This window comes from Corynebacterium sp. CCM 9204 (genome assembly GCF_041357695.1).
In the GTDB taxonomy this organism is placed as follows: Bacteria; Actinomycetota; Actinomycetes; order Mycobacteriales; family Mycobacteriaceae; genus Corynebacterium.
In genome coordinates, this window is record NZ_JAUERX010000001.1 from 576,586 (window position 1) to 691,928 (window position 115,343).

The window sequence follows — 115,343 nt, forward strand, 5'->3', positions numbered from 1 at the left end:
GTCCACACGTTGGACAAGAAGACCGGGGAGTGGGTGGGGCCGACCCGCGTATCTATGGCGGACCTGGATTTCTCTGAAGCGAGGTATAAATCCGATGAGCCCTCAACGGTCCGGGACGTTGCCGTCACCGTCACCGAGGAAGGTCGTACCGCTCTCAGTGGAAACCCGAGGGGTTCCGATACTCTGGATTCCCTCAATCTCTCCTTCAACGGTGCCGTCACATTCGGCACCGAATCGACTGCGAGCGAAGATTTGAACCTGGAGAAGGAGGTCACCACAGAATTCAAGCGTGAGGAGTCCAATCGCCTGTTCGCACTGCGGGACGGCTCGATTCTCCATGTCACGCGGGGTGGTTTCGGTGGAGATTCCCAGCTCGTCATTGCGGACAACAACCTCGAAAAGTTCGTCAGTTCCGATGATGTGACGATCAACCGTGGTAATCCCTCGGCCTTCAAATCGGCGACGGATACGCTCTTCTGGGCTGATGGAGACACCATCCGCTATGCCACGGTGACCGCTGAGGGTATCGGCGAGGTCATGGAGCTCGGCATCGTACCTAACTCGAACGTGACGGGGCTCGCATATTCGGAGTCGACCGACACCGTCGGGGTTCTGACCTCTGATCCGGAAACCCGGAGGGGAGTGTTTACCGAGTTCGGTCTCGCAGAATCGAGTCTGTCCATCACGGAACTGCCTCTCACCAGCGAGGTTCGTGGGACTGCTCCCGCTGAGGACGGAGGCGGATACGACAGCACCTACGGTTACAACGGTAACGCCGGTGAAGCCGTGGGGCTCCGTGCGCTTCCGGACGGCACGTTCCTCTACGTCCTCGATGACATCCTGGATGGCCCTGACGGTAGGACGGGATCCACCCCGATCCATATCCGTCCGGGACAGTCCCCCTCGGTCGTTGAGATTGCTGCGGCCAAGGAACAGTTCAAGTCGGTTCAGTACACCGGTGGGCGTCGTACGGTCAGCGTTGTTGGGGAGAACATCGTGTTCTATAACGGTGTGAACAGCGAATCCGAGTCCGTGGGTGTCTACACCTATGCGGACGGAACCTTCACAAAGAAGAGCACCACGGACAAGGTTGAGGTCTTCGATTTCATCGCCGGAGCCACGTTCAACGCAGACGGTAATCTCGTGATGGTCAGCGCCAGTGAAGGCGAAGACCTCGTGATACTTGATCCGATCACACTTGAGGTCATCAAATCCTCCCCTGTTGGTTCATCGCTGCGGTACACCAACAGCAAATCCCCCGACACTCTGAAGATCGTCGGCGATGACATCTTCGTCTCCGGTGTTGAGGGATACGGTTCCACAGACAAACTGACCTTCATCAAGGTTGGCGCAGTCGGAGAAGATGTCACGGTCGGTACGGCAGACGGCTCACTCAAAACGGTTGAACTGGGTTCCTCCGATGCGAATAAACCGTTGAAGGGTACGGAAACTCCGGATCCGAAGGACGGCGACAACGGGACAGATGAGTCGCAGGACGATCTGTCTTCAGATGCCAGTGCTCGGATTGATGAGCTTTCCACCAAAGCGGCATTCGGCTTCGGCGGGTTGGGGCTCGTCTCACTGCTGACAGTAGGCGGCATCTTCGCGATGATCACAGCCTTGTTCCACTTCATCAAGACCCAGATGCCGAGCGGTTTCCAGCTTCCCCCGATGTCGGGGCTGCACCGCTAACGTCGCCGGGTGCCTGCACCGAACCGCTACCGGGTGGTAGCGGTTGGCGGTGGCCCAGGAAGAACGTGTTCCCCCGCTCCCTCTCGAGAGAGCGGGGGAACAGTCATGTCCGCAAGAACTCGGTGTGCCGACCGTCCTGTACACCGGTGGCTTCATGTTCCGCGATAGGATGACCCAGGACCTTTCCCCGATGAACATGAGGATGACATGCCCAAGGGAAAACTTGATCCCGCCAGCATTCCCGATGATGGTTTGACTACCCGGCAACGACGCATGCTGCCCGTCACCGCTGTCCACACGGGCCCCGGCAAGGGTAAATCGACGGCGGCCTTCGGTATGGCTCTACGTGCCTGGAACCAGGGAATGAACATCGGGGTATTCCAGTTCGTGAAATCCGCGAAATGGAAGGTCGGTGAGGAAGCGGTGTTTCGCAGACTCGGGAATCTCCACGAACAGACCGGGATGGGCGGTCCGGTTGAGTGGCACAAGATGGGCGAAGGCTGGTCCTGGGCGCGGAAACCAGGGGCGGTGGAAGATTACGCCCGGGACGCCGCGGATGGATGGATGGAGATTCGTCGCCGGATTCTAGCGGAGGCCCACGATTTCTATGTCCTCGACGAATTCACCTACCCCATCAAATGGGGCTGGATTGACGTCGATGAGGTTGCGGAGACACTAAGAACCAGACCGGGGCGCCAGCATATCGTGATGACAGGTCGGGATGCGCACCCGAAACTCCTTGAGATATCCGATCTCGTGACCGAGATGACCAAGATCAAACACCCGATGGATCAGGGACGTAAAGGGCAGAAGGGAATCGAATGGTAGTACCGGGGCTGTGCATCGCGGCTCCGTCATCCGGGACAGGCAAGACCACCATCGCAACAGGACTCATCCGAGCTCTCGCCCGGCGCATGGAAGTCGCCCCGTTCAAGGTTGGTCCCGACTACATTGATCCCGGCTACCATGGTCTTGCTGCGGGGCGGGTCGGGCGAAACCTGGATTCCGTGATGTGCGGTGGCAGTCGCATAGGGCCGCTCTACGCCCACGGCTCGTCGGGGTGTGACATTTCCGTGGTGGAGGGGGTGATGGGATTGTTCGATGGTCGTATCGCACCCGGATCGGACCCCGTGTGCGCGCCGGGTTCAACCGCTGAGATCGCCCACACTCTGGGTCTCCCCGTCGTACTCGTCGTCGATGTCCGGGGAATGAGCCAGTCCATCGGGGCACTCGTCCGGGGGTTCGCGACCGCGGTCGACGGTGTGCGGCTTGCCGGCGTGATACTCAATCAGGTCGGTACTGAACGGCACGAAGCCATCTGTCGGAGAGCATGCGAGGCTGTCGGAGTTCCGGTGTTCGGTGCGCTACCGAGATTCGCGGACATTGAGGTTCCGTCCCGGCATCTGGGTCTGGTCACGGCTGTTGAACGAGGTGGTGTCGCCGTCGCAGCGGTGGAGCGGATGGCGGACCTGGTTGAGCGGCATCTCGATCTCGGCTCGCTCATCGCTGCCGCCGACTGTGGATGGAACGGAACATCCTGGGCACCCGAAAGTGAGGTCAGCAGGGTGGGGGATCCGACGATCGCTGTCGCCGGAGGCCCCGCATTCACGTTCGCCTACGCCGAACACACCGAACTTCTTGTTGCGGCAGGTGCCCGGGTCGTGCGTTTTGACCCGCTCGTCGATGATCTACCCGACTGCGACGGACTCATCATCCCCGGTGGTTTCCCCGAGGAACATGTGGAGAACCTCGCCGGTCGAAACGGACTCCGTATGCAGGTACGGGACCGGATCGCGGACGGGATGCCCGTCCACGGGGAATGCGCGGGGCTGCTGTGGCTCACCGCGAGCCTCGACGCGCACCCGATGCTCGGGGTGATCGGTACCCACGCGGTCATGGGCAGGCGGCTCACCCTCGGCTACCGGGAAGCAGTTGCGATATCTGATTCGTTGCTTCACCGGGAAGGGGAACGAGTGACCGGGCACGAGTTTCACCACACTGCGCTCACTGCCACAATCGTCCCCGGGTGGGCACCATCTTGGGGCTGGCGCGGTTGGGACGGTCGCAGCGTACGAGAAGGATTCACCAACGAGACGGTGCACGCGTCCTATCTGCACTGTCACCCGACTTCGGTACCTCAGTCGATTGAACGTTTCGTGTCCGCCTGTAACTAGCCCATCGACGGAAACCGACTGGAGCGGGTGAGGTTTCCGTGTCTCTGGACCGTAGCGGGAATCAGAGTTGGTGGGTGCAGCGGTCCTGTGGGGCAATGCCCTCGGTGGACTGAGAACAGACCTGACTCCAACCCAGGTAGGCATGAGTCGAACGACTACACTGGACACCTATGAGTTCACCCACCAGCCCTGGAACCGGACAGCCTGCTCCCGGCCGCGTCACCCTCGTGGGCGGCGGGCCGGGAGCCTATGACCTCATTACCGTCCGCGGCATGAATCGTCTCCGGGACGCCGATGTCATTGTCGCCGACCATCTCGGGCCGACCGGTGATCTTGACAAACTCTGTGACGTCACAGACAAAGAGGTCATCGACGCATCGAAACTCCCCTACGGGAAACAGATGGCACAGGAGAAGATCAACGAACTCCTAGTCGCCCATGCCCGCGCCGGGCGCACCGTCGTCCGGCTGAAGGGCGGTGACCCCTATGTCTTTGGCCGGGGATTCGAGGAACTCGTCGCCTGTCGCGAGGCAGATATCGAGTGCGAGGTCGTTCCAGGTGTCACCAGCGCGGTGTCGGTTCCCGCGGCAGTCGGCGTCCCCGTCACCCAGCGGGGTGTGGTCCACTCCTTCACCGTCGTATCCGGGCATCTTCCGCCCGGTCACCCGAAGTCACTCGTCGACTATGCAGCTCTCGCCCGTACCGGGGGAACCATCGTTGTGATCATGGGGGTGAAGAACTCCCCGTCCATCGCCACCGCACTCATCGCCTCCGGGTGCAGCCCAGAGACTCCCGTAGCTGTGATCCAGGAAGGGACTACGGATAGGGAACGCAGCTTTCGTGGTGTTCTCGGTGAACTCGGTGCACTCATCGCAGACAATGCGGTCTCCCCGCCCGCCGTCATCGTAATCGGAGAGGTGTCCGGCCTGTGACTGCACCTGGAACCGGGCCTCGCGCATCCGAGCTCACTCAGCCTGTGACGGTTTCCGCCCTCGGCTGGCCGCTGGCGGTGCTCTCCGCCCTGCAACTGATGGTCGTCCTCGATGGAACGGTGGTCAACCTCGCTCTCGCACGTATCCAGATCGAACTCGGGCTCACCGACAACCTCCGCTCCTGGGTCGTTACCTCCTACGCACTCGCCTACGGGGGACTGCTCCTGCTGGGCGGGAGACTGGGGGACACCTTCGGTAGGAAAAAGGTGTTCCTCACCGGCGTTGGATTGTTCACCCTGGCTTCCCTGGCCTGCGGACTATCGACGACACCGGTGATCCTTCTCGCGGCCCGGGTCATCCAGGGGATCGGAGCGGCGATTGCCTCACCCACCGCGATGGCCCTCATCGTCGTCACCTTCGCCCCCGGAAAAGCACGTAACCAGGCGTTCTCCGTGTTCGCCATGATGACCGGGATGGGCAGCGTCCTGGGGCTTGTCGCGGGTGGGGCACTCACCGAAGCGAGTTGGCGGTGGATCTTCCTCATCAATGTCCCCATCGGGATACTGATCCTCACCGTCGGCATCAAAGTACTCGCCCGGACCCCTGCGTTCGAACGGATCCGGCTCGACATTCGAGGAGCGATACTCGCCACCGGCGCGTCCACGCTCCTGGTGTTCGGCCTTGCAGAGGGGGGAACCGGCTACTCGGCTGTTGTTGTCGGTGCCCTGATCCTCGGTGCACTCACCCTCGTGGCGTTCTTCTTTTCTCAACGCCATGTCCCCAACCCGGTCCTGCCATTGCACATGTTCGCTAACCGTTCCCGGGCTGCAGTATTTATTTGTCTATTGCTCGTCGGTGCCCTCATGATGGCGATGACCGTGCAGGTCGCTCTCTTCGTCCAGGAGGTCGTCGGCTACGGCCCCCTCAAGGCCGGGCTGGCGTTCATCCCCTTCGCCTTCGCCCTCGGTGCGGGTAGTTGGGTGGCGGGCCTCGTCGTGGAACGGATTGCTCCTCGATTCATCATCGCCGTCGGTGGTCTGATCCTCGTCGCCGGTTTCATCTTCGGATCCACCCTCGGGGTGGAGACCACCTATCTCCCCGATCTCCTCGTCCCGATCCTCATCATCGGATTCGGCATCGGCGTGGTCCTCATCCCGCTCACGCTGTCCGTTGTCGCCGGTGTGAAACCCATCGATGTCGGTCCGCTGACCGCCACCTCGCTGGTTTCCCAGACTCTCGGCGGACCACTCGGACTCGCGGCCGTCACCGCATACGCCGAATACCGGGCACGCTCAGTTCTCGGTGCGGCCTTCGACACGATTGACCGCGCTGCACTCAATGACGCGGCACGTGCGGCGCTCGGAACCGGTTACACCTCATCACTGCTCATCTGCGCGGGCCTGGCGATCGCCGTCGTGATGATCTCCCTGGTCTTCGTTCGTTTCACCCCGGAACAGATACGTGAGGGTAGGGAAGCGGAGAAAGCCAGCACCCTGGGATAGCGCGGTGTATCGATCCCACGGTGGGTGCCCGGTACATCGTGGGGATTCGCCGGAGTGAAGCCTCTCCGGGGAGGAACTGTTGGACAGGCAGGTGACCGAGAGTGCTCCCTGGTGGGTATCCGGCGGACCCGTTTCGGACGGATCTACAGTCATCCCTGAGGCTGATTTTCTCCCGCCCGCTGGGTCCTACGATTGGTAGGTGGACCCGCACCCGATCCGAGAGATCTGTCCGATGCCGCCACCCTTCACCCGTTCCGGAGCCTCCGCCGCGCTTCTGGAGCGTGTCCGCGTCGCTGTCGGCGGACCCGGTAACGCGTTCTGCTACGTGTTCTGTGCGTCCGGGGTCATCTTCTTGGATGCCGGTGGACAGACTGACACACTCTCCTCGGTCCTCTATCTCTTCATTGCCTGCGTGTTACTCGTTGCGCCGGGGTACCCGGAGGCCACCGTCGGAACCACGGGCATCGCGTTGCTGGCGATCCTGTTGCGCGGTCTACCCGGCGGACCTGTGGTCGGCGCGGTGGCCGTGGCGTACTGTGCGTTCCTCACCGCCGCGCGCATAACATCGCGGATCCGCTTCGTGTACCTCGGCGCGATGCTGCTCGGTGCCACCGTGGCCCTGTTGATGCTGTGGAACATCTCTCTCTTCCCCGAAGGAGACAGGTGGCCCGTGGTGATGCTCATGGCGGCCCTCTTCTCGTCGTGGACCTGGGTGGCATTCTTCTGGATGCTCGGCGATGCCGCGCGTCGGCGTCACCGCGACCTTGAGGTACTTCGCCAACGGGCGGAACTCGCCGGGGTGGTGGAACGGACCCGGATCGCTCGCGAGATGCACGACATCGTGGCGCATTCATTGGCTGCGGTGATCTCGCTCGCTGACGGCGCCAGATTTGCGGCGCCTAAGGATCCGCGGGTGGCGGTCGACACGTTGGAACTGATTGCGGAGACCTCCCGGGAGTCGCTGGTTCAGATGCGAGGTTTGTTGAGCGTCCTGCGGGAGGACGAGGGGCGTTCAGAGACGGCGCCGCCCGGAGTCGCTGATATTCCCGGTTTGGTCGCCGATGCCCGGCGGAGTGGATTGGTGCTGCGGGCAGAGGGGCTGGAGAAGATCCCGACGGACTTGTCCCCGTTGTCGCAAATGACTCTGTACCGGTTGGTCCAGGAGATGCTGACGAACATGCTCCGGCACGGGACCGGCACCGGGGATCTCACGGTGGACAGCAGTGACAGGGAAGTCACGGTGACCGCCACGAATCCGACTGGTCCGAAGACGGGAACTTCGGACAGGGGATTCGGGCTCACCGGGATGCGGGAACGCCTCGGGGCGATCGGAGGCAAGCTAGGTGTTGTGGACTCGGGTGCACAGTTCGTGGTGAGAGCGGTGATGCCGAGATGATCCGAGTCGGACTCGTCGACGATCAGCCCCTGGTGCGCGCGGGTTTCGCCATGCTCATCGGTAGCCAGGATGACATGGACATCGCCTGGCAGGCCGGTGACGGTGATGAGATTCCCGACGGGGAATCGGGTGCCGACATCATTCTGATGGATGTCCAGATGGCCCGGATCGGTGGGATTCCGGCGACCAGACGGGTGCTCGCGAGTGACCGCACCGTCCGCGTCATCATGCTCACCACCTTCGACGATGAGCGTTTCGTCAGCGGTGCGATCGCTGCGGGAGCGTCCGGATTCTTGTTGAAGGACGCTCAACCGGAGGAGCTTCTCGACGCCGTGCGCACCGTTCACTCCGGGGCGGCGGTCCTCGCGCCGTCGGTAACCGCAGACCTGCTTGAACGACTGCGGGCACCGGGGCACACGGGTGCGGAGGCGGCAGAAGACCAGAATCCCCCTCCACTGTCCCTCGTTGATCCGCTCACGCCACGGGAAACCGAGATCCTGCGCCTGGTCGCGCTCGGCTACAACAATGATGAGATCGCTGCCCGTGAGTTCGTGTCCATGGCTACGGTGAAGACCCACATCCGGCACATTCTCGCGAAAACGGGTTCCCGGGACAGGGTTCACGCGGTTCTCTACGCCTACCGCACCGGTCTGGTGGGGCGCGCGGAGCTGCTCGCTCACCCCGGGGACTGATATCCGGGGAATCGGCAGAGGGGAGGACGCTGATAACCCCTCCGGCGCGGGATCGTGGAGACATGATCACAGTCAGTTCACTCACCAGAAGATACGGCGGTACCGTAGCCGTCGACGATCTCTCCTTCACCGTTCCAGACGGGCAGGTCACGGGTTTTCTCGGACCCAATGGTGCCGGAAAATCCACCACCATGCGCATGATCTGCGGACTCGAACGCCCGGACGAGGGCACCGCCCTCATCGACGGACACCGCTTCACCACGCTGCCTGCACCGGCCCGCGTCATCGGCGCGCTGCTCGACGCCTCCTGGTTCCATCCGGGGCGAAGCGGAGAGGCACATCTGCGCATGATGGCGAGAGCGGGCGGTATCGACGCCAATCGTGTCGATACCGTGCTCGACCGGGTGGGCCTGCACTCCGTCGCGCACAAGAGGGTCGGCGGATACAGTCTCGGCATGCGGCAGCGGCTCGGTCTCGCGTGTGCGCTGCTCGGCGACCCCGGCCACATCATCCTCGATGAACCCGTCAACGGGCTGGACCCGGAAGGGGTCATCTGGATGCGCCGGATGACCCGGCAGCTCGCGGAGGAGGGACGCGCTGTGCTGGTGTCCTCACACCTGCTCTCCGAAATGTCGGTGACCACGGACCGGCTCGTGATCATCGGACAGGGAAGACTCATCGCGGAGGGACCGCTCTCGGACTTCGTCGGGGATGCGGTGTACGAGATCAGGTGTACCGATGTGGACGCCGCCGTCCGGGTCCTCGCCGAGCACAACATCACCGCCGACCGTGCGCCCGACGGGTTGATCACCGTCAGCGCGGACACCACGACCGCTGAGCGCATCGCCCGGCTTTGCCAGGGGGCAGGAATCGTGATCACACACCTGGCTTCCCGGGAACAGTCCCTCGAAGACGTCTTCCTCACTGCAACAGCCGACACCACCACCTACAGGAGCTCCTCATCATGACCGCCGCAACCCCAGTTTTCCCGACCACCGGAACAGATCGGCGTCCCAGCTACGAAGGGCTGCTCGCCGCCGTTATCACGGAACTGATTTCGGTCCGCAGTCATCTGGTTTTCCTCGCCGCCGTAATACTCGTGATTCCGGCACTCACGGTAGCGGTACGGCTTGCCGGAGACGATGAGCCCGCGACACTCCGTGACCTCACAGTCGGCACCGATCTGTCCTTCCTCATCGCGGGCTTCGCCGCCGCCGCGATCGTCGGAGGAGCCTACCGGCACCACTCCATCGCCTGGATGTGGATGGTGGACAACAACAGGAGCAGAGGGACCGCCATTCGTATCGGTGTTCTCCTGAGCGGTGCTCTCATGGCCCTCGTCCTGGGACTGGCACTCGCCCACGGTGCCCTTCTCCTCATGGGGGAGCATCTCCCGGTCGATATTTCAGACGAGGATTTCCGGGAGTTCCGGTTCGAGTTCATCAAGTTCATCATCGCGGTTCTTTTCGCCGCGCTTCTGGCCGTGATAACCCGTTCGACGGTGCTCGCATCCCTGATCTTCGCTGCTGATGTCTTTGTCATCGAGTCCATGGTCTATGCCCTGAACGTCCAGACACTGAAGGACCTCGGTTGGGTACTCCCCTTCCTGTCCGGGCGGATAGCCAACGGAACCTCCATCCCGGGTATCACAGCCACGCCGCTCCAGGGTGGTATCGCGCTGGTCGGATGGGTGCTCGTGCTGGGGGGTCTCGCGTGGTGGTCCGACACCAGATACGCGATCCGTTGACCCGGCGTCGGAACCTGTGATTGAGACCGGCGGCTGGACCGATATAGAACCCCGGGAAATCGCCGAAAACCTGCACCCTCACCCGGTGAACACGAGATGGAGCCCGGTCACCGTGCGGAAATGCACAGGTGCCCGGGCTCCGGTACCGCCGGTACTGCGGGTTCAGACAGTGACGGCGGTGGCGTCGGGAGATGTCAGGCCTTGACCGGCCCCGACCAGGTGGCGCCATTCTCCCAATAGCTCTGGATGTCCTCCAGCTTGCGGCCCTTCGTTTCTGGAGCGTAACGGAAGACCGTGACGAAGGCGATCCCGGCGAACACCCCGAAGATGGCGAACACCCCGGCACCGCCGACCGCCTCCAGTAGCGGCGGGAAGAGCTGTGCGACGATGGCGTTGGCGATGAGATCCGCCGTCAATACGAGGGAAGCACCGAGCGCCCGGTACCGGGTGGGGAACAGTTCCCCGGCGTACACCCAGACGATCGCGCCGAAGCCACCTGTGAAGCCCATGGTGAAGAGCACGATGCCGATGAATCCGAGGATCAGGAACGCCGTGGATGACTCGGAACCCATGCGGTAGACGAGGATCAGCAGAATGTCGGCGAGAATCATCGTGGCTATGCCGCTCAGCAGTACCTTCCGGCGCCCGAAGGAATCGATCACCACCATGGACACCAGGACTGCGGCGAGGCCGAAGGTCTGCACCACAGCGGGGAGGAGCAACTGCTGAGCGGTGCCGTGGAAGCCCATCTGCTCGAAGATCCGGGGCGCGTAGTAGATGGTCGCATTAATACCTGTGATCTGGATGAAGAAGCCGAGCGCGATGGCGAAGATCGTCGCACGGGAGATGGGACCGCGGAACATCTCACCGAGACGCTTGAGGTCGTTTCCGCCACGGTTCTGGTTGACGGACTGCGAGATGGACCGGAATTCCTCTTCGGCTTCCCGTTCGGAGTTGATGGACAACAGGGTGGCGCGTGCTTCCGCGAGACGTCCCTTCATTACTAGCCACTGTGGAGTCTCGTTGATCTTGAGCAGCGCGATGAACACGATAGCGGCGGGGATTGCCGCAGCGCCGAGCATCCAGCGCCAACTCTCGAAGAAGGACAGTCCCCAGCCGACGAGGTAGCCGCCTATGATACCGAGGACGGTAGTCACCTGGTAAGAGGTGAGGAGGCCACCACGGATCCTGTTGGGGGAGGATTCCGCGATGAACACCGGAACGACGGTGATGGACAGACCGATGGTCACGCCGAGCAGCGCGCGGAGGAATACCAGGATGCCGGCGGTCGGGGCGAAGGCACTGGCGACCGAGAAGATAACGTACCCACCGGCGACGATGAGCATGGTCTTCTTCCGTCCGATGGCGTTGGCCATCGGACCACCGGCGACCGCGCCGAAGATCTGACCGACGACAACGGCGGTGGCCATCGTGGCTTGTCCGGTGGTGTCGAGACCGAAGTCTTTCTCCAGGTACAGCAGCGCGGCCGCGATGTTCGAGATGTCGTAGCCGTAGGTGATTCCTAGGGCCGCTGCGGTAAGTGCGATGGCACGCCCGACCGGGGGAGCGGACTTGAGATCACTGATGAAGGACATGACTGACCTTTCAGAATGTCATGTGCGGGTCATGCCCGCAGGAAGAAGTGGGGGTGAAAAAGGAAAGTATGGTGACGGCGACGGAAGAGTCGCCGGGCGTCGTATCCATGCGGAGCGCGGCGTCAACGAACTCATCCGTCCACCGTCGTCCGGTGGGGCTGTCTTATGGAGGGATGGAACAGACCGGGATGTTAGGGGGAAAGTTCGGCGTCAGTTCCGGTGTTCTGGATTTTCTGTGGCCGGATCCTGCAACCGGAGGCGTCGAAGGCCCTCAGTGCCGCACCGCGGACCTGCGCGTCGACACCGAGCCGAGCTACTTCTATATGGGTCGGCACGGGGACCACACCGAGGTATCTGGTCAGCGCTTTCCGGATCGGGGTGAGGAGTTTGTCTCCTCGTGCGACCATGCCACCGCTGATCACGACGGGGATGGGTCCGAGGGTCGCGACAACTGGTGCGAGGAATCGGCCGAGTGTCTCGCAGGCGGTGTCGGCTATCTCGGTGGCTTTTTCATCGCCCCGGTCCACCAGCTCGAAGACCTCACGGGAGCCGGCACCTTCCGGTACGAGTCCGAGACTCGCTCCCCGGCGTCCGATACCGGCTGCCGAGCAGACCTGTTCGAGAGGCATCAGCGCACCGTCGTAACCGGGAACGAGGATCTGTCCGATCTCACCCGCCCACTGCCAGGTGGTCATCGGTTGGTGTCCGTTGATGACGACGGCGGAGATCCCGGTACCGATTGCGAGGAAGAAGAAATCGGGGTAAGCGACACCCCACCGGGATTCGGCGAGTGCTCCGCTGCGGACGTCGTGTCCGAGTGCCACGGGACGGCGTAGGGAATCTTCGAGCATCGCGGCGATCGGTTCATTGCGCCATCCGAGGTTCGCTGAGAAGACCGATATACCGCGCACCTCGTCGATAATGCCGGGAATGTTGACGCCGATGGTGTCGACGGTGTTGATGCCCTTCGACCGCGCCCACCGGGTGAGCTCGGTGGTGACCTTCACTGTTGTGTCCGCGAGGGCGCGCGGGTCGGTGGGAGTGGGAATGGTGAGCTGATGATGCGTGTTCCCCGTCTGGTCGACAACGGCGGCTTTGATCGCGGTGCCTCCGACGTCTATTCCCAGTGCCCATGGTGTTGTGGTGACCTGGTGACGAGTATTCCCTGACATTGTGGCTTCCTGGGGTCGCGTTGGTTGTGTTTGGACCCGCTATGTCTCTGGCGATCCCGTCACATCCAGGGGCGCCTGCCGAGTACTTCCGTCCGACATATGGGCCTGATGTCAGAGTATTACCAACCGTTGTCCCGGAATAGGGGGATATGTGGAGAACGTCCCCATACCGGGGGGTGTAGGGGAGCCCCAACAGGACGTTCCTCAGATATGCAGTAATGATGGGTCTAACATTTTATTAGTGGAAGGCCACGTTCCGGATGGTGAGAATCATTACTGGTCACGGCGGACGAGAAAATGGCTCAGGTGTCCTGAGCTGCTCTGTCGTGCAGGCCGTCAGACGATGAGTGTCAGCGAGTCCGATCCGGTGATTTCGACAGACAATCCGGAATCCCGGGCAGCGGCTGCGAGTTCCGGCGCCCCGTCTGTCGGGCCGAAGTCGATCTCGGCGGTGGCGAGGACACGGGCAAGGATTCCCTTGTAGTGCTTGTTGAAATGGCTGACCACCTTTCGGGACCCGTCCTCCTGCACCGATTCCACCCGCACGGTGATGGCACCGGGTAGAGGACCGAGGGTGAGGTAGGCGCCGGAGCGCAGGTCCACGACCGGCCCCTTCGACGGCGCTGCTGCGCGCAGTGCTTCGGTGATCCTCTTTCCCCAGCGGGATTTCATCGTCGGTGACGTGGCCGCACCGGCATCCGGAATCTTTGAACCACCCGACAGCCGGTAGTGGGGGATATGGTCTGTGGCGCGGACCAGACCGAACAATGCCGAACCGATTGTGATCCGCGACAGTGCTTCGGCATCCAGGGAACCGGCGTCGAGAGCGTCGTAGAGTACGCCGGTGTACCTCCGGATCGCGGGCATCGTGGGTGACACCCAGAGTTCGCGGTTCGCGGTGATCTCACCGTCCAGCTTCGTGCTGATCTTCAGTGCCTCGCGCATCGCGACGTCATCGAGGGCAAGCAGTGCATCCGCGATTGACTTGCGAACGGGGTTGAGCTCAGGGAAGGACAGGGCGCCGAGGTCGAGTGGGGCACCGTCGCCACCGCTGGCTTTGGTTTCGGAAGGGGGCAGGACAATGAGCATGGTCACCACCCTAACCCGTGGGGGCGGGCGGGTATATTGGCGCTCATGATCACACGCATGTCCACCCTATTCCTGCGCACTCTGCGCGACGACCCGGCTGAGGCTGAGGTCCCCAGCCACAAGCTCCTGGTTCGCGCCGGGTACATTCGCCGTGCGGCACCCGGTGTGTACTCCTGGCTTCCGCTCGGCCTGCGCACGCTGCGGAAGATCGAGAGCATCGTCCGCGAGGAGATGGAGGCCATCGGTGGGCAGGAGATCTGCCTGCCCGCGTTGCTTCCCCGGGAACCCTATGAACAGACCGGTCGATGGACGGAGTACGGCGACAACCTCTTCCGACTCAAGGACCGCAAGGGAAGTGACTACCTGCTTGGCCCGACGCATGAGGAGATGTTTACCGGGCTAGTCAAGGACATGTATTCCTCTTACAAGGATTTCCCGGCGATCCTCTTCCAGATCCAGACGAAGTACCGAGACGAGGAGCGCCCGCGTGCGGGTATCCTGCGGGGCCGTGAGTTCACGATGAAGGATTCGTATTCCTTCGACATGGACGATGATGGGCTGGCCGCCGCTTACATGAAGCACCGACAGGCGTACATCAACTCCTTCGATCGTATGGGCATTGATTACGTCATCTGTGCCGCCACGTCCGGTGCGATGGGTGGATCAGCTTCGGAGGAGTTCCTCGCCGTCTGCGAGAACGGGGAGGACACCTTCGTCCGTGCGACGGAGGGAGACTATGCGGCGAATGCGGAGGCGGTCATCACGCCGCGGGCCGAGGAGAAGCCCATCGAGGGGCAGCCTGCGGCGTTGGAGTACGACAGCCCCGAATGCGAGACGATCAACAAACTGGTGGAGTGGGCCAATCGTGCGGGAATCAGAATCGATGAGCGGGAGGTCACTGCCGCGGACACGTTGAAGTGCCTTGTGGTGAAGATCACCCGCCCTGGCGAGGAGCCGGAACTGACCGGCATTCTCGTCCCGGGTGACCGGGAGGTCGACATGAAGCGTCTGGAGGCTTCAGTGGAACCCTCCGCCGTCGAGCTCGTCTCTGACAAGGACTTCGCCACCACCCCGTTCCTCGTCAAGGGGTACATCGGTCCCCGAGGACTGGCCGCCAACGGCGTGCCGGTCCTCGCTGATCCCCGGGTGGTCCCCGGTACGTCCTGGATCACGGGTGCGGATGCTGAGGGACGCCACGTGGTCAACTGTGTTGCCGGTCGGGATTTCACCCCGGATGGCTACATCGAGGCCGCTGAGATCCGGGAAGGAGACCCGGCGCCGGACAACCAGGGCGCGTTGCGTCTCGCCCGGGGCATCGAGATCGGCCACATCTTCCAGCTCGGGCGCAAATACTCCGAAGCGCTGGAACTGCAGATCCTCGATGAGAACGGCAAGCGGTCCGTCCCCACCATGGGATCCTACGGAATCGGTGTCTCGCGATTGGTCGCGGTCATCGCCGAACAGCGTTATGACGAGAAGGGGCTGAACTGGCCTGTGTCGGTCGCGCCATTCCAGGTCCACGTTGTGGTGGCGAACAAGAACGTTGACGCGACCGAAGCCGCGGAGACGCTAGTGGGAGAACTGTCCGACTCGGGCCTCGAGGTGCTTTTCGACGATCGACCCAAGGTCAGTCCCGGCGTGAAGTTCAAGGATTCCGAACTGTTGGGTATGCCCTTCGTTGTTGTTCTGGGGCGTAGTTTCGCGGATGGAATCGTGGAACTCCGTATCCGTGAGTCCGGTGAGGTACGTGAGGTTCCGGTGTCCGATGTTCTTAACGAGGTACGGTCCCTTGTCTGACAACTAGGTGTGTTGAGTTTCGGGCAAAGAAAAATCGGCGGCAGGGAACACCCTTCGCCGATTTTCCTGTCTGACACGCCGCGTTTGGTGTTGAATTGGAGGTGCCGCACACGGCGGCTGTTCCACCGGTATCCAACCGATGGTCACGACCCCGAGGAGAAAGGACGGCCCCCGCTATGGAGGTCATCATCCAGCCTGATGCCGAGTCTGTCGCGCGAGTCGCGGCGGACGTCTTTACCGACTACGCCCGCCGTGATTCCGCCAACCTGGGGCTAGCAACCGGATCCACCCCTCTGGCGATGTACGAGGAGCTCATCCGAAGGCACCGGGATGTAGGCCTGAGCTTCGCTCACTGCCGTGCTTTCCTCCTCGATGAGTATGTCGGATTGCCCCGTACCCACGAGCAGAGCTACTACCGTTTCATCCGCGATAATTTTACTTCCCACATCGACATTCCGGATGCGGAGGTACACAGCCCTGATGGTCTCGCGGATGATCCCACAGCCGCAGGAGTAGCCTACGACTCGGCGATTGCGGAGGCCGGGGGAGTGGACGTTCAGTTGTTGGGTATCGGTACCGATGGACATATCGGGTTCAACGAGCCGGGTTCTTCACTGCGCTCACGGACAAGGCTGAAGACACTCCACCCGCAGACCATCTCGGATAATGCCCGGTTCTTCGACGATGACGAGGATCAGGTTCCCCACCATGTCCTCACCCAGGGGTTGGGTACGATCAGTGACGCAGGCCATCTTCTCCTCCTTGCGACCGGTGCGGGGAAAGCGGATGCCGTCGCGGCGACGGTCGAGGGGCCGGTTTCGGCACTGTGTCCGGCGTCGATCCTGCAGTTCCATCCACACGCCACCGTCATCGTCGATGAGGCAGCCGCGAGTGGGCTGATCAATGCTGACTACTACCGCTACGCCTTCGACAACAAGCCGGAATGGCAGCGGATCTGACCCCGGAAAATTGGTCAGGACTGGGCATGCGTCAGGTCGAACAATCCTTCGGCAGTCGGATTAGTGCCCGCTGCGGCCAATAACGGCAGTGACCGTAACACCGTGGTTGAACCAGCCAGTACACACCAGGTCCGCCACACCGGCTGTTCGGCGGTCGCTGCTGCAGCCTGCCACATACGGGCCGAATCAACCTCGATACGCACAGCGGTCTTGAGCGCCGAATCCACATCGGCCGGGGTCACAAGGTTTGTCCCGGGGCGGTAACCGGCGGCAGGGCTGGGTAGCTCATCGTCAGGTACATCGGCGACTAGTCGGCGCAACTGTGCCGCCGATGACCGATGTCTTTCGACGGCTTCACTGATGAGTGTGGCCGCCTCTGGGGTGGCCCATGCCTGTGCCACAGAAAGTCCGAAGATAGCCCCATATTCCCATTCCAACGCCATTCGGAGGGCATCCATATCGACGGACCCCGTACGAAATTGTGCGCCGACGAGATCCGGAGCACTGGACGGATCTGCGGATGAACCGGTGATGACGGCGAGCTCCGCGTGCATGCGGGCCACCGGAAGAACCGATTCCTTCGGGAGAGCCGCGAGTTCGGTGATGGTGAGTGCACGGGACTCCGAGAGGACGGAATCACCGTCACCGGGTCGACTGGAGATCCGATCCTGCTGTTCCGGCACGGTGCAGGAAGCAGGAACCCTCCCGTCTTCGAGGAAACCACAGAGTCTGCGTATCTCTGCGTCGAGGGCGGCAGCGTGCCGTGCCCGCACCGCCGCAGCCGAAGGATCTTTGTCGTTCAAATACGTGGCGTCGGCATGCGCGGATGCTGACAATCCCGTCAGGACAGGATCAGGTTCCGGAGTCGGAATGGCCTGGCAGGCGGTCAGTCCTCCGGTCAGTAACAGAGCGGATAGAGGCGCTGAGACGCGGAGGAGGAAGGGGTGGTGTTTCACGGCGGTTCAGTGTACTCCGGAGCATGGGGACGCACGGTAGGGTTGAGGCCATGGCATTCCCGACTGAACAAACCCTGATCGAGCTTGTTGCGCCGATAGCTGAGGGGAGGGCCCTGGACGTCGAGAAGCTCCGGATCAACCGAGCTGGTTCGAAGTCTTCCGTCGCTGTTTCTCTCGACGGCGACGAACGGCCCGATCTCGACCTGCTGGAGGAAATTTCCCGGGAGATCTCTGAGGTATTCGACACTGCGGAGGAACGAGGGGAGATTGAATTCGGGGGGCAGGGATACACCTTGGAGGTGGGGACGCCGGGGGTCGGTCATCCTCTCACACGTCCACGGCACTGGCGGCGGAATCGAGGCAGGCTCGTGGCACTGATCCGCGACGGTCGGAAGGAACTCGGCAGGATCGGTGCTCTGGATGATGAAGAAAGCTCTGTCATTTTTCTGCGTCGGTCTGAGCGAGGGGGCAAGGGCATCATTATCGACACCCTCCAACTCGCTGAGCTTGGAACAGGGGCCTCGGCAGTGGTAGAAATTGAGTTCTCACAACCGCCGGTCGCCGAAGCCGAACTGGTGGATCTCAGTTACGAAGACGCGCTGTCCAAGCGAGAGGAAGACAAGTGAATATTGATGTCGCAGCATTGAAGAGCATTGAGAAGGAACGCGGGATTAGCGTTAACGACATGCTCACGACGATCGGCAGGGCTCTTCTGCAGGCCTACCACACTCACACCGGGGGTAATTCCGACGGGACATCCCGTGCCCGCATCGATATCGACGCGGAGACGGGTTCCGTAGCGGTCATCGTGACCGAATTCGATGAGGAGGGGCAGGTCACCTCGGAATTCGATGACACTCCGTCGAACTTCGCCCGGGTGTCGGCGAGTGTTGTCCGCGACGCCATCATCCGCCGTATGAGAGACGCGGAGAACGAGCGTGCATTCGGCGAATATGCCGAGTTCGAAGGAAAGGTCATCAGCGGTATTGTGCAGGCTGATGCCCGTGCGAACGAGCGGGGCATTGTTGTCGTCCGGCTCGGTACTGAGATGGATGGTCAAGACGGTGTCCTTCTTCCGGCCGAACAGATTCCCGGGGAGAAACTGAAGCACGGGGATCGTGTGAAGTGCTATATCGTCGGTGTTGCAAAGGGCCAGCGGAATGTGCAGATCAGTCTGTCCCGCACCCACCCCGAGCTGGTTCGACGTCTGTTCGAACTTGAGGTTCCGGAGGTTGCCGACGGCTCGGTTGAGATCACTGGCATCGCCAGGGAAGCCGGTCATCGTTCAAAGGTTGCGGTCCAGGCGGCCGTCAAGGGCCTCAATGCGAAGGGGGCGTGTATTGGTCCGCGTGGTCAACGTGTCTCTAACGTGATGAAGGAACTTCACGGTGAAAAGCTCGACATCATCGACCATTCCGATGATCCTGCGACCTTTGTTGGAAATGCCCTCGCCCCATCGAAGGTTGTGCGAGTTGAGATCATAGATCCGGAGATGCAGGTGGCGCGGGTCACCGTTCCGGATTATCAACTCTCGCTCGCCATCGGAAAGGAAGGCCAGAATGCCCGTCTGGCTGCCAGACTCACGGGTTGGAAGATCGACATTCATTCGGATGCGGACCCCGTCGAACGCTGACCCTGGAATCCTGTGATTCAGGATCACGGAACTACTCCGGTGTAATTCAGTCCTAGGGATTTTTCCTTGAACGGCCCCTGACCTCTCGACGACGTGCAGGGGCGGGTTCCCTTTTGATGTGCTTTTCGCGTAGGCTTGTTAAAGGCCCGTGCCGATGACCATGTATGACCACTAAAATTTCCGCTCCTCATGGAGTTGGGGATGGTTGTGGAAATATCCGGATAATCCGGAGGTCATCACCGGAAGATCATCATCTGACGGACGCGCGAGTCGACATCAATCAGGTGTCGTGACAGGGATGCATCCCCATGGGGTGGGTCGTGTCCGGCACAATGATGTCGCCGGTTCCATCCCGGTGACAATGACTGTAATGAGGAGATGAATGCGGAATACCGGAACCAGTGTCCAGGCACCAACCGGGATCCGTATACGCACCTGTATCGCGACCCGTGAACGTAAGTCGGACTCGCATCTGTTGCGAGTAGTCGTCGACACCTCATGCTCTGGTCATCTCGTCCCAGATCCGGTGCGCCGGAAGCCGGGTCGTGGTGCCTGGCTCACACCTAGTCTTGAGGCACTGGAGCTGGCAGAAAAAAGGCGCGCATTCAACCGTGCGCTGCGGGTGTCCACCCCCGTGGACACCGAGGCGGTACGAACCTGGATACAGGAGCATACCGCCGAACCACCTACCCAGGAAAGACACGAACACTGATGAGCACACGATGAAGCATCAGCGATGAACGTCACACGCTACATCTTCAGGCGCTCGGAGAATCCGTCAGCCTGCTGATCTGAAGAACGCGCAGTCCGCCGGCCTTCGATCCGCCTGGAGCTAAACCTACAAGGAGAGAAGTGCCCGGAAAGCTACGTGTACATGAGCTCGCTAAGAAGCTCGGTATTACAAGCAAGGAACTGCTTGCCACGCTCAAAGAGCAGGGCGAGTTCGTCAAAACAGCATCATCGACGGTGGAATCACCGGTCGTGAAGAAGATGCAGTCCTATTACGCCGACAAGGGTGTCGGCGTCGAGGGCGGTTCCGGTGAGAAGCCCGCCGCCGAGAAGAAGCCCTCCGCCGGCATCAAACCGGGAGCCAGACCGGGGGCCGCTCCGAAGCCCGGCGCCGCGAAACCCGCAGCCCCGGTGTCTTCGGCGACGAAGCCCGCACCGGTAAAGCCGACCGCTGAGAAGCCGGATACGAAGCCCGTGCCCACTCCGGCTGAGGCTGTCGCGAAAACCCGGGACCAGGCACCGGAACCAAAGAAGCCCGCTGCTCCGACCCCGGCTGAAGCGGCTCCCAGCGCAAAGTCAAACCCCGCTTCCGTGGCTCAGAAGAACGAAGCGGAGAAACCGGCTTCCGAGGGTCGTGCTCCGATGCCTCGTCCGATGGCCAAGCCTGGCCCGAAGCCGGGTGCCCGTGCACCGCGGGTAGCCAACAATCCGTTCTCCACGGGTACTGAGCGAACCCAGCCTCGTCCCGGTGCGGCCGGACCCCGTCCCGGTGGCGGACCCCGTCCCGGTGGTCCCCGTCCCGGTGGTGCACAGGGCGGTCGTCCCGGTGCGGCCGGTCCCCGTCCCGGTGGCGGACCCCGTCCCGGTGGTCCCCGTCCCGGTGGTGCACAGGGCGGTCGTCCCAGTGGTCGCCCCGGAACAGGTGCTTCTCCGGAACGTCAGGGTGGTGGACGTCGTCCTACTCCCGCGATGATGCCTGAACGCCCCAGTCCCGGTGCCATGCCGCAGAAGTCCGCTGGCGGCGGTCGTTCCGGTGGCCCAGGCGGTCGTTCCGGTGGCCCCGGTGGTCCCGGCGGTTTCAACCGCGGTGGTGGTGGACGTGGTGGACGTCGAGGAGGTACCGCAGGTGCTTTCGGGCGTCCGGGCGGTGCTCCACGCCGTGGACGCAAGTCGAAGCGGCAGAAGCGCAACGAGTACGAGGCGATGCAGGCACCGAACGTCGTTAGCGGTGTTCGCCTGCCTGACGGTCGTGGTGCCAGCCTGCGCCTCGCCCGGGGTGCCTCGCTTTCCGACTTCGCGGACAAGATCGACACTGATGCGTCGAGCCTGGTCCAGGTTCTGTTCAACCTTGGTGAAATGGTCACCGCGACCCAGTCCGTTTCGGACGAGATCCTGGTGCTCCTCGGTGAGGAAATGAACTTCAAGATTGAGGTTGTCTCCCCCGAAGACGAAGATCGCGAACTCCTCGAGTCCTTCGACCTGCAGTTCGGTGAGGACGAGGGCGGCGAGGGAGAACTCTCGAAGCGTCCTCCGGTGGTCACCGTCATGGGCCATGTCGATCACGGTAAGACCCGACTGCTCGACACTATCCGTAAGACGAATGTCGGCGGTGACGAGGCCGGTGGAATCACACAGGGTATCGGTGCCTACCAGGTGACGGTTACGCTCGATGAGCAGCCCCGTACTTTGACGCTCCTGGACACCCCCGGTCACGAGGCATTCACCGCCATGCGTGCCCGTGGTGCGAAGGCGACAGACATCGCGATCCTCGTTGTCGCCGCAGATGACGGTGTCATGCCCCAGACTGTTGAGGCGATCAACCACGCCAAGGCCGCTGATGTCCCCGTCGTCGTCGCAGTGAACAAGATCGACAAGGAAGGAGCCTCCCCGGAGAAGATCCGCGGTCAGCTTACCGAATACGGTCTCGTTCCCGAGGAGTACGGCGGCGATACCCAGTTCGTCGACATCTCGGCTAAGCAGGGCACGAACATCGAGGCACTCCTCGAAGCCGTGCTGCTGACCGCCGATGCCGAGCTCGAACTCGTCGCAAACCCCGACATGGACGCCCAGGGCGTCGCCATCGAAGCACACCTCGACCGTGGCCGTGGTCCAGTCGCTACCGTCATCGTTCATCGCGGTACTCTTCGCGTCGGTGACTCCATCGTCGCCGGTGGTGCTCACGGTCGTGTCCGTCGAATGGTTGACGAGTACGGTAATGACGTCGAGGAAGCCGGACCGTCGCGTCCGGTCCAGGTACAGGGACTCAACGCTGTCTGTGGTGCCGGTGATAACCTCCTTGTAGTAGAGGATGACCGAATCGCACGCCAGATCGCCGACAAGCGCGCTGCCCGCAAACGCAATGCGCTTGCCGCACGGAGTCGTAAGCGCGTCTCCCTCGAGGATCTGGATGCGGTGCTCAAGGAGACCTCGACACTCAACCTCATCCTCAAGGGCGATAACGCAGGCTCCGTCGAGGCGCTGGAGGAGGCCCTGCTCAAGATCGAGGTCGACGACGAGGTTCAGCTCAACATCATTGACCGCGGTGTCGGTGCGATCACGCAGACGAACGTCTCGCTGGCCGCGGCCTCTGATGCAGTGATCATCGGCTTCAACGTCCGCGCTGAAGGCAAGGCCACCGAAGAGGCCAACACCGAAGGCGTCGAAATCCGCTACTACTCGGTCATCTACCGGGTCATCGAGGAGATCGAGCAGGCCCTCAAGGGCATGCTGAAGCCCGTCTACGAGGAGCGAGAGATCGGCCGCGCCGAGATCCGAGCGCTCTTCAAGGCATCCGCAGTCGGCCTCATCGCAGGCTGCATGGTCGAATCTGGCAAGGTTCGCCGGAATGCGGCCGTCCGACTCATCCGCGACGGTAACGTCATTGTGGAGAAGGCCACGATCGTCTCTCTCCGCCGCGAGAAGGACGACGCCACCGAAGTGTCCGCAGGCTACGAGTGCGGCATGGTGCTGTCCTACCCGGACATCTCCGTCGGTGACATTGTCGAAGCCTACGAGCAGGTTGAGGTTCCCCGCGACTAGGTTAAACTCGGCAGAAAAACCGCCCTGCCCCGGATTCACGGGGGAGAGGCGGTTCTTCTGTGTCTTCTGACCCCGGTGATCGCGTACTGCGAGAGCGGAGGGGTAACTCAGCGGAGATTATGACACAGGTGAAGAAGGCTATCACTGTGGCTCAGTGATGGGGATCCCGGATTCTGGGTTCATCCTCCGGAGAATCATCGCGGGGCAGCGACGGGGCCGTGGAGACGCCGGGTAGGATCAGGGACCGTAACGGCCGTCGCGTCAACCGATCCGCGACGGTGGATGAGGAAATGCGGCGCATCCTGTACCGCTGAACTGTGAGGAGTCTCGACCATGGTTGACCACGCCCGCGCCGCCAGAATGGCCAAGCGCATCCAGATGATCGTCGCGACTGCGATCGAGAATGAGATCAACAACCCCCGTCTGGAACTGATCACCATCACGGACTGTAAGGTCACGGGAGATCTCCACGACGCAACCATTTACTACACCGTCCGGGGCGAGACCGTCGATGAGCAACCTGACGTTCCTGCCGCTGCGGAGGCACTCAAACGATATCGCGGGCAGCTCCGCAAGATCGTCGGTGACGACCTCGGAGTGCGTTTCACTCCCACATTGGCGTTCTCCCACGATACGGTGCCGCAGGCTGCGGATCACATGGAACAGCTTCTCGCCAAGGCCAGGGCGCGTGACGAGGAACTGGCAAAGCTCCGCGAGAACGCCAAGCCCGTGGGCGACGAGAATCCGTACCGCATCGAGGAGAACTGACACTGTGGCGGACTGGGATTTCACCGCCGCTGAGGAACTGATTGATCCTACCGCCGTCGGGAGGGCCGTCGTTGTCGGACACATCCGGCCTGACGCCGATGCGATCGGTAGCGTATGTGCGACCGTCGCTATGCTCCGGCGACGGGGCATCGACGCGACTGGTGTCATCGGACAGCAGGATCCCGTCGCGGTGAACCTCCGCACGATCCCGGGTTGCGGCGACATTCAACTGGTAGATCGCCTCCCGGACGCGGATCTCGTGGTCACTGTCGACTGCGGAGACCTCGGGCGTACCGGAAGCTGTGCGGCAGGCATCGGCGGACACGACCGTGTCCTTGTCATCGACCATCACTCGTCGAACACCGGATTCGGCACCGTCGATGTCATCGAACCCGACGCTGAATCAACCACAGCCATCCTGTACCGCTGGTTCACGGTCGCCGGTCATGACATTGACAGGGACATGGCCCACGCCCTCTACGCGGGACTGGTCACCGACACCGGTAGTTTCCGTTGGGGTGGCCCCGGAATGCACCTGATGGCGGCGAGACTGATGGAATGCGGCATTGACACGCGTGCCATCGCGGTGGATCTCATGGACGCGACGACACCGGATGATCTGAGGATCATCGGCAGAGTCCTCACCGGAGTGGAAACCCACCCTGACGGCCCTGGGATGACCGTTCTCACCGCAGATCATTCAACGATCACGGAGACGAATCCGGCGACTATCGAATCACTCACTGACTTCGTCCGTGCCACAGGGCAGGGAATCGGGGTCCTCCTCAAGGAAAACCACCCCGGAATCTGGTCTATCTCGCTACGTTCCACCGACTACAACGTCGCTGCGGTAGCTGGTGTCCTCGGTGGAGGCGGACATCTTCTCGCGGCAGGGGCCACTGTGCCGGGAAGCCGGGCCACGGTTCTCAACGCTGTCCGCCGCGCTGTCGACGAACATGCGGTTGCGCTGTGAACATCAGCGAACAATCGGATGCGACAGCACGGAAGTTGGAGAAGGTCAGCCTCCGGGAGATCCTCGCACTGGCACTTCCTGCACTGGGGGTTCTCGCCGCAACCCCGCTCTACCTGCTTCTGGACACGGCGGTTGTCGGGCGTCTCGGGCAGCACGAACTCGCCGCGCTCGGCGCCGCCACCACAATTCAGGCGACGGTCACCACGCAGTTGACCTTTCTCAGCTACGGAACAACAGCACGGTCAGCGCGGCTCTACGGTGCGGGGAAGGAACGCGATGCGGTCGGAGAAGGAATTCACGCGACATGGGTCGCGCTCACCGTCGGTTTCCTGATCGCTGTGGTGATTCTCACCGCCGCCCCCAGATTGACGCTGTGGTTGGCCGGTGACACTGTTGTCTCAGCGGAGGCTACCACCTGGTTGCGTGTCGCAGGCTTGGGTATCCCGCTGATTCTGGTGACGATGGCCGGAAACGGTTGGCTTCGGGGGATCCAGAACACTCGTCTGCCGTTGTGGTTCACTCTCGCCGGGGTGATCCCATCCGCTGCTCTGGTCCCCTACCTGGTCGGGCATTTCGGGATCGTCGGCTCCGCGTGGGCGAACCTCACGGGTGAATCGATCACTGCCATTCTCTTCCTGGTCTGCCTGGCGAGGATGCATGAGGGCGACTGGCGCCCCAACCTGAGGATTATGCGAAAACAGTTGGTTATGGGGCGGGATCTCATCGCCCGGTCACTGTCCTTCCAGATCGCGATGATCTCAGCGGCAGCGGTGTCTGCTCGATTCGGTGCCGCTTCCCTCGCTGCACACCAGGTGATGCTGCAACTCTGGAACTTCCTTTCACTCGTGCTCGATTCCCTTGCCATCGCTGCGCAGGCCATGACCGGGGCAGCACTCGGTGCAGGCACCGCGCAGCTCGCCCGAAGCGTCGGTACCCGCGTGACCGCGTACTCCTGTGGACTGGCTGTCGTCCTCGCCGTGGTGTTCGCGTTCGGGCATGGATTCATCCCGGGTCTGTTCACCTCCGATACGGAGACTCTCGCCGCTATGTCCGGCCCCTGGTGGTTGTTGATCGTGATGATCATCGCGGGGGGAGTGGTGTTCGCTCTCGACGGTGTTCTCCTGGGGGCCGGGGATGTCGCTTATCTGCGGAATGCGACGATCACATCTGTTCTCATCGGATTCGTCCCCGGGGTATGGCTCGCCCTGCTCACAGATTCCGGGTTGACTGGTGTCTGGTGTGGGCTGAGTGCCTTCATGTTCCTCCGCCTCGGCTTTGTGATCTGGCGCTTCCGTTCGATGCGCTGGGCCGGTGCGGGCAGTACCACCGATCTAGGAGAAAAGGACGGTGGTGTCGGCAGTGGTGCGGCATAATGAACCGCATGTCCATGTCCTCCAGCTCGAGCGGTGCCGCCGGTTCTCCGGGAGCGGTCACGCAGACCCTGTGGGCGGTCGCTGACCTGCACGGTGCGGTGAAGGACAATACTGAGATGATCGATTCGATCCAGCCGCGCGATCCATCGGACTGGCTGATCGTGGCAGGGGATGTGGCGGAACGTACCGAGCTGGTGTTGCAGATTCTCAACCGGCTCCGTAAACGTTTCGCCTGCGTGATCTGGGTGCCGGGTAATCATGAGCTGTTCTGCCGCTCGACGGACCGGCACCAGGGTCGGGCTAAGTATGATGAGCTCGTCGTCGGCTGTCGGAAGATCGACGTGCTCACTCCTGAAGATCCCTACCCGGTATTCGACGGGGTGACTGTCGTTCCCCTGTTCACCCTCTACGATTACTCGTTCAGGAAGACGGGGTACACGGTGGACCAGGCCGTCCAGGCCGCGCACGACCGGCAGGTGGTGATGACGGACCAGTTCGCCATCGCGCCGTTCGTCGACATCCGTGCCTGGTGCTGGGATCGGCTCGCGTACTCGATCAAACGTCTCAGTAAGGTCAGTGGACCGACCATTCTGGTCAACCACTGGCCGTTGGTCATCGAGCCGGTGAAAAAGATCGCGTTCCCGGAACTCTCGCTCTGGTGTGGGACGCGGCACACACGGTCCTGGGCGAGGCGTTACGGGGCTAGGGCAGTTGTCTACGGCCACTTGCACACTCCCGGAACGACGGTGGTTGACGGTATCCCGCACATCGAGGTGTCCCTCGGGTACCCGAGGGAATGGAACCGGCATCTCCGGGGGGAGTGGACCTGGCCCTACCCGGTGATGGAGGTGCGGAATGCTTGACCGGGAACTGTTTCCGGACTCCGCCAGGTTCTGCTGGGTGAAGACCGAGATCGGGGCCAATGATCTTACGAACTACAACGGACTGCATCCACTGGAGAAAGCACTGGTGTCGCATGCCCTCGATGTGCGGAAAGCCGAGTTTGGGGATGCCCGTTGGTGTGCGCATCGGGCGTTGGAGCAGCTCGGTATCGATACGGGAATGCCCATTCTCCGTGGCGAGCGGGGTATGCCTCTGCTGCCACCGACGGTGTCCGGGTCGCTCACCCACACGGTGGGGTTCCGCGCCGCGGTGATTGCGCCGTCGTTGCTGGTGCGGTCGATGGGCCTCGATGCTGAACCCATCGCCGCACTGCCGGAGGGGGTGCTGGAATCGATCGCGCGGGACGGTGAACTTCCGCAGTTGAAGAAACTCACGGATGAGGGGGTGCAGAGTGCCGACCTGTTGCTTTTCTGTGCGAAGGAGGCAACCTACAAGGCGTGGTTCCCTCTGACCCGCCGGTGGCTCGGCTTCGATCAAGCCGAGATCGACCTTCGTCGCGACGGTACATTCGTGTCTTATCTGCTGGTTCGCCCCACACCCGTACCATTCATATCCGGGAGGTGGGCGATGCGGGACGGGTACGTCATCGCGACAACAGCGGTCACATAGAGATGGCGTTCACAGTGTCGACGGGCGGGCGACGAACACTGTTGCCAGACGTTTGCGCCCCTCCTTCACCAGGGCGATTGCACGTCCGTCAGGTGTCACCGCCGCGTGTACGCCCTTCACACCACGGGGTTCCAGCCACTTTCCCATCGCAAGTGCGGAGCCGTCCTCCTGTGTGACCTCTAGGACGGGGAAGGCCGCGATCAGTGCCTCGTCGAGGCTTAACGACAAGCGGGGGGTTTCCATGATCTCTGTCAGTGGGCGTGCCGCGGAAATGCTGAATGGGCCTACTGATGTCCTGCGGAGTGAGGTGAGGTGCCCACCGACGCCGAGTATCTCGCCGAGATCGCGGGCAAGGGAACGGATGTAGGTTCCGGAGGAGCACAGAACATCCACATCCAGATCCAGGTGGTCGGTCGTTCGACGCTGAGCGGAGACATCGAGACGGTGAACCGTTACCGGGCGGGCCGGAATATCGACGGATTCACCTGCACGGACACGCTCGTGTGCCCTCTTTCCGTTGATCTTGATTGCGCTCACCGAGCTCGGTTTCTGCATGATCTCGCCGCGTAACCCATCCAGTGCGGTGGTGATCGTGGCGTCATCAAGCGTGGACACAGCTCCATCCGGTGCCACGGTGAGCACCTCGCCCTCCGCATCATCGGTGGACGTCGAACTCCCTAACCGGATCGTCCCGGTGTAGGACTTCGTCTCGGCCACCAGGTGAGCCAAGAACCGGGTGCCCCGTTCGATGCCCACGACCAGAACCCCGGTGGCCATCGGATCCAGTGTTCCGGCATGCCCGACCTTCCTGGTCCCGAAAGCTCTGCGAAGACGCGCAATGACATCGTGCGAGGTCAACCCGGCGGGCTTATCGACGATGATGAGTCCGGATCTGGCGAGGGGATCAGTCATGCGGACAGTTTAGGCGATCGCGTAACCTGAACCGGTGGACATTTGGCATGGACTGCAGCAGATACCCGCTGACCTCGATGGCTCGGTGGTCACCATCGGTGTTTTCGACGGAGTACATCGTGGACACCGGAAACTGATCACCACTGCGATACATCGCTCCCACGAATACGGGGTGCCGACCGTCCTGATGACCTTCGACCCGCATCCGATGGCGGTTTTCGCTCCGGAGAAGCTCCCCCCGATGCTGGATACCATGGAGTCTCGGGCGCATATCGCCAGCGAACTCGGCGTCGATCACATGCTTGTCGTGCCGTTTACCGCGGAAATGGCGAAGGAGAGTCCCGAGGAGTTTGTCCGGGGTGTACTTGTGGAGAGACTGAAAGCGACAGCCGTTGTCGTGGGAGAGAACTTCACTTTCGGGCACAGGGCCTCGGGGAACACAATCACCCTCCGTCAGCTCGGTGAGGTGTATGGAGTGCAGGTCGATGTACAGGAGCTGTTCACCGAGGACGGTGTCACGATATCGTCTTCGGTGATTCGTAGCCTGTTGCGCGACGGGAATGTGGCGCGCGCTAACTGGGCACTCGGGCGAGCGTTCCGACTCTCCGGTGAAGTGGTCCGGGGGGCCGGACGTGGGGGACGGGAACTCGGTTACCCGACGGCAAATCTCTACTTTCCCGATTCCGTCGCGGTCCCCGCTGATGGGGTCTACTGCGGCTGGTTCACCGTCATCAATGATTCAGGAAATGAACCGATCGACGGTGACATGGAACCCGGAGTCCGTTATGTGACGGCGATCTCGATAGGCACGAACCCGACCTTCGGTGACGAGCGTCGTAGCGTTGAGGCATTCGTCCTGGACCGCGATGCCGATCTTTACGGTCGGCACTGCCGGATCGAGTTCATTGAGAGGCTACGGGGCATGGAGAAGTTCAACGGTGTCGATGACCTACTGACCGCAATGGGCCGTGATGTCCTGCGCACACGCCAGATAATGGCAACTCGAGCCGAAAGCTAAGGGGATGGTGGGGCAACATGCTATAGTATCGTGAGGTTTGTGACTGCGGTCCACAGCAGTTGCTCCCCGTGGGTTCCCGACGCCTTTTCTTTCCCGCAGGCTCTGGTTAATGGCAAGAGGGAACACACGGAATTTTCATGTGGACTGAAATTATGTAAGAGGAGAATACTCCGTGGCACTTTCCACCGAGAAGAAGAAGTCCATCCTGGCCGAATTCGGTCTGCACGAGTCCGATACCGGTTCGCCGGAGGCCCAGATCGCACTGCTCACCACGCGTATCCGTGAACTCACCGAGCACCTCAAGTTCCACAAGCACGATCATCACTCCCGCCGTGGTCTGCTCCTCATGGTCGGTCGTCGCCGCGGCCTGTTGAAGTACCTGAAGGAGAACAACGTCGACCGTTACCGCGACCTGATCTCCCGACTGGGCCTTCGCCGCTGAGGTTTTCTTAACAACGTTCAACCGCCGGTCCCGTTTTTCGGGTCGGCGGTTTTCCGTGTCATTGCCTCTTCGGCAGAAGCCGAGAGCACCGGAGGCGGTACAGGAAAGGAATATTCTGCGCGATACCCAGTTCTGTTTGGATATAGCGCAACCTGGTCGGCGTGTGTAACCGTATCGGCATCGTAAGGGAGTGGCGTGCGGTACACATCCCCGGGTGGCTGACAAAAAGTCGGCGGGAGATCGTGGGAATCTTCCCGCCGACTCAGGGGTGAGTGGCCGTGCAGCCGTGTACAACGGTGTTCTTTCCATGGGAACCGCGTTTCGCGGAGAATGTCAGATCTTCTCCAGTTGCAGGGCCTTCGTCTCCTTGGCGAACAGGTAGGTAATACCACCTAGTGCCAGTAGTGCCGCGAACAGGAAGAACGCGGGTGGTACCGCATCAAGGGTTACATCCTGCCGGATCGCAGAACCGCCGATGAGGAACCCCATGAGGGCCGGTCCGAAGATCTTCGCGGAAGCGCCGATACCGTAGCCGAGTCCCAGGCCGGTCGAACGCACATCGTTCGGGAACTGTTCGGCACCGAAGGCGTTGAGGATGCCGAACGCACCGTCGCCGAACATCATCGCGATGAGGATACCGATGAAGAAGACAGTTCCCGTGGAGGCCGTGGCGGATATTACGCAGCCTGCGGCACCGAGCATTCCGAAGCTGAACATGACCCACCTGCGGCCGATGATGTCGGACAGCCACGCGGAGCTGAGGCGCCCGATGATGTCCGCTAGCGAGACGAACGTGAACATCAGGCCGACCATCGAGGCCGTGTAGCCGAAACCGTCCTTGAGGAGGGTCTGGCCCCAGGACTGGATGGTGAAGGAACCCAGGATGAAGCAGAACGAACCGAGGGTGATCAGCGCCAGGGACTTCTTGTGGGATTCAAAGAGTTTGCTGAAGCTGGCGGAGCTTTCCTTCTTCAGTTCAGGGAGGTCACCGACTTCTCCGACAGGAACCATCAGGGCCCAGGCGTACGCCTCTTTGGCTTCCTCGGCCCGGCCGTGGGTCTGCAGGAAGCGGGGGGATTCGGGGACCCGTGCCAGCCAGAACAGGAGGAACACCGGAATGACGCCGAGTGCGATCAGGCCGCGCCAGCCGATGGGCTCGGCGAGCCATTGCTGTGCCTGGGCGCCCAACAGCAGGCCGACGGGAATGAACACGGACGCGAGACCTGCGAGAAGTCCACGGTGCTTGGCGGGGACGAATTCCTGGACGTAGGGGATCGAGGTGATGTTGAGACCACCGACGCCGATGCCGACGCCGATCCGAAGAATCGCGAGCATCCACCAGCCGCGATCCGGGGTGATGATGCAGAGTGCAGTGAAAACCACGAGGAGCACGATGCACCACCAGAATGCACCCTTACGGCCGACCTTGTCGGCCAGTCGGCCCCACAGAATGGCTCCAGCCACGGTTCCGAGTCCGGAGCATGCGAGGATGACTCCGGCTTCGAAGCCTGAGAGATTCCACGGTTTGACCAGGAGCGACACCACGAAGCCGATGAGGAAGATGTCGAAGAATTCGGCGATGTTGCCCATGATGACGAGGCCGACGATGGATTTCTGGTTGCGGGTGAGTTTCCCGGCGTCAATCTGACTGGCGGCAGTCATCACCGGCGCAGTAGGTGTGTTGGACATGGGGATATCCTTAATCTCTGGACAATCCGCTAGCGGATGATGTCTGCGGTGGTGGGGATGGACAGTTCTGCCGGATTGATTCTCGTCAGATCACCGTGGTGGGTGAGTGCGTACTTCGCGATCGCCTTGCCGTATTCGACACCTCTGCGCATGTCCCCGGACAGGAAGCCGTGCAGGCAACCGGCGACGAAGCTGTCCCCGGCTCCGGGACGATCCACGATGGGGACGGTCTCGACGGTGACGCTGTCCTCACCGTCCGGCCCCGCGTAGTACACCGGATTCGTCTGATCCGTCGACACCACATATGTCGCGCCGAAACGCTTACGCAGGGTCCTAGCGCACCCGGGGCCGTCGCCGGTGATACCGAAGACGATCTCGGCGTCGCGTCGGGAACAGAATAGCGCAGTGGATTTCTCCGCGATGGGGGTGAGCACCTCAGCCGCTTTCTCCGGGGACCAAAGCAGACCCCGGTAGTTCACGTCGAGAACCACGTCGATGCCCCTATCGGCGGCGGAGTTGACGAAGTGGGTGATGACTTCACCGGTGTTGTCGGTCAGTGAGGCGGTGATTCCGGTGACGAACACGAGTTTGGTGTCCAGCATGGAATCCCAGTTGACGTCATCGACCCGGATATCTCGAAACGGGGTGTGTTGGCGATCGTAGGTTACCCGGGACGGCATCGGTGATTTGCCGGGCTCCATGAAGTACAGTGCGGTCCGGCCCTCGGGCACACGAATCATATTGGAGAGATCAACGCCGACGGAGCGGTATTCGGAGAGGCAACGCTCCGCGAGGTCCCCCTCGGGCAGGATTGAGCACCATGATGTGGCGCGTCCGAGTTGGGAGAGAACTCCGCACACGTTCGCTTCCGAGCATGCAGCGTTGAGCAGAACCTTTGTGGAGCTGACGAGTCGTCGCCCCTCGATCACTGTCAGTCGGATCTGGCCTTCGCCAATGGATGTGATGTCAAACATTTTCAGTCACCCCTTCGGATGCTTGGGCTGTCCCGTAACGATGGGTGTAGCGGTCAAAGTTGGCCGCGATTTCCTCTTCGGGAAGCGGGATTGGTGTACCCATGAGCCGTGCGGCCCACATGGTATGTGCAACGTCCTCAACCATCACGGCGGCCTGGAGCGCCTTCTGGATTCCTGGGCCGATGGTGAAGACGCCGTGCTGTTTCATGAGAATTGCCGGTGAGTGGCCGATGCTGCGGAGGATCTCTTCTCCGATCGCGTTGCCCCCTATTCGCGCGTAGCCGCCGCAGGGGATTGGTCCTCCGAACTCATCTGAGATTGCGGTGAGGCAGCAGGGGATCTCCTCTCCGAGTGCCGCCCAGGCGGTCGCGTAGGTGGAGTGGGTGTGTACCACTGATTTGACGTCTTCACGGCCCCGGTAGATCCCGAGGTGTGAGGAGGTGTCCGAGCTGGGCCCGTGGGTACCTTCGATGATGCGCCCGTCGAGGCTCACGATCACCATGTCATCCGGGGTCATCTCGGTGTACAGCCTGCCGGATGGTTTGATGACGATCCGGTCACCGGAGTCGGCGAGTGCCGAGAGGTTACCTCCCGTCCATGCGACGAGACCGTGCCGGGGAAGCGCCAGGTTGCCTTCGCAGACCTGCTCCCGTAGTTCCTTGAGCATCATTCGGTGTTGCCTCCTTCACTGCGTCGGGGTTGCACGATGCAACCGGCGGAAATGAGTCTTTCTTCGATGAAGCGCCGGGCGTTTGTGCAGGTTTCCAGCGAATCCGGGGAATCGTCATTCCACATTTCGAGCATGATTCGCCCGTCCCAGTCCTGTCGCCTGAGTTCCGTGAATGCCGCGTCGAAGTCGGCGACACCGGTGCCGAATGCGATCCGACGTGGCTCACCGGGGAGGACATCCTTGACGTGCAGGGCGACCATGTGCCCGGAACCCGCCGCCAATTCTTCGGTCGCGTCCCCGCCGTGTTCCGCGATGTTGCCGACATCGGGGTAGATCTGTACCCACGGACTGTGACACTCATCGACCACCGCCATCGCGTCCTGCACCGAGGAGATGTCATTCCCGTCAACGTTCTCGATCGCGAGGATGATGCCCTTGTGCGCCGCATACGGCATCGCGTCCTTTAGCGTTTCGATGTAGCGCATCCGGCTGCCGGGATCATCCTCCTCGTAGTAGGCGTAGTACCCGGCGACCTGTACGACCGATACCCCCAGGTCATGAGCCAGGTCGATACCTTTCCGGTACACTTCGCGGGCCTGTTCCCGGATTTCGGGATCAGCGGATCCGGGCATGATTCTCCGGTGCAGGGAGAGGCAGATTCCTCCGATCTGCACCCCCGCATCGCGGGCGGCTCCACGGACCGCATCTCGCTGTTCCTGCGACCAGTCCAGCCGTGCAGCCCGCTCAGGGGTTTCGTCGACGGACAGGTCAACGAAGTGGAAACCTCCGGCCTTGACCTGCTCAAAGAACTCGGGCCAGGGGCCACTGATGAGAGCCTTCTCGTAGATTCCGAGACGGATGGTACTCATGGCCAGACCTGACTGATTGCGTTCTGTAGGTTGAGGGCAGAGGCCTTCGGGTCCGCTGCTTTCATGATTTCGCGTCCTGCGATCACGACCCCCACAGGTCGCCCGGTGAAGACATCGAGTTCGCTGGCCTTGATGCCACCCGTTACGGTGACGGTGAAACCCATCTCGGCGAGTTCGCTGATTCGTTGGATATCGGTGTCTCCCCACGACAGATCTCCGGCGGCCTCCCGGTCGCGGGATCGTTTCACGATGACGTGTTGAACCCCGAGGTCCCGCCAGGATCGTGCCCGATCAGCGGAGTAGGTTTCGCCGAGCTCGACCTGAACCTGACCGCCGTATTCCCGGGCGACCTTGACAACCTGCTCGATGGTGGCGAGTGATGCGCCTGCTACGCAGGAGACCCAGTCGGCACCGGCTTCGAAGCACTGGCGGGCGATGAGGCTGCCCGCCTCGGCGATACGGACATCGGCGAGAATGGTCTTTTCGGGATAGAGAGCACGGATCTCGCGGACGGCCCGGAGGCCCTCTGCGATCACCAGAATCGTTCCGCACTCGATGATGTCGACGTGTCCGACCGCTTTGTTCAAAGGTCCGAGAGCGGAGACCATATCGAGGGAGTCCACCGCGACCTGAAGTTGTGGTCTCATGGCTATTCAGCTCCCCGCATGGTGAAGAACCGCTGACCATTGGTCACCAGCAACTTGTTGACGTACTCCGGGTCGAATCCCTCATCGAGCATGCGCGGTCCGTCGACGGCAGGATTGAAATCCACTCCGGTGATTGCACCGTAGGCCTTCTGGTAGCTCCGTTTCCCGGAATCCGTGCCCAGCAGAATTCGGTCCCCGTAGCCTTTGTCACCCAGTTCCTTCAGTTCCATCATTCGGTTTGACTCCGGCTGATACTTGATGCGGTACGTTCCGTCAATCTCCAACCACGCACCGGTGTCGAGAATCTGTCGGAGGTAGTAGACGTCGGCGTTTCGCTGGATATGACCGATCGCGATCTGGTCGGCGGGTACGCCCATCTCGATCAGTTGCTGCGCCTGTTCCAGCCCGCACGTGCCGTAGGTGGTGTGGGTGTTGATCGGTGCACCGGTCTCGAGGGAGGCTTTGGCGCAGGCCTCCATGCACTTGCGTTCGAAGGGCGTGATCTTTCCGTAGGCGGTGGCGACCTTGATGCAGCCCGCCTTGTACTCGGTGCGGTCGACAATCGGGCCGGAGTAATCGTGCCGGTCGATTCCCTCGGTGATGTCGGCGATGAGCAGATCTGCGATCTGATCCACGCTGTAGCGGCTCACCCAGTGGGACTGTGTTTCCAGGTACACGTGCTCTCGGTGGAAGCCGGTTGTGGCGATGATCTGGAGGCCCGGGACACGCCGGTTCACCTCGGCGAGTTTATCGAGGTCGCGGCCACAGTTGGCGGGGCACATGTCGACGACGGTCCCGCCGTCGGCCCAGTTCCTGGATGCCTCGACGAAATAGGTGGCTTCTTCGACGGCCTTGTCGACGTCCGCGAGCTGATGGTCGGCGTCGATGTACACCTCACCTGCGCCGACCCTGATCAGATGATCATGGGAATTGACCACACCGAGCGTCTCAGGGGCCACGTCGCCGAGAATGGTGCGTACAAACTGTGACATAGTTTACTCCTCAAAATTGACGTGATAACGGCGGTTGCCTGATTTGAAGATTTCCAGATGGATGGGGATTAAGGGAGTGTATTGGTGCACGTTTTTGCAGATGGTGGAGGTTTTGTGAATGTGATTTGGGAATAACCGCAGGTAAAATATGTACAATGGTGAAAAGTTATTCCGGATGAGCTGGAGATGTTGCAACTATGTGCACTGATGCGAAACCGAATGAACGCGAACATGTCGCGGAACTTCTCACAGTGGCCCGTCTCTACTACGAGCAGCATCTATCCCAGGGTGAGATAGCTGACCTGCAGTTCTGTTCGCGGTCTCGAATCTCCCGACTGCTCAAGGAGGCCCGGGACCGGCATATGGTGCGAACAACCGTGCACCATCCTCTGGAGCAGTCGTTTGAACTCGAACGCCAGTTGCGCCGCCATCTCGGCCTGGAAAGGGTGTTCGTCGCGTCTGCCCTCGGTAGGTTCACTCCTGCTCAGGCGGTTGGTCGACTCGCTGCCGACATCATTCAGAGTGCTGGGCACCGACAGGCGGTGATCGCTTTATCCAACGGGCGGTCGGTTGCGGCGGTGGTGGATTCGATGCCTCGACAGAACTGGCCCTTGTCCGTCGTCTGTCAGATGGTGGGATCTTTCGGGCGATCGGAGCATCATGCGGTGGATGCACCTGATCTCACCCGGAATCTCGCCAACCAACTCGGTGGTGGCTACCGGTTGCTTCCTGTACCGATCGTCATGCGTTCCACAACGGCTGCCCGGTGGGCGCGGCGTGAGGAAATGATGGTCACAACACTGGAGCTCGCTGCTCGCGCGGACATCGCGGTCATCGGGGTCGGGTCGGTCGGTCAGGGTAGCTCCAGCGAACTGCTGCAACCATTCATCACTCCGCAGATCAGCCGGGAGCTGAAGAAACACCGTGTTGTGGCGCATTTCTCTGGACACCACTTCGACGTGAAAGGTCGCCATGTGCACACTGTGCTCTGTGACCGCACCATTTCCCTCGAACCGGAGCGATTGAAGAAAATCGATCTTCCTCTGATGGTGGCCTGGGGTTGGGAAAAGGTCGCCGCCATCTCGGCAATCTCCCGAACTGACATCAACCCTGTCCTCGTCACCGATAGCGAGACTGCGACGTTGTTACTGGATTACCGCGCCTGAACATCCGACGTACTGGTGTTTCGGGGGTTCTCGGGGCTGGGAGTTCGTGGTGACGGGAACCTCGGTGTGGGACCGGGTGGAAGAAAACCCGTAATCGATATAGGGAAAACACGTCGCTGCCACCGATGTGCTGCTGAATTAGGTGTTGATATGCACTCCGCCGAGATCCACAGTTCAGTGGGTTCGACCGGACCCGTGGGGGTGGGGATTACGTGATGCCGAAATATGCGGGGGTAATTGTCATGCCCTGCTGGTAGTCTGGGGCGGAGCCTTCCACGAAGAAGACATGAACGGCGGCACCGAAGATCGCCGAGCAGAAGGCCAAGAATAAGGAGAACTCGCTTGCGCGACGTTACAATCAACAATGACACCGAATTCGGAATTGTCGAGGCAACTGCCACAATCGATAACGGTGATTTTGGCACCCGCACCATTCGCCTCGAGACGGGCCAACTGGCCCGCCAGGCAGGTGGATCAGTAACCGCCTACCTCGATGAGGGAACGATGCTGCTGGCCACCACCACCGCTTCCAGTAATCCCCGCGAGGGATTCGACTTCTTCCCGCTAACGGTTGATGTCGAGGAGCGCATGTACGCCGCTGGACGAATCCCCGGTTCGTTCTTCCGCAGGGAGGGGCGCCCCTCCACGGAGGCCGTCCTCGCCTGCCGTCTGATCGACCGCCCGCTGCGCCCGACCTTCGTCAAGGGGCTGCGCAACGAGGTTCAGTGCGTGATCACGGTTCTGTCGATGGATCCGAAAGATATGTACGACGTCGTGGCGATTAACGCCGCATCCGCCGCCACCCAGCTCTCCGGTCTGCCTGTCTCCGGCCCCGTTGGTGGGGTCAGGATGGCTCTCGTTGTCGATGAGAAGCACCCGAAGGGGCAGTGGGTCGCGTTCCCCACTCATGAGCAGCATGCCAAGGCCCTGTTCGAGATCGTGGTAGCAGGTCGTATCGTCCCCGGTAAGAAGGGCGGCGGTGACGACGTCGCCATCATGATGGTTGAGGCCGGAGCCACCGAGAACGTCATCGCCCGCATCGCAGAGGGCGCCCCCGCCCCGACGGAATCCGTTGTCGCAGAGGGGCTTGAGGCAGCGAAACCGTTTATCGAGAAGCTCTGCGAAGCCCAGCGTCTGCTGGCCCGGGAAGCGGCGAAAGAAACCCAGCAGTTCCCGCTCTTCCCGCCCTATGCTGACGATGTTTATGCGGCAGTGGAGAAGAAGGCCAAGGCCAAGCTGGCCAAGCTGATGTCCATCGCGGGTAAACAGGACCGTGATGACGCGACCAACGAGCACATGGCCGAGGTCGAGTCCGCGCTCATCGAGAAATTCCCGGAGCGGGGCAAGGAGATCCGGAACGCATATAACGCGGTGATGAAGGATGTCGTCCGGCACCGCATCCTGACGGACCACTTCCGGATCGACGGCCGCGGAATCACCGATATCCGGGATCTGGGCGTTGAGGTCGATCTTATTCCCCGCGCGCATGGTTCCTCACTTTTCGAGCGTGGTGAAACGCAGATTCTCGGTGTGACCACCCTGGACATGTTGAAGATGGAGCAGCAGATCGATTCGTTGTCCCCGGTCGATCACAAGCGCTACATGCACCACTACAACTTCCCTCCGTATTCGGTCGGTGAGACAGGGCGTGTCGGGTCGCCCAAGCGGCGTGAAGTCGGCCATGGCGCGCTGGCGGAGCGTGCGGTGCTGCCGGTACTACCCACCCGCGAGGAGTTCCCCTACTCCATCCGTCAGGTGTCAGAGGCGCTCGGATCCAACGGATCCACCTCCATGGGGTCCGTCTGCGCGTCAACACTCTCTCTGTACAACGCCGGCGTGCCGTTGAAGGCACCTGTCGCGGGTATTGCGATGGGCCTCGTCTCCGACGAGGTTGACGGCGAGACCCGCTACGTGGCGCTCACCGACATCCTCGGGGCCGAGGACGCTTTCGGTGACATGGACTTCAAGGTGGCCGGGACGGAAGACTTCATCACCGCTCTCCAGCTCGACACGAAGCTTGATGGCATTCCATCGGAGGTTCTCGCCGGGGCACTATCCCAGGCGAGGGACGCCCGGCTGGCGATTCTGGAGACCATGTCCGAGGTCATCGACGGTCCCGATGAGATGAGTGCTCTGGCTCCGCGTATCGTCACCGTCACCGTTCCGCAGTCCAAGATCGGTGAGGTCATCGGCCCGAAGGGTAAGATGATCAACTCCATCACGGAGGACACCGGCGCCAACATTTCCATCGAGGATGACGGCACCATCTACGTGTCGGCGTTCTCCGGGGAGGCCGCAGACGCCGCGATCGAGAAGATCAACTCTATCGCCAACCCGCAGATGCCGAAGGTCGGGGAGCGGTTCCTCGGAACCGTCGTCAAGACCACCAATTTCGGTGCATTTGTCTCCCTGCTGCCGGGCCGCGACGGCCTGGTTCACATCTCCAAGCTGGGTGGCAAGAAGCGTATCGAGCGTGTCGAGGACGTCGTGAACGTCGGTGACAAGATTCAGGTGGAGATCCTGGACATTGACAACCGCGGAAAGATCTCCCTCGCCCCCGTTGACGAGGATGCTGCGGAGTAATCCACTGCACCGGCTCAGACGCCGTACGATAACCGCCGTCCCCGGTGAAGGGTTCCGCAGGAACCGAGCACCGGGGACGGCGGTTATCTATTCTCATCTCTGACATCCGATATCGCGGGAGACCTTTGTGGCGTGCCCGGAGTTTTATCGGTGAGCGGATACCCACCCCGGGCTGAGCGCCTGCCGTGAGGTGCCTAGACTGGTACAGGAACATTGCGGCGACGGTGTTTCCGGGTGCGCCGGGACACGTCACGGAGATCGATGGACACTGGAGGAATACCAATGACAGACAATGGGTACAGCAAGGTCGGCGTTATCGGCGCGGGGGGCCGAGTCGGACAGGCCGTGGTCGCGGCGATTCGGGATACAACGGATCTCGAACTCGTCGCCGAGATTGATCGTGGCGATGATCTGGAGCGCCTCGTTGAGTCCGGTACCCAGGTGATCGTCGACTTCACCGCTCCCTCGGCCGTCATGGAGAACATCAGGTTCTGTATTTCACACGGTATCTCGTGTGTCGTCGGAACCACGGGGTTCACCCCTGAGCGTCTCGATCAGGTGAGTGCCTGGATCAGTGAGTCACAGCATGACGGTGTGGGTGTCCTCATTGCCCCGAACTTCGCGATTTCCGCTGTATTGACTATGCAGTTCGCTAAACAGGCCGCAAAGTTCTTCGAGTCCGCGGAGGTGGTTGAATTCCACCACCCTAACAAGTTGGATGCGCCGTCCGGAACCGCGATCCACACGGCGGAGGGGATTGCTGCAGCCCGCCGTGAGGCCGGCATGGTGGAGCAGCCCGATGCAACGGAGCAGTCACTGGATGGCGCGCGTGGTACGGATGTCGATGGCGTCAGGGTTCATGCCGTGCGCATGACGGGAATGGTTGCCCATGAGGAGGTCATCTTTGGCTCCCAGGGGCAGACGTTGACCATCCGCCAGGACTCCTACGACCGTACGAGTTTCGTTCCAGGTGTTCTCGTCGGCGTACGACGTATCCATGAGTTCCCCGGACTGACCGTCGGACTCGAAAACTACCTCGGTCTCTGAACCCGCCCCGATCCGCCCATCGAACCAACCGAGGAGAACTGATCCGTGGCCAGATCCGTCGACCTGAAGGTGCAGGTCATCGCCCACACCACCTTCACACCACCAACGGACATCGACTGGGAGAGCGACGCCTGCGATGGTGAGGCCTTGGCTGAGTTCGCCGGGCGTGCCTGTTACGAAACCTTCGACAAACCGAACCCGCGTACCGCAGCGAATGCGGCGTATCTCCGCCACATCATGGAGGTGGGACACACCGCACTGTTCGAGCACGCCAGTGCGACGCTGTATGTGCGGGGAATCTCCCGTTCCGCCACGCACGAGCTGGTCCGACATCGGCATTTCTCCTTCTCGCAGCTTTCTCAACGGTTCGTGCATTTCGAGGAAAGCGAGGTTGTCGTTCCATCTTTGATCGCGGAGGACGAGGAACTCACTAGATTGTTCATGCAGGGGATTGATGACGCTCGTTTTACGTTTAACGAACTACTTGCTGGCCTTGAGGAGAAGCTCGCGGATGAGCCTAACGCCCTGTTGCGGCGCAAACAGGCGCGGCAGGCGGCCCGTGCGGTGCTTCCCAACGCGACCGAGTCCCGAATCGTCGTCACCGGTAACTACCGGGCATGGCGGCACTTCATCGGTATGCGGGCCACTGAACACGCTGATGTCGAGATCCGGACCCTCGCTGTTGAATGCCTGCGCCTGCTCAGAGGCCTGGCACCGACGGTATTCGGGGATTTCGACATAACGAGATTGTCCGATGGATCCGAGATGGCGGTCAGTCCTTACGTGACAGACTTCTGACCTGCTACGTTCTTCTTCGGTCATCTGCGACACGCGCGACGGATACCCGCAATGTCCGCCATGGTGCACTGACCGGGTAACCTCGTGTGACATGAGCACAGGTATGACAGTCACCACCGGAACCGACTATTTCGGAACCGTCGCCGTCGCCATGGTCACCCCGTTCGACGGAAACGGTGACCTTGACACCGCAGCAGGCTGCGAACTCGCTGCACATCTTGTCGATGAAGGGTGTGACGCTCTGGTTCTTGCGGGGACCACCGGTGAGTCACCCACGACGACCGTTGCGGAGAAACTTGCCCTGCTGCGTGAAGTCAAGGCGGAGGTGGGCGACCGGGCGAAGATCATTGCCGGCGCAGGTAGCTATGACACCGCAGCCTCCGTCGCCCTCGCGCAAGCGTCCGCTGACGCTGGAGCCGACTCCTTGCTCGTGGTCACACCGTATTATTCGAAGCCAACCCAGGAAGGTATCTACCGCCATTTTATGGCGGTAGCCGATGCTACTGATTTGCCGGTGTGCCTGTACGATATTCCGCCCCGCTCGATAATACCGATTGAATCTGATACCATTCAACGTCTGGCTGAACACCGCACGATTGTGGCCGTCAAGGATGCCAAGGGTGACCTTGCCGCCGCCACACCTCTGATCGCCGAGACTGGCCTCGCCTGGTACTCAGGAGATGATCCGCTCAACCTCCCATGGCTGTCGCTGGGAGCCACCGGTTTTATCTCGGTGATCGGACATGTGGCCGCGCGACAATTGCGTGAGCTACACACGAGCTTTGCCAACGGTGACCTCGTTCGTGCGCGGGCAATCAACACACAACTTTCCCCGCTGTTTCGCGCCCAGGCACGTCTGGGCGGAGTCAGCTTCTCAAAGGGGGCCCTGCGACTGCAGGGTCTCGACGTCGGAGAACCCCGGCTGCCGCAGATCCCCGTGGATCATGCACAGCTTGAGGATCTCCGCACCGATCTAGAACAGGCTGGAGTCCTATAAATATGTCTGACACCCGTAACCGCTCCCGGAAGGTGATCCGCAAGGCGGGTCCGCCGGAAGCCCCCGAATTTATGGCCCCCGAGCAACCCGATCCCGTAGCCGACGGTGATGCCGGAACCGACAACCGGGGCACGAAGAAATCCGAGGAGAAGAACTCCTCGAATGATGAGCGGGGAAACCGTAGGGAGAGTCGCAACACCAGTAACGACCGGAATTCGGGTGGTAACAACCGTCGAGGTCGTGGTGGCAGCAACTCCGGTGGCGGTAACCGTGGCGGCAATGAGCGTTCACAGGGGAGTCGGGGTAGCGGAGCCAACCGTGGAGGAACCAACTCAGGTAGCGGCGAACGCGGCCGTAACGTCGTCAAGTCGATGCAGGGCGCCGATCTGACACGTCGTCTGCCGGAGCCACCGAAAGCACCGAAAAATGGGCTGCGTGTGATCGCGCTCGGCGGTATTTCGGAGATCGGTCGGAACATGACGGTCTTCGAGTACAACAACCGGATTCTCATCGTTGATTGCGGTGTGCTCTTCCCGTCGTCTGGAGAGCCGGGCGTAGACCTGATTCTCCCCGACTTCTCGTACCTTGAGGACAAACTCGACCGCATCGATGCTCTGGTGATTACGCATGGTCATGAGGACCACATCGGTGCCATCCCCTGGCTTCTGAAGATGTGCCCGGACTTGCCGATCGTCGGATCGAAGTTCACCCTCGCGCTCATCGCAGCGAAGTGTCGTGAACACCGACTACGCCCGAAACTGATCGAGGTCGACCAGGCATCGGAGAAGGATTACGGTCCTTTCAACGTCCGTTTCTTCGCCGTGAACCACTCCATCCCGGACTGCCTCGGTATCGTGTTGAAGACGAAGGCTGGGACTGTGCTGCTCACCGGCGACATCAAGCTCGACCAGACACCGACAGACGGTCGGCCGACGGATCTTCCGGCGATTTCCCGGTACGGCGATGAGGGCGTGGATCTGTTCCTCTGCGACTCAACGAACGCGACGACGCCTGGAATGTCCGGCTCTGAGGCCGACATCGCCCCCACTCTGAGGCGCCTCATCGGTGAGGCAAAGCAGCGGGTTATCCTCGCGTCCTTCGCCTCCAATGTCTATCGTGTCCAGGCTGCTGTCGACGCGGCCGTCGCCACCGGGCGGAAGGTCGCGTTCAATGGCCGTTCGATGATCCGCAACATGGAGATCGCCGAGAAACTCGGTTATCTTAAAGCCCCGAAGGGCACCTTCGTCAGCATGGATGACGCCGGTAGAATGGCTCCGCACAAGGTCATGCTCATCACAACCGGTACCCAGGGTGAACCGATGGCGGCACTGTCTCGTATGGCGCGGCGTGAACATCGTCAGGTGACTGTTCGCGACGGAGATCTGATCATCCTGTCATCCTCCCTGGTTCCTGGAAACGAAGAAGCGGTGTTCGGGGTCATCAACATGCTCGCGCAGATTGGTGCCACCGTGATCACCGGCAAGGATGCGAAGGTCCACACCTCGGGGCACGGCTATGCGGGTGAACTACTGTTCCTCTACAACGCCGTCCGCCCGAAGAACGCCATGCCCGTCCACGGCGAGTGGCGCCACCTCCGGGCGAATAAGGAATTGGCCGTGTCCACCGGTGTCGATCGCGATCGAGTCATGCTCGCGCAGAATGGCGTGGTTGTTGACCTGATCGACGGGAAGGCACAGGTTGTTGGCCAGATTCCGATCGGTAACCTTTATGTTGACGGTGTCACGATGGGTGACATCGACGATGAGGTGCTCGCTGACCGTACCGAGATGGGCGAAGGTGGTCTCATCTCGATCACCGTCGTCATCGACAACCGCACCGGTCGCCCGCTTGAGCGTCCCACGGTACAAGCCAAGGGTTTCTCCGAGGATGCTAAGGCGATGATGCCTGAGATCACGGAGCTGGTCGACAATACGATGCGTCAGCTTGCGGGTGAAGGGGAGAACGATCCCTACCGCATGGTCCGCCAGTTACGACGGAAGGTATCCCGTTTCGTGGAGCAGAAGTGGCGTCGTAAGCCGATGATCATCCCGACCGTTGTGCCGATGAACTCAGACAGTCACAACCCGGTCCCGGATGAAGCAGTTCTCCGGTCACGCGAGACCCGCTGAGTAGTTCATCTCATCGAGTGTTCTGGCCCCGGCCTGTCGGCGCCGCCCCTTGGGTGGCGCCGACTAGGCTGGGGCCATGACTTTTGCCGCCACCGAACGTGCCGAACTCGGCGCGCTCCTGCTCGAGCTCGGTCCCGAGGCACCCACGCTCTGTACTGGGTGGACGACACGGGACATGGCAGTTCACCTGCTGCTCCGGGAGACTCGCCCCGATGCTCTTCCGGGGTTGTTTGTCCCTGGATTCGGTGGACATCTGAGATCTGTCAGTGAGAAGATCGGTGCCCGCGACTACTCGGAGATCGTCCGCAAATGGGCTTCGGGGCCGCCCCGATTCAGCCCGCTGAGGCTCATCGACGCGCAGGTCAACACTGTGGAACACTTCATACACCATGAGGACGTCCGGCGAGCTCGACCGGGATGGAAACCTAGGTCGTTTTCGCTGGAGGATGAACAGCAGATGCTGGTCCTCCTCCGTAGGGGCGCTGCCCGGCTTCTGCGGAAATCAGTTGCCCCCGTGATACTTGATCCTGAAGGTGCGTCTCCCATCGTGGCTGCCGGGCATCGTGGTATCGCAGGTAGTGGCTCAGACGTTGTCCGTGTCGCGGGACCGGTTGGTGAGATTTTGGTCTTCTGCTTCGGACGACAAGCTGACGTCACGGTGAGGGGAGAGCGAGAGCGAATCTGCTTCACCCGCGTCTGATTTTGTTCTGGCGCATCCCGAGGTGAAAGCGGTTTCGGTGGAGGATGAGACGTTGCTTCTGTGACTGAAGTGTCTGATGCGTCTATCCTGGCAGTCATGCCAGCTAAGAGTCGTCCCGGATCAGCACGCCGAGATAAGAATCGTCCCGGAAACTCGCGTAGTCAACGGAGTACTCAGGCGGTGCAGACCCGTTCAGCACAGCGTGCGTCCGCAACGACCGGGGAACGCACTGGAAGTGCCTTCGGCCCGATCAGTGGTGGTGTTCGCGGTTTCTTCGGGTCTGTGGCGCGAGGTCTCGGAAATACCGCCCGCTCTGTAGGTTCGCGGAGTTCTGACACCCCATTGACGGAAGAGCGTACGGAGGAAGCTCAGTTGCGTAAGGGAATACCGCGGCGCAAGTCCTCCGAGGGGGGCTCCGCAGAGACGACTCGGGCTGCTGAGGATACCCGCCGTGGTGGCTCCGGTGAAGCGGATGATCCTGAAGGTCATGACGTTGAGGAATCGCCTGTTGGTAGTCACGACGGTGCCGGCCTGGTGCTCATCGCGCTGGCGGTGATTCTCGGAGGAGCTGTGTGGTTCAACATCTCAGGTCCTGTGGGACGTGCTATTGACGGGGGAGTACGCTGGCTGATCGGCGCGGGAGCTCTCGTTCTTCCGATCGCACTCGTCACCATCGCGTTCTTCCTCATGATCGGCGGTGGGCGTGCCAGTGGAGGGACGTCCTCCGGGTCCCCGCGAATCACTGCGGGACTGGTACTTATCATCGTCTCGATGCTCGGACTCATCCACATCTTCGCCGGGTTACCGAGGGACATCCCTGGGCGACACAGTGCGGGTGGGGTCATTGGCGTCCTCGTGGGAGATGTCGTCGCCAGGGGATTCACCCCCTACATAGCGGTTCCTCTGTTGTTACTCGTCATCGTCTACGGTGCACTGAAAGTAACGGACATAACGGTCCGTGAGCTCGTCATGCACCTGAGTCGAGGCCGGGAATACCGTGCTTCGGATAACGAAGTTGCCGCAGATAGCGAAAGCACACAACCGTCTTTCCTAGGGGGAATCGCATCCTTCTTCGGGTTCGGCCCTCACTCCAGGAGCACCGAGTCGGACGTTAACGACGAGGATGCTGATGACGTCGCCGACTTCTCCGGCTACGAGGAGACTTATCGCCCCACCCATCGCAGTTCGGTCAACCGTAGGCATACGAGCCCAATGGAGGCGTACCCGCTTACCGGTGATGATGACGAGGATGACGGTGCCGAAGTGCACACACTGTTTTCCGGGGGAGCCGCAGAGAAAGCTCAGCGATCCCGGAGAAAACAGCCACCTTCGGTGTCGGATACCAGTGAACTTCCCGTTGTCCCGGATTTATCCCAGCCAGCTCGGAAATCCCGGGAAGCCACGATCTCCGGATCAGGCAGCAAGATACCTGTTGGTGACGTGGTGGATACGGCGGTTGGAACGGTTGCAGGTGCGGTGACCCAGGCTGCTACAGGTACCGGAAACGCGGGAGCGGCGGCCGCTGCCGTTACACGAGGGGTTGAAGATGCGGTAGCGGCGTCCAGGGAAGCGGTACGGCAGGCGATCGTCGCCAGATCCGGGGTCGATGCCGCAGCCGTTCCCGCTTCGGTCCCGGTCAGTGAGCGGCCGGGGACTCGCCCGGCCCAGGCTGACACCACCCAACAGAACACTGAGCCAACCAGATTCTCGGGATCCGACAGCTATGTTGTCCCGAGTGCCGACATGCTCATTCCCGGTCACCGGCCAAAGACCCGCTCCGAAGCCAATGATCGGATGATCGAGGCAATTACCGCGGTGTTCAACGAATTCAACGTCGATGCCTCCGTTGTCGGGTTTTCCCGGGGACCGACGGTTACCCGCTATGAGGTCGAGTTGGGCCCTGGTGTCAAGGTATCGAAGATCACGAACTTGCAGTCGAATCTCGCCTATGCCGCCGCAACGGACAATGTACGCCTGCTCACTCCGATCCCCGGCAAGTCACTCGTCGGTATTGAGGTCCCGAACAGCGACCGGGAGATGGTTCGTCTCGGAGATGTGCTTAATGCTCCCGCGACCGTGGGAAACCATGATCCGATGCTCATCGGCCTGGGAAAGGACATTGAAGGGGAGTTTGTCTCCCACTCCATGCAGAAGATGCCGCACCTTCTGGTTGCGGGTGCCACAGGTTCGGGTAAATCGGCATTCGTGAATTCGTTGCTGGTCTCCCTGCTCACCCGTGCCACGCCTGAGCAGGTGCGTCTGATCTTGGTCGATCCGAAGATGGTGGAGCTCACTCCCTATGAGGGAATTCCGCATCTGATCACGCCGATCATCACACAACCCAAAAAGGCTGCGGCGGCGTTGCAGTGGCTCGTGGAGGAGATGGAGCAACGTTACATGGACATGAAGTCTGCTCGCGTCCGCCACATCAAGGATTTCAACCGCAAGGTACTTTCAGGAGATATAACCGCCCCCCAGGGGTCTCAGCGGGAGTACCGTCCCTATCCCTACATTGTCTGTGTTGTCGATGAGCTCGCGGACCTGATGATGACTGCTCCGAAGGAAATCGAGGATTCCATCGTCCGGATCACCCAGAAGGCACGTGCTGCCGGCATCCATCTGGTTCTGGCCACCCAGCGTCCGTCAGTAGACGTGGTCACGGGTCTGATCAAGACGAATGTTCCCTCTCGCCTGGCTTTCGCTACCTCTTCACTCACGGACTCTCGCGTGATTCTCGACCAGGCCGGAGCCGAGAAACTCATTGGTATGGGTGATGCGCTCTTTATCCCGCAGGGTGCCGGAAAACCACAGCGTATCCAGGGTGCATTCGTGACCGATGAAGAGGTTCAGGCAGTTGTGGATGCCGCGAAGGCACAAGCTGAGCCTGATTACACGGAAGGAGTGACTGAGGATAAGGCCTCGGAGTCCAAGAGAAATATCGACGATGATATCGGAGACGATCTCGACGATCTGCTCCAAGCCGTCGAACTTGTTGTGACCAGCCAGTTCGGTTCCACATCAATGCTGCAGCGGAAGCTCCGCATCGGCTTCGCGAAGGCCGGTCGACTCATGGATCTGATGGAGACCAGAGGGGTTGTCGGTCCTTCTGAGGGGTCCAAGGCCCGCGAGGTGCTGGTCAAACCCGAGGAACTGGACACGATCATCTGGATGATCAAGGGAGGAGACCCCGAGGAGGCTCCGAAAGACGATGATTTCGGTGAAAGCCCGAATGAAGATGGCGGTGGCGGCTCTACCGTCGTCAACGCGAACCCCGCGGGTGGAATCTTCTGACCGGGTATAGCGCATCGTTGGCGCCGGTCGGTACGGTCGCTGTAGAGTGGTTCCGGTCATGGAGGGGAGTACCCCACCTATCGGCACCGGTCGTCAACACGGAAATCGGTCGTCGTACCGTACAACCGGTGCCCGGCACGATTTCCCGGCCGTGTCGGCTATCCAGCCGGGTAGCGGGGGAGACCTCCGGTTTTCACGTCATATTCTGAGACCGGAGGTCTTTTTCAAATGGAAGTAAACACCTTCACCTGGGTCATCACCGTTATTGTTCTACTCGGTTTCATCGCCTTTGATTTCCTGAGTCACGTGCGTAGCCCGCACGAGCCGACCATGAAGGAGGCTGCGGGGTGGATGGTCTTCTATGTCCTGCTCGCATGTCTGTTCGGTGTATTCCTATGGTTTACCTGGGGAGGCTCGGAGGGGAGCCACCAGCACGGTATTGAGTTCTTCGCCGGTTACATCACAGAATTGTCACTGAGCGTGGATAATCTCTTCATTTTCGCCCTGATAATAGGGTCCTTCAAGGTGCCACGGGCTTACCAGCAGAAGGTACTGCTCATTGGCATCGCACTGGCGTTGCTTTTCCGGGGCATCTTCATCGGACTCGGCGCTGCGGCGATCAATGCGGCGAGCTGGGTCTTCTATATTTTCGGGGCGTTTTTGCTCTATACGGCGATCAAACTCATTGTTGACGAGGTTCGAGGGGTCGAGGAGACCCAGGTTGATGACATGCTCGTAGTCCGGACGGTTCGAACGGCTGTCCCGGTGTCGAGTGCCTTCGACAGGGACAAACTGTTCACCCGCATTGATGGCCGGAAGATGGTCACTCCGTTGATGATCTGCCTCGTGTGTATCGGATTTATAGACCTCATGTTCGCGTTTGATTCGATTCCCGCTATCTTCGGGCTGACCAGGGAACCGTACATCGTGTTCACCGCGAACGCCTTCGCTTTGATGGGGTTACGCCAGATGTACTTCTTATTGGATGGACTGCTGGATCGGCTTGTCTATCTCCCTTACGGACTCGGGGCAATTCTCGGTTTTATCGGTGTTAAGCTCACACTCCACGCGATGCACGAGAACAGTCTCCCCTTCATCAACGGCGGGCACCCGATTCATGTCCCTGATGTTTCTACCGCGTTCTCCCTGGTGTTCATCGTGGTGACCCTATTCCTTACGACCGTAGCCTCGGTGATCAAGACGAAGCGGGACGCGGTGCAGGGTGCCGTTCCGCCAAAGTGGAACAAAGCGAAGGATATTCCGGAGGAACCCGGTACCCACGTCTCCTAGAAGTGTCCGGGGGTAGAAAAACAATGATGCCCTCCCGGTACTTGGTCGGTACCGGGAGGGCATCATTGTTTTCTATAGTGGCCCGGGGATATCTCACCCTCCGAAGACATTGAGAACCGGGTTCCAGGAATGGAAGAACCGCGCGGTGAGCGCGCCTTCGGTGTGGAAGGGATCCCGATCCATGAGTTCGCGTGCGTCATCAAGTGTCGAGGGTTCGGGTAGCCGGATCACAATCAAGGCACCGCCGTCACCATCGGTGTACGGACCCGAACCGATCAACTGCCCTTTTTCCTTGAGTTCTGTGAGAAACTCACGGTGACGTGGCCGAACTTCGGTGATGAGAGAAGAATCTGCCGGATAAGCGTACTCGACGACGAAGGTGTTCATGTCCACCGATTATAGCCCTGGACACCTCCTGACGGCGTGGTCCGACAATGTGAGTACTGTAGGGGAGTGTGAGTGGTGCCATGAAGAAAACCAGCGGAGCAGCGGAGTCGCCGTCTAACCTCAATTTGCCCAATGTTCTCACCTCTCTGCGGATCATCGCAATCCCGTTGTTCGTGTGGTTGGTGCTCCGGAGTGGTAGTGAGCATGCGGGCTGGATGTGGGCTTCCTTCGTGCTCTTCATCGCCTTGATGATCACGGACAAACTTGACGGTGACATCGCACGTGCCCGTGGTCTCGTAACTAACTTCGGTAAAATCGCCGACCCTATCGCCGATAAGGCATTGATGATCGCGGCGCTGATCAGTCTCAACCTGACGGGCGCGCTGTGGTGGTGGGTGACCGTTCTCATCGTGGTGAGAGAACTCGGTATCACCCTCTGGCGAATGGGGCAGCTCAGGGCGGGACGTGTCGTTCCGGCCTCCCGGGGCGGAAAACTCAAGACTGTACTTCAGTCGGTCGCTGTTGCACTGTATCTTCTTCCACTCCCCGGTTTCCTGCATCCTTTGGTTGTTCTCGTGATGCTGGTTGCTGTTCTGGTTACCGTGGCGACCGGGGTCCAGTACATTCTTACTTCCCGGCGTCGGTGATCCTGTGCAGAGCACTTTTCCGATCGACGAGGTTCTGCCTGAACGAGTTGTTGCCGTACTCCGGGGACGGGGAGACACCGTAGCGTTCTGCGAGTCTTTGACTGCGGGGCTGGCTACTGCCGTGCTGGCGGGTGTTCCAGGAGCATCAAAGGTTCTCCGCGGTGGTCTGGTTACCTATGCAACAGAATTGAAGATCACTCTCGCGGGCGTGGATCGGGATATCGTGGACACACACGGAGTCATTTCCCCGGAGTGTGCACAGGCGATGGCACTCGGAGTGAAGCGGGTTTGTGGAGCGGACTGGGGCGTCTCGCTCACGGGGGTCGCGGGACCCGATCCGCAGGATGGGAAGCCAGTCGGAGAGGTGTGGATCGGTTTCTCGACACCATCGGGGGAAACCCACGCGTACAGGGCTAACTCGTTGCCGGATGGCGACGAGCTTCTCAGGGGGAACAGGAATGAGATTCGTCATGCCGCAGTTATGGTGGCACTGCGGCAGATGCTTCAGGAGTTCGCTAGAACCGAAACGGGCGCATAGCGTGGGGTCACGTCACGACGTAGTGGGTGAACTCCCGATTTTCTGAACGGAGTTTTCCGCTTTCAGGGAACAAACCCGACAGCTCATACGTTAGACCCAGTGATGGCTACTTACACTGCTCTTCTCGATCAGCCGGTCCGGGTACCGGCACGTACTGATGAACCGAGAGAACCTCTCCTGCGTGAGGCACTCGGCTCCGCACTCCGTGCATTCCGTGCGGACCGGGGGATAACGCTCCGGGAACTCGCGGAGACATCTCGAGTGTCGCCGGGATACCTCTCCGAGCTGGAACGCGGCCGCAAAGAAGTCTCTTCGGAGCTCCTTGCCGCAGTCTGCCATGCACTCGGGACGAGTGTCTCAGATGTTCTGATCGAGGCGGCGGGCTCAATGGCGGTGCACACCGCTGAAGCTGATCTGGCTGCGGTGTAGTGTCGTAACCGTTAGATTGGTAATAGTTCCGGTCCTTTTCGGCTGGGGCGACGTCCGTACAATACCCGGGTAGGTTTTACACCCGCACCGCATCACGCCCACCGCTTACGCCGCCGTGGGTTTTTGAGTTAATGAACGGAAGGCTCGATTCTTACTATGGCTAACCCCTTTGTCAAGGCTTGGAAGTACGTTATCGCGCTGTTCGACTCCAAAATTGAGGAACATGCTGACCCCAAGGTTCAGATTCAGCAGGCCATTGAGGATGCGCAGCGTCAGCACCAGGCTCTCTCGCAGCAGGCGGCGACGATCATCGGTAATCAGCGCCAGCTTGAAATGCAGCTTAACCGTCGTCTCGCAGACATCGAGAAACTTCAGGCGAACACCCGTCAAGCACTTGAGCTTGCTGACCGTGCAGCAGCCGATGGCGACATGGCGAAAGCTACTGAATACACCAATGCAGCAGAAGCTTTCTCTGCTCAACTGGTTACCGCGGAACAGTCGGTTGAAGATACCAAACAGCTTCACGATCAGGCTCTCCAGCAGGCAGCCCAGGCTAAGAAGGCAGTTGAACGTAACGCAATGATGCTGCAACAAAAGGTTGGAGAACGCACGAAGCTCCTTAGCCAGTTGGAGCAGGCGAAGATGCAGGAGAAGGTCTCCGAGTCACTGCGTTCGATGAACTCCATGACTGCGTCCGGCAGTACCCCTAATCTCGATCAGGTTAGAGAGAAGATTGAACGCCGCTACGCCAATGCCCTGGGCCAGGCTGAACTCGCCGAGAACTCCGTGGAGAACCGTATGGCTGAGGTTGAACAGGCTGGAGTGCAGCTTGCCGGGCACAGTCGTCTCGAGCAGATTCGTGCCCAGATGGCCGCTGAAAAGCTCGGCACGGGTAGCCCGGAGCGGCAGCTCGAGAACATCGGAGGAGAGTCTTCCAGCCCGAATGTGACAACTTCCGCTGTTGAAGAAAAGATGCGGCAGCTACGCGAGGAAAACAGGGACAAGTAGTAGTTCCACCTCGGTTTCGGGAGAAAGGGGTGCGGCCGGTGACTACACCGCTGCCGCATCCCTTTTCATCCTGAACTCATTCTGAAAGTGGGGGCAACCGTTGTCTGCGGGTGAGGAGAAGCATCAGTCATCGACGCCGCGTGCGAGGAGTGCGTCCGAGATCTGTTGAGCTCGCCGAATAGACCTGATGATGACGGGCGTCCCGAAAGCGGTCACCGACACCGTGGCGCCCCGTGCTTTCCTGGCATCCAAAACTTCACGAACCGTTGCCAACTGTAATGGTATGAGCCTGATGGTGAGCGACATCGCCAAGCTTATCTTCCCGGCTGGGATTCCGAGCCTTTCGAGCGGGCGGAGGCTCTCTTGAAGTGCATCCATCATCGCAGAAACCCGGGTGGTCAGGGTGAGGAGTGTCGCGGCCATGATTGATGAGGTAATCAACAGAAAAACAAGGGCTGCCGAGTGGAAATCTTGTTGCCACCATTGGAAAGCGGCGAAGAACCCGAGCAAGGGCAGTGCAGGCCAGATCTGGCCCCACGCGACCCGCACCGGAATTCGTGCAGCAGCGACGAGTATCGATACTGCGATGACACAGATGACTGCACCGGAAACAGTCTTTATGAACAGGGTGGAACCGACAATGTAGCTGATCAGCGCTGCGAACTTCCATGATGGGCTGAACCGGTGGATGAAGGTGTTACCGGGAACGTAAACTCCCATCGGGATCGCTGTGAAACCTGGTCCGGCCATCAGTTCTCCTCCCGCAGCATCTGGTTTCGGTAGTCGTGTATTACCTGGTGGGGATCTCCATCTGCGACGATCCGGTGATCATCTATACAGAGCACCCTGTCGAAACCCGTGAGAAAATCCAGGTCATGCGTGACGACGATGAGCTGCTGATCAAGTGAGTCAAATTCGCGGCGGATGCGTAGCCGGTTACGGAGGTCCAGGAGGGTAGTCGGTTCATCCGCGATAATCACTGCAGGCTCGATTATCAGGACCGCAGCGAGCGCGAGGAGTTGTTTCTCGCCGCCCGAGAGGACGTGAGGGGAGGAATCCGCTAGTTCCGTGAGCCCGAACCGTGCCATCATCGCTGCCACTCGGGCGTCACGTTCTTCCCGGGACACCTTCATTCTGCGGAGGGAGAAAGCGATGTCTTCGCGTACTGTCGGCATGATGATCTGGTTCTCGGCATCGGAGAAAACGAACCCGACTCGGCGTCGGACGTCACGTCCGTGGGTTGCCGGATTGACCCCGTCGACAGTGACTTTTCCCGATGTCGGTTCACCCAGTCCATTGATCATCCGGATCAGCGTAGATTTACCGCCGCCATTAGCTCCGATGATCCCGATCCTTGACTCAGTGAGTTCCAGAGATAAAGGCTCCAGCACTGTTTTTCCTGCGAAGCTGGCAGAGACCTCTTCAAATACGATCCGGGGCATGTGTTAGGGCACCTTCCAGAAAAAGAACCCCGCAGCCCCGGGAATGGATGTATTGAGCGATCTATTTGGGTACTCTCATGCGCGGCCGAATCATGCAGAGTTTCGAAGGATATCAGTCCGGTGTGTGCAGGTTTCCCTACGTCGGGGCTGCGACGCAGGGAAACAGGGTTATCCGAAACCCCTATGCAGTTGCCGCGTGCCCGGTCTTCCGTGGACCGAACTTGCGTAGATCCGGTAGCGCTGTGTGAACCCCGACCGCGATCGCAACACCGAGAATAAGTTTGACCACGGCACCGGGAATGAAGGGGATCTGAACCTTGAGTGCAGAAACAAGGGTCATGTCGGCACGCCACATCAAGCCTAGAATGCCGAACAAGTACTGGACCAGCAGCGCTGCGAGGAAGGCCAGTGCGAAGTTGAGGGCCATCGCGCCTCGGTTACGAGGTGCGCGGGCACTGAGGAAGCCCGCGATCAACGGGGCGAGGAGATAGCCGAGCAGGTATCCCACGGTCGGGCCGCTGAGGGCAGTGAGGACACTCTTTCCCTGGGAGAGGACAGGTAGTCCGACGATACCCAGGAGGAAGACGATCACCAGGGCGAGAAAACCGCGCCGTGGGCCGAGGATCAGTCCGACGACGATACAGGCTGCATTCTGCAGAACGATGGGGACACCGGCGGAACCGACGGGAATAGAGATGTACCCGAGGACGATAATGAGGGCCGCGAACACCGCTGAATAAGCGAGATCGCGCACATTGAAGATTGTTTTGTCATTCATGGGTGCTGACACTACCCGGTGGTGCTGCAGTTGAACAGTGTTCATGCAGGGGAACAATACGACCGTCCCGATCGATGAAGCGTGAGGCGACTGTAGTATGTCGGATATGCGTCTGCACCAGTTCGACCGACTCATCGACTCGGAATTTGGGCATGCCCACGGACGTTGGCTTCTACGCACACATGTTCTCTCGCGACTCGGGAAAACTCCTGTTGAGCTGATCGATGCCGGTGTTGACCCTAGGGATGTCTGGTGGGAGATCTGCCGTGACTTCGAGATTCCAGAGAATCGTAGGTTGGGTCCCGATGAGTGATCAACCTGTCCCGTTCGCTTGGTGAAGGGGCAGGGAGCACATTGATGTCGAACACTTGTGCGTGTAAGATCGGGCACTGTTGCGCTCGTGGATTAATGTGTTGGCTGGCGTCCCGGAGGGACGGTCCGACGATGCAGGTCCGCACCATCTCATCAGAGCTTCGGTTGCCGGGGTAGCAAACATCATGTCGCCCCCGTTCGAGGTGAATTCAGGGTCCGCTGGATCCGCCCCGACGGTTCTCCGGTCCGATAGGTGTCAGGGTTTTGGCCGGTCGGGTAGCGACGGTCTGCACACGGTCCGAAAATCCCGGGCATTCGAACTTTTCCCATAACACCGAGACAGAGCACGAGGTTCCCATCGCAATGGCAACGAAGAAGAAGACCAACGCGGCATCCACTGGCGATGAGCGCCGGAAGGCCCTTGACGTCGCCATGTCCAGAATCGAGAAAGACTTCGGTAAAGGGGCGGTGATGCGGCTAGGGGACGATAACCGTCCACCGGTGAAGGCCATCTCTTCCGGGAACACCGCCATCGATATCGCACTGGGGGTAGGTGGTTTCCCTCGGGGACGAATTATCGAGATCTACGGTCCCGAGTCTTCTGGTAAGACCACCGTTGCCCTGCACGCTGTGGCGCAGGCGCAGAAAGAGGGCGGGATCGCTGCTTTCATCGACGCGGAGCACGCACTCGATCCGGAATATGCGCGCAAGCTCGGGGTGGACACGGACAATCTTCTGGTTAGCCAGCCGGATACCGGGGAACAGGCGCTGGAGATCGCTGATATGCTCGTCAGATCCGGAGCTATCGACATCATTGTCATTGATTCTGTCGCGGCGTTGACTCCGAAAGCCGAGATTGAGGGAGAAATGGGGGACTCCCATGTTGGGTTGCAGGCTCGACTCATGAGTCAGGCTCTCCGGAAGATGACCGGTGCGCTGCACAATTCCGGAACAACGGCTATCTTCATCAATCAGTTGCGTGAGAAAATCGGTGTGATGTTTGGATCGCCTGAAACCACGACGGGTGGAAAGGCCTTGAAATTTTATGCTTCCGTTCGCTGTGATGTTCGCCGGATTCAGACCCTCAAGGACGGTCAGGATGCAATCGGAAACCGTACTCGGCTCAAAGTCGCCAAGAATAAGGTGGCACCGCCTTTCAAGCTCGCGGAATTTGACATCATCTACGGTGAGGGTATCTCCAGGGAGTCATCGATCATTGATCTTGGTGTTGAGAACGGCATCGTCAAGAAGTCGGGCTCTTGGTTTACCTACAACGGTGATCAACTCGGGCAGGGCAAGGAGAAGGTACGTCTTTACCTGAAAGATAACCCAGATATTTCGGATGAAATCGAGCACAAGATCTTCGCAAAATTGGGGGTGGCGGGTCATACGGATGATGATTCGTTGAGCGATGATCCGGTTGATGTCATCCCAAATGTGGATTTTGATGACTCCGACGCTGAATAGAAAGCGTGAGGATGATCTGTTTCCGGATAGCGAGCTTTCGTAGATTTGTGTCTCGGGATGGGAAATTGAGGAGGAACGGTAGTGGTGGTACGTACCGGTGAGACGATGAGAGGTAACCAACCGTACACACTCGACTGTCTCCGGGAGTTGGTGGCAGCAGTCGGCGCGGACTGTCCCGGGGCCATTGATTCCGAAGATGAGAAAGCTCGGGCACAGATTCGTCACCGTGCCCTCCTTCTGCTCGATCATCGTTCGAGATCTAGACATGAACTGACAGAGCGTCTCCAGCAACTCGATTTCTCTCCGGGGCTTGTATCGGATGTATTGGATGACCTCCAGCGGACGGGCCTCATTGATGACCGGAATTTTGCGACCGAATGGGTGCGGCAACGGCATCATCGTCGAGGAAAATCACGTGCGCTTCTCGAAAACGAACTCCGTGATAAAGGCGTAGATGCAGGGATAAGGGTCGAGGCGCTCGGTCAAATCGCGGAGGCTGACGAACAGGAGATGGCCATGAGACTCGCCCGTAAGAAAGCCCGTACTACGGTGCCGCGCATCCCGGAAGATCGCAGAGCCCGGGATAAGGCTCTCCGACGCATACTGGGCGTACTTGCCAGGCGGGGTTTTCCTCATGAGATGTCGATGGAAGTTGCCGATACAGCGCTTGATGAACGGATCTCGGAGCTCCGGTGAAAACACCCAGAAGCCTCTAGGAACGTTCTCTCATGGTGCCGCCGCCTCTGGCGGGGTCTCAGGAAAAGTAGGATCACTCTCCCTGGGAACGAAGATCACGGTGCAGCGGGTCATGCCAGTCGACCACGGCCCGGTCCTTCGTTTCGACACCTTGATCGGGGTGTTCGGGTACTTTCGCGACGATGAGTTTTCGGGCACGCCCGGCACGGAGTTGACGCTCGATCCGCTCAGCCAGGAGCGTGAGCGCGTAGTTGATCGTGATCATGATCACTGCAACGAGGATGAGCGCGGGAAGATAGTTCCGATATACGGAAGCTGACTGTAACCCGGAACGAACGATCTCAATGTATCCGATCTGGTAACCCAGCGCGGCGTCCTTGAGCGCGATGACCATCTGTGAGATCAGCGCAGGCAACATCGCTGCCACGGACTGCGGCAATAGGACCGACCAGGTTGTCTTCCGGTGGGACATCCCGAGGGCCCGGGCTGCTTCCATCTGCCCCCGTGGCAGTGACCTGATACCGGAACGAAGGATCTCGGCGATCACGGAGCCGTTGTACATGGTGAGCCCGAAGACGACAGAGGAAAATGCGAGCTGTGATGAAGGAACGACGTTGTATACCGCGAACATCTGGTAGGCGAAGATCATCAGGATGAGCACTGGAATTGCCCGGAAGAATTCCACGATGATACCGCAGAACAAGGAGAGCGGTCGACTCGGAGAAAGACGACCGAGTCCGAGAGCCGTTCCCAGGATGAGAGCGAGGATGATTGAGCAGAACGCTGATTTGAGAGTTCCCCACAGTCCCGGAATCAGGTAGGTACTCCAGGTCGTTGATTTCAGGAACGGCGTCCATTTCTCTGCCTCGAACTGCCCGTTGTCATGGAGAATCCGAAGGGCCCAGATGCTGATGATCAGTGCACTGATGATCGTGACGGTCGTCAGGATACGGTTTAACCATCGTCCCTTTGGCCCCGGTGCGTCATAGAGAACTGTTGCACGTACACTGCTGCTCATTTAGTGTCTCACCGCCAATTTCATCGAGTAGTGGCTGACCAGTAGCCCCATGGGAAGTGTGAGAACGATGAAGCCCAAGGCGAAGATCCCGAAGATCAGAAAGCCATGTGCGGCATGATTTTCGATGGTTGTTTTCATCAGCAGTGACGCCTCGGCGACCCCGATGACGGATGCGACCGTGGTGTTCTTGGTCAGGGCGATCAGTGTGTTTCCCAACGGTACGATTGCTGCGCGTAGTGCCTGCGGGAAGATCACCGATCCGAAGATCTGCGGGAAAGTCAGTCCCAGGGACCGGGCTGCCTCCGCCTGGCCGAAGTGCACGGTGTTGATCCCCGATCGAAGTGACTCGGCGACGAATGCCGAGGTATAGAGCACGAATCCGAGAACCGCTAGCCGGAAGTTGTTCGACTCGATGAAATGTGAGTTGTCAGGTGCAAGTGTGAGACCGAGATTTCCGTACAATCCGATTGAGCAGAAAAGAATGATTAGGGTCAACGGTGTGTTCCGTACGGTGTTGATGTACAGCACCGAGAGCCGACGCATGATTGACACCGGAGCCACCCGCAGTGCGGTGAGAAAGGTGCCGAGCAGAAAACTGCCGATGGCTGAGAAGACCGTTAGCTGGACAGTGACCCAAAAAGCAGGCCACAGGCTTGGTGCCAGGTCATTCCACATGGCGCTCATGAATGTGGAGGCTCCTTGTCGGTGTCGTGAAGGAACAGAGGCCGCTTGCCCCGGGTTACCTACTTAGCGGTCAGGAAGGAAAGATCGCCGGGAGTTCCCTCCTCGACGACGGAAGCGTCATCTCCGAGATTCTTCTTCAGTAGTTTCGTGAACTCGCCGGAAGAGTACATCTCTTTCAGGGCCGTGTTCACGGCTTCGGTTGAGGCTTCATCGCCCTTCTTCACGCCGATGCCGTAGTACTCATCGGTGAAAGGTTTGCCATCTGGCTTGACCATTTCGATGACGCGGAACTGATTGTCGTACTGGGCGGCGTAACCGTAGAGGATGGTTGCGTCTGTCGTGACGGCGTCAACCTTCCCTTGGCTCAACGCTTCGACGCAGGAAGCGTAGGTATCGTACTCCTGTAACTGGACACCTGTGAGCGCGTCCTTAACTTTCTGCGCCGGGGTGGAACCGGAAACAGAGCAGAGTTTCCCGCCCTTGTCCAGGTCTTCGAGGGATGAGATCTTGTCATCGTCTTTGCGTACCAGGAGTGCCTGGTGCGTGATGAGATAGGGGCCGGCGAAATTGACGGCTTCTGCTCGGGAGGCGTTGATCGAGTACGTGGCGGCGATCAGATCGACTTCACCATTCTTGATCATGGTTTCGCGCTGTGCAGATGGGGTTTCTCTCCAGGTGATTTTCGGGGTGTCCCAGTTGTTTTCCTCGGCGATGTGGTTCACGACGTATGTGGCGACGTCGACATCCAGGCCGGAGAAGGAACCGTCCGGGTTCCGGAGACCGAGGCCGGGCTGATCGAACTTGGTGCCGACGTTGACTTTGCCTGACTCAATGGAGCCAAGGAGTCCCGCGCTCGAGGAGTCACTACTGTCGCCGCAGGCAATGAGTGCGAGAGCAGTTGCGCCTGCTGCAGTGAGTGCGAGGGTCTTTCTGATGAATGAGTTCATGGCTGTCCTTCTATGTTGTGTCGGGGCGGATCGTGATCTGCCGGGGTAGTGGTGGAGTTTTTGGGGGATCAGGATGATCAGTGACCGAGGATCTTTCCGAGGAAGTCTCGGGCCCGATCTGACTTGGGGCTGTCGAAGAAGGTAGCGGGATCTGTGTCCTCGATGATCGCACCGGCGTCCATGAACAGAACGCGATCGGCGGCTTTTCGTGCGAAACCCATTTCATGGGTCACGCAGACCATGGTCATTCCTCCCTCTGCGAGGTCGGTCATCACATCGAGAACCTCATTCACCATTTCAGGATCAAGGGCTGATGTGGGCTCATCAAAGAGCATGATCTTCGGGTTCATGGCGAGTGCCCGGGCGATGGCGACACGTTGCTGCTGTCCTCCGGAAAGCTGGGCCGGATACTTGTCAGCTTGTTCGGAGATGCCGACTCTCTCGAGTAGCCGCATCGCCTCGGCGTCTGCTTCGTCCCGTTTCATCCCCCGCACCTTCATCGGTGCCAGTGTCACGTTCCGTTTGATGGTCAGGTGAGGAAACAGATTGAATGACTGGAAACACATACCGACATCGGCCCGGAGTCGAGCGAGGTCTTTTCCTTCCTCGGGGAGGATCTCGCCGTCGATGTATATTTCACCGGAATCAATGGTCTCGAGGCGGTTGATGGTCCGGCACAGAGTCGATTTTCCCGACCCTGAGGGGCCGAGTACGACGACGACCTGGCCCTTCGGGACTTCGAGGTTGATGTTCTTCAGAGCATGAAAGTCGTCGAAGTACTTCTCCACGTTCCGCATACGGATCATGGTGTCAGTAGTGTTGTTCGCCATAGTCGAATCATAATGTAACTCATGACACATCTTGGGTTCTGGGGGTGCGTGACATTGTCCGACCTGTGTGTTTCTTTTCTGTTGCAGCTTGCGGGGGTGGTGGGTACGGGTAGTTGGCGACGTCTGCGGGGTCTTCACCAGCGGTATCGGGTCGTTGGTGGATGAGTGGCCGGGGAAGCTCGGCTGGTGGGGGTATTTGGGGCTACAATGGCGCACTGTGTTGAAGCAGAACCCGACATCCCAGCCCGCACGCACCTACGAAGTCCGTACTTTCGGTTGCCAGATGAACGTCCATGATTCCGAACGGCTTGCCGGTCTCCTTGAGGAGGCAGGGTATGAACGGGTGAACACCGGCGCTGAGCCGGACCTCGTCGTGTTCAATACATGTGCCGTCAGGGAAAATGCGGACCAGCGTCTCTACGGCAGCCTCGGTGCACTGCGGGCCGTGAAGCGCACCCGACCCGGAATGCAGATCGCGGTCGGAGGCTGTCTGGCCCAGAAGGACAAAGAAGTCGTGGTGCAGAAGGCGCCCTGGGTTGATGTCGTCTTCGGCACCCACAACATCGGTTCGCTTCCGGCTCTGCTGAACCGTGCTGCGCACAACCGGGAAGCGGCCGTCGAAATCGTTGACGCTCTCGAACAGTTCCCCTCGGTGCTCCCGGCAAAACGGGAGTCCGCCTACGCGGGATGGGTTAGTGTTTCGGTCGGCTGCAACAACACCTGTACTTTCTGTATTGTTCCTTCGCTCCGTGGCAAGGAAGCAGATCGCCGTCCGGGGGATATCCTGGCTGAAGTTCAGGCACTGGTGGATCAGGGAGTCCTGGAGGTGACACTTCTCGGCCAGAATGTCAACGCATACGGGGTTCATTTCGCCGATCCGGGGCTTGACCGGGATCGGTCGGCGTTCTCCAAACTGCTGCGGGCCTGCGGTGATATCGAAGGCCTGGAGAGGGTCCGGTTCACCTCCCCACATCCAGCGGAGTTCACCTCCGATGTGATCGACGCAATGGCGGAGACGCCGAATATCTGCCCGCAACTGCACATGCCTCTCCAATCGGGTTCCGATCGAATCCTCAAAGCCATGCGCCGGAGCTACCGGTCGAAGAAGTTTCTGGGGATACTGGAGGAGGTCCGCTCAAAGATCCCCCACGCGGCTATCACGACGGATATCATCGTCGGTTTTCCAGGGGAAACCGAGGAGGATTTCCAAGCTACCCTCGATGTCGTGGAGGCCAGCAGGTTCAGCTCGGCCTTCACCTTCCAGTACAGCCCACGTCCGGGGACGCCTGCAGCGGAATACGCGGATCAGATTCCGAAAGAAGTCGTCCAGGAGCGGTTCGAGCGTCTCATGGAACTTCAGGAACGTATCTGCGGAGAAGAGAACGCTGCACTCGTGGGGACGCAGGTTGAACTGTTGATTCAGGCAGACGGAGGTCGGAAGAACAGTCACACCAAACGGATCTCAGGGCGTGCACGGGACGGCAGACTTGTCCATCTCAACCCGGTCTCCGACCCGGAAAGCCCTGATGCGATCGACAGGGTGATTCGACCCGGTGACGTGGTCACGGCAAGGGTCACCGGATCTGCGCCGCACTATCTGATCGCTGATGCGGGGGTACTGACGCACCGGCGGACGATTGCCGGAGACATGTCTGAGGCGGGCAGAACCCCGACCACACGGCCGACCGGCGTCGGCCTCGGGCTCCCTGCATTCGGACGTCCCCCGGTGAAATCCACCCCCGTTGAAACCGGTTGCGGTTGCTGAGCCCCTCAGTAGGCTCCGCGGATGGCATAGTCGGACGTGTCCGTACCCCGATAAAAAATGTTTTGTGAAGGAGTATCCGACGTCGTGAGCGACAGAAACAGTTCCCCGGAGAGTTCCTCGAACGATCAAGGGGGGGAATCGACGGAAGACCGGCGTCGGCGGCTGCGTCAAGAGAAGCTGGCGCCCTACATGGACGATCTGCCTGGTGCAGAACGCCGTGCTGCACGGATTCTCGATCTCGGAACACAGCAGGTTCTGCTGGGGGTGGGGATGGTCGCTTTTCTCATGTCGCTCTTTCTTCCGCACTCCGGTCAAGTGCTTGGGTTGGATGTGTTGTTCTTCTCGGATACGGCAAAGAACTTCGTCACGACATGGCCGGAGCGGATCTACGTGTGGACGGGTGTTGTTGGTGTACTTCTGCTTACCGGCGCCACGATAATTACCCGTTCCGCGTTGATCGCTTACCTCGCCTGGTTCTTCTCTGGTACATGCATGTTTTATTCGCTGTTCGCTATCTGGATGCGCCAGTCGCGACCTCCGACGGAACCCGGAGTCGGTCCTTCGTATGGTCTGGTTCTCGGTGCAGTCAGCGTTACACTGGTGGCGTTGGCATTGACCCGGATCGTGCTCCGGCGCTCCAACTTCCAGATTGCTCTTGCTGAAGCCCGCCGGGAAACACCCCAGGAGAATACGGTGCATAAGGTCCAGCAGGAACTTCTCGCCGCCGCGGTTGAGCGCGACAGTCACGATGTCTACTCGGATGATCGGCGGTCCCGTGCTGCGAAACGACGCCGTGCTAATCGGGATCGCGCACGCCAGGAGGGTCGGAAACGACCGGAGGGATCCGTCGAAGGAACTGTCTGAAGTTCACCCGCCCTCGGTCAGATGCTTCTGCCAGTAGACGCTCCGTGCGAGTGTCTCCGCATTCCACTCTGCATTGAGTATCCGGATCGGGGCCACGGTTTCAACGGTTGATGTGTGGATCCGGTTTATCCCGGTATCTCGGGCGGTGCGGGCGAGCATGCTCTTCACGATCCTGGCGAATCCCCTTCTCCGATACGCGGGATCCACAACGGTGAGGATCTGCGCTGCGGCACCAGCAGTATCTTCCGGATGTCTGGACAAGGCCGATGCGGCCACGGGTATTCCCGACGTGTTTCGTACGACCGCCCAGAGAACCTCGCGTCCCGTGGCGCGTGTGTCGGCATCAGCACGGGCGAGACGTGCACTGTCCCAGTCCTGTGGCTGCGAGACCAGTTCTCCCGTCGGGACATCCGCGGAGAAGACCGTGAGTAAACGGCAGAGTCCGTTCATGAGCTGCGCGTCAGCACCGTCGGGCATCAACCCCCGGGCAGATTCCACGGTGTATCCGGGCGGAGGCTCCGGAACGGAGATCTGCGCGGGAATTGTCACCCGGCTCTGCTCTTCAACGAGGACAGGGGTGAACCCGTGGTTGCGGAACGAGAGATCGAGAGGGTCCGGGAACGATCCTGGAGGATACGTGAGTTGTCTCAACTGGATCACTGTGCGTCCGAGTGTCCGGGATATGTCTTCTACCTCCCGCACCAGCATGTCGACGATACCTCCACCGGTTTCGGTCAGCGATTCTCCCGGGAACGGAAGGAATGAGACGTCGAGGGTGATTTCGGCACTACATGTATCCCGATTCTCCCGGAGCGGAACGGAAACCGTGGCCCACCCGAGAGTCATTGGTGCGGAACCGTCACCGGTGACTGAGATCAGCGGGTATCCGAGTTGAGATAATGGAGCTGCACTGAGGATTTCGGAGGTATCGGGATCTTGGTCATCGACGATCATCAGACCCAGTACACGTATATCCGGCCCATCGGACAAGGCGTTGAGAACTGAAGCCACTGATACCGAGGCGTCTGTCGTTCCTGTGACTTGTTGACCGTGGAGACCGAGCATCATGGTCAAGTGCCGGACAGCATCGGAGGCATTGTCCGGGGGCGTACCAATACATGGCGTGGTGAAAAGGGCGGAGCGCATGGAAGGAGAGTCTAATCTTCCGTCCATGTGCCCCGGGAGAGAGTGGACTCTAGCGTTCCTCCACGGCTGCCTTCGCGGCCTCCGCCCATTCAGACCACTGTGCCGCCTGGGCACGAAGCTTCTCGGCTTTACCGGTGTTGCCCTGGGCCTCCGCAGCGTCGGCCTGAGCAGTGAAGTCCTCGACCTTCGCAGCGAATTGAGCTGCCCTGGCCTGTGCAGCAGGGTCGGTCCTCCGCCACTGGTTGTCCGCAGCATCCGAAACGCGTCGTTCAAGCCGAGCGATCTTTTCCTCGAACTCCTTCAACCGTGTCCTGGGGACGAAACCGATCTCCTCCCACTTCTCCTGGAGCTCGCGCAGTTTCCCACGTGCACCCTGGAGATCCTTCTCCGGATTGATTTGGGGATCATAAGTTGCGAGAAGCTCATCCTTCAGTCTGGCGTTCTCCGCGAATTCCCGGTCCCGTTCCTCGTTGAGTGCATTCCGGGCTTCGAAGAAGTGATCCTGGGCCCCCTTGAACCGTGCCCACAGTTTGTCGTCGACTTCACGGGGTGCGCGGCCTGCAGCCTTCCACTCACTCATCAGATCACGGAATGCGCGTGCAGTCTCGTTCCAGTCCGTCGAATCCTTGAGTATCTCCGCACGTTCCACGAGCGCTTCCTTCGCACGTCGGGCGGCTGCCCGACCACGATCAAGTTCGGCGAAGTGAGATCCTCGACGGCGATTGAACGCGTCCCGTGCACGGGAATAACGTTTCCACAGTGCATCATCTGTCTTGCGGTCGATGCCTCGGATCGACTTCCATTCGGTGAGGATTTCATGGAGCCGGTCTCCGGCAGGTTTCCAGTCAGTGGAGTTTTCACCGATCTCCTCGGCCTCCGTCGCCAGCGCTTCTTTGCGTGCTATCGCCTGCGCGCGTCGTTCCTCCTTGGCAGCCCTCGCCTTCTCGTCAGCGACCTCCGATTCGTCGATGATCTTGATGAGCCGCTGTTCGAGGGTATCGAGATCCCCGACGACAGCAGCAGTGGGGAGCGAATCCCGGAGCTGGATGGCGGTGCCACGGATATTCTGGGCTTCGTCCGGGTGAGCCTTCAGACGGGTCTCGAGTAGCTCAACCTCGGTCGCGAGATCATCAAACCGGATCCCGTAGTGTGCCAGTCCCTCCTCCGGGGTACCGGCCTGCCAGGAACCGACTAGGCGCTCACCTGTGCTGGTGGTGACATAGACGTTGCCGGTTTCATCCACCCGACCCCACTTGCGTGGATCCGTACGAGAGATGAGTGGTGTGACAGGTGCCTTCGGACGCGTGGCCGGTGTCGTTCCGGGCCGGGGTCCCGGTCGAGGGCCGGGCTTGGGAGTGGAGTTCGTGCTCATGGTCAACGTCCTTATGGGAATCATCGCCGCGCGACACGGCAGCCGTGAAAGGTAGGGGAATACTCAAGGGGGGTATCTCTCCTCGAGAATACAGCTCGTATGACGAGAGCGTGAAGCATCAGGGGCACTTGCTTTGGGAAGTACGTGGTTTACTCTGATTCTGTGAGCACAGCAACCACCCCCATTCTGAGAGACCGGAGCTGCGTTCTCGTGATCGTTCCGGCTAGTCCCGCACTCGTGATAGCGGGCGGAGCAGATGCCGCCGGTGCGAATCTGAGGGGAGAGATTACGGGTATTCTGTCTCGGTACACTGAACCCCGTATCCATCTCGTCGGATCGCGAGATGACCGGTGGCGGACCCGGCACCGGGGATCTTTCGCCGCGTGGGGAGCCCCCGAGATCCGGGTTGGAGAAGGAAACCATCTTCCGGAACTGGTCCAGCGTTTCCTTCTAGGCCCAGATGCACAGGACCGCGTTGTCGATGTCCGAGGGGAGCTGGGCACTCCGTCGCCCGGGGTGCTCACGATCATCGCCATCGACGGCTCAGCCGGGTTGACTGCCCGAGCTCCTCTTGCGCTGGTGGATGGCGCCGAGGTGGCAGACACCTGGTGCCGGGCGGTACTACAGGGAAAGGTACCCGCTCCGGAAAATGCGGACAGACTCCGGACAAGGGGAATCATCGAACCTGGACTCTGGATGGAACTCGCTGAAATCCGGCCCCTTCGGGCAAAACTCTTCGCTGCGGACACGACACTGGGTGTCGGTCGCTACGTCGCTGAATGGGAGGTGCCCGCATGAAAGGTCCACGAAATACACCCGTAGCTGTGGTCGGCCCCACCGCATCCGGGAAGTCGGCGCTCGGTCTCGCACTCGCCCATGCCCTTGATGGTGAGGTGGTGAACGTGGATTCCATGCAGCTATACCGGGGCATGGACATCGGTACCGCCAAGTTACCGATGACGGAACGGGAAGGCGTCGTCCATCATCAGATCGACGTTCTCGACGTCACCGAGAATGCCAGTGTCGCGCGCTATCAACGTGAGGCGGTCGCGGATGTTCGGGACATCCTCTCGCGGGGGCGGACCCCGGTGCTCGTCGGTGGTTCGATGCTCTACGTCCAGGCGCTGGTTGATGACTGGTCGTTCCCACCGACCGACCCCACGATACGGGCGCGGTATCAGCGCCGTCTGGAAGAAATCGGTGTGGCTGCACTCCACGCTGAGCTCGCCGAGATTGATCCCGCTGCTGCGGAGGTGATCGAGAACAACGACCCCAGACGGACGGTACGTGCACTGGAAGTCGTGGAATTGACCGGGCGCCCCTTCTCCGCCTCTCAGCCCCCCATTGATGCTCCACCCCGCTGGGGAACCCGGATACTCGGGCTCGCTACCGACCCGGAATGGTTGAATCCACGCATCGAGCAGCGAACACACGAGATGTTTGACAGGGGGCTTGTCGATGAGGTCGAGTCTCTGCGGGAGCACGGTCTCGTAGCGGAGTCCACGGCCGGCCGAGCGATCGGATACGCCCAGGTCTTCGCCCACTGGCGCGGGGAACTAAACGCCGTGGAAATGGTCGAACGTACGATCACCGGAACTCGTCGCTACGTCCGACGCCAGCGGAGCTGGTTCCACCGGGATCCAAGGACCGTCTGGTTGGATGCAGCGGGGGACACCCTGGATCAGGCACTTCAATCACTAGACTCATGATCTATGACGAACCATCGACACAGATACTCCTTCGCCAAGGGCCACGGTACGGGTAATGACTTCATCATTCTGCCGGACCCAGACGTTAGGGTGGATCTCACACCCGAGCTGATTCGTGCCCTCTGTGACCGCCGTCGTGGGATCGGCGCTGACGGTGTCCTACGCGTCGCCCGCGCGGGGACTCTGACTGCCGCGGGTGTGCTGCAGTCACTGTCCGAGGGTATCCAGGACGATGACTGGTTCATGGACTATCGCAACGCCGATGGAACCGTAGCTGAGATGTGCGGTAACGGAGTAAGGGTGTTCGCCCACTGGCTCCGCTTCAACGGAGCCGTCGCAGAAGATACGTTTCGGGTCGGCACCCGCGCCGGGAGCAAAGCCGTCCGGATCGTTCGATACGACGGCACGGTGGCGGAAATTACCGTCGAGATGGGGGTACCGGAGGTTACTGGGGTGAGCACCTGCGATATTGCGGGACAACGGTTCGGTGGAATCGGCGTCGACATGGGCAATCCCCATCTGGCCTGTGTCCTTCCGGGCCTTGATCGGGAGACGCTGGCGGAACTCCCTGTGGCACAACCGGTATCCCTCGACGGAGATTTTTTCCCGGAAGGCGCGAATGTGGAGATCCTCACCGAACTCAGCGACGGAAAAATTTATATGCGGGTTCATGAACGAGGAGCGGGGGAAACCTTGTCCTGTGGCACCGGCACGGTGGCCGCCGCCGTCGCGGCTCTGGCGGATGCGGGTCAAGTCACCGGTGACGTGATCGTGGTGGTTCCCGGTGGCGAGATCAGAGTTGAGGTCCGCGAGGATGGTTCAACGCTGACCGGCCCTTCCCGGATTGTCGCCGAAGGTACCTTCGAACCGAATGCGCTCGGGTCTGCGCAGGATTACTGATCGGGACAGCTCCTACCAATTCCCGACGGGATCATCGCATGGTGGTTGAATCTCTCCCTATGGCGGGGCGAAAAATTAAGTTCAGGGTTTGCTCTGACCTGGAACTGCGACGAATGGTTCCAGCCCCGGAATCGGGTTGCCGCCGCGGATGACGTGAAACTCCAGCCACACCGTGAAGGCGAGCATGAAGAGTGAGATCACGACCGCTGCGATGGACATCAGAAGTCGTCGGCCTTGCTGTCCTTGAGGTATCTGACGTGCCCTGCGTACAGCGAGCAAACCGATGACAGTCGAGACACCGAACAAGATCCACTGGATCTGGGGTAATTCCTGCATGAGCGGAAAACCCACTCCGAGAATGCCGGTGATGCAGAGAGCGAAGATGGCGACGCCGTTGCCGTCGGGGATGTCAGCGAGTGCCGTGGGGATTGAACCGCGTGCGGGCTCGTTCCCGGAACTCGGGTGGAAATCTTCGGGATGCGTCATGGGAACATCCTAGAGGTGGTTTCACGAAGAACCGTAGTCTGTGCCCAGCCGGAGGGCCGCGCGTTTGGCGTGTACCCACGCCTTGCGTAGATCGAGTGCTCTCCGGTCGGTGACTCCGAGCAGGGTCTCGAGCTGAGGGACACTGAGGTCTGCAGTCAGGCGTTTGTCGAGCCTGGACACGAATCGGCGTGCGGTGGCGTACTCGAAATAGAACCGTTCGATGTCAGGTTCACTGCAGTCCGGGTCCGCCAGCGCGGGACGCTTGTGGGTTCGATCAGCGACGGAGTCCGCATCAGTTCCGTGGAGGAACCTCTCGAACTCATCGATGACATCAGTGATGTCCTCGGCCGACAACTTGATCGAGGTGGCCAGTGACTCAGCCTCTGCGCCATCCGGACGGTGGCGGAGCACGAAATAGGACATCGATATGATGAGAAATCCGAGGATGATCCCCTCGAGTTTCATTACAACGGCAAGCAAGACACAGATTAGTCCGATCACGGCGAGCGCCCACACCGGAACAGGGATGGCTCTACCACTCCTTTCCGGGAGTGCGTTGTCGTCCATGGTCGCTCACATCCTCATTGCTCGGGGAATCCTACGGTGAAGGTCAAACCGTCTGGGTCGTGTGTACTGATTGATCAGACCTAGCCGCAGCCACCGGAACCACAACCACAGCCCCCGCCACCGGAACCACAACCAGAGGGCATCTTCACCGACGCGGTCAACATGACGGTGCCCGCGACGATGGAACCCGGGCCAGGGAGCTCCGGAGCTTCGGGTAGACATAGGTCCATCGGAAAAGGGGCTTCGATGTCGCAGTGAATGAACCGTTGCCCGGAGAGCGCGGTGGTTCGGTAATGAGCTGAGCGGATTTCTGCGATGAGGGTTGCCGCAGCATCCGGTGCGCGGGAACCGTCGCCGGAGAGAACGATCGCGGCACCGTGGCTGACCAGGATGCCAACCTCGCCTCCCTGCTCCGCCTTGAAATCCTCGACTGAACCGTAGACGGTGGTGTCGACCCCGAGTGCGGTGATCGCAAGCTGCTGCCACTGCTGCGCATTCTCGTCGACGAGTAGCGGCCCCTGTGCGAGATTTGCGGTCACTGATGCTACCCGCTCGCCGTCTCCGGTGACGACATCGCAGAAGGCGAGGACATCAGTGAGCATGTTCACGTGTCCGAGGGCATCCGTGGTGGACTGGAACCCCGCCCAGGTCGCGAACGGCTCGACAGCGAGAATGTTGATGCAGGCACCAGACGGGTCCGTGAACTGGATCAACTGTCCACCACGGACCTCTCCGGTCACCGACAATTGGCCAGAGGCTATCGCAGCCTCGACGGCATCCTGCCAGCGCTCGTACCCCAGTCCAATACTTGCGAGATCTTCACTCATGCCACTGATTCTAGGTGGTGGTGGTCTCAGAAGTCCGCTCGGGCACCTGTCTGGCTTCAGACGGGCATCGGAATGGCTCAGGGGCTGTGTCCAGCCTCGGGGATCAGGCTGGGTAGACCCCGTGCCCGGTAGCTTTATGCAACAATGGACGATAATGAATGAACGAAATAATGATGACCTGCTCGCTGCCGCATTCAAGGACCATCTCGGCGGCTATGCCCCCGACGACGGTGGAGTTGATCCCGCTGCTCGGCCCTCTGTGGAGACAGACCTAGAGTCCGTTCGTCATGGTGCATCGAGCGTTGATCCGGGTTCCGACGCCCAGCAGCCGACAACCGGTGAATTGGATCTTGAGGCGCGTACGAGTCTCAGGAATCTCACGCGTGGAGCGAATATCCACACCACCGAGCAATCGGACGGCTATGACGTCGAGTACCGGAAGCTCCGGCTGGAACGGGTCATCCTCGTCGGAGTCTGGACGGAGGGGACAACCTCCGAGATCGAGGCTACGATGGCGGAACTCAAAGCACTCGCCGAGACTGCTGGCTCAGAGGTAGTCGACACGGTCTATCAGAAACGCGACCGTCCTGACGCCGGAACATTCATCGGGTCAGGAAAAGTACGAGAGCTCAAGGAGATCGTAACCGCCACGGGTGCTGACACCGTGGTGTGCGATGGTGAACTCTCATCGGGTCAGCTCATAGCCCTCGAGAAAGCTCTCGACGTGAAAGTGATCGACCGCACAATGCTCATCCTCGATATCTTCGCTCAGCACGCGAAGTCGAAGGAGGGTAAGGCACAGGTTTCCCTGGCGCAGATGGAATATCTGATAACCAGGGTCCGAGGCTGGGGTTCGGCGCTTTCTCGGCAGGCGGGTGGCCGGGCAGGATCCAACGGAGGGGTCGGGCTGCGTGGTCCGGGTGAGACCAAGATCGAGACGGATCGGCGTAGGCTGCGCCAGGACATGGCCAAATTACGCCGGGAACTCTCTGGAATGAAGACATCCCGGGACGTGAAACGCGCGAAGCGGCGCAATTCCACGATCCCCCAGATAGCCATCGCCGGATACACCAATGCTGGTAAATCTTCGTTGATCAACGCGATGACCGGTGCAGGTGTTCTGGTCGAGGATGCTCTCTTCGCCACCCTTGATCCCACAACCCGACGGGCGGAACTCGCGGACGGGCGTGGTGTGGTGTTTACGGATACCGTTGGATTCGTTCGACATTTGCCCACCCAGTTGGTCGAAGCATTCCGCTCGACACTCGAAGAAGTCGTTGAGGCCGATCTCGTCCTGCACGTCGTCGATGGAGCTGATCCGTTCCCGCTCAAGCAGATCGAGGCCGTAAACAATGTCATAACCGAGATCATCCGTGAACTTGATGTTCCGGCGCCTCCGGAGCTGATCGTCGTAAACAAGATCGATGCTGCGGATCCCCTGGTGATTGCGGAACTTCGGCATGCTCTCGATGATGTTGTTTTTGTTTCCGCCCTGACCGGCGAAGGGATTCCTGAATTAGAGCAAAGGGTGGAGGCTTTCCTCAATTCACTTGATGCGCACGTCAAACTCAGTATCCCATTCAGCCGAGGGGACGTTGTCGCGCGCCTGCACGAACAGGGCACCGTTCTTTCGGAGACCTATGGGGAATCGGGAACTCTTGTGGATGTACGGTTGCCGCAGTCTGTGGCAGCCGAGCTGGCGGAGTTTACCGCTCCTGATGACACCACCACAGCGGTGATGTAGTTGCCGGAAGATCACGGGACAGTCGACCAGCGAACAGTATCCCGAGGTAGCGGGTAGAAACGTAGTTGGTTGCGGAGACCTCTCTGGCTTCAGCGTCAAGCGGTTCCCCGTTCCGGAAAGAAAGCCAAAACATCCCCAGAAATGAGCTGGATAATGCTTACGATTACCAGAGTCGTTGCCGCGGTCATAGCGATCAGTGTCATTATCGTGAGTGGCGTCATCACCTATAACGTCCTCAGTCGGGGCGACGGATCCCTTCAGCGTCGAGTGGACGGTGATTTCGCTCTGGATGAGGAGACGAACACCTATGCTGGTCAGAGTGAGGTCGACTATGCGCCCTTTGACACGATTCTCTCGGAGTTGAGCGACATTAGGCGCAATGAGATTGCCATGGCTTTCGAAGGACGGGATCTCATGGGCCGGGCGCAGGCCCGCCGAAACCTTGGTATTACCAATACTGAGGCGCTCGCTTACTATGTCGCCCAGATAAAGAAGAGCAACAGTTACTATCGAGCGGTGCTTGATCTTGATCCCGGTGCGATTGAGGTAGCGGCCGATCTCGATGCCAAGGGCGTTGGTCCCAGTGCCGAGTCTCCGTTACGGGGTGCGATTGTTCTGGTCAAGGGAAATATTGCGGTTGAAGGACTTCCCAATGACTCCGGTTCACGGGCACTTCACTCTGCTGTGGCGGAACGTGATTCAGAGCTGGTCGGTGGACTGAAGAATGCGGGTGCCATTGTCGTGGGCCGCACAAACCTCAGTGAATTTGCTAATTTCCTCACCCCGGATGGGCCCAACGGATTCAGCGCCGTAGGTGGTCAGGCACTGGATGCCCGAGACCCGCTTAACCGGGACCCGTCCGGAAGTTCCACAGGGTCGGCAACAGCGATCGCACTCGATTACGCTGATCTGACATTCGGTACGGAGACCCAAGGCTCGGTGATTTCACCGGCGGTGGTTGCCGGGGTCTACGGAGCAAAAGCGGGGCATGGAGAATGTGATATCAGGGGAATCGTTCCCATCGATGACCGTGTCGACTCTCCCGGGGTCTTCGGTAGAAGTGTCTCCGATCTTTCTATCGGGTTTCGGGCGGCCTGTGGAATTGAACCGCAGCGGCGCTCTGAAGCCGAGATTAGGGTGATTGACATGGGCCTTGATCCTGTCCTCATCGAGGCTCTCGGGAGAACCCGCATCTCTGTCCTGGAACCGAGTCCTGAGCTGCAGCAGAGTATCGAGGAACTCAAAAATCTGCCATTCATCGACGCACTTGTCGCAGGCGTCGGCCCGTCGATGGAGACGTATTTCGCCGATAACCCGTCAGGACGGCTGACTGACCTGCAGGATCTCGTCGAATATTATCGCCAACATCCTGAGTCCGCCCCCTATGGACACAGCCTTCTGGATGAGGGGGTGAACCCGCCGATGAGTTTTCGGGAATCAGCGGAGGTTCTTGAGCGTGCACGTACGATCGTCGGAAAGATGCGGGACCAGGTTGCTGCGCAGGGCGCTGTGGCCCTCGTCGGCAGAGCTGTCGGATTAGCGGATGTCACGGCTGGTGGTGCTGCACGTGTGACGATTCCCCTTATTCCCGTTACACAGAACCTCGCTGTTGATGTCTTCGGAAAGTATGCGGTGACAGTCGATGCCGTCGACACGGACACCGCAGCAGTCATCGAAACTGCACGGAGGATCGAAAATGCCCGCCCCTTCGACAGATAGTGGCTGTCGATAGATCTACCCCACCCTGAAAGCTCACTTAACGTTGCCTGGGGGTGGGGCAGATTGCTTGCAAGGGTCGTCGCGGCGGATAATGGCACGTTGTGAGTCAAATAATCGGATGGACCGTCCATGGTGACGGCAGAAAAATCAGCCCCGGCGCAGTCGTCAACCCTGATGAGAGGCTGAGTTGGCCGCGCACCATCGGGATCGGCATGCAGCATGTGATCGCCATGTTTGGTGCCACACTTCTCGTTCCCGCCCTGACCGGTTTTCCAGTCAACACGACCCTTTTGTTCTCTGGATTGGGAACCATTCTTTTCCTTGTGATCACGCACAACCGACTCCCCAGCTATCTGGGGAGTTCATTCGCTTTCATCGCGCCCCTCATTGCCACACAAGGAGAGGGGATCGGTGTCCAACTCGGTAGTATCATCGTTGCGGGACTCGTGCTTGCCGGTGCGGGAGTCATCGTTAAGGTTGCGGGAAAACGAGTCCTCGATGCAGTCATGCCACCTGCGGTTACCGGTGCCATTGTCGCATTGATCGGGTTGAATCTTGCGCCGGTCGCAGCATCAGATTTTGCGATGCAACCCGGCGTCGCAGGCGTTACTCTCGTCGTAATCCTCCTTTGTTCGGTAGCTGGTCGTGGAATGGTGGCACGACTGGGAATTCTCATTGGTGTCATTGTCGGTTGGGTGTTCGCGGCGGTCACCGGGCAGCTCCGCGACGGAGCTGCGGAAGCGGTTCAGGCAGCTAATTGGATCGGTACCCCTACTTTCCATGCCCCTTCATTCCAGTTATCTGCGGTACTGGTTACGCTGCCCGTGGTGATCGTATTGATCGCGGAGAATGTCGGTCACGTCAAAGCAGTATCGGCGATGACCAGTCGGGATATGGATGATCTCGCGGGAGATGCGCTGATCGCAGATGGTCTGGCTACCACACTCGCGGGTGGCTTCGGGGGTTCTGGTACGACCACCTACGCCGAGAACATTGGAGTTATGGCAGCCACCAGGGTGTACTCCACGGCTGCCTACTGGGTGGCGGCCCTCACTGCGGTGGCACTTGCGTTCATCCCCAAGTTCGGTGCGTTGATCAACACGGTTCCCGGGGGCGTCATGGGTGGAGCCACCATTGTGCTCTATGGCCTTATCGGAATGCTGGGGGTTCGGATATGGCAGGATAACCGGGTCGATTTCAGTAATCCCGTCAATCTCATGGCTGCGGCAGTGGCGATGATCGCTGGTATCGGTAATCTCACCCTGAGTGTGTTCGGACTTGAGCTTCAGGGGATTGCCTGGGGTTCAGCCGGAATCATCATCGTATATCCGGTTCTGAAGCGGCTCTACCAGCGGATAGGCGAAGGACAATTCGTCTGACATCTTGATTTTGTTTTTCATCGAGCATGTGAAATGACCCCGTCACGGTGAGGTGCGGGGTCATTTCACGGTGCCTTCGGCACCGGGGTTGAATCAGATCAGGCGTCGAGGTCCTTCTCGATCAGAGCCGCGATCTTTTCCACGGCCTCCGCGTTCTCCGAGGTGACGGTGACACGGTCTCCGGAGTTCGCTCCCATGGCCATGATCATCATGGAGGATGCGGCTTCTGCCGGATCCTCGTCTTCTTCGCCTTCGAGGGAGAGGAAAATATCCTCGTCGAACTCAGCGGCCGCTTCGGCGACGATGGTTGCAGGGCGGGCGTGGAGTCCGACGGAGGATCCGACGGTAACGGTCTTGGAAGCCATGTGGCAGTCCTTTCTTACCGCGTGCACGGGGCACGGGCGAAGTGGGTCCTTAGCTGTGTGTGAACCCCTGCCGTTCACGGGGAGACGGAAAACAAATCTGACCCTGTATTCGGAGAGGTACCGGGTACAACAATACGCATTGGATAGCGATGATCGCCACAATCGGGTGCATCACGTTGTCCACGACACTATTGACATCATCCTCTTCGGTGAGGTCAGGCCGGTTTTCCGGATTGCTGGCGGGGTAATCGCATAGACCGGGCATTAGGGTGCTCCGGCAGCAGATCTGTGATCTTGAATCAGCGGTATACGCGTACGAGGCCCGGATCTGGGGTAATCATTCCTGGAATTGGGATCGAGGTACCGGGTAGTGACGCTGCTGCGGCTCCGAGTGCTACGGCTTCGGCGAGAGCCACAGGCGGAGTTGCGCCACGCGATTCCGCCATCAGGTACCCCGCAAGCGTGCAGTCGCCGGCCCCCACCGTGGAAACAGGCTTCACAGTAGGCGAGGGCGTCGTCCAGGCCCCCTCTGCGGTCACGAGTACTGCTCCGGCGGCTCCCAGCGTCACAAGAACTCTCTCCACTCCATATCCCAGAACCTGCAGCGCTCCGTCGACTGCCGGTGAAAAATCTCCGACGGTGGCCGAACGTTCTATCTTCGTTCCGTCGATACCGGTGATCTGGCCGAGTTCGTGTCCGTTGGGTTTGATGAGAGTTGGTGCTGGTGCTCCGTCACGAATTCGGTCCGCGAGTTCCAGTAGCGGACGATCTGAGGTGTCAACCGCGACAGGAACCTTAGGGAAGGTCTCTCGGACTAGTCCGAGAAGGTGCTGATACCAGCCATGTGGAGCTCCGGCCGGTAGCGAACCGCTGAGCACGACCCAGTCTGCGGCACCTGCGGCGATGATGAGCGCCTCTTCAACTGCCTTGACCGCCGAAGGAGATAATGGATTACCCGGGCCATTGAGTTTGGTCGTTGTACCATCGGGTTCCGTGATCGTTGTGTTCGTCCGAACGGAGAATCCACCGCGAATAATGCGATACGGGACTCGTGTGCGTGCCATGAGACGAACAAACGTACCCTCTGACGGTGCCGGAAACAGGGCCAGGGTGGGAACGCCCGCTGAGTGACAGGCATGGGAAACGTTGATTCCTTTTCCCCCCGGCGCCTGGGTCACCGATGCCAGTCGCTGTACTTCCCCGGGCTGCAGGGGTGCCGGAAGACTCAAACTCAGATCGATGCTGGGATTCGGGGTGAGGGTGAGAATCAACGGGGAGACCTTATGTTGGATCGGTAGACGCGCGAAGCGGCCGACAGTTAGGACGAAGCGTCATCATGCGGCAGCAGGTTGTTCAACGGATACTCACGGGATTCAGTCATGACCGTTGTGATAAACGGGGATGCACCGTGCGGACCGGGAATTTCGGAGCGTTCTGTTGAAGTTGGAATAACCGTAGCAGGGGGTCCGGGTAACTGTTTTAACGGGTTCGGGCTGTTCTATCCATGATGTCCTCACCGTGGACGAGGACGTCGCTGCTCCACTTCTGGTGATATCGGGGGTATGCGGGCAGGAATCCCGAAATTAGTATGGATACGGTGGTGTTTCCTTCGTTCCCGGTGTCGTATTCTGCCCGATTTGTCCCGTTCGCATTTGTGAAAATGTGGGAACTCACAGCGTTGTTGTGTGCCGGGTGGTATCTTCGAAAGCACTGACGTAAAAGTGAGGACAGGGGATAGAATATGGAAAATGTGACAGAAGACACGAAGGACTTTGTCCTGCACGGCACGGCGGTCGTACCGGGGATCCGGTTCGCCAAGGCTGTGTGGATCAAGCCGCGCCCGAAGCTTCCGCAGGCGGGCGCCCAGGTCAGCGAAGATCAGCGTGACGCCGAATATGAGCGTTTCGTTGCGGCAGCGGATGCAGTTGCGGACCGTCTCGCTGATCGCGGCGAACGCGCTGTTGGAGCTGCCAGCGAAGTCCTCAGCGCGACTGCCGGCTTGGTTCGCGACCGTGGATGGCGTAAGGCCGTGAAGAAGAACACGGCTGCCGGGCATCCGGCTGACTATGCCGTTGTCGCCGCGACGACCAAGTTCATTTCGATGTTCGAGGCGGCGGGGGGAATCATGGCGGAGCGCGTCACTGATCTGCGGGACATCAGGGACAGGACCATCGCACAGATCCGAGGTGAGGATGAGCCTGGTCTGCCCGAGGTTGACGGGGAGGTTGTGCTCTTTGCTGATGATCTGTCACCGGCTGATACCGCAGCGCTCGATACAACGATGTTCACAGCTCTCGTCACCGAACTCGGTGGTCCCACCAGCCATACCGCGATCATCGCCCGTCAGCTGAATGTCCCTTGTATCGTTGCTGTCGGAACGGATCTGAACAAGATCGGGGCGGGAGAAATGGTGCTAGTTGACGGCGTTGAGGGAACCATTGCGGTTGGGGTTGAACCTGATTCGGCGAAGCGCAAGGTTGCTGAGTCCAAGGCACTCGCAGAGAAGGTCGCGCTGTGGCGTGGCCCGGCGAAGACCAGCGACGGGCACCGGGTACAGCTCTTGGCTAACGTCCAGGACGGTAAGGCTGCCGCTACGGCCGCCAAGACCGAAGCCGAGGGTATTGGCCTCTTCCGTACCGAGATGTGTTTCCTTTCCGCAACCTCGGAGCCGTCAGTGGAGGAACAAGCTGCTGTCTACACTAAGGTTCTCGAGGCCTTCCCCGAGTCGAAGGTTGTCGTTCGTTCACTTGATGCTGGATCGGATAAGCCTGTCGCCTTCGCCACACTCGCTGATGAAATGAATCCGGCGCTAGGTGTTCGTGGTCTACGGATCGCTCGGGCAAACGAGGGGTTGCTGATCCGCCAGCTCGACGCTATCGCGTTGGCGGCGGACAAACTCGGACGAGGCGAAGGTTCCCCGACCTGGGTGATGGCTCCGATGGTTGCCACTGCGAAGGAAGCGAAATGGTTCGCGGGTCTGTGTGCCGAGCGTGGCCTTACCGCTGGCGCGATGATTGAGGTGCCCGCTGCAGCTCTGATGGCCGATAAGATCATGCCGCACCTGGATTTTGTGTCCATTGGTACGAACGATCTCACCCAGTACGCGATGGCCGCTGACCGGATGTCACCGCAACTTGCCTACCTCACTGACCCATGGCAACCCGCTGTACTCCGTCTGATCAAGATGACCTGTGATGAGGGGAAGAAGACAGGTACACCGGTTGGTGTCTGTGGTGAAGCTGCTGCGGACCCCATGCTCGCCTGCGTCCTGACGGGCCTCGGTGTCAACTCTTTGTCCGCTGCGTCGACTGCTCTTGCAGGTGTCGGTGCGCAACTCGCTGAGGTTGATTTGGCGACGTGTGTCCGTGCCGCTGAGGCTGCACTTGCTGCGGAGGGGGCAACTGCCGCGCGTGAGGCTGTACGAGACATCATTCCTGCACCAGAGGTGTAGGCGCGGATTCTTTTCACTGAGAAGGGTCATCCCACTACCTTTCCGGTAGTGGGATGACCCTTCTTGCGCTTTCCTGGGGAGACAGAATGAATGGCAACAGGTGGGGGGACTTAGATGTCCAGTGGAGTGCAGGTGACGTCTCTGGTTCGGACGATATCTGGTGTTGGGAGACCACAATCCGGGTCTGTACCAACTGCCACAGCGTAGGCTAATCCGACGGAGAGGCATTGATCAGGCTCTGCACCAGTGGTTTCCGCCATGAGATAACCGGCGACTAACTTCTCGCGGAAGTGGGAGCACTGCCTGGCTACCGCTGTTGGCACGCTTGCGAGCCAACCTGAAGTGGAACTCACCGAAACCGCCCTGTCTGGAGGGAAACTGATCAGTACCTCGGAGACCCCGGAATCAAGCAAGGGTTTGACTGCGTCGATGACATGTGAAATCTCCCCGCTCTGGAGTAGCGAGGTGATATCGGTTGATGTTGGTCCGGGAAGTAGATTCGAGATGTCTTCAGGATTGAGTGAGAGTAGGGTGGGCGTTATCGCGGATAGTTGCCGGATGATTGCGCGAAGTGGATTTCCGGAGGTAGCGACAGAGGTCCGGACGCCGGGATGATACAGGGAGAGCGCGCGGATAACGTCTACGTACCATCCGTTCGGCGCGACATCTGGAAGCGGACCAGCCAGCACAACCCAGTCCGCCTTTTCGGCACGGCTAACTGTGAGGTCTCGGAGGCCCGCGAGTTGAATTGCGTCTAAGGGCATTGCCGGATCGAGGAACTGCGTGCTTTGGCCACTGGAATCCCTCACTGTGAATCTCGTCTGGATAGGCCCCGCGACTGGAACAAAGTCATGCGGTAGCCCGAGTAAACTGATCATCCGAAGATAGTGGCTGATCTCGGGAGCGGGAAAAATAGCGTGGACGGGTGAACCGGCGAGGTACGCGGTATGTGCAATGGTCACCCCTGAGCCGCCGGGATAGGTGTCCACCCTCTGAAGGCTCAGCAGATCTCCACCCGTGATGGGGCTGTCGACGCTACCCGAGCGTTCGAGTACAGGGGTTGGGGTAACCGTCAAGATCATTCCGCGATCACGACCTCTATGTTCCGGTCGCGGAGGGCATCGACGAAGGAACGAGGGGCGGCTGAATCCGTGATCACGACATCGATGTCATCTGTGCTGGCGAAGCTGACCATGTAGTCGCAGCCCATTTTTGTAGCATCGCAGAGAACGACAACCTTTCGGGCGTTGATGATCATTGACCGCTTGACCGCTGCTTCTTGACTATCCGCCGTGGACAGGCCGTGATCCAGGGTGAGGGCGTTTGTCCCGATGAATGCTACGTCTGCTCTCATGAGTGCGAGGGTCCGTAGCGCGGTGTCTCCGACCACCGCCTGAGTGATTGAGCGAACGGAACCGCCGAGTAACTGGACCTCGTCGAGCCCCGCCGAGGCCATTTTCAACGCAATGGGCAAGCAGTTTGTGACGATCGACCAGCGCGGTGCCATGGGATGCCCGGAAATGAGATCGGCGAGAGCTGCCAGCGTCGTACCTGCGTCGAGGAACATTCCCCCCTGGGGTTCAGGAAGGTAGTCGAGTGCGGCTCGGGCGATAGCGGATTTCGCCGAGGAAGCACTCTTCGCTCGAACATCGACGGCCAGTTCGGCCGTCTGAAAATTCTGACTTGCGACCGCACCGCCGTGCACCCTGTGAACGGTTCCCTCATTATCGAGTACGGCAAGATCACGGCGAATGGTTTCTGCGGTCACGTCGAAGCGGTCCGCGAGTTCCGTGACATTGACACGACCTTCTACCGCGGTCAGCGAAGCGATCTGCCTACGGCGTTCTTCTGCGTACATGGATCCTCCTTGGTGCACGGCAGAAACCAGTCGCGATCGGGAGATAGTCCGGTTTCAGAAACATCAGATGAGTGAATATGCATCTGGTTGTTGGATTTCCCGGATACGACGCTGAGGGTGATGGTCTGCTGCCGGTGTTTCGGCCTGCTTGTTTACCTAACTGCCCCAGTGTCCCATAAAACCGAAACAACCGGACGGAAAGGGGCGCTATCGGGAGATCAAAACCACAAATCCACAGGCTTCGAAGGTGTCATCGTGACGAGAGGGCGACCTGAATGCTCAAGGTAGTTGCATTTCACGGCATATTTATGGGATTTAAGCGTCAATCCTGTGAACGCAGGCTACTGATCGGAGAAACAGACACTAACCCCCCGATCGTGTGTAGCGGTCGGGAGAGGGGGAGCATCGAATGCAGCGTCTTACAGTGCTCTACGGGTCAGAGCTTGCGGATAACGGAGACCACTTTACCCATGATCTCCGCGTCGTCACCGTTGATCGGAGAAAAGGCGTCGTTTCGGGGGAGTAGCCAGACTCCGGAAGCGTCGCGGTGGAACTCCTTGACAGTTGCCTCCCCGTCAATCATTGCTGCGACGATCTCGCCTTGTTCCGCCACGGGTTGCCTGCGAATAATCACCCAGTCCCCATCAAGAATCGCCGCGTCACGCATGGACTCACCCACTACTTCAAGCATGAAGAGCTCGCCTCCACCCACGAATTCGGTGGGGAGCGGGTAGTACTCCTGGATATTCTGTTCCGCGAGGATCGGGCTGCCTGCGGCGATAGCCCCCAGTGCCGGAATCATACTCGTTTGCGCCTGTTCGCCGTTGTCCGGATGCCCGATCTTCTTCCGCCGTTGCTTCGTCGGGCCAGGCATGTGACGCACGTCGACGGCGCGTGGTTTGTTGGGGTCGCGCCGGAGAAAGCCCTTCTTCTCCAGTTCTTTCAACTGATAGGCCACCGATGACGTGGACTGCAGCCCAGCCGCGTCACCGATCTCCCTGATGCTCGGTGGATATCCCCGGAGCACCACAGCATCCCGGATGACTTCGAGGATCCGGCGCTGACGGGGGGAGAGCTGGGACGGATCTGGTTTGTTGACTGTGGGCATCGGGACTCCTGGTCTGTTCTGTCGGGATGGATTTTCCGCACCGTGGTGGCTGGGCAGACCATCGGGTGTGGGATCTTTGGGCTTCGACCTCTGGAAGATCCCCGAGATCACCCGTGTTGCACCAGCCGGAAAGGCGGGTCATTTCCGGGGCTCTGGGAATGGTTGAACTGTTCGGTATCGCAGCGTGGATGCTGCACCCCACACTACATAATTTCGAACGATTGTAACACGGGTGTTCGAAAATCATCTTCAAGCTCTGGACAACGTTACGGCGAGATGTTATAAATCGAACATAGGGTCGACATAGAACATGTGGGCGACGTCGGTGTTCGATTGCTCCAATGTCGAAAATCAGTTGTTTTCAGTGCTGGAGGTTTAAAAATGAAGGTGAAGAACGGCATGATTCATGCAGGTAAATATGCTTTTCCGTCGCACAGTACTTCTGCTGCTCCCGTCTCGGTCTGGAGTGGGGGTTGTCGTTCGTTGGGGTCCTCGTCTGGCTACAGTGTTCGAAAAAATCGATCTGATTTTAGAACATCCTGGCCAATGGGAGAGTTGCATGACGAGGGGGTGGAACCAGGCAGCGGCTGGGCCGTGGGGCGTGATGTTGAGCGGGGTGCCGCTCTTCGCACTTACGCTGCTGGAGCACTCGTCGGTGGTGCGTTGTTTTTCGGTCTGCTCATCGCGGTGCCTGATGGCGGTGAGCCATCGGTCCAAGTGCCGCACTCGACGACAACCGTCATTTCGGGGCGTTGAGGTTCGATGGCGGATCGCCGGTCATCGGTGCGGGCATTAGACTGGAGAACGCCGGTCTGGTCCGGAGCCCCGAGTTTGATGAGGATGACACTGTGCACTGCCCCTTCTGCCACCAGTCCACTTCCCGAGTGATCGACTCGCGCACAATTGATGGAGGATCTGCAGTGAGGCGCCGACGGGAATGTAGTAACTGTCATGGGCGCTTCACCACCGTCGAAAAGGCCGTTTTGATGGTTGTAAAACGGAATGGAGTGTCTGAGCCGTTTAGCCGGGAGAAAGTCATCACAGGTGTTCGCCGCGCATGTCAGGGACGGGACGTTTCGGATGACGCGTTAAAACGTCTCGCCCAACAGGTTGAGGAGACAGTTCGTCAGCACGGCAGCTCACAGGTTCCTGCGAACACCATTGGACTGGCTATCCTCAAACCGTTGCGGGAACTGGATGAGGTTGCTTATCTTCGGTTTGCATCGGTCTACAAGTCGTTCGAGTCTGCCGGAGATTTCGAATCAGAGATCAGGTTGATGCGCCGCCGATCACGAGAACATTGACATCGACCGGGGCGATGGGACGTTTCATCACCGTAGTGCATCAACCGCTTTCTGGATACGTCGGAAACTGATCGGGTGCGGAGTGCCCAGGCGCTGTGCGAACAAGCTCACCCGGAGTTCCTGGATCATCCACCGGACTTCTTTCGCCTCAGATGCTCTGGCTCGGCCTGGGGGGAGCTTCTTCAATTTCGCTTCGAGATAATCGACTGCCGACTCCACGGTATCCTGATTATCCGCATCCCGATCGGGGTCGTGTCCCATGGCGTCGAGTCGGATCGCCATTGCCTGAAGATAACGCGGTAGGTGCCGCAAATGACGGATGCCATGTATGGAAACCGCATTCTGAGGGAGCAGGAAGTCGAGCTGAGCACGCATGTCATCTATTGCGTCACCGGACCATTCGGACAATTCATCCTTGACCCGGTGATAATCAACTAGACCAGGTGCCAGACTTGTAACAATCTCACGGACCGTACGCGGTATCTCGGGTGCAATCCGGGCGACGAGATCTCGGAACGCTGAGGGGGTACGGACTGGGCCCCCCGCGGCAATCAGAGTGTCCCTGATTGCCGCGATTCGGGCGTCGTTGATGAGTCCGTCGGCGCCTCCATGAGGATAGTTCTCCACCGCGACTCTTTGTCTGAGGGGTAGTCCCTTGAGCATCTGTTTTGTCGGGACCCGGATCTCTCGCATTAGCAAAGTGAGGGTGGCGGTGAGCATGGAGGAATCCGCTGCTTGTCTCGTCGGCATCACACGCACCGCAACCCCGTCGGGGACCGCGACGAGTGCCGGGTATGCGGTCACCTCCTGGCCGTCGACTCTGGTCTGGATCTCCGATGCGACTTCTCCGATGCTGACTTCGTCCCAGCTCTTGGAGATAGCACGCTGGATGTCCTCACTGACTCGGTTGACGGACGCGGTGATCTGTTCAGCGTTACGATGCTTGAGGGATTTGAGATCCCGATCTCTATCGATGACGTCTCCGCGTTTGTCGACAGCAGCGTAACTGATACGAAGATGTTCTGGGAGTTTCTGGGGACGGAAATCGGTGTCATTGATACCGGTTCCTCCGAGTTGTCTGAGAGCATTCGCGAGTTGCGTGTAGAGACTCCCTTTGTACGGCTCGAGAAGAGGTATCGCGCGTTCGGCGAAATCCGGGGCAGGTACAACCGTCCGGCGCAGTGCTTTCGGGAGCGTTCTGATGAGTTCGGTCACGAGCTCGCGTCGGACACCGGGAACAAGCCAATCGAAGCCGTCATCGGAGACGCCGGCGAGTAGCGGTACCGGAATACGGACGGTGACACCGTCATCCGAGGCGCCGGGTTCGAAATGGTAGGTGAGGGCGTAGTTGATATTCCCCTGCCTCCAGAAATCCGGGAATGCTTCTTCACTGACATCGTGAGCTTCTTCGTTGATGAGAGCATCGGGGTCGAAATCGAGGAAATCAGGGGTGTCCCGCTGCTTCTTCTTCCACCATGAGTCAAAGGTTCTCCCAGTGGTCACGGTGTCCGGGATACGTGCATCATAGAAGCCGAAGAGCGTGTCTTCGTCGACTACGATGTCGCGGCGCCTCGCTTTATCCTCGAGTTCCGCTGCGTCGTCGAGCATCGCACGATTGTCGTGGAAGAACCGGTGGTGCGTCGTCCAATCGCCTTCGATGAGTGCATGCCGGACGAACATGTCTCTCGCTGCACCCGGATCAACCCGGTGATAGGTAACTGTACGGTCGGCGATGATCGTCACGCCGTAGAGAGTTGATTTCTGGTGCACCATCGCTGCGGTCCGCTTCGCTGACCAAAAGGGCTCGGAATACGAGTGCCTGAGCAGATGCGGTGCTGTGCGTTCCACCATCTCGGGTTCGATGCGGGCAGCGTCGCGGGCCCACAACCTTGAGGTCTCGACCAGTTCTGCTGCCATGACGAACTGAGGTGGTTTCTTTGCCAGAGCAGACCCTGGGAAGATCATGAATTTGGTACCTCGTGCCCCCTGGAACTCGCGGGAATCACCGATCCGCATCCCGATGTGGGAGAGGAGACCTGAAAGAAGTGCGGTGTGGATGGATTCGGTATCCGTCTTCGTGGCGACATCCGTGTTTGCGATCCACCCGAATTGTGTTGAGATAGTCCGGAGTTGGCGGACCAGATCAAACCATTCCCGGATGCGGACATAGTGGAGGAACTCGCTCTTCATCCGTTTACGGAAGGCGTTCCCCGTCAATTCGTTGCGGGTTTCATGGAGATAGTCCCACAGTTTGAGATAACCGAGAAAATCTGATCCGGTATCCTTGAATCTTGCGTGTGCCTGATCAGCCTGAGCCTGGTGATCGAGTGGACGTTCCCGGACATCCTGGATGGTCATGGCTGCGACGATGACGAGGACGTTGTGGAGACATCCGAGCCGTTCTGCCTCGACGAGCATACGGGCCATTCTTGGATCGACGGGGATACGTGCGAGCTGCCGACCCACCGGAGTGAGTTGCGGAGCACCGTTGTCCTCGCCATCGGCGAGTGCGCCAAGTTCGTGTAGGAGAAGCAGACCATCACGAACAGCCCGATTGTCCGGTGGTTGGATAAACGGGAACTCAGTGATGTCTCCGAGTCTGAGTGCCGCCATTTGGAGGATGACGCTGGCTAGATTTGTCCGGAGAATCTCTGGGTCGGTGAATTCCGGGCGTGATGTGAAATCTTCCTCGGAGTACAACCGGATGGCGACGCCATCCGCGATGCGGCCGCAGCGCCCGGAACGTTGTTTCGCCGACGCTTGCGAGATGGGTTCGATCGGGAGACGTTGGACCTTGGTGCGGGCTGAATACCTGGAGATACGGGCGAGCCCGGTGTCCACCACGTAGTGGATTCCCGGTACCGTGAGGGAGGTCTCTGCGATGTTGGTGGCGAGGACGATACGCCGACCTCGATGGCTGGAGAACGCTCGGTGCTGCTCCGCGTTGGAAAGGCGCCCGAACAAAGGCGTTACCTCGACCCCCCGCCAGCGCCGTCCCTCGATAGTTTCCATCGCATCGCGGATGTCGCTTTCGCCAGCGAAGAAACAGAGAATGTCCCCTGGGCCGATGGCCATGAGTTCTTCGAGGGCTTCCACCAGACCGTCCAGGGGATCCTGATCGATGACTTTCCCCTCGACTTCGAACTCAAGGGGGCGGTAGCGGATCTCAACGGGGAACGTCCTTCCGGAGACCTCGATGATCGGGGCGGGATTGCCCTTGGCATCGCAGAAATGCTTGGCGAAGGCCTCTGGAGCGATGGTCGCCGAGGTCACTATAATCTTGAGATCCGGTCGTTTGGGAAGAAGCTGTTTGAGATATCCCATCAAGAAGTCGATGTTGAGGCTCCGCTCATGAGCCTCGTCGATGATGATGGTGTCGTAGGCGTTGAGGTACCGATCGCGTTGCATCTCCGCCAGGAGAATACCGTCGGTCATGAGTTTCACTGACGTGGATGCTGAGACTCTGTCATCGAAACGGATCGCATAGCCGATCGCCTCGCCTACTGTTTGACCGAGTTCGTCGGCGATGCGTTCGGCGACGGTTCGTGCGGCCAAGCGACGTGGTTGGGTGTGTCCGATAAGTCCGCGACGGCCGCGCCCGAGATCCAGACAGATTTTCGGGATCTGGGTAGTTTTTCCCGAACCCGTCTCGCCAGCGATGATCACCACCTGGTTGTCGCGGATCGCGGCGGCGATGTCATCGCGGCGTGCGGTGACGGGTAGTTGCTCGGGGTAGGTGATCTTCGGGATCACGGCCCGTCGGGTCGCTAGTCTGATGCGTGCCGTATCGATGTCTCGTGCGATGGACAGGAGGGCTTTGACGGAACGGGCCTTATGAAGGCGTCGGCGGAACGTACGCTCGTCGGCTATCGTCACCTCATCGAGGCGCCTGAGGAGCTCCTTTTTTGATGGAGGGGTGGCGTGGGAGTTGGAATCAGTCGTTGTCATCACTAGCCGTTCATCTTAACCGGGGCATGCGGTGGGAGTGTGGTTGGTTACGAATGCGCGACTGTCGACGCTTTTGGAGTCCGTAATTCAGAGCGCAGAAGGGACCATAGAAGGGAAGGGAGATTCCGAGATGGTTTCCCGGTATGCCGAGCGGACTATATCTCCGAGCTGATGGAACTCGTCTCGTCTGGCGGAAGAGGAACGGTAAGCGAGACCGATTGTTCGGTGGGCGTCCACCCCTGGTCCGAAGCGGGCGACCGACAGGCCTGGGCGGTTGCATTCGAAGGGAACTGAGCTAACTGGGACAAGTGTGCTTCCGAGTCCCCCGGCGACGCACTGCATCACCGTCGACAGACTTGCTGCTCGTGTGGTAGCGGCGCCGGGGCCGGTGGGAGTGGGGGAGAGGTCACGATTCTGGCAGAGGTTGATGATCTGATCTCGGAGACAGTGACCGTCATCGAGAAGGAGCAGATCGAGTTTCTTTAACTCAGAGAGAGTTATGTCAGCTCGCCCCGCCATCGGGGATGAGGACGGGACGACGATCGCGAATTCCTCGTCGTAGAGAGGCGTCGCGGTGAGTCCGCTCGCAGTGACGGGGAGCGCGACAACGGCGCAGTCGATCTGTCCGTCCCGTAGCTGCTCGAGCAGGTGTCTCGTCTGGTCCTCGATGATGCACGGTTGGAGGTCAGGTAGTTCCGATGCGACGTGGTGGAGAAGATTCGGGAGAATGTAGGGGGCTACGGTGGGAATCATCCCGAGTGTCAGCGGCCCGGCGAGGCTTCCGCAGGCACCCCGCGCCATGGCGAGGAAGGTTTCGGCCGCGTCCAGGGTTTCTTTCGCAGAAGGCAGTAGCTTCTCGCCTGTCGGTGTGACGATGACCTTGCGTGTGGAACGCTCGATCAACTGCACTCCGAGTCCGGTCTCGAGCGCGACGAGTGCCTGGGATAAGCTCGGCTGCGAGATGGATAATTTCGCCGCCGCCGTGCCGAAGTGGCGGTTTTCGGCGATGGTGACGAATGTGCGTAACTGGGCCAACGTTGGGCGGTACTCTTTATTGCTCACACCTATCACTATATATCAGGATTTTTAGTTAAACCTTTTGACGTCCGTGTGCGACAGGGGCATACTCGAAGGTATCCGGTCGTGGTACCGAAGGATGGGGCCGTCGAGCGGACGAAAGGCGTGTCACATACCCGTCTATCTTCAAATGAACCATCACCAGGAGGCTTTACATGGCACTACTAACCATCGGCGACAAATTCCCGGAGTTTTCGCTCACTGCGCTCAAAGGTGGTGATCTTCACGATGTGAAGGCCAACCAGCCGGAAGACTATTTTGAGACCATCACCCATGAGTCTTTCGAGGGTAAGTGGAAGGTCGTCTTCTTCTATCCGAAGGACTTTACGTTTGTCTGCCCGACAGAGATCGCGGCTTTTGGAAAACTTGATGAGGAGTTCCAGGATCGGGACACTCAGATTCTGGGCGGTTCCGGTGACAATGAGTTTTCCCACTTCAACTGGCGTGCTACGCATCCCGAGCTGAAGACTGTTCCATTCCCTATGTTCGCCGACATTCGTCACGACCTCATGCGTGCCCTCGGGGTCGAGAATGCTGAGGGGGTGGCGGACCGCGCCACTTTCATCGTCGACCCGGACGGCATCATCCAGTTTGTCTCGGCAACTCCGGATGCTGTTGGTCGTAACGTCGATGAGATCCTCCGCGTGCTCGATGCTCTGCAGTCCGAAGAAGTCTGCGCCTGTAACTGGCAGAAGAATGATCCCACGAAGACCATCGACAAGATGGATGTCCTGAAGGAGGAACTGAAGTAAATGTCGATCGATAACCTGAAATCCGGTCTGCCCGAATACGCCAAAGATCTCAAACTCAATCTCAGTAGTCTGGCTCGTAGCACTGAGCTCAGTGAGCAGCAGCTCTGGGGTACGTTCCTAGCTTGCGCTGCGGCAACACGGAACGACACCGTCTTCTCCGAGATCTCCGAGGAAGCATCGAATCATCTTTCCGATGAGGCAGTGGGAGCGGCTCTCGGTGCCGCGTCGATTATGGCGATGAATAATGTGGCCTACCGTGCCAAGGAATTCCTTGGTGATGATTACACACAGGTGAAGATGGGGCTGCGTATGAACATCATCGCCAAGCCCGGGGTAGATAAGGTTGATTTCGAGCTGTGGTCGCTCGCTGTCTCGACGATCAATGGTTGCCCCGACTGCACCATGGCGCATGACAGGACCGTTCGCGGTGAGGGGCTGACTAAGGAACAGGTATTTGAGGCGGTCAAGATTGCCGCGACCGTTTCTGGTGTTGCCCAGGCTGTGCAGATTGAGGCGGCTCGCTAGGGAACCCGGTTCACGGTTTCCGCCGCCCAGTAGTTGAAGATCCCCGATTTCACCCGATTTTCCTGGTGGAGGCGGGGATTTTCCGTGTCTGGTGAGGGTGTTCTCTGGATGACGGTGCGATGCGATTATCGGGCGAACCCGTGCGGGGGTGTTTTGACGGGAACACTGGAGTATTTCTGTATTAAAACTACTACTCTGTCATTTATGTTGATCAATGTCGCTGCAGTTGATGACCACGAAGTCGCCTTAGTCGGAATCCGGACAGTTCTGATGGACTCGGGGGAGTGCAACCTGATAGGGGGGTTTCCGAATGTTGATGCCCTCCTGGAGTGCCTCGATCAACCGGAGGCGCCGTCTGTTGATATTGTCCTGCTGGATCTCCGGCTCGGAGACTCCTCTGACCCATACAAGAACGTGGTACGGCTTCGTGAACGCGGACTCAAGGTCCTCGTGTTTTCTGCTATGGAGAGTCCTTTCTATATGCGTCGGGCACTGTTGGCCGACGTCAACGGGATGGTGCAGAAGTCGGTTGACACGGTGGAGCTCGTTGAGGCCATCAGAACTGCCGCAGCCGGAGACACCTATGCCACCAGTGACTGGGCGTCGCTGATCGAATCCGATCCACTCGCAGAGGCAATTGACCTCACTGATCGACAGCGGGAAATCCTCGTTCTCTACGCCAGCGGTATGACAGCCGATTCCGTGGCCCGCGCGATCGGTCTCAAGCCCCCGACGGTCCAGGATCACCTGAACCGGATACGTCGGAAGTACGTGGATGCAGGGCGTCGTGCGGGCAGTAAAGTCGAACTTTTATACCGTGCTCAGCAGGACGGCTACATTCGTGGTCCCTTGGACCACTGACGTGAACCATGCGACCCTTATCTTCCGGCGGTACTAGGTGGACCCCTCGGAGTACCGCCCCGTCAGCGTCGCATTCGGAGGGTGATTCTCCCGAGCTGCCGGAAGAACTCTTCGTATCCGCTCCCGCACGCCGTGGGAGTTGGATTCCCGAGGAATTCCTCGCCAGTCTCGCCCGACACTGGGATGCAGAGGTGTCGGTACTGCGAATAACTGCTCTGGTGACCGGTGTTTCTCTGCTGTTGCATCTGTTGGCCTCATATACGTCGCGCAGCACGATGGGCAGTGGGGGTATCGGTGGTGATCCCGTCGTTGCAGCGGCGTACGTGATCCTGGTGGGCTGTGCCTTCCTCCAATTGGTGGCCTGTTTCTCTGCGCGGGCTTTCATCTATAGGCTCGCCATGGCGGTCGGTGGGGGTGCCTATCTGCTGATGCTGACGGTTGATGTAACCCTGTTTTTCTCTCAGGGTTATTCACGGCTTGAGCCGGTGCACCTGGGGGACTACTGCGGGATTCCGGCGATCATGGTGGCGGCTGCCCTCGGTCTGCCCTGGGGCCTCATGCTCGCACTCGTCATGACTGCGGTTGCAGCAATTGCCAACAACCAGGTCAGCACGCCGGTCCTCCAGGTCTTGTCAGTGGGACACGGTTGGATCGTGCCCCTGCCGTTCTTCGTCGCTTGCACCATGGGGATCAGCGCTGCTCGGCGACTGGATGCCCGGATCAGTCGTGCACACCGGGAGATCCTGTCTGAGCTCCGGTCGCGGGAACTACGCGTGACTGAAGCCCAATTTCTCGCCCACGTCCACGACACGGTTCTCACACTCCTGCGCGCGGTGGCATCCGGAGGCCTCCCCCCGGACAAGGACCTCATCTTGTCCCATCTCGCTCCAGCGGAGGTTCCGGCGACGGATAACGGAATATCCGTAGCCGATGCTGTCCGGATGGTGCGTGAGGTCGTGATGGAAGCTGCTCCAGGCAGTAAGATCATCGTGACTGAGAGTTCATACCCCTCAGGTGGGGGACTGCCCGGTCGGGCGGTCACGGCCATCTGTGGTGCGGTCGGTGAAGCAGCATTGAATTCGATCCGTCATGCGCAGACCGACGACCGGCGCTGCATAATTAGTTTTGACACAATAAAAGGTGAACTCAGCGGGTTCCGGGTCGAATTCATCGATGACGGTATCGGTTTCGATCCTGCTTCCGTTCCGGAGAACCGTGCAGGTGTCCGAGTATCCATTATTAGGCGTGTCGCGGACACCCCCGGGTGCACCGTTGACGTCCACTCCAGGCGTGGCTCGGGTACTCGGGTCACGCTCAGTTGGAGGCATGCTCAAGGCTGTGTCCCAGTGGACGCCGTCGACCAGAAAGAGACTGCTCTGCCTCCGCTGTATCGACTGACCGGCATGTACATCACCCACAGTCTGTGGTTTGCCTTGGTCGCGATCACGGTACTCACCGGTATTTCCCTCGTTGATGAGAGATGCACCCATGGCATCCCGTGGGCGATCGGGATCGCCGCACTGATCGCATCGGTATTCGCGGTGACCTCCGGAAGCACCGAGAAACTGGGGGAGCAGGCCACCGTGATTGTTGCTCTATCCGTCATAATAATGGTCGTAGCAGGGGCGTTCACGGGCACCACCTCCACTTACGCGTGGCCTGCCGGATGGTGGGTCTACGCAACACAGGTTTCGCTGCCGCTGTTGGCGATCAGATGCCGAGCCGTTGTTGCTGTGGCGACGACGTTCGTCTGCGCTGGTCTCGTCCGACTCCTGGCACTAGCCGGTACCGAGGTCCAGGGTGCAGACACGGGCATTCTCATATTCACGGCGACAACCGTCACCGGGGCGTTGGTTCCGTTGCTCGTCCGACGGGCTACTGCAGGATTCCCGGTCGCGGTCGAGGCGACGCGGATACGGAGTGCGGGACTCTCCCTTCATACCACCCGGTCGAGCTACCTCGGAGAGAGCTGCGGGTGGGTCCGGGATCTCGTCCGCATTGTCCTGGAAGACTCACGCCCGGAGGCCGACAGACGGAGAGATGCGAATCTTCTAGAACTACGGCTCCGGGATGCGATCAGATCGCCCTTGCTTGATCGTTCGCAGGTGAACCGGGCCGTCTGGGAGGCCAGATTGAGGGGGGTACGGGTTATGCTTCTCGATGAGAGGTCTGGGGCATCTCCTGTCCAGGGGGTATCCGGAGATTCCCTGGATGCGGAACCCGCCGCGCTTGTCGGGGTTCGTTTGGCCGCTGCTGAGATCATCGATGCAGCAGTCGATGGACAGGTCACCGTCCGGCTACTGCCGGAGGGACGGAAGAACCTCGCGACGATCGTCTCGGAGATCCGCGGGGAGGTTGACTACGTTACGTTCGATCACGACGGCCAGTCCACCACGCGCCACATTCAGGTGGATGATTAATTATACTCCAGAGCAAGCTCTGCGAAGCGGACCTCGCCGGCGGCATCTGAGGCATCCAGGTCAATGGATGCGACAAAGGCGAAGGCGTTGTCTCCCTCGGGGTCCTTGAGTATCTGTCGGACCTTCCACAGTCGGCCCTCCTGGGCCAACCGGAAGAATTCGGGTCCCCGGGCTGCGGGGCCGGTGTCCATGTCCGCGTATTCCTCGAAGTACGCGTCCATACCAGCTCCGAAGTCCGGAGGGGCGTCGAGGTACTCCGTAAATTCCATGAGCTGATCCTCTTTCTCGAATGCGAAGAGCTCCACCAGCCGAAACATGGCGTTGCGTACCATGATCGTGAAAGCCCGACGGTTGGCGGTGAGCGCTGTCGGGTCTTCGACACCGTAGGCCAGCTCGCGCTCCAGGGTTTCCCGGGATACCGGGGAATCCGGATCGGCCATCTGTGCCCATTCATCGACGAGAGAGGAATCGACCTGTCGGATCATCTCACCTAACCAGACAATGATGTCCTCAAGTTCTTCCGTCGTGTGCTCGGGAGGTACTGACTGGCGCAGGGTTCGCCAAGCGTCGGTCAGGTACCTGAGCACCACCCCCTCGCTACGAGCGAGGCCGTAGGTGGCGATGAGATCTGAGAAGGTCATTCCGTGTTCGATCATGTCTCGCACGACCGATTTGGGTCGGAGCTCGAACTCCCGGACCCAGGGATGCCCCTCTGCGTAAGAACCGTAGCCCTTTTCCAACAGCTCATCGAGCGGTTTGGGCCAAGTGATGTCCTCGATGATGGACATCCGCTCGCTGTAATCGACGCCCTCGGACTTCAACGCCGCGATCTCCTCGCCACGTGCGGCCCGTTGTTGGGCGATGAGTAGTTGTCGGGGGTCGTCGAGAATGGACTCAAACACGCTGATCACGTCAAGGACATGGGTGTCTGAGTCCGGATCCAGCAGGTCGAGTGCCGCCAACGCGAAAGGGGCGAGGGGCTGATTGAGAGCAAAATCCCGTTGCAGGTCATGAGTCAGATGCCATCGACGTCCCGTGGAGTCCGGTCCGCCGGGGATACGGTCGACAATGCCCGCAGAGACGAGACCCCGGAACAACTCGATGGCGGTGAGGATGTCTTTGTTCTGTTTTCTGCGGGTGTCATGGTTGTCGCGGAGGAGATGTCGCATGTGTGCGAAGCCGTCACCGGGGCGGGCGATCACGTTGAGGATCATCGAAGTTGATACCCTGAATTGGCTACTCAGGGATTCCGGCTCGGCGGTAGTGAGTCGTTCGTAGGTTTTCTCGGTCCAGCTAACTTCACCGGGACGAGCCGCCTTCTTTCGGAGTTTCTTGAGCTTTTTGGGATCTGTTCCGGCGCGCTGGCGGAGCCGGTAGTTCTCGACCTCGTGCTCCGGTGCCTGAACTACCACATGACCGACTGAGTCGTATCCGGCACGCCCTGCGCGTCCGGCGATCTGATGGAATTCCCGTGACTTGATGATCCGCTGGCTTGTTCCGTCGAACTTCGACAGACCTGTCATGAGTACGGTGCGGATCGGTACGTTGATGCCGACCCCGAGGGTGTCGGTACCACAGATCACCTTGAGCAGTCCGGTCTGGGAGAGTTTTTCCACCAACCGACGGTACTTAGGCAACATTCCGGCGTGATGTACACCAATACCCCGGCGAAGGAGCTTTGACAGCGTCCTTCCGAAGGTTGTGGTGAACCGGAAGGCACCGATCTCTGTGACGATCCGCTCCTTGGTGTCCTTGTCGATGATAGACATCGAGGTGAGTGCCTGTGCTCTCTCGATGGCATCGCGCTGAGTGAAGTGCACCACGTACACTGGTGCCTTGTTTTCCTTGAGGAGCGTCTCGATGGTCTCATGGACTGGTGAATAAACGTAAGAAAAATCCAGCGGTACAGGGCGTTCACTGCCCGAGACAAGCTCGGTGTCCCGCCCCGTGCGTCGGCTGAGGTCCTCCTGCAGCCACGACGTGTCGCCGAGCGTCGCAGACATCAGGAGAAACTGTGCATTCGGCAGTTCAAGCAGTGGTACCTGCCAGGCCCATCCGCGGTCGGGTTCCGAGTAATAGTGGAACTCATCCATCACCACCTGATCAATGTCAGCCTGTGCTCCGTCACGGAGCGCGATATTCGCGACGATTTCAGCCGTCGCACAGATGATCGGTGCGCCGCCGTTCACGGTTGCGTCCCCCGTCATCATTCCGACGGACTCGGGACCGAAGATGTCGCACAGAGCGAAGAACTTCTCACTCACCAATGCCTTGATCGGCGCGGTGTAGAACGTTCTCTGTCCCCGGGCGAGAGCGATGAAGTGCGCGGCGGTGGCGACGAGGGACTTTCCCGATCCAGTCGGGGTGGCAAGGATGACGTTGTTCTCGGCGAGAACACCCAGCGCGGCTTCCTCCTGCGCCGGATATGGGGTGATGCCTTTCTCTCGGGTCCACCCGATGAAGGAATCCCAGATGCAGTCATCAACCAGGGACTCAGGAACATCGGACAGGTCGGGGAGAATCTGGGTCAGGGTCACATCCACCAGCGTAACGGTCTGCCCGTGTGTGGCGCCACGCGCGGCATCAGCGGGACCCGTCCTCCGGTTGTTCCGGGGGTCCGTCACTACCGGGATCCACAGGAGAATCCCCCGGATGTTCGCCGGATGCAGCGTCCGGGTCGTGGACAGACGCCAGATATCTCTCGAATTCCTCGGCTAGTGCATCAGCGTCTGCGGCTTCGGTCTCCCCCGGAAGTAGAACACCGGGATTATCTTCGCGGTATGTCTCCAGCTCCTCGTCGTAGCTCTGTTCCAGGGATTGGACCATACCTGCGATCTCTCCGGAATCATCAACCTGGTCCCGGAGCAGGGTGATCATCCTCGCGGAATCCTGCTCGAGGCTTCCCAGCGGCAGTGAAAGTGATCCCGCCGCTTCTACGGCACGCAGGAGTTTCAGTGTGGCCTCCGGATAATTTGAGGCCGCGATGTAGTGCGGGACATGAGCTGTGAAACCGGCCACTGATCGCCCCTTCGACCCGAGGACGTACTCGAGTTGGAGGGATGCTGAACCAGGTAGCGTCATCTTGCTGTTGACCCGGAAGTGGCGCCGCGTGATGTCCTCCGAATTTCCGTGTGCGGTCACCAGCAATGGCCGGGTGTGTGGCACCGCCATTGGCGCCGAATAGAGGCAGAGTGTCCTGCTGACGTTGAAACGTTCAGAGAGATCGATGACGGCATCGGTGAAGGCATTCCAACGCATGTCCGGCTCCGGTCCTGCCAACAGCAGAAACGGATGCCCCGATGAATCCCGCATTGCATACAACCCGAGTCTGAGCTCGTCCATCCCGACTACCTCATGATTGGAGATCCGCACAGCCGGGCGACGTGAGCGATAGTCGATCAACTCGTCATTGTTGAACGCGGCCACGGGGCTGTTCTCCAGGGAACTCAGAAGATGATGTGCGGAGGAGTCCACAGCTTGGCCTGCGTCTGCGTAGCCCTGAAGAGCGACTACCAGGGTCGTGCCGTCATGGGGTTTCATCTCGGGTGCTGGATACTCCAGTTCATACATGCGACGACTGCTGTCCTGCATGTGCGTTCCTCCTTCGTGCATCGGTGTGCTCATTCTCCAGACCTGGTGAAGAATCGTGGATACTTCACCAGTGGAGGTCGCATCCCCGTCAACAAAGCCCGGGGGGTGAATATTCCACCCAAAATGATGGTGGTTGGTTTCGCCTGCACCACCGCGAGCGACGTTCTCCATCCACTGACGGCCACGGATATCCGGGGATACCCGGAGACAGAGACTGACCCATAAGGATACACCGGATTACCTCCACTTCGTTCTGGGAATGGGCGGTTACCTGTGAACAGGTAACCGATGCCTCTGGTTTACTGACAGCGCCTCCGGGATCTGCCATCAGTGGACGAGAGGAAGAACAACGGTAGATCCATGACACAGACCCTGATGATTCCCGATGACCTGATCGCGAGCATTCCGGCGTTTCTCGGTTTCTACCCGACTGATTCCCTGGTCGTGACCGCGATATTCCCGGAGCCGGATCAGCCCGGAAAATCCCTGGTCGGTCCGATAACCCGGGCGGATCTCGCTGATGATGGTGCGGTAGAAGCCACCTTACTGTCACTCGCTGACATCGGTGTGACTGTCACCTTCGCCTTCTTCGTGGGAGAAGGACCCGGAGGTGAGCGTCCGGGCATTGAGAATGCACACATGCTGTGCAGGAGAGCTGTTCGTCATGGTATCCAGGTACTGGCTGTCTGGTGGGTACCTGAGATCATGTCGGGAGCACCGTTCCGGAAACTGGCGGATAACACTGCCCCGGAGTGGGGTGGGAACCCTACGCTTCGTGCAAACGGTGTACTACCTGACATCGCTACCGGTGCCGCTATGCGTGAACTCATCTCGGGGAGTGGAATGCTCCCAGAATTGAGTCGGGAGGATGCACTCAGCTTCTTCTCATCCGTGGTGTACGGAGATTTCGGGATCGGGGTCGAACGGATGACAATGGAAGCGGAGAAACGGAGCGCCCAGATCGCGGAAGAACTGAGCAGATCAGGCACAGATCAGGCACGTTCGCTATTGAGGGTTATGGTTGGCAGATGGCTGAGTGAACTGCGGGCTTCACCTGCTGGTGACGATGATGTCGGACGTGATGAGGAAGCGCTCTTTTCTGTAGCAGGATTACTCGTCCGCCCTGAGATACGGGATCTTGTTCTTGGAATCGCTTCGGAGGAGCATCATCCTCCGGCTCTCCAGAACGCGATGTTGGTGATTGCTCGGATGTTTCGGGGAACTATCCGGTGTAACGCGCTCTGCGTGTATGCGGTGACGTTGATTGCAGCGGGGAGGACGGCCCGCGTCTGGGCTGCGCTCAGGTGTGCGTATGACGAGGATTCCGGGCACCGACTGACCGGACTTCTGATGGCTGCCTACAGGCGTGGACGATTCGACCTGATTTTGGAGAGCTGTCGGTGAAACGTGTCGGATTGTACCGGGAACCAGGCGTCCGACACGTGCCCCTCCCGCTCCGATCAGTTCAGTCGTTCCAATCGGACGGCATGCCCGAGCTCATGATCGATGGTGACGCTGCGATTCTCTCTGGTGAGAGTGACTTCACCATCGGAGTTGACTGCCTCGACCTCAGAACCGATATTCATACCTGACTCGGTCAGCTCCTTCAATTGGGCCACATTTACCTGAAGAATCTCGTTGTACTGCAGGATACGGCACGGGATGGCTTCCCCGAGAGGGAGGTCACTGGCACGCTCGCCGAACGACATACCCCCGGTGTCCTCCACCCCGAGTTCAACCAGTCCGGGTATGGGATTGCCGAAGGGGGAAGTGTGGAAGCTGTCGAGTACCTCGACGAGGCGACGCTCGACCTCGACACTCATCACATGTTCCCATCGGCAGGCTTCGGCATGCACCTTGAGGATGTCGAGACCGATCATATCGGTCAGCAGGCGTTCAGCGAGTCGGTGCTTGCGCATGACCGCGATGGCTGTGGAACGCCCCTCGTCTGTCATCTTCAGACTTCTGTCTGGTGCGACGTGTACCAACCCGTCACGCTCCATACGGGCAACCGTCTGGCTCACCGTTGGACCGGACTGCTCCAGTCGCTCCGCGATACGAGCGCGTAACGGTACGACGCCTTCCTCCTCCAACTCGTAAATGGTACGGAGATACATTTCGGTGGTGTCGACCAGATCCTTCACGGAGATAACGCCTTTCCTCGGGTTGTTACGTGCCCGCTTAACAAATTAAGTTCGCCGCAACATCATCGAACTCTGTTTCCCGACGGTAGTGCTGGGGTGATACCCGCTCACTGCCGTCGCACTTTGACCAACGCATTAACGACCAACATTGTTCCCGCAGGGCAGGGGAACCACTCGGTGCGACTCCGTCCCCCTATTTCGGGGTAAGATGAGAATGTTGTGGGGGAGACCGGGAAGCGTTTCCAAGATGTGAACAGACAGTTCAAACGGTGTTCAATGGAAACTGGGGTGGGATCCGTTACTGATCAAGTGTACCGTTTTGTTCGGGATCGGGGAGTCGAGAATATCAGATGGTACAGGGCCTTAGCCGACACCAGAAGTGATCAGTTGGCGTAAGCGCGAAGTTTATCCGCCCGCTCGCCATCGCGAAGTTTACTCATGACCTCGCGCTCGATCTGCCGCACACGCTCCCTGGAGAGTCCAAAGCGCCGACCGATCTGGTCAAGCGTCCGTGGAACCCCGTCGTCGAGGCCGTAACGTAGCCGGATGACCTCCTGCTCCCGCACCTCGAGGGAGGCGAGAACCGTGCGGACATCCGAGTGCCGTAGTGACGCCACCACCGCTGCTTCGGCATCGGTGGCGTCCGAATCTTCGATGAAGTCACCCAAAGGTGCTTCCTCGTCAGCGCCGACGGGCATGTCCAGGCTCACCGGATCCCGGGACTGCCGGAGTAGCATCTCAATCTTGGACTCGTCGATGCCGCTTTCCTCCGCGAGCTCTTCGTTCGTCGCCTCTCGACCGAGACTCTGATAGAGCTCCCTTTTGATCCTGGAGAGTTTGTTCACCTGTTCTACGAGGTGGACCGGGAGTCGAATGGTGCGGGATTGATCAGCCATCCCCCGGGTGATGGCCTGTCGAATCCACCAGGTGGCGTAGGTGGAGAACTTGAAGCCCTTGGTGTAATCGAACTTCTCCATGGCGCGAATGAGCCCGAGGTTACCCTCCTGGATGAGATCTAGTAGGGGCATACCACGACCGGTGTAGCGTTTCGCCAAACTGACCACAAGCCGTAGATTGGCTTCAAGCAGGTGGGATCGTGCTTGCTTACCCTGCTTTGAAAGGACCTTGAGATCTCGTTTCATCGCACGGGTGAGCTTCGTGTTTGGATCAGAGAGCAGATGATCAGCGTACAACCCGATCTCGATGGTCTGGGCGAGGTGGACCTCATCCTCGGCGGTCAGGAGCGCCGTTTTTCCGATGCCGTTGAGATAGACGCGGACCAGATCGGCTGACGGATTGTCATTGGTCTGGCCACGGCGTGATCCGCGGTCTGGCTCCTCGACATCGATGTCCTGCGGGGACGTGGTCGTCATACTGGCCTCCTGCTTTCATCGGGTTCTCATTGGTTCAACGGGTGATGCAGCGGGAAAGTTCCCGGGCAGATACGTGGTTACGTCCGCGCTGGTGGAGTCCCCAGTATTAGGGGTCAGCAGTCAACCAGAACCGTGAAGGGTCCCTCGTTCACGGAGGAAACCCGCATCATCGCCCCGAATCTTCCCTCCGCAACCGGGATTCCGCGGGCACGAAGGCCTTCTGCGATGGCGTTGATGATCGGTTCCGCTTCGTCACTGGGAGCAGCGTCCGACCAGCTCGGGCGTCGACCTTTGACGGTCTTTCCCTGCAGAGTGAACTGGCTCACGATGAGAACAGGTGCCCCAACGGATTCCACGGATTCTTCCCCGGGGAGGATCCGGAGCTCAGCTATCTTCCGGATCATCGTTTCTGTCCGTGAGGCATCGGCGCCGTCACCGCGGGCAACCCCAACGAGTGCCAGGACTCCGCACGTCTCCGGGCAGTTGATTTCACCGACAAGTTCTTCGTCGACGGTGACGCTGGCGTGGGAAACACGGGTCAGAACCGCTTTCACGGTGTCCTCCTTCAATCGTGGGATCAGGATGAGCGGGTGCCTGTGGTGATGGTGATGTCCGCGGGCAACACAATACCGTGACGAATGAGGTCGACCACTGCCCTCGTTGCCTCCCGCAGCACCTCCCCAGATTCGAGTCCGTGGGCGGCACAGTAGAGTTCGACGGTCTCACGGAGAGTGAGTCCCTGCGGATGAAGTCCTGCCAGGATCGCGTACAGGGGGCGATCAATTTCATGGGAGAAGCGGGGGCCGTCAGTTCGACTGATCCGGAGAATCGCTGGCGCGAACCCCTGGCCGGAGTCCTCGTCAGCCACTCGGACATCCTCCACTGCCACTCCCGTCCGTATCAGGAACTGTGTGTCCGCGACGTCATCGGAACTCTTCCCGCGCAGCCACGCGGTCCGGGAGAAGTACTCCATCACCTCCTCGCCGAGACCGGTGGTCTCGTAGGCACCGAAATCTTCGGCAGCGACCTCGGAAGGACAGTCGTCGCCGATGTGTTGGAGGGCTATGAAGCCGAAGCCGATGCCGGTAACATCGTTCTCCGCGAAGTGATCCAGCCATTCCACGGTCCGGTGCCCGCCCTCCGTTCCACCGGGATCCACGGAACCGTCACGTAGCCAGGTTCCGACATACAGCTCAGGATCAGCGATATCCCGCTGCAAGATCCAGGCCGAGACCCCAGTGTCAGGGATCCAGCCCGCAACCCGATGCCTCCAGTCGGTGTCCGTCGTGTGGATCCATGATGCGAGAACATGTGCAGTTCCGCCGAGGTTCAGATGCTCCACGGCGTGCGAGACAACGAGTTCACTCGCTGAATCCAGGTCTAACCCCGAATCCCGATAGACATGACTACTGCTCGGGCTGATCACGAACGGCGGATTGGCGATAATCCGGTCGAATCGCTGCCCCTCGACCGGTTCATACCAGGATCCCCGACGAAGCTCCACCTCGGCTACTCCGTCCCCAGTCCGGGACTCTACACGGCTCGCTCTCCGACCTTCCCTGGTAACTGGAACCCCGGTTCCGGCTAGGGTGGCCTCAGCGAAGTCCAGTGCACGATTGTTGATGTCGGTTCCCATCACATGATCCGCACATCTGAGCTGTCCTAGAATCTGGACACCGCAACCGGTGCCAAGGTCCAAGACACTGCGGACGGGTGTTGTCGGTGTCGCCTGGAGCAGTGAGAGAGAAGCTGCCCCTAAACCGGGAACGTGATTCGGTTTCGGAGTCCCGGCAGAGAGAGAAGGATCCAGATCGGAGAACACCCACTGATCCTCGGCACCGATAAAACGGGGACGCACATCGACGGCGATCCGTACGGTCTCCGAATCACTGTCGGACTCCAGAACTCCCGCGGCGTCGAGAAGCCCGACGACCCGTGTGCCGAGCAGCGCTGAAAGCTCCCGCAATCCGGTGGGGGAGCGGAGCAGGAAAAACCGGATGAGTTCCGATCTCCCGGGATCCCCCGCACATTCAGAAGCTCGTTGGACTGCCGCGGTTTCCCCCCGGTACAACGCTGACAGTGCGGCGGGCCCCAGATGATCAGCGATACCGCTCTCGGTGAAACCATGCTCACCGAAGACTCTCACGAGATGGGGGACGACTGCGGACAGTGATTCGGGCACGTGGGAACTCCTCGGATAATGGCACGGATGATACCTCGGGACAGTTAATCATGCTCGATGATGGCGTTGCCGTCATTGGCTCCGTTATCCGGACCCTGATCCGGAGACTCTCCCAGTTCACGCTGTCTCTGCACGGCCAGCATCTGTTGCGCGTGATACTCGCGCGCCACACCGGGCTTGTACACCTGCCGAGTCCGTGGGTCCCGCGGTTCACCGGCTCCGTTACCGATGACCACAGCGATCCACGGTAACGGTACCGAGATGAGGAAAAGGATCGCGGAGAGCCAGGTGTTCTCCCACCAGATCCACGTCACTGCACTGGCCAGGAGAAACGGTATCCGTGACCCCTGTAGGATCGCGTACTTCCGGCGCCGTTCATTGAGGTTGTCCAGCGGCGTCTGCCTGGCACTCGTGATTAGTTCGACATTCTTGCGCGAAGAAAACAATCTGCGTAGACCGCGCCGCCAACCGACAACCGGATCCGGTGTGACCACGGTCCCGTCGGCATTCCGTCCAGCTCGGTCACCTTCAGAGGGGATGGAAGCGTGATCACCGGAATCGAACTCGATCCCATCCTCGTTCCGCCGCTGCATCATGGGCCCCACGATAACCCTGTTGTGAACCCTGTTGTGCCCGAACTCCCGTGATTGGGGCATGATGGGTGCCGTGAACACCACGACGAAAACCATTGAACGCCCCGATGTGAGGGAAGATACGACAACGTCCGATGACACACCGAGGTTTTTCCACTATGTGAAAAAGAACAAGATCGTCGAGTCGGCTGTTTCTGGCCGCATGGTGGTGGCATTGTGCGGCGAGACTTTCCCCGTGACCAAGCAGGCGAAACCCGGATCGCCGGTATGCCCCGACTGCGAACGTGTCTACCGGTCCCTGCGCAAGAAGTGAGCAGCGGCAGATTACGCGCCTGGCAGCGCGCGGCACTGGACAAGTACATGGCCGCACAACCGAAGGATTTCCTCGCTGTCGCCACCCCCGGTGCCGGGAAGACGACCTTCGCGCTCCGGCTCGCCACCGAACTCGTCGGAAACCGGACTGTGGACAGGGTCATCGTCGTCGTACCGACCGAGCACCTCAAGGTGCAGTGGTCGCAGGCGGCTGCCAGAGTAGGGCTCTCCCTTGACCCGCACTTCACCAACACCGCCGGTGTGGTTAACCCTGAATACCACGGTATCGTGGTCACCTACGCCCAAGTGGCGATGCACCCGTACAAGCACCGAGCCGTCGCGACCGCCCACCGGTCACTGGTGATCCTCGATGAAATCCACCACGGTGGTGACGCGAAGAGCTGGGGTGATGGTATCCGCGAGGCTTACGACGACGCGGAACGGCGTCTCGCACTCACCGGTACACCGTTCCGCTCCGATGACGCAGCGATCCCGTTTGTCCGGTACACCGATGACGGGGAGGGCTACCTCAAATCACGCGCCGACCACACCTATGGCTATTCGGACGCGCTCGCCGACGGCGTCGTGCGTCCTGTCGTGTTCCTCGCCTACTCCGGGGAGGCTCGCTGGCGGACCTCTGCGGGGGAGGAGTTCGCAGCCCGGCTCGGCGAGCCCCTGAACGCTGAGCAGACCGCCCGCGCCTGGAAGACCGCCCTCGATCCGCGAGGTGATTGGATTCCCGCGGTGTTGCGTGGCGCCCACACTAGGCTGATGCAGTTGCGTGAGCGGATGCCGGATGCCGGTGGCCTGGTCATCGCGACGGACAAGACCACTGCACGTGCCTACGCGAAGATCCTCGGGACAATGTCCTCCACACCCGTGACGGTCGTGCTTTCCGACGAGATCGGGGCGTCTCAACGCATCGAAGAGTTCTCCAACTCGACGGATGAGTGGATGGTTGCCGTCCGAATGGTTTCTGAGGGCGTCGACGTTCCCCGTCTTGCGGTCGGTGTCTACGCTACCTCCGCCTCGACCCCACTGTTTTTTGCCCAGGCCATCGGACGGTTCGTACGTTCCCGCATGCCGGGGGAGACCGCCTCTGTGTTCCTCCCCTCGGTTCCTGTTCTTCTGGACCTCGCTGCCCGGTTAGAGACTCAGCGTGACCACGTCCTCGGTAAACCGGATCGGGTGAAGGAAGGGTGGGACGACGAGCTGCTCGCTGAGGCGAACAAGGAGAAGAACGAACCGGACGACACGAAATCATATGAATCCATCGGCGCCGAGGCAGAACTCGATTCTCTGATCTACGACGGCTCAACCTATGGCACCGGTACTCTCGCAGGTTCCGCCGAGGAAGCCGATTACCTGGGGTTGCCGGGACTTCTCGATGCTGAACAAATGAGGCAGCTCCTCAAGCAACGGCAGGCGGAGCAGATTGAAGCACGTGCGGAAACACAGCGGAGGGAGCAGACAGCTCCAAACACGACCGAACGCCCGCGCCGGGAACCGGATACAGCCTCGAATGAAATACCTCAGCTCCGAAAGGAGTTGAACACCCTTGTCTCGATCACCTCGGGACGGACCGGACGTCCGCACGGAGCGATCCACAACGAGGTACGGCAGAACTGCGGCGGTCCACCGACGGCCCTGTGCACAGCCGAGCAACTCCGGGACCGGATTGCCTACCTCCGTAACTGGTAGTCCTCTCATCGGAGCATTGTGTATCTGGTCACGTTGTCGTCCTAGCGTGAGGTATGCCGACACCAGTAGAGATCATCAATAAGTATCAATAAGGAGGATTGTGAGTAGCAAAGTGGGAAACGGGAAAACGGCGAGTACCGGGCATCATTCGAAACACAGGACTGGTGCGTCCACCGTTCCCACCCGAGCACGGATGGTCAGTCCAGACATTGCTCGCGGGCTCATGCTTCTCGGGATCGCTATCGCCAACATCACAGGAGTGTGGCTCAGTCCGGCGGGGGAATCCCCCGGGGTGTCCGCTGCGGCCGGGGGAATCACCGATGGGCATCTCGCTGACCGGCTCGCGGTTCTTTTCGGGGCATTGTTCATCCATGTTCGAGGTATCGCCATGTTCTCCACGCTCCTCGGCTATGGAGTCGGTCTCCTGGCACTGAGTCTGTGGCGTAGGAAATACCCACTCAAAGCTGCGCGTGGGGTTCTCGTACGCCGGTATGGGCTGCTCGCACTTTTCGGTGTCGTACACATGATTTTTCTCTTCTACGGCGACATCATGACCTTTTACGGCCTGACCGGAGTGATTCTTGCCTTGCTGATCCCACTCCGTGATCGAACTTTGCTGATCATCGCGGGTGTACTCCAGGTACTCGCTCTGTTGGTCATGATTCCGATGATCTTGTTCAACTCAACGTTGATGATGCACGGAACAGGCGACCTCGATACGCACACCTACGGTGGGCTCGTGCTGCTCGGTGGACTTGTGCTCGTCGGATCACTGTTCACCTTCCCCGTTGAGTTCATAATTGTTGCTCCCGTGATCATTCTTGGTTTCGTCGCTGCACGCAAAGGCATACTGACCGACCCGGAGACGCATCTCCGCGCGTTATGGACAGCGGTTGGTGTTGCTGTCACGGTGATCATGCTCGTTGGTCTTCCCTGGGGTCTCTCGATGGCGGGATGGGCACCAGAATCCTGGGCGCCACGGTTGGAGGCAGTGAACGCGGTCGTCGGGATGCTCACAGGCCCGGGCCTTGTCGCCGCGATCGTTTTGGTGAGCCGCCCTCTGCAGCATAAGGTCGATGCGGCACGTGTTGCAGGTGGTGAACACCGTTTCAATGTTTGCATCCGTGCGCTACTCGCCCTGGGACGACGTTCGATGACTGGATATGTACTCCAGTCCTTGCTCTGTGTGGTGTTCCTGGCACCCCTGGGATTTCAGCTCGCAGTCCGGGGGAGCGCACTCACCGGCACCCTCGCGGGCTGCGCAGTCTGGTTCTTCACCGTTCTGATTGCCGTGCTCCTGGATATTCGAGGTCTACCCGGGCCTCTGGAATGGGCGCATCGACGCCTCGCATACGGCAAGGACGGCCTTTCGGATACCTGGGAACCCGCAATAATGGGTGACACCGAGATGGGGAAAACCGATATATCACCGGAGGGGACCTCGTAGTACCCACTCAAAGCCCTGATTGCTGAGCGAGCGAAAAAAGAAGACCGTATCGGTGACGATCATGTGATCACCGATACGGTCTTCTCCGCATTCCCGTGGGGGAGCCCGAATCAGTCGAGGTAGTCGCGGAGCACCTGCGAACGAGACGGATGCCGGAGCTTCGACATCGTCTTGGACTCGATCTGGCGGATACGCTCGCGCGTAACTCCGTAAACTTGGCCGATCTCGTCGAGCGTGCGCGGCATGCCGTCGGTCAGCCCGAACCGCAGTTTGACGACACCGGCTTCGCGTTCGGACAGTGTCTGCAGGACATCCTGGAGCTGATCTTGGAGGAGGGTGAAGCTCACCGCGTCAACTGCCACGACCGCCTCGGAATCCTCAATGAAGTCACCAAGCTGGCTGTCGCCCTCGTCGCCGATCGTCTGATCGAGGGAGATGGGCTCACGGGCGTACTGCTGGATCTCGAGGACCTTGTCCTCCGAGATATCCATCTCCTTGGCGAGCTCCTCCGGTGTGGGTTCGCGGCCCAGATCCTGGAGTAGCTCGCGTTGGATACGGCCGAGCTTGTTGATGACCTCGACCATGTGGACCGGGATGCGGATGGTTCGGGCCTGGTCTGCCATCGCGCGGGTGATGGCCTGTCGGATCCACCAGGTGGCGTACGTGGAGAACTTGTAGCCCTTGGTGTAATCGAACTTTTCCACCGCACGAATTAGACCCAGATTGCCCTCCTGGATGAGGTCGAGGAAGGCCATCCCCCGTCCGGTGTAACGCTTCGCCAGGCTGACGACGAGGCGGAGGTTGGCCTCCAGCAGATGGTTCTTAGCTTTACGCCCGTCTCGTGCGATTGCACGGAGGTCACGCTTGACAGCGGGGGTAAGCTTCGCGTCCTTGTCGCCGGCCGCAAATGCCTCCTGCATCTGCTCGATCCGGTAGGTGGCGTACAGCCCCGCCTCGATTCTTTTTGCGAGCGAAACCTCCTGTTCGGCGTTCAGTAGGGCGACCTTGCCGATCTGCTTGAGGTAGGCACGCACGGAATCCGCGGACGCGGTCAGCTCAGCATCCTTACGGGCCTGTCTGAGTGCAGCGGACTCATCCTCATCCCAGACGGAGGATCCATCATCCTCATCCTCCGATTCGGTGACTTCATCCGTTTCGGTATCTTCGTTGTCCTCATCGGCGGGTAGGTCAGCCGCGGCGAAGTCATCATCGTCCGTTGGCACTTCGACAATGAAGACATCCTCGGTATCGTCCTGCGGTATGTCTCCCGGCGCCTCGACCTTCTTGGTTGTCTTGGTGGTGGTCTTCTTCCTTGTGGTTTTCTTCGCTGCTGTCTTCCGCGCAGGAGCTTTACGGGTGCTCTTTTTCGTGGCTTTCGCTGAGGCTTTCTTCGGCGCGGAAATTTCCGCCTCTTCATCCGCCGTTGCAGGGGCCGATGCTGACTCAGCGGAACGGTTCGTCGGTGCCGCAGCTTTGCGGGGTGACGCCTTTCGTGCGGTCTTCTTCACCGTCTTCTTCGCGGGTGTGGCGGCTTCATCCGTTTGTTTCTCGTCCTGAGTTCCGGTCGTGGTGGTGACGGAACTCGTCGTGGTGCGGGCCGTCCGAGGGGCCGCTTTGCGGGCCGTAGCCTTGCGGGCCGTCTTCTTGGCCGTTTTCTTGGCTGTCTTGCGTGCTGCGGTCGTGCCCCCGGGGGTGTCCGAGGAGGAGAGTTCAGTGTCCTCCGGTCGGGCCAGGTCTGAAGAATCGGTGGCTGCCACGTGCGCCCTTTCGCCTTGAGATCATGTTCTGTGTCCGGTGTCGGACGATCGTGCCGACATAGTGGCCCCGACGAGGAAAATCGTAGCGGAGACCTATTTCGGTCACGGAGAGCCTTCCATGGGGCCTTCCACACCGGTCACATGGGTGAATCAGATACGTTCACTGTGACGCCGTCCGATGGGCCGGGCTGTGGTTCCATCGGTACTGGACCGGTCTCCTGCCGGTCACCCGGAGGGAGAAGACAGTCACGGGACGGTCACAGTGAGCCGTAATTAATTCACGGTCAACTCGCCAGTATAGAGCAACACCGAAGGGTTTGTTTGCGGCGGTACACCCGTGTTACCGGTTCCCGACGTTTGGGGGCTCTCCCACCACGGTTCAACGGGGACCTGGAGGGGAATCCGACGTCGCCAACCGGCTACGGTGTCAGTCCCCTGTCCACTGCCATCGCTGCACCCACGATTCCGGCACGATTTCGGAGTTCGGCGGGGACCACGCGGGTGGAACACTCGAGTTTGGGGATCCATTTGTGGGCCTTCCGTGAGATGCCTCCCCCGATGATGAAAAGTGACGGCCAGAAGAGTCGCTCGAATTCCCGTAGAACCGGCGAAACCCGCTCCCGAGCCCATTCCCCGTAACGGAGATCTTCCCGTTCCTTGACCGCCGACGAAGCGAGGTGCTCTGCCTCTGTACCCTCGAGGAACAGGTGGCCGAGTTCGGTGTTCGGGAAGAGATTCCCGTCCATGAGGAAGGCACTCCCGATGCCCGTACCAAAGGTAAGCAGAATCACTGATCCGGTCCGTGCCTCCGGGTGTCCGAACGCGACTTCGGCCAACCCGGCAGCGTCGGCGTCGTTCAGAACACTCACCATCCGCTGGCCGAGAGTTCGGTGAAAGACGTCCTTCACATCTGTGTCGATCCAGGACGGGTCAATGTTCGCTGCGGTCAACGCCCGTTGGCTCCTGATTACGGAGGGAAGGGTGACCCCCACAGGACCGTCCCAGTTCGAGAGCTGGACGACTTCGGCCACTGTCGCGGCCACAGCCGCGGGCGTCGCCGGTCGGGGAGTCGGGATCTTGATTCGCTCGTCGATGAACTCTCCGGTGTCCAGGTTCACTCGTGCCCCCTTGATGCCTGAACCGCCGACGTCAATTCCAAAACCGATATTCGTCATGCAGCCATTGTACAAACGCCCCCATCCAGGTCCCGGTTCGTGGTTACGGTACATGCGACCGGCACAATGGGGGGCATGGAAACCCCGAAGAACATCGTTCGTGGCAGAGAAACCCCAGCCAGTTTTTCAGACACCGGACCGGAGTCTCTCCGGGACATCGCTGTCGTATGGGCGCGTAGGGCGCAAGAACTCATCGGGGCTGAGGTTCGTCGGCTGGGTGATCCCAAGTTGAACGTGAAGATGAAGTCATCCCCGGTCGACCCCGTGACCGTCGTGGACACTGCGGTGGAACGGCTACTCACCTCACTCATCGAGAAGGAACGCCCGGGGGATGGAATCGTCGGTGAGGAAGGCGCGGACAGGGCATCTTCCACCGGTGTCCGTTGGGTCATCGATCCGATCGATGGAACGGTAAACTTCCTCTACGGAATCCCGATGTTCGCGGTATCGATTGCCGCGGTGGTGGAAGACGAACCGGTTGCTGGAGTGGTGCTTAACGTCGCCACCGGTGAACTGTTCTCCGGTGCCCGAGGGGCGGGGGCGCATCTCACCGGACCTGATGGTGTGACTCGAGAACTGCAGTGCAGTACCGTTGCTGCCACTGGTCAGGCGCTCGTCGCCACGGGTTTCTCCTATGATTCAGCGTTCCGGCAGCGCCAGGCGGAGCTGCTCAGATGCATCCTGCCAGAGGTGCGGGACATCCGTCGGATGGGTAGTGCGGCACTGGATCTCTGTCAGGTTGCAGCCGGGCGGGTTGACGCCTACTACGAGCATGCGCTCAATGGTTGGGATTACGCTGCGGGAATGATCATCGCGGAGGAAGCTGGTGTGCGGGTAGTGGCGCCGCCGATTGATTCCAGGTCTACTGATCGCGAACTCATATGGGCGGCGGGGGTTGCGCTCGCAGAGGAGTTCCGTAGTTTGCTGGAGCGAGGTGCCCGGGTATCCCGATTGCAGTAGTGAACCGGCCTGTTCCGCATCTCAATCAGCGTCGTCTCGAGACAGAGCTGTCACCTGCAGAAACCCTCTTGGCGATAGCTGAATATGACAAGGACCGTTTTAAGGCTTAATATGCGCGTCGACGTGAAATACGCTGGCGGGCCAGATCCCGCTGACTAAACTGCCCCGCCCGATCCCATTGTGAGAAAAAGGAGCCGACATCATGGCTACCGATTACGACGCCCCGAGGCTGCGCCCGGATGAAGATCTGGAGACGGATTCGCTTGAGGGGTTGAAATCCTCAGAGAGTGCACAGACCGTACTTGACGATGACGGAGAGATTGTCGAGCCCTTTGAGCTGCCGGCTATGGATCTCTCGGGGGAAGAACTCAACATCCAGGTTGTTCCCCGGCGTGCGGATGAGTTCACCTGCAGTAGCTGTTTCCTGGTGCAGCGCCAGAAGCGACTGTCCCACGTGGAAGATAATGGTGACGAGATCTGTCTCGACTGCGCCTAACCGGGAGGACTGTTTCATATCGGAGAATGGGGCCTGGAAGCAGCCAGCGCTTTTCAGGTCCCATTTGTACGAACCTTGATCCTGGTGGATCGGATCATTGCGCTCCTGAAATCTGGTCGGGGAGAAAAGCTTTGATCAGCGCCTCGGGATCTTTTGAACCGATCAACCAGTAGGGGGTCGGATCCTCCGGATCGTTGAGAACGAACATCGCCATCTCGGGAACCCACCCGTGCGAGATAACGAAGGCTGCGGGATCGAGTTGTCGGCCCATCGCATTACGTTTCGCGGAGGCGGGGACCGCCAATGTCCTGGAGACGGCATCATCGGGAAGGCGCGCATCTCCGGCGCGTAGCCAGCGTGTTCCTTCAGGGTCTTCCTCTACGGAGATGACGGTTCCGGACAGTGACAGGAGAACCCACACCGCTGTTCCTGTAAGCAAGAATCCCGGAGCGTACAACCAGATCTCCGACCGGTTGTGTGCTAACTGCCCGGTGAGCAGTGCAGCTATGAGCGCACCAAAAATCCACCACGACCATGGCACCCACTGCCGTTCGTGGTAGATGATCCTGGTGGTGTTCGATCCGGATTCACTCACAGGTGATTATTCTACTGCACCCCGGGCCGTGTACCGGATCGGCGTGGAGACTGTGGAGGATGCTGTCCTGTTGCGTAGTGTGAACAGTGTGACTGACGCGACTGAATCCTCAAAGAGTACTCCGGTGATCCGTTTCCTCAAGCTTGATACTGCCGCGGTATCTCCCCGCAGAGCGCACAGGGGTGATGCGGGAGTTGACCTTGCGGCTCTGACACGGTGCGTGATTGAACCTGGTGAGCGGGTTCTGGTCGGTACCGGCATAGCAATCGCGCTTCCCCTTGGCTATGTGGGTCTCATACACCCACGGAGTGGTCTCGCATTGCGCAGTGGTCTCTCCATCGTCAACACGCCGGGGACCATTGATGCGGACTATCGGGGAGAGATCAAGGTGTGTCTGATTAATCTCGATCCCCGTGAACCTGTTGTCATCGAGCCCGGAGACCGTATCGCGCAGCTTCTCATCCAGCGGGTCGAACTCTGTGACTTCGAGGAAACCGATGCCTTGGATGAGACCGTTCGTGGTGCATCGGGGTACGGTTCCACCGGTGTGAATTAGAGCGGACGCAGGTCCAGATCAACGTCCGGTGAGTTGGACGGCGGCATAATGGACTACATGCTCCCGCTGTGGGGCATTCGGGTCTGAACCTGCCCGGAAAACTGGCCATTAATCGGCATTAATAAGAATGACAGACTATTACGACCCGCAACCTATTCAGCGTGCTACCGGTACCTGATGGCGGATGACACGGAAAAGGACACTGAAACAGCAGATGGCGCTATTCGGATTTGGCAGAAAGAAGGAACAGGATGCATCCCTCGGAGAGGGGTCGCGTGACGAGTCGCAGACGGTCGTTGAGTCAGCGGATACCGTGGTCGGGGGACATCCGGATGTCCCGTTGGATGTTGATGCTCCGGACCCCGCGCATGACGCGGTCAACGGGGAGGTTGGCCCATTCGATGGTGGAGCCGTGGATATTAGGGACTTCGACTTCTCAGATTTTGCGGACGGGGCACTCAACCTAGGTTCTCTCGTCGTACCACTCCCACGCGGATCCGAGGTTCAGGTGGAAATGGGGGATAACGGCCCCCGCATGCTGCACATCATCACGGTTCATGGGCGTATTACCCCAGTGGCGTTCGCTGCACCCCGTTCCGCTGGTCAGTGGCGTGAGTCGACCCGGGAGATAGCGGAGGGAATGCGAAATGACGGCCTCGAGGTACGCATCGAGCAGGGGCCGTGGGGTCGCGAGGTCGTTGGTGCGGCAGGTGAGGCGGTCATCAGGATCATCGGGGTTGATGGTCCCCGGTGGATGCTCCGGATGACACTCGCGGCACCTGCAGGATCCGCGGACGAGTTGGCGCAGCTCGGCCGTGAAGTCACAGCACGTACGTTCGTCCATCGCGGCGACGGTCCGCTCCCTGCCGGGCAGTCGTTACCGGTAGCCCTACCTGAAGCCCTCGCGAAACAGGTCACACAGGCGATGCAGGAGCGCCTGAAAAAGGCTCAGGAGACCGGAAAGATGGACACCCGGGATCTCCGTGCACGTCCTGCGACCCCGGAGGACACTGTTGCAGCGTCAAAACAGGGGATACAGGAATCGGAGGCACAGGAACAGTCCGATAGAGGAACCAGTGACCCCATGAACCCGAATTCGGTGACTGGTGATTCTCTCTCTCCCGAAGCATCAGCGATGCACCAGATCCGGAAGACGGACGGCTAGTGGGCCCCGTGGACTCCGGATATCGCCGCATGGTTGATAGCGATGAGGTGCCCGCCCCGACGCTGCTCGAACAGATGGGCGGGCTCGGTGGCCTCGTGTCCTCGACTCTTCCCATCCTGGTGCTCATTCCGATCAACAACAGATTCGGGTTGATGTGGGCACTGCTCGCATCACTGTCCGTGGCCTTGGTGGTTTTTTCCTGGCGCTTGGCACGGAAGGAGAATCTGCAGCCCGCGATCTCGGGGCTGGTCGGGGTCGCCATAGGCGCGGCGTTCGCCCTTTTCACCGGGGACGCCAAGGCGTATTTTCTCTACGGGATCTGGATGTCGCTGCTTTTCGCGGTGGTTTTCCTCGGTTCCGTAGTCGTGCGTTGGCCCATGGTCGGTGTCACGTGGCGTGGCCTCAATGGTCACGACATGTCGTGGCGGAACGTTCCGGGGGCCCGTCGGGCGTACACCTGGGCGACAGTAGCCTGGGCAGCGGTATTCCTCGCGAGATTCATCGTGCAGCGTCATCTCTACGATGCGGATGCCACGAATGCTCTCGCTGTTGCCCGGATCGCAATGGGTTGGCCACTCACCGGTGTGGCCGCATTGCTCACGGTGTGGGCCGTTCGGCGCGCTTCTGCGGCGATTGAAGCGGCTTATCCTGCGGAGGAAAGCACCGGGAGAGGCTTGCCGCAGGATGACTCGGAAGTGAATCACCTGACCGACCCCCGCATCTGACACTTTTACTTTTCAATTTTCCGCTCTACCCATTTGAATCGATTGGATCCGCCTTGAGTGAAACCACAACCACCGACAGTTCCGACACCGACGAGCAGAATGCCGTCGGTGTCGGGGACCGCGTCACCGTGACCGTCGATCGTCCCGCACACGGGGGAGAAGGCATTGCGCAACTTCCCGACGGACGTGTGGTTTTCGTCCGAGGTGGCCTTCCAGGAGATGTCGTCCGGGCCGAGATCACCAAGGTGAAGAAACGTTTCACTACGGCGCGGATCATCGACGTCGTGCAGTCATCGCCGTATCGTGTGGCTCAGCGCTGTCCAGCGGCAGCGAGAGGCGCAGGCTGTTGTGACTATGGACATGTCGACCCGGGCGTCGAAGACCAGCTCAAGAAAGAGGTGCTGCTTGATCAGCTCCGGAGAATCGGACGTCTTGAGACAGCGGAGATCCCGGAAATTGAAACCATCCCCCTCGAGCCCGCATCAGGTTGGCGTACCCGGTTCCGGCTCGGTGTTGACGCCACAGGACATGCAGGAACCCGTATCGCGGGCAGTCACGATTTGCTCTCCATTCCGTGTATGCAGGCTCTCCCGGGCATGCTGGACGGAATCGTCGGTGCAGGTTCCGCCCGTTTCACCCCAGGTGCTGAACTCATCGTCGCCGTGGACTCCGCCGGTGACCGGCATGTGGTTGAATCCAGTCGCCCTGCCAGGGGACGTAGAATCGAATTGGTTCGACGGACGCTGGAAGGCAGTGGTGTTTGTACCGAGAAAGTCGGCGGACACACCTACCACCTCCCAGCGACAGCGTTCTGGCAGGCACACATCAAGGCGCCGGAGGTATTCACCTCAGTGGTCCGAGCATGGCTTTCCACGGCACTGGAAGAGGCCGGAGAAGTAACGGAAACAACTCCAGACACGCTCGTCGGTTGGGATCTCTACGGCGGAGCGGGTCTTTTTGCGCCCGCTCTGCTGGATGCGCTGAAATCCTCCCACGGAGCGATTCGGGCGTCGGTCTTCTCCGTGGAGCAGTCGGGTATGGCCGCCGAATGTGGACGGGATGCACTGACGGAGCTGCCCGTTACCTTCAGGACGGGACAGGTTGCGGCGGAGGTACCGCAGTTACCGGCACCTCACGTGGTGGTCCTTGATCCACCGCGTACTGGAGCAGGTGTAGAAACCGTGATGGCTGTTGCGCGGGCGCACCCGGCGGCGGTCGTTCACATCGGGTGCGATCCAGCCACGTTCGCGCGGGATATCGCCTCTTGGAATATCGGCGGTTACACATTGGCTCGGCT

Annotated in this window: 103 protein-coding genes and 1 pseudogene (2 of these 104 only partly in view); 63 read left to right on the top strand and 41 right to left on the bottom strand. The window is 59.8% G+C overall.

Annotation, left to right across the window (positions count from 1 at the left end):
* From QWU43_RS02515 to QWU43_RS02555, 9 genes are all read left to right on the top strand, one after another.
* A protein-coding gene (locus tag QWU43_RS02515; protein WP_370913944.1) for an HtaA domain-containing protein crosses the window boundary here: on the top strand, positions 1-1,692 show its 3' portion. It extends 459 nt beyond the left edge of the window; only the last 1,692 of its 2,151 coding nucleotides appear in the window; its start codon lies beyond the left edge, outside the window; the stop codon is at positions 1,690-1,692.
* 207 nt (positions 1,693-1,899) lie between these two features.
* Positions 1,900-2,520: a cob(I)yrinic acid a,c-diamide adenosyltransferase gene (gene cobO / locus QWU43_RS02520; protein WP_370913945.1), complete on the top strand. Its 621-nt coding sequence runs from the start codon at positions 1,900-1,902 to the stop codon at positions 2,518-2,520.
* Positions 2,514-3,866, top strand: coding sequence for a cobyrinate a,c-diamide synthase (locus QWU43_RS02525; protein WP_370913946.1), 1,353 nt, complete (start codon positions 2,514-2,516; stop codon positions 3,864-3,866). Before cobO ends, QWU43_RS02525 begins: the two co-directional genes overlap by 7 nt.
* Before the next feature lie 170 nt (positions 3,867-4,036).
* Positions 4,037-4,798 carry a uroporphyrinogen-III C-methyltransferase gene (gene cobA, locus QWU43_RS02530; protein WP_370913947.1) on the top strand — a complete coding sequence of 254 codons (762 nt, stop codon included), beginning with the start codon at positions 4,037-4,039 and terminating at the stop codon, positions 4,796-4,798.
* On the top strand, positions 4,795-6,300 hold the full coding sequence (locus QWU43_RS02535) for an MFS transporter (protein ID WP_370913948.1): 1,506 nt from the start codon (positions 4,795-4,797) through the stop codon (positions 6,298-6,300). Before cobA ends, QWU43_RS02535 begins: the two co-directional genes overlap by 4 nt.
* Positions 6,301-6,499: 199 nt before the next feature.
* Entirely contained in the window at positions 6,500-7,696 is a 1,197-nt protein-coding gene (locus QWU43_RS02540) for a sensor histidine kinase (RefSeq protein WP_370913949.1), read from the top strand.
* Positions 7,693-8,388: a response regulator gene (locus QWU43_RS02545; RefSeq protein WP_370913950.1), complete on the top strand. Its 696-nt coding sequence runs from the start codon at positions 7,693-7,695 to the stop codon at positions 8,386-8,388. The genes QWU43_RS02540 and QWU43_RS02545 overlap by 4 nt, the downstream gene beginning before the upstream one ends.
* A 62-nt stretch (positions 8,389-8,450) precedes the next feature.
* Positions 8,451-9,356: an ABC transporter ATP-binding protein gene (locus QWU43_RS02550; RefSeq protein WP_370913951.1), complete on the top strand. Its 906-nt coding sequence runs from the start codon at positions 8,451-8,453 to the stop codon at positions 9,354-9,356.
* Entirely contained in the window at positions 9,353-10,135 is a 783-nt protein-coding gene (locus QWU43_RS02555) for a hypothetical protein (RefSeq protein WP_370913952.1), read from the top strand. Before QWU43_RS02550 ends, QWU43_RS02555 begins: the two co-directional genes overlap by 4 nt.
* A 194-nt stretch (positions 10,136-10,329) precedes the next feature.
* Here QWU43_RS02555 and QWU43_RS02560 read toward each other — a convergent pair whose 3' ends face one another.
* The 3 genes from QWU43_RS02560 to yaaA all read right to left on the bottom strand — a co-directional run bounded on the left by QWU43_RS02560 (position 10,330) and on the right by yaaA (position 13,991).
* On the bottom strand, positions 10,330-11,730 hold the full coding sequence (locus QWU43_RS02560; RefSeq protein WP_370913953.1) for a sugar porter family MFS transporter: 1,401 nt from the start codon (positions 11,728-11,730) through the stop codon (positions 10,330-10,332).
* A 191-nt stretch (positions 11,731-11,921) separates the two neighbouring features.
* Complete coding sequence (locus QWU43_RS02565; protein WP_370913954.1) at positions 11,922-12,902, bottom strand: ROK family protein; 981 nt, start codon at positions 12,900-12,902, stop codon at positions 11,922-11,924.
* A gap of 336 nt (positions 12,903-13,238) precedes the next feature.
* The gene (gene yaaA / locus QWU43_RS02570) at positions 13,239-13,991 is read right to left on the bottom strand and encodes a peroxide stress protein YaaA (protein WP_370917050.1); all 753 of its coding nucleotides are present in this window, start codon (positions 13,989-13,991) and stop codon (positions 13,239-13,241) included.
* A gap of 45 nt (positions 13,992-14,036) precedes the next feature.
* On the opposite strand from yaaA, the gene QWU43_RS02575 reads away from it, so the two are divergent.
* Both QWU43_RS02575 and nagB read left to right on the top strand, forming a co-directional pair.
* Positions 14,037-15,788 (top strand): proline--tRNA ligase, encoded by a 1,752-nt coding sequence (locus tag QWU43_RS02575; protein ID WP_370917051.1) that lies wholly within the window; start codon positions 14,037-14,039, stop codon positions 15,786-15,788.
* Positions 15,789-15,964: 176 nt separating this feature from the next.
* Positions 15,965-16,747 carry a glucosamine-6-phosphate deaminase gene (gene nagB / locus QWU43_RS02580; protein WP_370913957.1) on the top strand — a complete coding sequence of 261 codons (783 nt, stop codon included), beginning with the start codon at positions 15,965-15,967 and terminating at the stop codon, positions 16,745-16,747.
* A 14-nt stretch (positions 16,748-16,761) separates the two neighbouring features.
* Here the strand turns inward: nagB and QWU43_RS02585 are convergent, their stop codons facing one another.
* Positions 16,762-17,703, bottom strand: coding sequence for a DUF4439 domain-containing protein (locus tag QWU43_RS02585; protein ID WP_370917052.1), 942 nt, complete (start codon positions 17,701-17,703; stop codon positions 16,762-16,764).
* Between the two features lie 50 nt (positions 17,704-17,753).
* On the opposite strand from QWU43_RS02585, the gene rimP reads away from it, so the two are divergent.
* The 9 genes from rimP to QWU43_RS02630 all read left to right on the top strand — a co-directional run bounded on the left by rimP (position 17,754) and on the right by QWU43_RS02630 (position 27,730).
* Positions 17,754-18,329: a ribosome maturation factor RimP gene (gene rimP, locus QWU43_RS02590; RefSeq protein ID WP_370913959.1), complete on the top strand. Its 576-nt coding sequence runs from the start codon at positions 17,754-17,756 to the stop codon at positions 18,327-18,329.
* Positions 18,326-19,336, top strand: coding sequence for a transcription termination factor NusA (gene nusA, locus QWU43_RS02595; protein WP_370913960.1), 1,011 nt, complete (start codon positions 18,326-18,328; stop codon positions 19,334-19,336). Before rimP ends, nusA begins: the two co-directional genes overlap by 4 nt.
* Before the next feature lie 382 nt (positions 19,337-19,718).
* A complete protein-coding gene (locus tag QWU43_RS02600) occupies positions 19,719-20,048 on the top strand; it encodes a YlxR family protein (protein ID WP_370913961.1) in 330 nt (109 codons plus the stop codon).
* 140 nt (positions 20,049-20,188) lie between these two features.
* Positions 20,189-23,104 (top strand): translation initiation factor IF-2, encoded by a 2,916-nt coding sequence (gene infB, locus QWU43_RS02605; protein WP_370917053.1) that lies wholly within the window; start codon positions 20,189-20,191, stop codon positions 23,102-23,104.
* Positions 23,105-23,437: 333 nt separating this feature from the next.
* A complete protein-coding gene (rbfA, locus tag QWU43_RS02610; RefSeq protein WP_370913963.1) occupies positions 23,438-23,872 on the top strand; it encodes a 30S ribosome-binding factor RbfA in 435 nt (144 codons plus the stop codon).
* Positions 23,873-23,876: 4 nt separating this feature from the next.
* Positions 23,877-24,845 (top strand): bifunctional oligoribonuclease/PAP phosphatase NrnA, encoded by a 969-nt coding sequence (locus QWU43_RS02615; protein ID WP_370917054.1) that lies wholly within the window; start codon positions 23,877-23,879, stop codon positions 24,843-24,845.
* 2 nt (positions 24,846-24,847) lie between these two features.
* Positions 24,848-26,218 (top strand): MATE family efflux transporter, encoded by a 1,371-nt coding sequence (locus QWU43_RS02620; protein WP_370917200.1) that lies wholly within the window; start codon positions 24,848-24,850, stop codon positions 26,216-26,218.
* A gap of 14 nt (positions 26,219-26,232) precedes the next feature.
* On the top strand, positions 26,233-27,081 hold the full coding sequence (locus QWU43_RS02625; protein ID WP_370913965.1) for a metallophosphoesterase: 849 nt from the start codon (positions 26,233-26,235) through the stop codon (positions 27,079-27,081).
* Complete coding sequence (locus tag QWU43_RS02630; RefSeq protein WP_370913966.1) at positions 27,074-27,730, top strand: 4'-phosphopantetheinyl transferase; 657 nt, start codon at positions 27,074-27,076, stop codon at positions 27,728-27,730. The genes QWU43_RS02625 and QWU43_RS02630 overlap by 8 nt, the downstream gene beginning before the upstream one ends.
* 9 nt (positions 27,731-27,739) lie before the next feature.
* Here QWU43_RS02630 and truB read toward each other — a convergent pair whose 3' ends face one another.
* A complete protein-coding gene (truB, locus tag QWU43_RS02635) occupies positions 27,740-28,642 on the bottom strand; it encodes a tRNA pseudouridine(55) synthase TruB (protein ID WP_370917055.1) in 903 nt (300 codons plus the stop codon).
* Positions 28,643-28,676: 34 nt separating this feature from the next.
* On the opposite strand from truB, the gene QWU43_RS02640 reads away from it, so the two are divergent.
* Both QWU43_RS02640 and rpsO read left to right on the top strand, forming a co-directional pair.
* Positions 28,677-29,660: a bifunctional riboflavin kinase/FAD synthetase gene (locus QWU43_RS02640; protein ID WP_370917056.1), complete on the top strand. Its 984-nt coding sequence runs from the start codon at positions 28,677-28,679 to the stop codon at positions 29,658-29,660.
* Positions 29,661-29,832: 172 nt separating this feature from the next.
* The gene (rpsO, locus tag QWU43_RS02645; protein ID WP_198736110.1) at positions 29,833-30,102 is read left to right on the top strand and encodes a 30S ribosomal protein S15; all 270 of its coding nucleotides are present in this window, start codon (positions 29,833-29,835) and stop codon (positions 30,100-30,102) included.
* Positions 30,103-30,435: 333 nt separating this feature from the next.
* On the opposite strand, the gene QWU43_RS02650 is transcribed toward rpsO, so the two are convergent.
* Genes QWU43_RS02650 through QWU43_RS02675 form a run of 6 tightly spaced genes read right to left on the bottom strand, consistent with a single transcriptional unit; the run spans position 30,436 to position 35,943 of the window.
* Positions 30,436-31,791, bottom strand: coding sequence for an MFS transporter (locus tag QWU43_RS02650; RefSeq protein ID WP_370917057.1), 1,356 nt, complete (start codon positions 31,789-31,791; stop codon positions 30,436-30,438).
* 29 nt (positions 31,792-31,820) lie between these two features.
* Positions 31,821-32,765, bottom strand: coding sequence for a sugar kinase (locus tag QWU43_RS02655; protein ID WP_370913970.1), 945 nt, complete (start codon positions 32,763-32,765; stop codon positions 31,821-31,823).
* Positions 32,758-33,435, bottom strand: coding sequence for an L-ribulose-5-phosphate 4-epimerase (locus QWU43_RS02660; RefSeq protein ID WP_370913971.1), 678 nt, complete (start codon positions 33,433-33,435; stop codon positions 32,758-32,760). Before QWU43_RS02660 ends, QWU43_RS02655 begins: the two co-directional genes overlap by 8 nt.
* Positions 33,432-34,304, bottom strand: coding sequence for an L-ribulose-5-phosphate 3-epimerase (locus tag QWU43_RS02665; protein WP_370917058.1), 873 nt, complete (start codon positions 34,302-34,304; stop codon positions 33,432-33,434). Before QWU43_RS02665 ends, QWU43_RS02660 begins: the two co-directional genes overlap by 4 nt.
* Positions 34,301-34,951 carry an orotidine 5'-phosphate decarboxylase / HUMPS family protein gene (locus tag QWU43_RS02670; protein ID WP_370913973.1) on the bottom strand — a complete coding sequence of 217 codons (651 nt, stop codon included), beginning with the start codon at positions 34,949-34,951 and terminating at the stop codon, positions 34,301-34,303. Before QWU43_RS02670 ends, QWU43_RS02665 begins: the two co-directional genes overlap by 4 nt.
* Before the next feature lie 2 nt (positions 34,952-34,953).
* A complete protein-coding gene (locus QWU43_RS02675; RefSeq protein WP_370917059.1) occupies positions 34,954-35,943 on the bottom strand; it encodes a phosphotriesterase in 990 nt (329 codons plus the stop codon).
* Between the two features lie 197 nt (positions 35,944-36,140).
* Between QWU43_RS02675 and QWU43_RS02680 the strand changes: the two genes are divergently transcribed.
* The 9 genes from QWU43_RS02680 (at position 36,141) to QWU43_RS02720 (ending at position 49,944) form a co-directional block, all read left to right on the top strand.
* Positions 36,141-37,109, top strand: coding sequence for a sugar-binding transcriptional regulator (locus tag QWU43_RS02680; protein WP_370913975.1), 969 nt, complete (start codon positions 36,141-36,143; stop codon positions 37,107-37,109).
* Positions 37,110-37,451: 342 nt separating this feature from the next.
* Positions 37,452-39,692 carry a polyribonucleotide nucleotidyltransferase gene (locus QWU43_RS02685; protein WP_370913976.1) on the top strand — a complete coding sequence of 747 codons (2,241 nt, stop codon included), beginning with the start codon at positions 37,452-37,454 and terminating at the stop codon, positions 39,690-39,692.
* A 282-nt stretch (positions 39,693-39,974) separates the two neighbouring features.
* Complete coding sequence (gene dapB / locus QWU43_RS02690) at positions 39,975-40,739, top strand: 4-hydroxy-tetrahydrodipicolinate reductase (RefSeq protein ID WP_370917060.1); 765 nt, start codon at positions 39,975-39,977, stop codon at positions 40,737-40,739.
* Positions 40,740-40,784: 45 nt separating this feature from the next.
* Positions 40,785-41,537: an FAD-dependent thymidylate synthase gene (thyX, locus tag QWU43_RS02695; protein WP_370917061.1), complete on the top strand. Its 753-nt coding sequence runs from the start codon at positions 40,785-40,787 to the stop codon at positions 41,535-41,537.
* 91 nt (positions 41,538-41,628) lie between these two features.
* Positions 41,629-42,534 (top strand): 4-hydroxy-tetrahydrodipicolinate synthase, encoded by a 906-nt coding sequence (gene dapA / locus QWU43_RS02700; protein WP_370913979.1) that lies wholly within the window; start codon positions 41,629-41,631, stop codon positions 42,532-42,534.
* A 2-nt stretch (positions 42,535-42,536) separates the two neighbouring features.
* Positions 42,537-44,663: a ribonuclease J gene (locus tag QWU43_RS02705; protein WP_370917062.1), complete on the top strand. Its 2,127-nt coding sequence runs from the start codon at positions 42,537-42,539 to the stop codon at positions 44,661-44,663.
* A gap of 76 nt (positions 44,664-44,739) precedes the next feature.
* The gene (locus QWU43_RS02710) at positions 44,740-45,363 is read left to right on the top strand and encodes a TIGR03085 family metal-binding protein (protein ID WP_370917063.1); all 624 of its coding nucleotides are present in this window, start codon (positions 44,740-44,742) and stop codon (positions 45,361-45,363) included.
* 96 nt (positions 45,364-45,459) lie between these two features.
* Entirely contained in the window at positions 45,460-48,654 is a 3,195-nt protein-coding gene (locus tag QWU43_RS02715; protein WP_370917064.1) for a DNA translocase FtsK, read from the top strand.
* A gap of 228 nt (positions 48,655-48,882) precedes the next feature.
* Entirely contained in the window at positions 48,883-49,944 is a 1,062-nt protein-coding gene (locus tag QWU43_RS02720; protein ID WP_370913983.1) for a TerC family protein, read from the top strand.
* Positions 49,945-50,037: 93 nt separating this feature from the next.
* On the opposite strand, the gene QWU43_RS02725 is transcribed toward QWU43_RS02720, so the two are convergent.
* Positions 50,038-50,331 carry a YciI family protein gene (locus tag QWU43_RS02725; RefSeq protein ID WP_370917065.1) on the bottom strand — a complete coding sequence of 98 codons (294 nt, stop codon included), beginning with the start codon at positions 50,329-50,331 and terminating at the stop codon, positions 50,038-50,040.
* A gap of 80 nt (positions 50,332-50,411) precedes the next feature.
* Here QWU43_RS02725 and pgsA point away from each other — a divergent pair, with 80 nt between their 5' ends.
* The 4 genes and pseudogenes from pgsA to QWU43_RS02745 form a co-directional block, all read left to right on the top strand.
* Positions 50,412-50,978 (top strand): CDP-diacylglycerol--glycerol-3-phosphate 3-phosphatidyltransferase, encoded by a 567-nt coding sequence (gene pgsA / locus QWU43_RS02730; RefSeq protein WP_370913985.1) that lies wholly within the window; start codon positions 50,412-50,414, stop codon positions 50,976-50,978.
* 4 nt (positions 50,979-50,982) lie between these two features.
* Positions 50,983-51,516: a CinA family protein gene (locus tag QWU43_RS02735; RefSeq protein ID WP_370913986.1), complete on the top strand. Its 534-nt coding sequence runs from the start codon at positions 50,983-50,985 to the stop codon at positions 51,514-51,516.
* Positions 51,517-51,618: 102 nt separating this feature from the next.
* Positions 51,619-51,945 carry a helix-turn-helix domain-containing protein gene (locus tag QWU43_RS02740; RefSeq protein ID WP_370913987.1) on the top strand — a complete coding sequence of 109 codons (327 nt, stop codon included), beginning with the start codon at positions 51,619-51,621 and terminating at the stop codon, positions 51,943-51,945.
* A gap of 156 nt (positions 51,946-52,101) precedes the next feature.
* A pseudogene (locus tag QWU43_RS02745) lies at positions 52,102-52,825 on the top strand (PspA/IM30 family protein); the annotation flags it as partial.
* Between the two features lie 251 nt (positions 52,826-53,076).
* On the opposite strand, the gene QWU43_RS02750 reads toward QWU43_RS02745, so the two are convergent.
* The 3 genes from QWU43_RS02750 to QWU43_RS02760 form a co-directional block, all read right to left on the bottom strand.
* Positions 53,077-53,703, bottom strand: a complete 627-nt coding sequence (locus QWU43_RS02750; RefSeq protein WP_370913989.1) for an energy-coupling factor transporter transmembrane protein EcfT — start codon at positions 53,701-53,703, stop codon at positions 53,077-53,079.
* Positions 53,703-54,395, bottom strand: coding sequence for an energy-coupling factor ABC transporter ATP-binding protein (locus QWU43_RS02755; RefSeq protein ID WP_370913990.1), 693 nt, complete (start codon positions 54,393-54,395; stop codon positions 53,703-53,705). The genes QWU43_RS02750 and QWU43_RS02755 overlap by 1 nt, the downstream gene beginning before the upstream one ends.
* 181 nt (positions 54,396-54,576) lie before the next feature.
* Complete coding sequence (locus tag QWU43_RS02760) at positions 54,577-55,173, bottom strand: biotin transporter BioY (RefSeq protein WP_370913991.1); 597 nt, start codon at positions 55,171-55,173, stop codon at positions 54,577-54,579.
* Between the two features lie 106 nt (positions 55,174-55,279).
* Between QWU43_RS02760 and QWU43_RS02765 the strand changes: the two genes are divergently transcribed.
* The 3 genes from QWU43_RS02765 (at position 55,280) to QWU43_RS02775 (ending at position 57,648) form a co-directional block, all read left to right on the top strand.
* Complete coding sequence (locus tag QWU43_RS02765) at positions 55,280-55,486, top strand: DUF3046 domain-containing protein (protein WP_370913992.1); 207 nt, start codon at positions 55,280-55,282, stop codon at positions 55,484-55,486.
* A gap of 362 nt (positions 55,487-55,848) precedes the next feature.
* Positions 55,849-56,952 carry a recombinase RecA gene (gene recA, locus QWU43_RS02770; protein WP_370913993.1) on the top strand — a complete coding sequence of 368 codons (1,104 nt, stop codon included), beginning with the start codon at positions 55,849-55,851 and terminating at the stop codon, positions 56,950-56,952.
* A 105-nt stretch (positions 56,953-57,057) separates the two neighbouring features.
* Positions 57,058-57,648, top strand: a complete 591-nt coding sequence (locus QWU43_RS02775; protein WP_370914292.1) for a regulatory protein RecX — start codon at positions 57,058-57,060, stop codon at positions 57,646-57,648.
* 73 nt (positions 57,649-57,721) lie between these two features.
* On the opposite strand, the gene QWU43_RS02780 is transcribed toward QWU43_RS02775, so the two are convergent.
* From QWU43_RS02780 to gluA, 4 genes are all read right to left on the bottom strand, one after another.
* Positions 57,722-58,666 carry an amino acid ABC transporter permease gene (locus QWU43_RS02780; RefSeq protein WP_370917066.1) on the bottom strand — a complete coding sequence of 315 codons (945 nt, stop codon included), beginning with the start codon at positions 58,664-58,666 and terminating at the stop codon, positions 57,722-57,724.
* Positions 58,667-59,350, bottom strand: coding sequence for an amino acid ABC transporter permease (locus QWU43_RS02785; protein ID WP_370913995.1), 684 nt, complete (start codon positions 59,348-59,350; stop codon positions 58,667-58,669).
* A gap of 59 nt (positions 59,351-59,409) precedes the next feature.
* Positions 59,410-60,297 carry a glutamate ABC transporter substrate-binding protein gene (locus QWU43_RS02790; RefSeq protein ID WP_370913996.1) on the bottom strand — a complete coding sequence of 296 codons (888 nt, stop codon included), beginning with the start codon at positions 60,295-60,297 and terminating at the stop codon, positions 59,410-59,412.
* A 77-nt stretch (positions 60,298-60,374) separates the two neighbouring features.
* Positions 60,375-61,103, bottom strand: coding sequence for a glutamate ABC transporter ATP-binding protein GluA (gene gluA / locus QWU43_RS02795; protein ID WP_370914293.1), 729 nt, complete (start codon positions 61,101-61,103; stop codon positions 60,375-60,377).
* 241 nt (positions 61,104-61,344) lie between these two features.
* On the opposite strand from gluA, the gene miaB reads away from it, so the two are divergent.
* The gene (miaB, locus tag QWU43_RS02800; RefSeq protein WP_370917067.1) at positions 61,345-62,892 is read left to right on the top strand and encodes a tRNA (N6-isopentenyl adenosine(37)-C2)-methylthiotransferase MiaB; all 1,548 of its coding nucleotides are present in this window, start codon (positions 61,345-61,347) and stop codon (positions 62,890-62,892) included.
* A gap of 84 nt (positions 62,893-62,976) precedes the next feature.
* Positions 62,977-63,756, top strand: a complete 780-nt coding sequence (locus QWU43_RS02805) for a hypothetical protein (protein WP_370913998.1) — start codon at positions 62,977-62,979, stop codon at positions 63,754-63,756.
* 3 nt (positions 63,757-63,759) lie between these two features.
* Here the strand turns inward: QWU43_RS02805 and QWU43_RS02810 are convergent, their stop codons facing one another.
* Both QWU43_RS02810 and QWU43_RS02815 read right to left on the bottom strand, forming a co-directional pair.
* On the bottom strand, positions 63,760-64,902 hold the full coding sequence (locus QWU43_RS02810; RefSeq protein ID WP_370917068.1) for a GNAT family N-acetyltransferase: 1,143 nt from the start codon (positions 64,900-64,902) through the stop codon (positions 63,760-63,762).
* Positions 64,903-64,951: 49 nt separating this feature from the next.
* Positions 64,952-66,274 carry a DUF349 domain-containing protein gene (locus QWU43_RS02815; protein WP_370914000.1) on the bottom strand — a complete coding sequence of 441 codons (1,323 nt, stop codon included), beginning with the start codon at positions 66,272-66,274 and terminating at the stop codon, positions 64,952-64,954.
* Positions 66,275-66,436: 162 nt separating this feature from the next.
* Between QWU43_RS02815 and QWU43_RS02820 the strand changes: the two genes are divergently transcribed.
* The 3 genes from QWU43_RS02820 to dapF are packed head-to-tail and all read left to right on the top strand — an operon-like array spanning position 66,437 to position 68,883.
* Entirely contained in the window at positions 66,437-67,072 is a 636-nt protein-coding gene (locus QWU43_RS02820; RefSeq protein ID WP_370914001.1) for a hypothetical protein, read from the top strand.
* The gene (gene miaA / locus QWU43_RS02825; RefSeq protein WP_370914002.1) at positions 67,069-67,983 is read left to right on the top strand and encodes a tRNA (adenosine(37)-N6)-dimethylallyltransferase MiaA; all 915 of its coding nucleotides are present in this window, start codon (positions 67,069-67,071) and stop codon (positions 67,981-67,983) included. The genes QWU43_RS02820 and miaA overlap by 4 nt, the downstream gene beginning before the upstream one ends.
* A gap of 3 nt (positions 67,984-67,986) precedes the next feature.
* The gene (gene dapF, locus QWU43_RS02830) at positions 67,987-68,883 is read left to right on the top strand and encodes a diaminopimelate epimerase (protein ID WP_370917069.1); all 897 of its coding nucleotides are present in this window, start codon (positions 67,987-67,989) and stop codon (positions 68,881-68,883) included.
* Between the two features lie 81 nt (positions 68,884-68,964).
* Here dapF and QWU43_RS02835 read toward each other — a convergent pair whose 3' ends face one another.
* The 3 genes from QWU43_RS02835 to QWU43_RS02845 all read right to left on the bottom strand — a co-directional run bounded on the left by QWU43_RS02835 (position 68,965) and on the right by QWU43_RS02845 (position 70,763).
* Positions 68,965-69,369, bottom strand: coding sequence for a hypothetical protein (locus tag QWU43_RS02835; RefSeq protein WP_370914004.1), 405 nt, complete (start codon positions 69,367-69,369; stop codon positions 68,965-68,967).
* A gap of 21 nt (positions 69,370-69,390) precedes the next feature.
* Entirely contained in the window at positions 69,391-69,936 is a 546-nt protein-coding gene (locus QWU43_RS02840; RefSeq protein WP_370914005.1) for a hypothetical protein, read from the bottom strand.
* Positions 69,937-70,016: 80 nt separating this feature from the next.
* Positions 70,017-70,763, bottom strand: coding sequence for a hypothetical protein (locus tag QWU43_RS02845; RefSeq protein WP_370914006.1), 747 nt, complete (start codon positions 70,761-70,763; stop codon positions 70,017-70,019).
* Between the two features lie 136 nt (positions 70,764-70,899).
* Here QWU43_RS02845 and hflX point away from each other — a divergent pair, with 136 nt between their 5' ends.
* The 3 genes from hflX to QWU43_RS02860 all read left to right on the top strand — a co-directional run bounded on the left by hflX (position 70,900) and on the right by QWU43_RS02860 (position 75,605).
* Positions 70,900-72,507, top strand: coding sequence for a GTPase HflX (gene hflX, locus QWU43_RS02850; RefSeq protein ID WP_370914294.1), 1,608 nt, complete (start codon positions 70,900-70,902; stop codon positions 72,505-72,507).
* Between the two features lie 153 nt (positions 72,508-72,660).
* Positions 72,661-74,226 carry an amidase family protein gene (locus QWU43_RS02855; protein ID WP_370917070.1) on the top strand — a complete coding sequence of 522 codons (1,566 nt, stop codon included), beginning with the start codon at positions 72,661-72,663 and terminating at the stop codon, positions 74,224-74,226.
* A 101-nt stretch (positions 74,227-74,327) separates the two neighbouring features.
* The gene (locus tag QWU43_RS02860; RefSeq protein WP_370917071.1) at positions 74,328-75,605 is read left to right on the top strand and encodes a uracil-xanthine permease family protein; all 1,278 of its coding nucleotides are present in this window, start codon (positions 74,328-74,330) and stop codon (positions 75,603-75,605) included.
* Between the two features lie 98 nt (positions 75,606-75,703).
* Here QWU43_RS02860 and QWU43_RS02865 read toward each other — a convergent pair whose 3' ends face one another.
* Entirely contained in the window at positions 75,704-75,970 is a 267-nt protein-coding gene (locus QWU43_RS02865; RefSeq protein WP_370914009.1) for an HPr family phosphocarrier protein, read from the bottom strand.
* Positions 75,971-76,269: 299 nt separating this feature from the next.
* On the bottom strand, positions 76,270-77,241 hold the full coding sequence (locus QWU43_RS02870; RefSeq protein WP_370917072.1) for a 1-phosphofructokinase family hexose kinase: 972 nt from the start codon (positions 77,239-77,241) through the stop codon (positions 76,270-76,272).
* 470 nt (positions 77,242-77,711) lie between these two features.
* Between QWU43_RS02870 and ptsP the strand changes: the two genes are divergently transcribed.
* Positions 77,712-79,421, top strand: coding sequence for a phosphoenolpyruvate--protein phosphotransferase (ptsP, locus tag QWU43_RS02875; RefSeq protein ID WP_370914011.1), 1,710 nt, complete (start codon positions 77,712-77,714; stop codon positions 79,419-79,421).
* Between the two features lie 110 nt (positions 79,422-79,531).
* Here ptsP and QWU43_RS02880 read toward each other — a convergent pair whose 3' ends face one another.
* The 3 genes from QWU43_RS02880 to lexA all read right to left on the bottom strand — a co-directional run bounded on the left by QWU43_RS02880 (position 79,532) and on the right by lexA (position 82,387).
* On the bottom strand, positions 79,532-80,503 hold the full coding sequence (locus tag QWU43_RS02880; RefSeq protein WP_370914012.1) for a 1-phosphofructokinase family hexose kinase: 972 nt from the start codon (positions 80,501-80,503) through the stop codon (positions 79,532-79,534).
* Positions 80,500-81,279, bottom strand: a complete 780-nt coding sequence (locus tag QWU43_RS02885) for a DeoR/GlpR family DNA-binding transcription regulator (protein ID WP_370914013.1) — start codon at positions 81,277-81,279, stop codon at positions 80,500-80,502. The genes QWU43_RS02880 and QWU43_RS02885 overlap by 4 nt, the downstream gene beginning before the upstream one ends.
* Before the next feature lie 436 nt (positions 81,280-81,715).
* The gene (gene lexA, locus QWU43_RS02890; RefSeq protein ID WP_370914014.1) at positions 81,716-82,387 is read right to left on the bottom strand and encodes a transcriptional repressor LexA; all 672 of its coding nucleotides are present in this window, start codon (positions 82,385-82,387) and stop codon (positions 81,716-81,718) included.
* Positions 82,388-82,933: 546 nt separating this feature from the next.
* Between lexA and QWU43_RS02895 the strand changes: the two genes are divergently transcribed.
* Complete coding sequence (locus QWU43_RS02895; protein WP_370917073.1) at positions 82,934-83,143, top strand: hypothetical protein; 210 nt, start codon at positions 82,934-82,936, stop codon at positions 83,141-83,143.
* Positions 83,144-83,235: 92 nt separating this feature from the next.
* The gene (nrdR, locus tag QWU43_RS02900) at positions 83,236-83,691 is read left to right on the top strand and encodes a transcriptional regulator NrdR (RefSeq protein ID WP_370914016.1); all 456 of its coding nucleotides are present in this window, start codon (positions 83,236-83,238) and stop codon (positions 83,689-83,691) included.
* 27 nt (positions 83,692-83,718) lie between these two features.
* On the opposite strand, the gene hrpA is transcribed toward nrdR, so the two are convergent.
* Together hrpA and QWU43_RS02910 are read right to left on the bottom strand one after the other, a co-directional pair.
* Positions 83,719-87,639, bottom strand: coding sequence for an ATP-dependent RNA helicase HrpA (gene hrpA, locus QWU43_RS02905; protein ID WP_370917074.1), 3,921 nt, complete (start codon positions 87,637-87,639; stop codon positions 83,719-83,721).
* 87 nt (positions 87,640-87,726) lie between these two features.
* Positions 87,727-88,701, bottom strand: a complete 975-nt coding sequence (locus QWU43_RS02910; protein ID WP_370917075.1) for a hydrogen peroxide-inducible genes activator — start codon at positions 88,699-88,701, stop codon at positions 87,727-87,729.
* A gap of 170 nt (positions 88,702-88,871) precedes the next feature.
* On the opposite strand from QWU43_RS02910, the gene QWU43_RS02915 reads away from it, so the two are divergent.
* The 4 genes from QWU43_RS02915 to QWU43_RS02930 all read left to right on the top strand — a co-directional run bounded on the left by QWU43_RS02915 (position 88,872) and on the right by QWU43_RS02930 (position 93,274).
* A complete protein-coding gene (locus QWU43_RS02915) occupies positions 88,872-89,468 on the top strand; it encodes a peroxiredoxin (RefSeq protein ID WP_370914019.1) in 597 nt (198 codons plus the stop codon).
* Positions 89,469-89,993: a carboxymuconolactone decarboxylase family protein gene (locus QWU43_RS02920; protein WP_370914020.1), complete on the top strand. Its 525-nt coding sequence runs from the start codon at positions 89,469-89,471 to the stop codon at positions 89,991-89,993. It begins immediately after the preceding gene.
* 204 nt (positions 89,994-90,197) lie between these two features.
* A complete protein-coding gene (locus tag QWU43_RS02925; protein WP_370914021.1) occupies positions 90,198-90,854 on the top strand; it encodes a response regulator in 657 nt (218 codons plus the stop codon).
* A gap of 218 nt (positions 90,855-91,072) precedes the next feature.
* Positions 91,073-93,274 (top strand): ATP-binding protein, encoded by a 2,202-nt coding sequence (locus QWU43_RS02930; RefSeq protein WP_370917076.1) that lies wholly within the window; start codon positions 91,073-91,075, stop codon positions 93,272-93,274.
* Here QWU43_RS02930 and QWU43_RS02935 read toward each other — a convergent pair.
* Together QWU43_RS02935 and QWU43_RS02940 are read right to left on the bottom strand one after the other, a co-directional pair.
* Positions 93,271-95,811: a DEAD/DEAH box helicase gene (locus QWU43_RS02935; protein ID WP_370914295.1), complete on the bottom strand. Its 2,541-nt coding sequence runs from the start codon at positions 95,809-95,811 to the stop codon at positions 93,271-93,273. The genes QWU43_RS02930 and QWU43_RS02935 overlap by 4 nt on opposite strands.
* Before the next feature lie 46 nt (positions 95,812-95,857).
* Positions 95,858-96,865 carry a PAC2 family protein gene (locus tag QWU43_RS02940; protein ID WP_370914023.1) on the bottom strand — a complete coding sequence of 336 codons (1,008 nt, stop codon included), beginning with the start codon at positions 96,863-96,865 and terminating at the stop codon, positions 95,858-95,860.
* Positions 96,866-97,225: 360 nt separating this feature from the next.
* On the opposite strand from QWU43_RS02940, the gene QWU43_RS02945 reads away from it, so the two are divergent.
* Positions 97,226-98,269 carry a DUF4192 domain-containing protein gene (locus QWU43_RS02945; RefSeq protein WP_370917077.1) on the top strand — a complete coding sequence of 348 codons (1,044 nt, stop codon included), beginning with the start codon at positions 97,226-97,228 and terminating at the stop codon, positions 98,267-98,269.
* A gap of 56 nt (positions 98,270-98,325) precedes the next feature.
* On the opposite strand, the gene QWU43_RS02950 is transcribed toward QWU43_RS02945, so the two are convergent.
* From QWU43_RS02950 to QWU43_RS02970, 5 genes are all read right to left on the bottom strand, one after another.
* Positions 98,326-99,009 (bottom strand): iron dependent repressor, metal binding and dimerization domain protein, encoded by a 684-nt coding sequence (locus tag QWU43_RS02950; RefSeq protein ID WP_370914025.1) that lies wholly within the window; start codon positions 99,007-99,009, stop codon positions 98,326-98,328.
* Between the two features lie 383 nt (positions 99,010-99,392).
* Complete coding sequence (locus QWU43_RS02955; RefSeq protein WP_370914026.1) at positions 99,393-100,382, bottom strand: sigma-70 family RNA polymerase sigma factor; 990 nt, start codon at positions 100,380-100,382, stop codon at positions 99,393-99,395.
* Between the two features lie 113 nt (positions 100,383-100,495).
* Positions 100,496-100,936 carry a D-aminoacyl-tRNA deacylase gene (gene dtd, locus QWU43_RS02960; RefSeq protein WP_370914027.1) on the bottom strand — a complete coding sequence of 147 codons (441 nt, stop codon included), beginning with the start codon at positions 100,934-100,936 and terminating at the stop codon, positions 100,496-100,498.
* A gap of 23 nt (positions 100,937-100,959) precedes the next feature.
* Positions 100,960-102,564: a methyltransferase gene (locus QWU43_RS02965; RefSeq protein ID WP_370917078.1), complete on the bottom strand. Its 1,605-nt coding sequence runs from the start codon at positions 102,562-102,564 to the stop codon at positions 100,960-100,962.
* A gap of 44 nt (positions 102,565-102,608) precedes the next feature.
* Positions 102,609-103,160, bottom strand: coding sequence for a DUF3099 domain-containing protein (locus QWU43_RS02970; protein WP_370917079.1), 552 nt, complete (start codon positions 103,158-103,160; stop codon positions 102,609-102,611).
* 70 nt (positions 103,161-103,230) lie between these two features.
* On the opposite strand from QWU43_RS02970, the gene QWU43_RS02975 reads away from it, so the two are divergent.
* From QWU43_RS02975 to QWU43_RS02985, 3 genes are all read left to right on the top strand, one after another.
* On the top strand, positions 103,231-103,470 hold the full coding sequence (locus QWU43_RS02975; RefSeq protein ID WP_370917080.1) for a DUF3039 domain-containing protein: 240 nt from the start codon (positions 103,231-103,233) through the stop codon (positions 103,468-103,470).
* Positions 103,471-103,517: 47 nt separating this feature from the next.
* Complete coding sequence (locus QWU43_RS02980) at positions 103,518-105,170, top strand: DEAD/DEAH box helicase (RefSeq protein ID WP_370917201.1); 1,653 nt, start codon at positions 103,518-103,520, stop codon at positions 105,168-105,170.
* 100 nt (positions 105,171-105,270) lie between these two features.
* On the top strand, positions 105,271-106,617 hold the full coding sequence (locus QWU43_RS02985; protein WP_370914030.1) for a DUF418 domain-containing protein: 1,347 nt from the start codon (positions 105,271-105,273) through the stop codon (positions 106,615-106,617).
* Between the two features lie 110 nt (positions 106,618-106,727).
* Here QWU43_RS02985 and QWU43_RS02990 read toward each other — a convergent pair whose 3' ends face one another.
* Together QWU43_RS02990 and ppgK are read right to left on the bottom strand one after the other, a co-directional pair.
* Entirely contained in the window at positions 106,728-108,350 is a 1,623-nt protein-coding gene (locus tag QWU43_RS02990; RefSeq protein ID WP_370917202.1) for an RNA polymerase sigma factor, read from the bottom strand.
* A gap of 443 nt (positions 108,351-108,793) precedes the next feature.
* A complete protein-coding gene (gene ppgK, locus QWU43_RS02995) occupies positions 108,794-109,549 on the bottom strand; it encodes a polyphosphate--glucose phosphotransferase (RefSeq protein ID WP_370914032.1) in 756 nt (251 codons plus the stop codon).
* A gap of 75 nt (positions 109,550-109,624) precedes the next feature.
* On the opposite strand from ppgK, the gene QWU43_RS03000 reads away from it, so the two are divergent.
* Together QWU43_RS03000 and QWU43_RS03005 are read left to right on the top strand one after the other, a co-directional pair.
* Entirely contained in the window at positions 109,625-110,509 is an 885-nt protein-coding gene (locus QWU43_RS03000) for an inositol monophosphatase family protein (protein ID WP_370917081.1), read from the top strand.
* A 202-nt stretch (positions 110,510-110,711) separates the two neighbouring features.
* A complete protein-coding gene (locus QWU43_RS03005) occupies positions 110,712-111,005 on the top strand; it encodes a DUF4193 domain-containing protein (RefSeq protein ID WP_370914034.1) in 294 nt (97 codons plus the stop codon).
* Positions 111,006-111,099: 94 nt separating this feature from the next.
* Here the strand turns inward: QWU43_RS03005 and QWU43_RS03010 are convergent, their stop codons facing one another.
* Complete coding sequence (locus tag QWU43_RS03010; RefSeq protein WP_370914035.1) at positions 111,100-111,600, bottom strand: DUF3093 domain-containing protein; 501 nt, start codon at positions 111,598-111,600, stop codon at positions 111,100-111,102.
* A 124-nt stretch (positions 111,601-111,724) separates the two neighbouring features.
* Here QWU43_RS03010 and dut point away from each other — a divergent pair, with 124 nt between their 5' ends.
* From dut to QWU43_RS03030, 4 genes are all read left to right on the top strand, one after another.
* Positions 111,725-112,156 carry a dUTP diphosphatase gene (gene dut, locus QWU43_RS03015; protein WP_370917203.1) on the top strand — a complete coding sequence of 144 codons (432 nt, stop codon included), beginning with the start codon at positions 111,725-111,727 and terminating at the stop codon, positions 112,154-112,156.
* Positions 112,157-112,370: 214 nt separating this feature from the next.
* Positions 112,371-113,321, top strand: a complete 951-nt coding sequence (locus QWU43_RS03020; RefSeq protein ID WP_370917082.1) for a DUF3710 domain-containing protein — start codon at positions 112,371-112,373, stop codon at positions 113,319-113,321.
* Between the two features lie 29 nt (positions 113,322-113,350).
* Positions 113,351-114,046, top strand: coding sequence for a DUF3159 domain-containing protein (locus QWU43_RS03025; protein WP_370914037.1), 696 nt, complete (start codon positions 113,351-113,353; stop codon positions 114,044-114,046).
* A gap of 53 nt (positions 114,047-114,099) precedes the next feature.
* Positions 114,100-115,343, top strand: partial view of a class I SAM-dependent RNA methyltransferase gene (locus tag QWU43_RS03030; protein WP_370914038.1) — the 5' portion only. Its footprint extends 85 nt past the window's final position; 1,244 of the gene's 1,329 nt are visible here — the first part of the coding sequence; the start codon lies at positions 114,100-114,102; its stop codon lies off the right edge, out of view.

Coding starts and splice junctions, on each gene's coding strand:
- cobO (WP_370913945.1), top strand. CDS start 1,900: ATGCCCAAGGGAAAACTTGATCCCGCCAGCATTCCCGATGATGGTTTG.
- QWU43_RS02525 (WP_370913946.1), top strand. CDS start 2,514: ATGGTAGTACCGGGGCTGTGCATCGCGGCTCCGTCATCCGGGACAGGC.
- cobA (WP_370913947.1), top strand. CDS start 4,037: ATGAGTTCACCCACCAGCCCTGGAACCGGACAGCCTGCTCCCGGCCGC.
- QWU43_RS02545 (WP_370913950.1), top strand. CDS start 7,693: ATGATCCGAGTCGGACTCGTCGACGATCAGCCCCTGGTGCGCGCGGGT.
- QWU43_RS02550 (WP_370913951.1), top strand. CDS start 8,451: ATGATCACAGTCAGTTCACTCACCAGAAGATACGGCGGTACCGTAGCC.
- QWU43_RS02555 (WP_370913952.1), top strand. CDS start 9,353: ATGACCGCCGCAACCCCAGTTTTCCCGACCACCGGAACAGATCGGCGT.
- QWU43_RS02560 (WP_370913953.1), bottom strand. CDS start 11,730: ATGTCCTTCATCAGTGATCTCAAGTCCGCTCCCCCGGTCGGGCGTGCC.
- QWU43_RS02565 (WP_370913954.1), bottom strand. CDS start 12,902: ATGTCAGGGAATACTCGTCACCAGGTCACCACAACACCATGGGCACTG.
- yaaA (WP_370917050.1), bottom strand. CDS start 13,991: ATGCTCATTGTCCTGCCCCCTTCCGAAACCAAAGCCAGCGGTGGCGAC.
- QWU43_RS02575 (WP_370917051.1), top strand. CDS start 14,037: ATGATCACACGCATGTCCACCCTATTCCTGCGCACTCTGCGCGACGAC.
- nagB (WP_370913957.1), top strand. CDS start 15,965: ATGGAGGTCATCATCCAGCCTGATGCCGAGTCTGTCGCGCGAGTCGCG.
- rimP (WP_370913959.1), top strand. CDS start 17,754: ATGGCATTCCCGACTGAACAAACCCTGATCGAGCTTGTTGCGCCGATA.
- QWU43_RS02600 (WP_370913961.1), top strand. CDS start 19,719: ATGCGGAATACCGGAACCAGTGTCCAGGCACCAACCGGGATCCGTATA.
- rbfA (WP_370913963.1), top strand. CDS start 23,438: ATGGTTGACCACGCCCGCGCCGCCAGAATGGCCAAGCGCATCCAGATG.
- QWU43_RS02625 (WP_370913965.1), top strand. CDS start 26,233: ATGTCCTCCAGCTCGAGCGGTGCCGCCGGTTCTCCGGGAGCGGTCACG.
- QWU43_RS02630 (WP_370913966.1), top strand. CDS start 27,074: ATGCTTGACCGGGAACTGTTTCCGGACTCCGCCAGGTTCTGCTGGGTG.
- truB (WP_370917055.1), bottom strand. CDS start 28,642: ATGACTGATCCCCTCGCCAGATCCGGACTCATCATCGTCGATAAGCCC.
- QWU43_RS02650 (WP_370917057.1), bottom strand. CDS start 31,791: ATGTCCAACACACCTACTGCGCCGGTGATGACTGCCGCCAGTCAGATT.
- QWU43_RS02655 (WP_370913970.1), bottom strand. CDS start 32,765: ATGTTTGACATCACATCCATTGGCGAAGGCCAGATCCGACTGACAGTG.
- QWU43_RS02660 (WP_370913971.1), bottom strand. CDS start 33,435: ATGATGCTCAAGGAACTACGGGAGCAGGTCTGCGAAGGCAACCTGGCG.
- QWU43_RS02665 (WP_370917058.1), bottom strand. CDS start 34,304: ATGAGTACCATCCGTCTCGGAATCTACGAGAAGGCTCTCATCAGTGGC.
- QWU43_RS02670 (WP_370913973.1), bottom strand. CDS start 34,951: ATGAGACCACAACTTCAGGTCGCGGTGGACTCCCTCGATATGGTCTCC.
- QWU43_RS02675 (WP_370917059.1), bottom strand. CDS start 35,943: ATGTCACAGTTTGTACGCACCATTCTCGGCGACGTGGCCCCTGAGACG.
- QWU43_RS02680 (WP_370913975.1), top strand. CDS start 36,141: ATGTGCACTGATGCGAAACCGAATGAACGCGAACATGTCGCGGAACTT.
- dapB (WP_370917060.1), top strand. CDS start 39,975: ATGACAGACAATGGGTACAGCAAGGTCGGCGTTATCGGCGCGGGGGGC.
- dapA (WP_370913979.1), top strand. CDS start 41,629: ATGAGCACAGGTATGACAGTCACCACCGGAACCGACTATTTCGGAACC.
- QWU43_RS02705 (WP_370917062.1), top strand. CDS start 42,537: ATGTCTGACACCCGTAACCGCTCCCGGAAGGTGATCCGCAAGGCGGGT.
- QWU43_RS02710 (WP_370917063.1), top strand. CDS start 44,740: ATGACTTTTGCCGCCACCGAACGTGCCGAACTCGGCGCGCTCCTGCTC.
- QWU43_RS02715 (WP_370917064.1), top strand. CDS start 45,460: ATGCCAGCTAAGAGTCGTCCCGGATCAGCACGCCGAGATAAGAATCGT.
- QWU43_RS02720 (WP_370913983.1), top strand. CDS start 48,883: ATGGAAGTAAACACCTTCACCTGGGTCATCACCGTTATTGTTCTACTC.
- QWU43_RS02725 (WP_370917065.1), bottom strand. CDS start 50,331: ATGAACACCTTCGTCGTCGAGTACGCTTATCCGGCAGATTCTTCTCTC.
- pgsA (WP_370913985.1), top strand. CDS start 50,412: ATGAAGAAAACCAGCGGAGCAGCGGAGTCGCCGTCTAACCTCAATTTG.
- QWU43_RS02740 (WP_370913987.1), top strand. CDS start 51,619: ATGGCTACTTACACTGCTCTTCTCGATCAGCCGGTCCGGGTACCGGCA.
- QWU43_RS02750 (WP_370913989.1), bottom strand. CDS start 53,703: ATGGCCGGACCAGGTTTCACAGCGATCCCGATGGGAGTTTACGTTCCC.
- QWU43_RS02755 (WP_370913990.1), bottom strand. CDS start 54,395: ATGCCCCGGATCGTATTTGAAGAGGTCTCTGCCAGCTTCGCAGGAAAA.
- QWU43_RS02760 (WP_370913991.1), bottom strand. CDS start 55,173: ATGAATGACAAAACAATCTTCAATGTGCGCGATCTCGCTTATTCAGCG.
- QWU43_RS02765 (WP_370913992.1), top strand. CDS start 55,280: ATGCGTCTGCACCAGTTCGACCGACTCATCGACTCGGAATTTGGGCAT.
- recA (WP_370913993.1), top strand. CDS start 55,849: ATGGCAACGAAGAAGAAGACCAACGCGGCATCCACTGGCGATGAGCGC.
- QWU43_RS02775 (WP_370914292.1), top strand. CDS start 57,058: ATGAGAGGTAACCAACCGTACACACTCGACTGTCTCCGGGAGTTGGTG.
- QWU43_RS02780 (WP_370917066.1), bottom strand. CDS start 58,666: ATGAGCAGCAGTGTACGTGCAACAGTTCTCTATGACGCACCGGGGCCA.
- QWU43_RS02785 (WP_370913995.1), bottom strand. CDS start 59,350: ATGAGCGCCATGTGGAATGACCTGGCACCAAGCCTGTGGCCTGCTTTT.
- QWU43_RS02790 (WP_370913996.1), bottom strand. CDS start 60,297: ATGAACTCATTCATCAGAAAGACCCTCGCACTCACTGCAGCAGGCGCA.
- gluA (WP_370914293.1), bottom strand. CDS start 61,103: ATGATCCGTATGCGGAACGTGGAGAAGTACTTCGACGACTTTCATGCT.
- QWU43_RS02810 (WP_370917068.1), bottom strand. CDS start 64,902: ATGCGCTCCGCCCTTTTCACCACGCCATGTATTGGTACGCCCCCGGAC.
- QWU43_RS02815 (WP_370914000.1), bottom strand. CDS start 66,274: ATGAGCACGAACTCCACTCCCAAGCCCGGCCCTCGACCGGGACCCCGG.
- miaA (WP_370914002.1), top strand. CDS start 67,069: ATGAAAGGTCCACGAAATACACCCGTAGCTGTGGTCGGCCCCACCGCA.
- dapF (WP_370917069.1), top strand. CDS start 67,987: ATGACGAACCATCGACACAGATACTCCTTCGCCAAGGGCCACGGTACG.
- QWU43_RS02835 (WP_370914004.1), bottom strand. CDS start 69,369: ATGACGCATCCCGAAGATTTCCACCCGAGTTCCGGGAACGAGCCCGCA.
- QWU43_RS02840 (WP_370914005.1), bottom strand. CDS start 69,936: ATGGACGACAACGCACTCCCGGAAAGGAGTGGTAGAGCCATCCCTGTT.
- QWU43_RS02845 (WP_370914006.1), bottom strand. CDS start 70,763: ATGAGTGAAGATCTCGCAAGTATTGGACTGGGGTACGAGCGCTGGCAG.
- hflX (WP_370914294.1), top strand. CDS start 70,900: ATGCAACAATGGACGATAATGAATGAACGAAATAATGATGACCTGCTC.
- QWU43_RS02855 (WP_370917070.1), top strand. CDS start 72,661: ATGCTTACGATTACCAGAGTCGTTGCCGCGGTCATAGCGATCAGTGTC.
- QWU43_RS02865 (WP_370914009.1), bottom strand. CDS start 75,970: ATGGCTTCCAAGACCGTTACCGTCGGATCCTCCGTCGGACTCCACGCC.
- ptsP (WP_370914011.1), top strand. CDS start 77,712: ATGGAAAATGTGACAGAAGACACGAAGGACTTTGTCCTGCACGGCACG.
- QWU43_RS02880 (WP_370914012.1), bottom strand. CDS start 80,503: ATGATCTTGACGGTTACCCCAACCCCTGTACTCGAACGCTCGGGTAGC.
- QWU43_RS02885 (WP_370914013.1), bottom strand. CDS start 81,279: ATGTACGCAGAAGAACGCCGTAGGCAGATCGCTTCGCTGACCGCGGTA.
- lexA (WP_370914014.1), bottom strand. CDS start 82,387: ATGCCCACAGTCAACAAACCAGATCCGTCCCAGCTCTCCCCCCGTCAG.
- QWU43_RS02895 (WP_370917073.1), top strand. CDS start 82,934: ATGGGAGAGTTGCATGACGAGGGGGTGGAACCAGGCAGCGGCTGGGCC.
- hrpA (WP_370917074.1), bottom strand. CDS start 87,639: ATGACAACGACTGATTCCAACTCCCACGCCACCCCTCCATCAAAAAAG.
- QWU43_RS02915 (WP_370914019.1), top strand. CDS start 88,872: ATGGCACTACTAACCATCGGCGACAAATTCCCGGAGTTTTCGCTCACT.
- QWU43_RS02920 (WP_370914020.1), top strand. CDS start 89,469: ATGTCGATCGATAACCTGAAATCCGGTCTGCCCGAATACGCCAAAGAT.
- QWU43_RS02925 (WP_370914021.1), top strand. CDS start 90,198: ATGTTGATCAATGTCGCTGCAGTTGATGACCACGAAGTCGCCTTAGTC.
- QWU43_RS02940 (WP_370914023.1), bottom strand. CDS start 96,865: ATGCAGGACAGCAGTCGTCGCATGTATGAACTGGAGTATCCAGCACCC.
- QWU43_RS02945 (WP_370917077.1), top strand. CDS start 97,226: ATGACACAGACCCTGATGATTCCCGATGACCTGATCGCGAGCATTCCG.
- QWU43_RS02955 (WP_370914026.1), bottom strand. CDS start 100,382: ATGACGACCACGTCCCCGCAGGACATCGATGTCGAGGAGCCAGACCGC.
- QWU43_RS02970 (WP_370917079.1), bottom strand. CDS start 103,160: ATGATGCAGCGGCGGAACGAGGATGGGATCGAGTTCGATTCCGGTGAT.
- QWU43_RS02980 (WP_370917201.1), top strand. CDS start 103,518: ATGGCCGCACAACCGAAGGATTTCCTCGCTGTCGCCACCCCCGGTGCC.
- ppgK (WP_370914032.1), bottom strand. CDS start 109,549: ATGACGAATATCGGTTTTGGAATTGACGTCGGCGGTTCAGGCATCAAG.
- QWU43_RS03000 (WP_370917081.1), top strand. CDS start 109,625: ATGGAAACCCCGAAGAACATCGTTCGTGGCAGAGAAACCCCAGCCAGT.
- QWU43_RS03005 (WP_370914034.1), top strand. CDS start 110,712: ATGGCTACCGATTACGACGCCCCGAGGCTGCGCCCGGATGAAGATCTG.
- QWU43_RS03020 (WP_370917082.1), top strand. CDS start 112,371: ATGGCGCTATTCGGATTTGGCAGAAAGAAGGAACAGGATGCATCCCTC.
- QWU43_RS03025 (WP_370914037.1), top strand. CDS start 113,351: ATGGTTGATAGCGATGAGGTGCCCGCCCCGACGCTGCTCGAACAGATG.